The 115343-nt window shown below is 41.5% G+C and carries 104 protein-coding genes and 6 pseudogenes (1 of these 110 running past the window's edge); 55 read left to right on the forward strand and 55 right to left on the reverse strand.

Annotated features, from left to right (window positions below):
• The 4 genes from V7K38_RS21120 to V7K38_RS21135 form a co-directional block, all read left to right on the forward strand.
• Nucleotides 1-801, forward strand: an 801-nt coding sequence (locus V7K38_RS21120) for a CAAD domain-containing protein (protein WP_334860380.1), incomplete at its 5' end; no start/stop codon positions are given.
• A gap of 517 nt (nucleotides 802-1318) precedes the next feature.
• Nucleotides 1319-1636 (forward strand): hypothetical protein, encoded by a 318-nt coding sequence (locus V7K38_RS21125; protein ID WP_334860381.1) that lies wholly within the window; start codon nucleotides 1319-1321, stop codon nucleotides 1634-1636.
• A gap of 470 nt (nucleotides 1637-2106) precedes the next feature.
• Nucleotides 2107-2325, forward strand: coding sequence for a PEP-CTERM sorting domain-containing protein (locus V7K38_RS21130; RefSeq protein WP_334860382.1), 219 nt, complete (start codon nucleotides 2107-2109; stop codon nucleotides 2323-2325).
• Between the two features lie 110 nt (nucleotides 2326-2435).
• Nucleotides 2436-3044, forward strand: coding sequence for a PEP-CTERM sorting domain-containing protein (locus V7K38_RS21135; RefSeq protein WP_334860383.1), 609 nt, complete (start codon nucleotides 2436-2438; stop codon nucleotides 3042-3044).
• A gap of 177 nt (nucleotides 3045-3221) precedes the next feature.
• Here the strand turns inward: V7K38_RS21135 and V7K38_RS21140 are convergent, their stop codons facing one another.
• A complete protein-coding gene (locus V7K38_RS21140; RefSeq protein ID WP_334860384.1) occupies nucleotides 3222-3350 on the reverse strand; it encodes a hypothetical protein in 129 nt (42 codons plus the stop codon).
• A gap of 254 nt (nucleotides 3351-3604) precedes the next feature.
• Nucleotides 3605-3754: pseudogene (locus V7K38_RS21145) on the reverse strand (TOBE domain-containing protein); the annotation flags it as partial.
• Between the two features lie 210 nt (nucleotides 3755-3964).
• On the opposite strand from V7K38_RS21145, the gene V7K38_RS21150 reads away from it, so the two are divergent.
• From V7K38_RS21150 to V7K38_RS21160, 3 genes are all read left to right on the forward strand, one after another.
• Nucleotides 3965-5995, forward strand: a complete 2031-nt coding sequence (locus V7K38_RS21150) for a S9 family peptidase (RefSeq protein WP_334860385.1) — start codon at nucleotides 3965-3967, stop codon at nucleotides 5993-5995.
• 2 nt (nucleotides 5996-5997) lie between these two features.
• On the forward strand, nucleotides 5998-6237 hold the full coding sequence (locus V7K38_RS21155) for a hypothetical protein (protein WP_334860386.1): 240 nt from the start codon (nucleotides 5998-6000) through the stop codon (nucleotides 6235-6237).
• 103 nt (nucleotides 6238-6340) lie between these two features.
• Nucleotides 6341-6511: a hypothetical protein gene (locus tag V7K38_RS21160; RefSeq protein WP_334860387.1), complete on the forward strand. Its 171-nt coding sequence runs from the start codon at nucleotides 6341-6343 to the stop codon at nucleotides 6509-6511.
• Between the two features lie 488 nt (nucleotides 6512-6999).
• Here V7K38_RS21160 and V7K38_RS21165 read toward each other — a convergent pair whose 3' ends face one another.
• From V7K38_RS21165 to topA, 3 genes are all read right to left on the reverse strand, one after another.
• A complete protein-coding gene (locus V7K38_RS21165; protein WP_334860389.1) occupies nucleotides 7000-7362 on the reverse strand; it encodes a hypothetical protein in 363 nt (120 codons plus the stop codon).
• 164 nt (nucleotides 7363-7526) lie between these two features.
• Nucleotides 7527-8342, reverse strand: coding sequence for a peroxiredoxin-like family protein (locus V7K38_RS21170; protein WP_334860391.1), 816 nt, complete (start codon nucleotides 8340-8342; stop codon nucleotides 7527-7529).
• Nucleotides 8343-8400: 58 nt separating this feature from the next.
• Nucleotides 8401-10563, reverse strand: a complete 2163-nt coding sequence (topA, locus tag V7K38_RS21175; protein WP_334860393.1) for a type I DNA topoisomerase — start codon at nucleotides 10561-10563, stop codon at nucleotides 8401-8403.
• 13 nt (nucleotides 10564-10576) lie between these two features.
• On the opposite strand from topA, the gene V7K38_RS21180 reads away from it, so the two are divergent.
• On the forward strand, nucleotides 10577-10744 hold the full coding sequence (locus tag V7K38_RS21180) for a hypothetical protein (protein ID WP_334860395.1): 168 nt from the start codon (nucleotides 10577-10579) through the stop codon (nucleotides 10742-10744).
• A gap of 390 nt (nucleotides 10745-11134) precedes the next feature.
• Here the strand turns inward: V7K38_RS21180 and V7K38_RS21185 are convergent.
• The 6 genes and pseudogenes from V7K38_RS21185 to ftsH all read right to left on the reverse strand — a co-directional run bounded on the left by V7K38_RS21185 (nucleotide 11135) and on the right by ftsH (nucleotide 20737).
• A pseudogene (locus tag V7K38_RS21185) lies at nucleotides 11135-12956 on the reverse strand (ABC transporter ATP-binding protein).
• A 157-nt stretch (nucleotides 12957-13113) separates the two neighbouring features.
• Entirely contained in the window at nucleotides 13114-14112 is a 999-nt protein-coding gene (locus V7K38_RS21190) for an aldo/keto reductase (protein WP_334860397.1), read from the reverse strand.
• A gap of 266 nt (nucleotides 14113-14378) precedes the next feature.
• Nucleotides 14379-15917: an amidohydrolase family protein gene (locus tag V7K38_RS21195; protein ID WP_334860399.1), complete on the reverse strand. Its 1539-nt coding sequence runs from the start codon at nucleotides 15915-15917 to the stop codon at nucleotides 14379-14381.
• 214 nt (nucleotides 15918-16131) lie between these two features.
• Nucleotides 16132-16455: pseudogene (locus tag V7K38_RS21200) on the reverse strand (LLM class flavin-dependent oxidoreductase); the annotation flags it as partial.
• A 990-nt stretch (nucleotides 16456-17445) separates the two neighbouring features.
• Entirely contained in the window at nucleotides 17446-18360 is a 915-nt protein-coding gene (locus V7K38_RS21205) for a DUF928 domain-containing protein (RefSeq protein ID WP_334860400.1), read from the reverse strand.
• A 475-nt stretch (nucleotides 18361-18835) separates the two neighbouring features.
• Nucleotides 18836-20737, reverse strand: a complete 1902-nt coding sequence (ftsH, locus tag V7K38_RS21210) for an ATP-dependent zinc metalloprotease FtsH (RefSeq protein WP_334860401.1) — start codon at nucleotides 20735-20737, stop codon at nucleotides 18836-18838.
• A gap of 334 nt (nucleotides 20738-21071) precedes the next feature.
• Here ftsH and V7K38_RS21215 point away from each other — a divergent pair, with 334 nt between their 5' ends.
• From V7K38_RS21215 to V7K38_RS21225, 3 genes and pseudogenes are all read left to right on the forward strand, one after another.
• Nucleotides 21072-21617: an NADPH-dependent FMN reductase gene (locus V7K38_RS21215; RefSeq protein WP_334860402.1), complete on the forward strand. Its 546-nt coding sequence runs from the start codon at nucleotides 21072-21074 to the stop codon at nucleotides 21615-21617.
• An 820-nt stretch (nucleotides 21618-22437) separates the two neighbouring features.
• Nucleotides 22438-22722: pseudogene (locus V7K38_RS21220) on the forward strand (transposase); the annotation flags it as partial.
• Between the two features lie 465 nt (nucleotides 22723-23187).
• Nucleotides 23188-23547, forward strand: a complete 360-nt coding sequence (locus V7K38_RS21225) for a hypothetical protein (protein ID WP_334860403.1) — start codon at nucleotides 23188-23190, stop codon at nucleotides 23545-23547.
• A gap of 451 nt (nucleotides 23548-23998) precedes the next feature.
• On the opposite strand, the gene V7K38_RS21230 is transcribed toward V7K38_RS21225, so the two are convergent.
• The gene (locus V7K38_RS21230) at nucleotides 23999-24265 is read right to left on the reverse strand and encodes a hypothetical protein (RefSeq protein WP_334860404.1); all 267 of its coding nucleotides are present in this window, start codon (nucleotides 24263-24265) and stop codon (nucleotides 23999-24001) included.
• A gap of 144 nt (nucleotides 24266-24409) precedes the next feature.
• On the opposite strand from V7K38_RS21230, the gene V7K38_RS21235 reads away from it, so the two are divergent.
• On the forward strand, nucleotides 24410-25057 hold the full coding sequence (locus V7K38_RS21235) for a Uma2 family endonuclease (protein ID WP_334860405.1): 648 nt from the start codon (nucleotides 24410-24412) through the stop codon (nucleotides 25055-25057).
• Nucleotides 25058-25275: 218 nt separating this feature from the next.
• Complete coding sequence (locus tag V7K38_RS21240; protein ID WP_334860406.1) at nucleotides 25276-25593, forward strand: hypothetical protein; 318 nt, start codon at nucleotides 25276-25278, stop codon at nucleotides 25591-25593.
• Between the two features lie 183 nt (nucleotides 25594-25776).
• Here the strand turns inward: V7K38_RS21240 and V7K38_RS21245 are convergent, their stop codons facing one another.
• Nucleotides 25777-26250 (reverse strand): hypothetical protein, encoded by a 474-nt coding sequence (locus tag V7K38_RS21245; RefSeq protein WP_334860407.1) that lies wholly within the window; start codon nucleotides 26248-26250, stop codon nucleotides 25777-25779.
• 243 nt (nucleotides 26251-26493) lie between these two features.
• Nucleotides 26494-27144, reverse strand: a complete 651-nt coding sequence (locus tag V7K38_RS21250) for an NAD(P)H-dependent oxidoreductase (RefSeq protein ID WP_334860408.1) — start codon at nucleotides 27142-27144, stop codon at nucleotides 26494-26496.
• 438 nt (nucleotides 27145-27582) lie between these two features.
• Here V7K38_RS21250 and V7K38_RS21255 point away from each other — a divergent pair, with 438 nt between their 5' ends.
• Nucleotides 27583-28239, forward strand: a complete 657-nt coding sequence (locus V7K38_RS21255) for a gamma-glutamylcyclotransferase (protein WP_334860409.1) — start codon at nucleotides 27583-27585, stop codon at nucleotides 28237-28239.
• A gap of 302 nt (nucleotides 28240-28541) precedes the next feature.
• Here the strand turns inward: V7K38_RS21255 and V7K38_RS21260 are convergent, their stop codons facing one another.
• Complete coding sequence (locus tag V7K38_RS21260; RefSeq protein WP_334860410.1) at nucleotides 28542-28910, reverse strand: nuclear transport factor 2 family protein; 369 nt, start codon at nucleotides 28908-28910, stop codon at nucleotides 28542-28544.
• A 69-nt stretch (nucleotides 28911-28979) separates the two neighbouring features.
• Here V7K38_RS21260 and V7K38_RS21265 point away from each other — a divergent pair, with 69 nt between their 5' ends.
• Nucleotides 28980-29204 carry a hypothetical protein gene (locus V7K38_RS21265; RefSeq protein WP_334860411.1) on the forward strand — a complete coding sequence of 75 codons (225 nt, stop codon included), beginning with the start codon at nucleotides 28980-28982 and terminating at the stop codon, nucleotides 29202-29204.
• Nucleotides 29205-29632: 428 nt separating this feature from the next.
• Nucleotides 29633-30361 carry a hypothetical protein gene (locus V7K38_RS21270; RefSeq protein ID WP_334860412.1) on the forward strand — a complete coding sequence of 243 codons (729 nt, stop codon included), beginning with the start codon at nucleotides 29633-29635 and terminating at the stop codon, nucleotides 30359-30361.
• A 742-nt stretch (nucleotides 30362-31103) separates the two neighbouring features.
• On the opposite strand, the gene V7K38_RS21275 is transcribed toward V7K38_RS21270, so the two are convergent.
• The 4 genes from V7K38_RS21275 to V7K38_RS21290 all read right to left on the reverse strand — a co-directional run bounded on the left by V7K38_RS21275 (nucleotide 31104) and on the right by V7K38_RS21290 (nucleotide 35150).
• Complete coding sequence (locus V7K38_RS21275) at nucleotides 31104-31259, reverse strand: hypothetical protein (RefSeq protein WP_334860413.1); 156 nt, start codon at nucleotides 31257-31259, stop codon at nucleotides 31104-31106.
• Nucleotides 31260-31278: 19 nt separating this feature from the next.
• Nucleotides 31279-33381 carry an NAD(P)H-quinone oxidoreductase subunit 5 gene (locus V7K38_RS21280; RefSeq protein ID WP_334860414.1) on the reverse strand — a complete coding sequence of 701 codons (2103 nt, stop codon included), beginning with the start codon at nucleotides 33379-33381 and terminating at the stop codon, nucleotides 31279-31281.
• Between the two features lie 245 nt (nucleotides 33382-33626).
• Nucleotides 33627-34013 (reverse strand): thioredoxin family protein, encoded by a 387-nt coding sequence (locus tag V7K38_RS21285; RefSeq protein ID WP_334860415.1) that lies wholly within the window; start codon nucleotides 34011-34013, stop codon nucleotides 33627-33629.
• Nucleotides 34014-34427: 414 nt separating this feature from the next.
• Nucleotides 34428-35150: an NnrU family protein gene (locus V7K38_RS21290; protein WP_334860416.1), complete on the reverse strand. Its 723-nt coding sequence runs from the start codon at nucleotides 35148-35150 to the stop codon at nucleotides 34428-34430.
• 212 nt (nucleotides 35151-35362) lie between these two features.
• On the opposite strand from V7K38_RS21290, the gene V7K38_RS21295 reads away from it, so the two are divergent.
• The 6 genes and pseudogenes from V7K38_RS21295 to V7K38_RS21320 all read left to right on the forward strand — a co-directional run bounded on the left by V7K38_RS21295 (nucleotide 35363) and on the right by V7K38_RS21320 (nucleotide 44191).
• Complete coding sequence (locus V7K38_RS21295) at nucleotides 35363-36376, forward strand: LysR family transcriptional regulator (protein ID WP_334860417.1); 1014 nt, start codon at nucleotides 35363-35365, stop codon at nucleotides 36374-36376.
• 502 nt (nucleotides 36377-36878) lie between these two features.
• Nucleotides 36879-38276, forward strand: a complete 1398-nt coding sequence (locus tag V7K38_RS21300) for a serine/threonine-protein kinase (protein WP_334860418.1) — start codon at nucleotides 36879-36881, stop codon at nucleotides 38274-38276.
• 27 nt (nucleotides 38277-38303) lie between these two features.
• Nucleotides 38304-39347 carry a PstS family phosphate ABC transporter substrate-binding protein gene (locus tag V7K38_RS21305; protein ID WP_334860419.1) on the forward strand — a complete coding sequence of 348 codons (1044 nt, stop codon included), beginning with the start codon at nucleotides 38304-38306 and terminating at the stop codon, nucleotides 39345-39347.
• 285 nt (nucleotides 39348-39632) lie between these two features.
• Nucleotides 39633-41032: pseudogene (locus tag V7K38_RS21310) on the forward strand (ABC transporter substrate-binding protein).
• 284 nt (nucleotides 41033-41316) lie between these two features.
• Entirely contained in the window at nucleotides 41317-41937 is a 621-nt protein-coding gene (locus tag V7K38_RS21315) for a PEP-CTERM sorting domain-containing protein (RefSeq protein WP_334860420.1), read from the forward strand.
• Between the two features lie 181 nt (nucleotides 41938-42118).
• Entirely contained in the window at nucleotides 42119-44191 is a 2073-nt protein-coding gene (locus V7K38_RS21320) for a phospholipase C (protein ID WP_334860421.1), read from the forward strand.
• Between the two features lie 78 nt (nucleotides 44192-44269).
• Here the strand turns inward: V7K38_RS21320 and V7K38_RS21325 are convergent, their stop codons facing one another.
• The gene (locus V7K38_RS21325; protein ID WP_334860422.1) at nucleotides 44270-44563 is read right to left on the reverse strand and encodes a hypothetical protein; all 294 of its coding nucleotides are present in this window, start codon (nucleotides 44561-44563) and stop codon (nucleotides 44270-44272) included.
• 154 nt (nucleotides 44564-44717) lie between these two features.
• On the opposite strand from V7K38_RS21325, the gene V7K38_RS21330 reads away from it, so the two are divergent.
• Together V7K38_RS21330 and V7K38_RS21335 are read left to right on the forward strand one after the other, a co-directional pair.
• The gene (locus V7K38_RS21330; protein ID WP_334860423.1) at nucleotides 44718-45314 is read left to right on the forward strand and encodes a hypothetical protein; all 597 of its coding nucleotides are present in this window, start codon (nucleotides 44718-44720) and stop codon (nucleotides 45312-45314) included.
• Nucleotides 45315-45505: 191 nt separating this feature from the next.
• Nucleotides 45506-46552 (forward strand): PstS family phosphate ABC transporter substrate-binding protein, encoded by a 1047-nt coding sequence (locus V7K38_RS21335; protein WP_334860424.1) that lies wholly within the window; start codon nucleotides 45506-45508, stop codon nucleotides 46550-46552.
• Nucleotides 46553-46617: 65 nt separating this feature from the next.
• On the opposite strand, the gene V7K38_RS21340 is transcribed toward V7K38_RS21335, so the two are convergent.
• Nucleotides 46618-47337 (reverse strand): Crp/Fnr family transcriptional regulator, encoded by a 720-nt coding sequence (locus tag V7K38_RS21340; protein WP_100901811.1) that lies wholly within the window; start codon nucleotides 47335-47337, stop codon nucleotides 46618-46620.
• A 520-nt stretch (nucleotides 47338-47857) separates the two neighbouring features.
• Here V7K38_RS21340 and V7K38_RS21345 point away from each other — a divergent pair.
• On the forward strand, nucleotides 47858-48547 hold the full coding sequence (locus tag V7K38_RS21345; protein WP_334860425.1) for a DALR anticodon-binding domain-containing protein: 690 nt from the start codon (nucleotides 47858-47860) through the stop codon (nucleotides 48545-48547).
• A gap of 180 nt (nucleotides 48548-48727) precedes the next feature.
• Here V7K38_RS21345 and V7K38_RS21350 read toward each other — a convergent pair whose 3' ends face one another.
• Nucleotides 48728-49591 carry a Cof-type HAD-IIB family hydrolase gene (locus V7K38_RS21350; RefSeq protein ID WP_334860426.1) on the reverse strand — a complete coding sequence of 288 codons (864 nt, stop codon included), beginning with the start codon at nucleotides 49589-49591 and terminating at the stop codon, nucleotides 48728-48730.
• 479 nt (nucleotides 49592-50070) lie between these two features.
• Entirely contained in the window at nucleotides 50071-50784 is a 714-nt protein-coding gene (locus tag V7K38_RS21355; RefSeq protein ID WP_334860427.1) for a PEP-CTERM sorting domain-containing protein, read from the reverse strand.
• Nucleotides 50785-51339: 555 nt separating this feature from the next.
• On the opposite strand from V7K38_RS21355, the gene polA reads away from it, so the two are divergent.
• On the forward strand, nucleotides 51340-54276 hold the full coding sequence (polA, locus tag V7K38_RS21360) for a DNA polymerase I (RefSeq protein ID WP_334860428.1): 2937 nt from the start codon (nucleotides 51340-51342) through the stop codon (nucleotides 54274-54276).
• A gap of 154 nt (nucleotides 54277-54430) precedes the next feature.
• Here polA and psb27 read toward each other — a convergent pair whose 3' ends face one another.
• The 4 genes from psb27 to V7K38_RS21380 form a co-directional block, all read right to left on the reverse strand.
• Nucleotides 54431-54835 carry a photosystem II protein Psb27 gene (psb27, locus tag V7K38_RS21365; RefSeq protein ID WP_334860429.1) on the reverse strand — a complete coding sequence of 135 codons (405 nt, stop codon included), beginning with the start codon at nucleotides 54833-54835 and terminating at the stop codon, nucleotides 54431-54433.
• A 188-nt stretch (nucleotides 54836-55023) separates the two neighbouring features.
• Entirely contained in the window at nucleotides 55024-55713 is a 690-nt protein-coding gene (locus V7K38_RS21370) for a phosphatase PAP2 family protein (protein WP_334860430.1), read from the reverse strand.
• Nucleotides 55714-55744: 31 nt separating this feature from the next.
• Nucleotides 55745-56488, reverse strand: coding sequence for a COG4705 family protein (locus tag V7K38_RS21375; protein WP_334860431.1), 744 nt, complete (start codon nucleotides 56486-56488; stop codon nucleotides 55745-55747).
• Between the two features lie 130 nt (nucleotides 56489-56618).
• The gene (locus tag V7K38_RS21380) at nucleotides 56619-57386 is read right to left on the reverse strand and encodes a COG4705 family protein (protein WP_334860432.1); all 768 of its coding nucleotides are present in this window, start codon (nucleotides 57384-57386) and stop codon (nucleotides 56619-56621) included.
• 295 nt (nucleotides 57387-57681) lie between these two features.
• Here V7K38_RS21380 and V7K38_RS21385 point away from each other — a divergent pair, with 295 nt between their 5' ends.
• Complete coding sequence (locus V7K38_RS21385; RefSeq protein ID WP_334860433.1) at nucleotides 57682-58152, forward strand: PepSY domain-containing protein; 471 nt, start codon at nucleotides 57682-57684, stop codon at nucleotides 58150-58152.
• Nucleotides 58153-58166: 14 nt separating this feature from the next.
• Here the strand turns inward: V7K38_RS21385 and V7K38_RS21390 are convergent, their stop codons facing one another.
• The 6 genes from V7K38_RS21390 to V7K38_RS21415 form a co-directional block, all read right to left on the reverse strand.
• On the reverse strand, nucleotides 58167-59399 hold the full coding sequence (locus tag V7K38_RS21390; RefSeq protein ID WP_334860434.1) for a sensor histidine kinase: 1233 nt from the start codon (nucleotides 59397-59399) through the stop codon (nucleotides 58167-58169).
• A gap of 24 nt (nucleotides 59400-59423) precedes the next feature.
• Complete coding sequence (locus V7K38_RS21395) at nucleotides 59424-60101, reverse strand: response regulator transcription factor (RefSeq protein ID WP_334860435.1); 678 nt, start codon at nucleotides 60099-60101, stop codon at nucleotides 59424-59426.
• A gap of 318 nt (nucleotides 60102-60419) precedes the next feature.
• Nucleotides 60420-61562, reverse strand: coding sequence for a 7,8-didemethyl-8-hydroxy-5-deazariboflavin synthase subunit CofH (gene cofH / locus V7K38_RS21400; protein WP_334860436.1), 1143 nt, complete (start codon nucleotides 61560-61562; stop codon nucleotides 60420-60422).
• Between the two features lie 48 nt (nucleotides 61563-61610).
• Nucleotides 61611-63557 (reverse strand): glycosyltransferase family 39 protein, encoded by a 1947-nt coding sequence (locus tag V7K38_RS21405; RefSeq protein ID WP_334860437.1) that lies wholly within the window; start codon nucleotides 63555-63557, stop codon nucleotides 61611-61613.
• A 204-nt stretch (nucleotides 63558-63761) separates the two neighbouring features.
• Nucleotides 63762-64928: a hypothetical protein gene (locus tag V7K38_RS21410; RefSeq protein ID WP_334860438.1), complete on the reverse strand. Its 1167-nt coding sequence runs from the start codon at nucleotides 64926-64928 to the stop codon at nucleotides 63762-63764.
• A 298-nt stretch (nucleotides 64929-65226) separates the two neighbouring features.
• Nucleotides 65227-65418, reverse strand: coding sequence for a CbtB domain-containing protein (locus V7K38_RS21415; RefSeq protein WP_163927486.1), 192 nt, complete (start codon nucleotides 65416-65418; stop codon nucleotides 65227-65229).
• 676 nt (nucleotides 65419-66094) lie between these two features.
• Here V7K38_RS21415 and V7K38_RS21420 point away from each other — a divergent pair.
• From V7K38_RS21420 to V7K38_RS21435, 4 genes are all read left to right on the forward strand, one after another.
• A complete protein-coding gene (locus V7K38_RS21420; RefSeq protein WP_334860439.1) occupies nucleotides 66095-67120 on the forward strand; it encodes a multicopper oxidase domain-containing protein in 1026 nt (341 codons plus the stop codon).
• 171 nt (nucleotides 67121-67291) lie between these two features.
• A complete protein-coding gene (locus V7K38_RS21425) occupies nucleotides 67292-68329 on the forward strand; it encodes a helix-hairpin-helix domain-containing protein (RefSeq protein WP_334860440.1) in 1038 nt (345 codons plus the stop codon).
• A 117-nt stretch (nucleotides 68330-68446) separates the two neighbouring features.
• Nucleotides 68447-68881, forward strand: a complete 435-nt coding sequence (locus tag V7K38_RS21430; protein WP_334860441.1) for a ferritin-like domain-containing protein — start codon at nucleotides 68447-68449, stop codon at nucleotides 68879-68881.
• Between the two features lie 106 nt (nucleotides 68882-68987).
• Nucleotides 68988-69956: an FTR1 family iron permease gene (locus V7K38_RS21435; protein WP_334860442.1), complete on the forward strand. Its 969-nt coding sequence runs from the start codon at nucleotides 68988-68990 to the stop codon at nucleotides 69954-69956.
• 21 nt (nucleotides 69957-69977) lie between these two features.
• Here the strand turns inward: V7K38_RS21435 and V7K38_RS21440 are convergent, their stop codons facing one another.
• Nucleotides 69978-70922 carry an ABC transporter substrate-binding protein gene (locus tag V7K38_RS21440; protein ID WP_334860443.1) on the reverse strand — a complete coding sequence of 315 codons (945 nt, stop codon included), beginning with the start codon at nucleotides 70920-70922 and terminating at the stop codon, nucleotides 69978-69980.
• 444 nt (nucleotides 70923-71366) lie between these two features.
• On the opposite strand from V7K38_RS21440, the gene V7K38_RS21445 reads away from it, so the two are divergent.
• A complete protein-coding gene (locus V7K38_RS21445; RefSeq protein WP_334860444.1) occupies nucleotides 71367-72866 on the forward strand; it encodes a family 10 glycosylhydrolase in 1500 nt (499 codons plus the stop codon).
• A 239-nt stretch (nucleotides 72867-73105) separates the two neighbouring features.
• Here V7K38_RS21445 and V7K38_RS21450 read toward each other — a convergent pair whose 3' ends face one another.
• Nucleotides 73106-73708, reverse strand: coding sequence for a molybdenum cofactor guanylyltransferase (locus V7K38_RS21450; RefSeq protein ID WP_334860445.1), 603 nt, complete (start codon nucleotides 73706-73708; stop codon nucleotides 73106-73108).
• A gap of 100 nt (nucleotides 73709-73808) precedes the next feature.
• On the opposite strand from V7K38_RS21450, the gene V7K38_RS21455 reads away from it, so the two are divergent.
• On the forward strand, nucleotides 73809-74039 hold the full coding sequence (locus tag V7K38_RS21455; RefSeq protein WP_334860446.1) for a hypothetical protein: 231 nt from the start codon (nucleotides 73809-73811) through the stop codon (nucleotides 74037-74039).
• Between the two features lie 61 nt (nucleotides 74040-74100).
• On the opposite strand, the gene V7K38_RS21460 is transcribed toward V7K38_RS21455, so the two are convergent.
• From V7K38_RS21460 to V7K38_RS21470, 3 genes are all read right to left on the reverse strand, one after another.
• Nucleotides 74101-74442, reverse strand: coding sequence for a hypothetical protein (locus tag V7K38_RS21460; protein ID WP_334860447.1), 342 nt, complete (start codon nucleotides 74440-74442; stop codon nucleotides 74101-74103).
• Between the two features lie 75 nt (nucleotides 74443-74517).
• A complete protein-coding gene (locus tag V7K38_RS21465; protein ID WP_334860448.1) occupies nucleotides 74518-76575 on the reverse strand; it encodes a thioredoxin domain-containing protein in 2058 nt (685 codons plus the stop codon).
• Nucleotides 76576-76745: 170 nt separating this feature from the next.
• Nucleotides 76746-76901: a hypothetical protein gene (locus tag V7K38_RS21470; RefSeq protein ID WP_334860449.1), complete on the reverse strand. Its 156-nt coding sequence runs from the start codon at nucleotides 76899-76901 to the stop codon at nucleotides 76746-76748.
• Nucleotides 76902-77373: 472 nt separating this feature from the next.
• Between V7K38_RS21470 and clpP the strand changes: the two genes are divergently transcribed.
• The gene (gene clpP / locus V7K38_RS21475; protein ID WP_094329041.1) at nucleotides 77374-77982 is read left to right on the forward strand and encodes an ATP-dependent Clp endopeptidase proteolytic subunit ClpP; all 609 of its coding nucleotides are present in this window, start codon (nucleotides 77374-77376) and stop codon (nucleotides 77980-77982) included.
• Nucleotides 77983-78021: 39 nt separating this feature from the next.
• On the opposite strand, the pseudogene V7K38_RS21480 reads toward clpP, so the two are convergent.
• From V7K38_RS21480 to V7K38_RS21490, 3 genes and pseudogenes are all read right to left on the reverse strand, one after another.
• Nucleotides 78022-78214, reverse strand: a pseudogene (locus V7K38_RS21480) (hypothetical protein); the annotation flags it as partial.
• A gap of 98 nt (nucleotides 78215-78312) precedes the next feature.
• On the reverse strand, nucleotides 78313-79011 hold the full coding sequence (locus V7K38_RS21485) for a hypothetical protein (RefSeq protein ID WP_334860450.1): 699 nt from the start codon (nucleotides 79009-79011) through the stop codon (nucleotides 78313-78315).
• A gap of 82 nt (nucleotides 79012-79093) precedes the next feature.
• Nucleotides 79094-79978: a hypothetical protein gene (locus V7K38_RS21490; RefSeq protein WP_334860451.1), complete on the reverse strand. Its 885-nt coding sequence runs from the start codon at nucleotides 79976-79978 to the stop codon at nucleotides 79094-79096.
• A gap of 1022 nt (nucleotides 79979-81000) precedes the next feature.
• Here V7K38_RS21490 and V7K38_RS21495 point away from each other — a divergent pair.
• The 3 genes from V7K38_RS21495 (at nucleotide 81001) to V7K38_RS21505 (ending at nucleotide 84865) form a co-directional block, all read left to right on the forward strand.
• A complete protein-coding gene (locus tag V7K38_RS21495; protein ID WP_334860452.1) occupies nucleotides 81001-83355 on the forward strand; it encodes a ribonuclease R family protein in 2355 nt (784 codons plus the stop codon).
• A gap of 17 nt (nucleotides 83356-83372) precedes the next feature.
• A complete protein-coding gene (locus V7K38_RS21500; protein WP_334860453.1) occupies nucleotides 83373-83993 on the forward strand; it encodes a flavin prenyltransferase UbiX in 621 nt (206 codons plus the stop codon).
• A gap of 173 nt (nucleotides 83994-84166) precedes the next feature.
• Nucleotides 84167-84865, forward strand: a complete 699-nt coding sequence (locus tag V7K38_RS21505; RefSeq protein WP_334860454.1) for a LapA family protein — start codon at nucleotides 84167-84169, stop codon at nucleotides 84863-84865.
• A 19-nt stretch (nucleotides 84866-84884) separates the two neighbouring features.
• On the opposite strand, the gene V7K38_RS21510 is transcribed toward V7K38_RS21505, so the two are convergent.
• Complete coding sequence (locus tag V7K38_RS21510) at nucleotides 84885-85079, reverse strand: hypothetical protein (protein WP_012412449.1); 195 nt, start codon at nucleotides 85077-85079, stop codon at nucleotides 84885-84887.
• Between V7K38_RS21510 and V7K38_RS21515 the strand changes: the two genes are divergently transcribed.
• Nucleotides 85078-85254, forward strand: coding sequence for a hypothetical protein (locus V7K38_RS21515; protein ID WP_334860455.1), 177 nt, complete (start codon nucleotides 85078-85080; stop codon nucleotides 85252-85254). The genes V7K38_RS21510 and V7K38_RS21515 overlap by 2 nt on opposite strands.
• A gap of 713 nt (nucleotides 85255-85967) precedes the next feature.
• A complete protein-coding gene (locus V7K38_RS21520; protein WP_334860671.1) occupies nucleotides 85968-86513 on the forward strand; it encodes a shikimate kinase in 546 nt (181 codons plus the stop codon).
• Nucleotides 86514-86529: 16 nt separating this feature from the next.
• Here the strand turns inward: V7K38_RS21520 and V7K38_RS21525 are convergent, their stop codons facing one another.
• A complete protein-coding gene (locus V7K38_RS21525) occupies nucleotides 86530-87132 on the reverse strand; it encodes a Uma2 family endonuclease (RefSeq protein ID WP_334860456.1) in 603 nt (200 codons plus the stop codon).
• A 175-nt stretch (nucleotides 87133-87307) separates the two neighbouring features.
• Here V7K38_RS21525 and argB point away from each other — a divergent pair, with 175 nt between their 5' ends.
• From argB to V7K38_RS21550, 5 genes are all read left to right on the forward strand, one after another.
• Nucleotides 87308-88204, forward strand: a complete 897-nt coding sequence (gene argB, locus V7K38_RS21530) for an acetylglutamate kinase (protein WP_334860457.1) — start codon at nucleotides 87308-87310, stop codon at nucleotides 88202-88204.
• 304 nt (nucleotides 88205-88508) lie between these two features.
• Nucleotides 88509-89051: a hypothetical protein gene (locus tag V7K38_RS21535; RefSeq protein ID WP_334860458.1), complete on the forward strand. Its 543-nt coding sequence runs from the start codon at nucleotides 88509-88511 to the stop codon at nucleotides 89049-89051.
• A 208-nt stretch (nucleotides 89052-89259) separates the two neighbouring features.
• Nucleotides 89260-90147: a DUF3153 domain-containing protein gene (locus tag V7K38_RS21540; protein WP_334860459.1), complete on the forward strand. Its 888-nt coding sequence runs from the start codon at nucleotides 89260-89262 to the stop codon at nucleotides 90145-90147.
• 186 nt (nucleotides 90148-90333) lie between these two features.
• Nucleotides 90334-91230, forward strand: coding sequence for an SPFH domain-containing protein (locus V7K38_RS21545; protein WP_334860460.1), 897 nt, complete (start codon nucleotides 90334-90336; stop codon nucleotides 91228-91230).
• 118 nt (nucleotides 91231-91348) lie between these two features.
• A complete protein-coding gene (locus V7K38_RS21550; RefSeq protein WP_334860461.1) occupies nucleotides 91349-91741 on the forward strand; it encodes a nuclease A inhibitor family protein in 393 nt (130 codons plus the stop codon).
• Between the two features lie 269 nt (nucleotides 91742-92010).
• Here V7K38_RS21550 and V7K38_RS21555 read toward each other — a convergent pair whose 3' ends face one another.
• A complete protein-coding gene (locus V7K38_RS21555) occupies nucleotides 92011-92850 on the reverse strand; it encodes a DNA/RNA non-specific endonuclease (RefSeq protein ID WP_334860462.1) in 840 nt (279 codons plus the stop codon).
• Nucleotides 92851-93228: 378 nt separating this feature from the next.
• Between V7K38_RS21555 and V7K38_RS21560 the strand changes: the two genes are divergently transcribed.
• Nucleotides 93229-93414 carry a DDE transposase family protein gene (locus V7K38_RS21560; RefSeq protein WP_334860463.1) on the forward strand — a complete coding sequence of 62 codons (186 nt, stop codon included), beginning with the start codon at nucleotides 93229-93231 and terminating at the stop codon, nucleotides 93412-93414.
• Nucleotides 93415-93517: 103 nt separating this feature from the next.
• On the opposite strand, the gene ctpC is transcribed toward V7K38_RS21560, so the two are convergent.
• Nucleotides 93518-94801, reverse strand: a complete 1284-nt coding sequence (gene ctpC, locus V7K38_RS21565; RefSeq protein ID WP_334860464.1) for a carboxyl-terminal processing protease CtpC — start codon at nucleotides 94799-94801, stop codon at nucleotides 93518-93520.
• A 244-nt stretch (nucleotides 94802-95045) separates the two neighbouring features.
• Complete coding sequence (ispG, locus tag V7K38_RS21570) at nucleotides 95046-96272, reverse strand: (E)-4-hydroxy-3-methylbut-2-enyl-diphosphate synthase (protein WP_334860465.1); 1227 nt, start codon at nucleotides 96270-96272, stop codon at nucleotides 95046-95048.
• Between the two features lie 161 nt (nucleotides 96273-96433).
• Here ispG and V7K38_RS21575 point away from each other — a divergent pair, with 161 nt between their 5' ends.
• Both V7K38_RS21575 and V7K38_RS21580 read left to right on the forward strand, forming a co-directional pair.
• The gene (locus V7K38_RS21575) at nucleotides 96434-96667 is read left to right on the forward strand and encodes a hypothetical protein (protein WP_334860466.1); all 234 of its coding nucleotides are present in this window, start codon (nucleotides 96434-96436) and stop codon (nucleotides 96665-96667) included.
• Nucleotides 96668-96876: 209 nt separating this feature from the next.
• The gene (locus V7K38_RS21580; protein ID WP_334860467.1) at nucleotides 96877-97920 is read left to right on the forward strand and encodes an isochorismatase; all 1044 of its coding nucleotides are present in this window, start codon (nucleotides 96877-96879) and stop codon (nucleotides 97918-97920) included.
• Between the two features lie 46 nt (nucleotides 97921-97966).
• On the opposite strand, the gene V7K38_RS21585 is transcribed toward V7K38_RS21580, so the two are convergent.
• Complete coding sequence (locus tag V7K38_RS21585; RefSeq protein WP_334860468.1) at nucleotides 97967-98881, reverse strand: LysM peptidoglycan-binding domain-containing M23 family metallopeptidase; 915 nt, start codon at nucleotides 98879-98881, stop codon at nucleotides 97967-97969.
• Nucleotides 98882-99123: 242 nt separating this feature from the next.
• On the opposite strand from V7K38_RS21585, the gene V7K38_RS21590 reads away from it, so the two are divergent.
• Complete coding sequence (locus tag V7K38_RS21590) at nucleotides 99124-100332, forward strand: HhoA/HhoB/HtrA family serine endopeptidase (protein WP_334860469.1); 1209 nt, start codon at nucleotides 99124-99126, stop codon at nucleotides 100330-100332.
• Nucleotides 100333-100884: 552 nt separating this feature from the next.
• Here V7K38_RS21590 and V7K38_RS21595 read toward each other — a convergent pair.
• The 3 genes from V7K38_RS21595 to ispD form a co-directional block, all read right to left on the reverse strand.
• Nucleotides 100885-101232: a DUF760 domain-containing protein gene (locus V7K38_RS21595; RefSeq protein WP_094333219.1), complete on the reverse strand. Its 348-nt coding sequence runs from the start codon at nucleotides 101230-101232 to the stop codon at nucleotides 100885-100887.
• A 135-nt stretch (nucleotides 101233-101367) separates the two neighbouring features.
• A complete protein-coding gene (scpB, locus tag V7K38_RS21600) occupies nucleotides 101368-101904 on the reverse strand; it encodes an SMC-Scp complex subunit ScpB (RefSeq protein ID WP_334860470.1) in 537 nt (178 codons plus the stop codon).
• A 151-nt stretch (nucleotides 101905-102055) separates the two neighbouring features.
• Nucleotides 102056-102739 (reverse strand): 2-C-methyl-D-erythritol 4-phosphate cytidylyltransferase, encoded by a 684-nt coding sequence (gene ispD, locus V7K38_RS21605; RefSeq protein WP_334860471.1) that lies wholly within the window; start codon nucleotides 102737-102739, stop codon nucleotides 102056-102058.
• A 69-nt stretch (nucleotides 102740-102808) separates the two neighbouring features.
• Here ispD and V7K38_RS21610 point away from each other — a divergent pair, with 69 nt between their 5' ends.
• Nucleotides 102809-103768 carry a glycosyltransferase family 9 protein gene (locus V7K38_RS21610; protein ID WP_334860472.1) on the forward strand — a complete coding sequence of 320 codons (960 nt, stop codon included), beginning with the start codon at nucleotides 102809-102811 and terminating at the stop codon, nucleotides 103766-103768.
• A gap of 117 nt (nucleotides 103769-103885) precedes the next feature.
• Here V7K38_RS21610 and V7K38_RS21615 read toward each other — a convergent pair whose 3' ends face one another.
• A complete protein-coding gene (locus V7K38_RS21615) occupies nucleotides 103886-104371 on the reverse strand; it encodes a CRR6 family NdhI maturation factor (protein ID WP_334860473.1) in 486 nt (161 codons plus the stop codon).
• Nucleotides 104372-105209: 838 nt separating this feature from the next.
• Here V7K38_RS21615 and V7K38_RS21620 point away from each other — a divergent pair.
• On the forward strand, nucleotides 105210-105656 hold the full coding sequence (locus tag V7K38_RS21620) for a Fur family transcriptional regulator (protein ID WP_334860474.1): 447 nt from the start codon (nucleotides 105210-105212) through the stop codon (nucleotides 105654-105656).
• A 110-nt stretch (nucleotides 105657-105766) separates the two neighbouring features.
• Here V7K38_RS21620 and V7K38_RS21625 read toward each other — a convergent pair whose 3' ends face one another.
• Genes V7K38_RS21625 through V7K38_RS21635 form a run of 3 tightly spaced genes read right to left on the reverse strand, consistent with a single transcriptional unit; the run spans nucleotide 105767 to nucleotide 106957 of the window.
• Nucleotides 105767-106219 (reverse strand): pentapeptide repeat-containing protein, encoded by a 453-nt coding sequence (locus V7K38_RS21625; RefSeq protein ID WP_334860475.1) that lies wholly within the window; start codon nucleotides 106217-106219, stop codon nucleotides 105767-105769.
• Nucleotides 106209-106706, reverse strand: a complete 498-nt coding sequence (locus tag V7K38_RS21630) for a hypothetical protein (protein ID WP_334860476.1) — start codon at nucleotides 106704-106706, stop codon at nucleotides 106209-106211. The genes V7K38_RS21625 and V7K38_RS21630 overlap by 11 nt, the downstream gene beginning before the upstream one ends.
• A gap of 17 nt (nucleotides 106707-106723) precedes the next feature.
• Nucleotides 106724-106957, reverse strand: a complete 234-nt coding sequence (locus tag V7K38_RS21635; RefSeq protein ID WP_334860477.1) for a hypothetical protein — start codon at nucleotides 106955-106957, stop codon at nucleotides 106724-106726.
• Between the two features lie 283 nt (nucleotides 106958-107240).
• On the opposite strand from V7K38_RS21635, the gene V7K38_RS21640 reads away from it, so the two are divergent.
• The 3 genes from V7K38_RS21640 (at nucleotide 107241) to V7K38_RS21650 (ending at nucleotide 110667) form a co-directional block, all read left to right on the forward strand.
• On the forward strand, nucleotides 107241-109016 hold the full coding sequence (locus V7K38_RS21640) for a DUF3685 domain-containing protein (RefSeq protein ID WP_334860478.1): 1776 nt from the start codon (nucleotides 107241-107243) through the stop codon (nucleotides 109014-109016).
• A gap of 108 nt (nucleotides 109017-109124) precedes the next feature.
• Nucleotides 109125-109835 carry a diacylglycerol/polyprenol kinase family protein gene (locus V7K38_RS21645; protein WP_334860480.1) on the forward strand — a complete coding sequence of 237 codons (711 nt, stop codon included), beginning with the start codon at nucleotides 109125-109127 and terminating at the stop codon, nucleotides 109833-109835.
• Between the two features lie 136 nt (nucleotides 109836-109971).
• On the forward strand, nucleotides 109972-110667 hold the full coding sequence (locus tag V7K38_RS21650) for a response regulator transcription factor (RefSeq protein WP_334860482.1): 696 nt from the start codon (nucleotides 109972-109974) through the stop codon (nucleotides 110665-110667).
• A gap of 565 nt (nucleotides 110668-111232) precedes the next feature.
• Here the strand turns inward: V7K38_RS21650 and V7K38_RS21655 are convergent.
• Nucleotides 111233-111517, reverse strand: a complete 285-nt coding sequence (locus V7K38_RS21655) for an Npun_R1517 family heterocyst differentiation transcriptional regulator (RefSeq protein WP_069070488.1) — start codon at nucleotides 111515-111517, stop codon at nucleotides 111233-111235.
• Nucleotides 111518-112409: 892 nt separating this feature from the next.
• Between V7K38_RS21655 and V7K38_RS21660 the strand changes: the two genes are divergently transcribed.
• Both V7K38_RS21660 and V7K38_RS21665 read left to right on the forward strand, forming a co-directional pair.
• Complete coding sequence (locus V7K38_RS21660) at nucleotides 112410-112775, forward strand: NAD(P)H-quinone oxidoreductase subunit M (protein ID WP_334860483.1); 366 nt, start codon at nucleotides 112410-112412, stop codon at nucleotides 112773-112775.
• A gap of 545 nt (nucleotides 112776-113320) precedes the next feature.
• A protein-coding gene (locus V7K38_RS21665; RefSeq protein ID WP_334860485.1) for a protein phosphatase 2C domain-containing protein crosses the window boundary here: on the forward strand, nucleotides 113321-115343 show its 5' portion. 254 nt of this gene lie beyond the right edge of the window; only the first 2023 of its 2277 coding nucleotides appear in the window; it begins with the start codon at nucleotides 113321-113323; its stop codon lies off the right edge, out of view.

Here is a 115343-nt window from a genome sequence, read left to right on the forward strand (position 1 = left end):
GGGCCACGCGTGGGTGCGTTGGTGAAGAAGTTGCACTTGCCTTATGTGAATGGTCATGGCTACCACAATGGCCCATACATGGGTTTTGAAGGTGCGGTGAATATGGCACGCGATATGTATAATGCCATCTATTCCCCTCTGATGAAATTGGCTCAATTTGATATCCGTGGTGAGAAAAAGCAAACTGTTATCCCTGAAGAAAATAGGAAACTTATAGAGAGCGAAGTACAACAATCGAAATCTGCTGATATTACATTAACCGAACCTATCACAGCACTTGAAAGTTCAAATTTTGATACTCAGCCATTGCTACTAGCTGCTGATAAACCATTAGATCGGAAAAGCGAAGTGCAACAATCGAAATCTTTTGATATTACATTAACCGAACCGATGCCTTCTCTACAAGAGGCTCCGCCAACGGCAACGTCAAGGACGAACACAGCACTTGAAAGTTCAAATTTTGATACTCAACCATTACCTCAATGGCAGCAATTTGGCAGTAACTTTTCTGCCTTTTTAGAGCAAATGCCTAAATATTTAGGTGATTTTTCCACTGAATACCAACTGCCAATTATTTGTTTTGCTACAATTATTTCAGGGACTGTGGCACTTAAGCTAATTATAGCTGTATTAGATGTAGTAAATGAAATTCCGCAGTTAAATCTAGTTTTTGAGTTAACTGGAATTGGTTACATAACTTGGTTCTTTTTCCGATATCTTCTCAAAGCTTCTACTCGGCAAGAATTAGCTGCACAAATTAGTTTTATCCAAAAAGAAATTGTTGAGGGACAAGATTCATAAGCTGCTATGCCTGTACATTTGCTTTATTTCATAGTGAAAGAAAGCACAAAGCAAACGAACGCATTCATGCTACCTAAAAGCTTTTGCAACAAACTTATACCAATTTAAGGTGAAGCTGCACTGAATGAGTAACTCTTTATTCTTGGCGCTCTTGGCGTACTTGGCGGTTCGTTTAATATTCTATGCATCTTCATAAAGAATTGGTATTACTTATGAAAATTGACTTTGGTGTAACTGTTACTGATGGGAGCAAAACACCGCCTTGGCTTTCCCAGTTCATTACTTGACCAGGGTCAACAGCTTTACTCTGTTGCGATCGCTATAACCAATGACGTAGTGGCATTGAGCATCGGGCGTAGTTGAGTTGAGTGTAGCGATCGCGCCCAGAATAATCGCAAAACCGACATCACCACACCCAAACTGCTATTTAGGCTAATCGGATTTTTTCACTAGTCGATCAAGTAGCAGCAAATTTGTATTCTTTCGCAAAGCCAACACAACCAAAGGAGTAACCCCAATGATTGAATACCAAGACTTCATAGTAAACGCTTCTAAATTGATTGAGCAGGACGCTGACGCTAACTGGCTATTTCGCTACATCGGCGATGGACTCACCGAGCACGGATTCAGCACTAAGATGTCTGAAACTTATGCCGCACTCGTGATCGGGCAAGAGTTCTTCAATCCCAGTGAAACTGATTTTACCTCTTATATCAGCAGTGTACGGTCAGCGTTCCCACAGGTGAGTTCTGAAGGTCACGACACACTGCTACAAGTAACTAGTAAATACGTTCAAGACTACTATCACGCACAAGTAGATACACAAGAACTGTAGTCAACAGAAAGCCACTACTCTAAAGCGGCTTTCAAGACCATTCCTTAGTTTGTGGAAGGATTATGATGGTACATCTGATTTTGCCTTTACGCCTTGCAGCCACACCTAAGCGCAAATTTTGTAGAGATTTCGGATTGATTTTTTGCTCTTTCCTTTTCCGATTGTGTGCATGATTTATGATGTGCGTAATCTCATCAAGATAAAAAACTCTTTAGTTAAAATTTTGATAAAGTTAGCATTTAATTACGTAGTTGAATTGATTTTCTCCAACCAAGTTGGTATGATAGCTTCAATAGAAAATACAACTACGTATAAGAAAATACGCTATAAATACTGATGAATAAGTCATAAATTTTAAACGCTCAGATCAAGGACTGTTTAAGTATTAGTTAAGCTGCTCCACATTAATAGGCATAGCAAGTATTACTTCGCCAACTGCCGCGCAAAGAAACAACACCACAGGCTTATTTTTGCAGTCAGCTGATGGCTCTGTACCTGTGGGTACACGTCAAATTAATGTACTGCTGAACGCCAATTATGCAAGAGGACGAATAAACGACGCTTACGCAGATAATCTTTCGTTGGTAATTACTCAAGTTCCAGAACCATCAATCTCTGGTTTTTTGTTAACTGGCTTATCTTCTCTCACAGCATTGAAATTGCGTAGATATCGTCAATTATTGCAATAAAATCATCAGATTCTGCAACAGTTGAACTTCTCTAATTGTTACAGTCCAAACCTTACTAAAGAGTTTTCCCACTACACCAAGCCATTTGTATTTGAGGAGTCATCAGTTTTATGTTAGAAACAAAGTTTTTTCAAAAACCATTAATGGTTATTCTGGGGTTAGCATTAGCTACTGTTTCTACTGCTCAACCCTCCAAAGCTGCTGTCTTTAATTATCAGGGCGATACAACAAACGAACCGATTTGGCGGCGTGTAGCGCCAGGTAATCCTCCCACTCTTATCAGTGGTGAAAAAGATGGGAATTTGGGAATGAGCGTACCTTACAGCGTATTTGATTTTACGATCGAGCAATCCGGTTTATATATTATAAGTGGTGATTCTGAACCTACACCACCTGCAAATAGAAAATGGGATATTTTCTTAGCTTTATATCAGGAAAGTTTCAATCCTACCGAACAATTAACCAATGTTCTTATAGCAAATACTACTACGAATGGTAGTACTGTTACTTTCAACCGAGAACTTGTTACAGGACAGAAATACTTTTTAGTTACTACTGGTCGTCGAGTGAATGATTTTGGTGCTTTTAGCAACACAATTAGCGGTTCGGGTCAAATCGTAGCAGTTCCCGAATCGGATTCAATACTTGGCACATTAGCAGCTGTTAGTGTTGGTTTACTTCTGCATAAGCGAAAATCGGGTACTGTTACGATGCGCTAGCGCAAACATAGTTTATTGATGTGTACACCAGAGGGGTTGCCGTAGGTATCCCCCTGGGGATTTTAAAATAGGGCGTTGCATAAATGCGAGATGAATTGACCGTTGAAACCATTGAAAATTCGTTCCAAATTGGGCTAAATCATCCCATGATTCAGCAATGCCTAAAGACTTGGTTGGTTATCCCTCATAGCTACTTGCTTCCCCTTTAAACGCGATCGCACGAGGAGAAACACATTTTGCACGAATTGGTGCAAAATGTGTTTGGATCAGCGTGTCTAATTGTGCCAGATCCAGTAATGGGTACACCTTGGTGCGTACCTTTCAGACGATAACCTCATAAAATATTTACAGGATTAAAGATTCAAAAGCAATTTAAAGAATTTTTATCCTTTCACGGGGAAGACCCCACACGCAACGTAGTGGAGTGTGGGTATGAAAGACAGTTAAATACGAAGTTGCTCAGTGAAACAAGAATCACCGTATGAAGCGTCAATTAACAGTAGAATATTAAAAAGAGGCAGTTGAATTGCCCCTCCCTTAATAGAATGCCAACAATTACTTTAGTCTGTGGCAATCATTACGTCTGATGATTTAACTATGGCGTAGACTTGTTTACCTTCAGCAAGTTTCAAAGTTTCTGCTGATGCTTTGGTAATAATTGCAGTCACCTCTACTCCTGCTGCTACTTCTACCGTGACATCAGTATTTACACGTCACTATCCAAAAACTTTATTTCTCGCAAAGGCTTATGACCAAGTTAACCTAAACCCCAGTTAATTTGCATCATCAGGACGGGAAAATGCCTACCCCACAAGACATTGATAAAATTTTAATCTGTAAATTAAATGTGTTTTAGCTTATTTACCAATTTCTCTACCTTCACCCAAAAATGTGCCAACCCCAAGTTATGATATCTAGTTATGAAAAAGCTAACAAAAATCGCTTTCATAAGTGCTGTTTTAGCGGTGAAACTCGGTATAAATATTCCGGCTCAAGCTCAAGAGAAACGCCTGCTGACGCTTGAGGATCAGTTTGCCTTTCGCCAAATTAGCGATCCCCAACTTTCTCACACTGGAGACTGGATTGCTTACACAGTAACTAATACGGATTTGAAAAATGATACACAAGATAAACATATTTACATGACTTCTTGGGATGGTTCCCGAACGTTACATTTAACTAACGGTAAAGATAGTGAATATAACCCTCGGTTCAGCCCAGATGGGAAGTATCTAGCTTTCATATCCAGCCGTGAATCTGGAAAACAGCAAATTTGGTTGCTCAACCTAGCAGGTGGTGAAGCCGAAAAAATATCCGACTTTGCTGGTGATGTTAGCGATTTTGTCTGGTCTGGTGACAGTAAACGACTAGCCGTAATTGCCTCTCAACCAGCTCCAGAAACTCCCTTTAATGGCAAAACCCCACCACCGATTGTTATCGATCTGTTTCACTTCCAAGAAGATGGTGTCGGTTTTATTGACAAAAGTCGAGAACATCTTTATGTATTGGACTTAGCAACTCACAAAACAGAGATTCTCACCCAAGGTTCATTTAATGAGTCTTTACCTGCTTGGTCAAGTGATAGCAAAAATATTGCTTTTGTGAGCAAACGCGGTGAAAAAAGCGATCGCAACAATAATTGGGATCTTTATGTCATCGCTGCCCAATCTGGAGCAAAAGCCCGCCAGCTAACCACTTTTCCTGGTGCTGACTGCGATCCTGATTGGGGTAGCCGTCCAGCTTGGAGTCCAGATGGGAAGTCAATTGCCTATCTTCAAGGAGGTTCACCCAAACTCATTGAATACGCAGTTTACCATCTAGCGGTGATTCCTGCCCTTGGCGGCACTCCGCGTCTACTGACTTCCAGGCTTGATCGCAATGTTGTCAAACCGCGTTTTACCAAAGATGGGAAATCAATACTGTTTTTAATCGAAGACGATGGTAACGTTCACCTTGCAAAGATACCGGTAGCTGGTGGCAAAATTGAGCGCTTGTTAGCAGGAAGGCGAAATATTAGTAACTTTGATTTAGGAGGCGATGACAAAATCGCTTTACTTTCTTCAACGCCACAAGAACCAAATGAAGTCTTCGCCTTCAACGGTAAAGATTTGCGTCCATTGTCGCACCAAAATGATCAGTTGCTAGCTCAACTAAATTTAGCAACTACAAATGAAATCACCTTTAATAGTAAGGACGGAACAGAAATTCACGGTTTTCTTGTCAAGCCACCTAACTTTCAGTCAGGGAAGAGATACCCAACACTACTGATGCTGCATGGTGGGCCTGTGGGGCAGTTCGCAAATCAGTTTATGTTTAATTGGCAACTGTTTGCTGCTCATGGTTATGTCGTCGTTGGTGTGAACCCACGCGGGAGTTCAGGAAGAGGTGAAGCCTTCTCTAAAGCGATCTATGCAGACTGGGGAAACAAAGACGCTCAAGATATTATTGCCGGTGCTGATTATGCGATCGCTAGCAAAATTGCTTCGCCATCGCGTTTAGGAATTGGTGGGTGGAGTTATGGGGGGATGTTAACCAACTATACTATTGCTCAAGATACTCGCTTTAAAGCCGCAGTTAGTGGGGCTGGTGAATCAAATATTCTGGCGACCTATGGTACAGATGAGTATATTTATGACTACGAACAGGAGTTAGGCGTACCGTGGAAGAACCTGGATACATGGTTGCGAATTTCTTTCCCATTTCTTCACGCTGACCGAATTGTGACACCGACAATATTTCTGGGAGGTGACAAGGATGGTTCTGTACCACTGCTAAACTCTGAACAGATGTATCAAGCCCTGAAAAGTCTCGGAGTTGATACTCAGTTAGTAGTTTATCCCGGACAGTCCCACGGAATCAGCAAACCGAGTTATCAACGTGATGTCCTAGAACGTTATTTAGCTTGGTATGATAAATACTTGCTCCCCTCAACCGCAACTACTGGAAAATAGTCTTGAAGAAGAATTCAGTGTTCTTCTGGAAAAGAAAAAGCGGAGGTATAGCGATCGCAAGTAGCGCCGACACTCCTCCTCGCCCCGATAAATCAGAATCCGCAGCGCCTCCATTTCCTGCATTGGAGAAACACAAATCTCAGCGATGGCACAAATCAATTTCTCCTGCTGATGCACATAGTCTTTATGCTGCTCTAACTCATGAACTTTGTATTTCAGATGCGGCGAATAAGTTGGCTTAGGATTATCTAATCCCTCAACCGCAATATTAGGACAATAAATAAAAACTTGCCGTTGTTTTCTATCAATTAACTAACCAAGTTACGCCCCATTACCTATATAGTCTTGCAAAACTTGCAAGCGATCGCTCTCAGAACGCAATTCAATCACAAACAGATGGTATGGCTTTCCAGCGATCGCATTTTATCCATACTGGATCAAGCGTACACAGACAAAGTAAACCCACCAATTGATCGTCTTCCTCTGTCCAAGCCCACAACTGCCCAATTAAGTTAAAATTACATTCTTCAGTTTCTGTTGCGCTGGGACAAATAATTACTATTGCAAGTGAGAATAGAGAGGAGTATTTACAACACCAATGAGTACCCCAATCATCATTAACCTGCCAGACGAAATTTAACAACGTGCAGAACGCTTTGCACGGTTGGCAAACCTGTTGCATTTATTGAATCTGCGTGGCGTAGATATACAAAGCACTCAAAGAATAAAGCTTAGGAAATACAAAACTCTGAGTTAGTTATTAATGGATATTGAAAATTAAAAAGGATTTACGCATAAAGATTATAGGAATCCGGTTTGATTTCTGAAAAGATTCGTAGGGGAGGCAGTCGTGTGGGCGGGTTTCCCGACTTGAGCGGTAGCGACTGTGCGTAGCGTCACTGGCGTTGTGTTAGCAACAGAGTAACCCACCAAACCTTTGATAATGGTGCGTTACGAACTTCATTGTGACACACCCTACAATACTATTCCCTATTCCCGCTATATTAACGCTGCCAATCATAGATTAATCGGCCATGACGATCGCGCACAAGTTCCCATTCTCCATGACGATATGGTTGTCCGTGATAATCTACAGAGCGATAGCGTCGTCTGTAATAATGTCGTTGATTGTGCTGGCGTTGATAATAATATCGTCCAGTCCGTTGCCTTCTATGATAATATCGTCCATTCCATCGGTGAGCTAACAAAAACTCTTCACTTTGTCCAACTAATTTTGTCTGTGCGTCAAGACTCTGTTCATTTAGCACATGATTAAGAGTAGTATCCTTAGCTTCAGCCAAAGCAGGCGGATAAATGAAGGCTAATAGCAGGAACACAATTGAGGATAGCTTTTTGAAACGGTTCACGTTTTTGCTTGTCTTAAACTATTGGTAGTAATTTTATTTAATACTTAAGTTGAGCAACTATATAGTTCAAAATTCACAAACTTGAGTAACACAAAAGTAATCAAAGTACTTATGAGTACGTACGTGGGAAAATTTATAACAACAACTTAATTATAATGACTGAATTACTTATACAAAAAATCTAAGGGATTGCTCATGTTTTCGGCAAAACCAAGAATATTACGATGCCTGCGGCGGGCTACGCCTACGCAATGTTCGTAAATTAATTTACCTTGAGAATCAAATAAAAAAGTTCCACCCCGTTGTGTCAAATAAGATGAATCTGGTACATAAGTATTCCAGTTGCTCAAAACTTCGGTCATGTTTCTCAGGCGGAGGGTTGCTAGTTCAAAAGGACGCTGAAAGCCTTTTCCTCCAGCAGCTTGAAAAAATGAACCTTTCATTGGTGGTAAAGGTGTACCCCTGACAACTTCCTCATCAGCAATTAACTGAGGAGCTTTTTTATCACCTTTATAACCCCGAAAAACTTCTTTCACAGTTCCCGGACTACCAATCCCAGCACACATTAGCATTAAATTAAGCCTTGCTTTTTGTGACGTTGATAGGATTGGAAATTGTATAGATAGACCGCGAGAAAGCCCTAATAAAGCGTGAATTTCAGCTATTGTATCCACAAACAACCATTCTTGAGGAAACCCCGTATATTCACAAAACTTGACACCAGAATTGCGGTTTCCAATTCCAACCGCGCGAATTGTGATTCCTCTTGCTTCGATCTTTTCTTTTTCTCTTTGCAGCCACCAAGCGTATTCTAAATTATCAAAATCTCCCAACTGCAACCAAATAAGTACGAGCGTCTGTGAACTATTCTCGCAACCATCTAAAACGGGTTTAATCTCTCCATCACTAACTCGCAAGCGTTGAGTTTGACTCAAAATCGAGTAAATATCTGGAGAATTGAAGCGTGTTTGAGTATTCATTATTCCCTATTCCCCATTTCCCATTCCCCATCTCTTGTAAGAATATCAGAGTTAAAACCTAACAATTTAACTCCCCAAACTTCGGACTCCACCACCCTTTTTGTGTACTGAAATAAGCCACATCTTTATGTTTAGTATCCTTACGTGCTTGTGGATCGGAACATCGCAACATTTTCTTACTCTGTCCCTCTTTGATGTAACTGTACTCCTCTAGAGGTTTCTTACATACTGGACAAGGATATTCCGTTATCTTTACGGGAGGCTTTTGTTGATTCTCAGCCTCAACTCCTTTAGTTTGTGGTGGCTGCCAAGTCTTGTTAAAGTCGCTCCAAAATAGCACGACATCACAGCCTTTTGTGCATTTGAGGAAATATTTCTTTTTAACTTTAGTACTGGGAATTTTGGCAAGAAAATTTTTGCATTCAGGGCATCGCGTCCTGGAAGTTTCATATTTGCGCTCAGTTATTACATTAGCTTTACCTGTTGGAGAACTTGCAACTACAGTTTTAGCTTTGGAAAGGGCTGGTACAAAATAATTCTGATTCCAACTAGTTAAATAATGCTGCCAAGAATTCTTTCCTTCGGAAATGGCATCAAGGGCATCTTCCATTTTCGCTGTGAATTCCGCCTCTAGTAAATCCGGCAGTGCTTTGAGCAAAAACGCATCAACTTCTAGCCCTAAAGCTGTCGGTTGCAGATGGTCTTTTTTCAACTCAACATAGTTTCGTTTTTTTAAGGTAGCAACAGTAGGAGCATAAGTACTTGGACGACCAATTCCTTTCCGTTCCATCAGTTGCACTAATTTAGGTTCGCTATAACGCGGCGGTGGTTGAGTTTGCTTCTTTTCATGTCCAGCATTCTCCAATTTCAATGCTTGTCCCTGTTTTAATGAAGGTAAAATACTATCCTTGCTGAGATTGTTCCAGTACCGTGCATAACCGTAAAATTCAATTACTTGCCCTCTAGCTGACCACAATAGAGAACCAGATTGAGTAATCACCAAAGTTTTACGCAATTGGGCGGCTTTACATTGAGAAGCAATTGACCGTTTCCAAATCATCACATACAGATTAAACTCATCATCAGGAAGTTCTAAGCGCAATTGAACTGAGGGACGAAACACATCCGTTGGCCGAATCGCTTCATGTGCTTCTTGAGCCAATTTGCTACTGCGATGCTTGGCGACTTGCGGCGGTACATTCTGCGGATCGTTTTGCTCTAACCATTTCCGGGCGCTGGCACAAAATTCTGGACTCAGCATTACTGAGTCTGTTCGCATATATGTGATAAGCCCCGCCTCATAAAGCTTTTGGGCAACAATCATAGTTTTGTCAGGAGCAAACCTCAGCTTTGAACCGGCTGCTTGCTGAAGGCTGGAAGTTATAAATGGTGGCGGTGGCTGGCGGTTAACAATTTTTCCTTCAAAATGAATCACCTGATGAGGATGTCGCTTTGCTTCTTCAACTAAACGTGTTGCCTCTGCTTCGGAAAGAACGCGTTTAGACTCCGGTGTTTCTGGACTATTACCTACCTTTGCGTCATCGTGAGTTTCAGTCTCTTGCTCTGCTGCATCTTTTGCAGAATCAACCGTCCCTTTGTAAAAAGCTCGGAATCCTTCAGCATAATCTACCCAGACACTCCAGTAATCTTGGGGGATAAAAGCCAGAATTTCGTTTTCTCGCTGACAAATCAAGTGCAACGTCGCGCTTTGGACTCTACCAACACTCTTAGCGCCGTTATTTAATGCCCAAACTAAAGGACTACCCTTATAGCCTACCAACTTGTCTAGGCAATCTCGACACAACCCAGCACCGATTAAATTTTGGTCTAGCTTTCTGGGATTAGCGATCGCACTCTGCACCGCCGATGCTGTAATCTCAGTATAAATTACTCGTTTCGGTTCCCTTAAACCCAGCGTTTCTTTGAGATGCCAAGCGATTGTCTCACCTTCCCGATCTGGGTCAGTTGCTAAAACAACTTCATCAACCTGCTTCACCGCAGACTTGAGTTTCTGGATTGTTTCTTTGGCTCGTTGGTCACGCGGAACGTAATTGCACCGAACATTATTGCCGTCCATGACAAAGCCCAAGGAATCGTCCCCTTCATTGCTGAGTTCTCGGATATGACCACAACTAGCGAGAACTTTCCAATCTGAACCCAGAATTTGACTGAGTTTTTTGACTTTTCCGGGAGACTCGACCACAAGGAGGCGTTTTATCATAGCAACTGCATTCTTGATTCTGAGCAATAAACTGGCAATTGCAATGAGCGATCGCCTTTCTTCGTCATCTGGATTTTTTAGAATACTGTACCAAAAAGCTTTGGCAATTGCTGAACTCAGTTTAAAGGTAAATGATCACCCTCCAAAGCGATCGCTGTTGAAACTGGCTCAAATACTATGATTTTAGCCTCAATAACCTAGTTAAACAGGAAAAATCTTTAGCATGCTATCAGCACTTGTAACTCGCTGAATTCTCAAAACTAGTTGCCAAAATTCAAGCGTTTGCAACAATTCTTTCTTGATGTATAAGAAACGTTTGAGTATTTCCAAGAAATGTATAAGCAATTGCTGCAAATGCTTCATACTTTGCAACAATTGCTCCTTCATGTATAAGAAACGTTTAAATATTTTCAAAAAATGTATAAGTAATTGCTGCAAATGCTTTATATCTTGCAACAATTGCTTCTTGATGTATAAGAAATATTTAAATCATTGCAGTAGTTGTTGTAATTAACTTATGATTTGTTCTTCTCTCAAATTGGGAGAAGAGGAGCCAATAGACTTACAATTGTCAAGCAATCATTCCCTTTTCGACGTTATCCGCACCAAGACGAGTATCGCGTATAGGTTCCTCGCCGAGATTTTCCGGTAGAAATCCACCTGCTTGCATTTTCCATAACCTGTGGTAAGCGCCGCCGAGTGCCAGCAGTTTTGTGTGGGAACCATCTTCGATAATGCGGCCTTTGTCGAACACCAAAATCCGATCTAGATGGACGATGGTAGATAGTCTATGAGCTACTACAATGACCGTTTTTCCATTCATTACTAAGTCGAGGGTATCTTGGATCGCTTTTTCTGTGATTGAATCGAGGCTAGAGGTAGCTTCATCTAAGATCAGAATCGGTGCATTTTTGAGAATTACCCGCGCAATAGCAATCCGTTGTCTCTGCCCTCCAGATAACTTAACACCACGTTCGCCCACCAGAGAATTGTAACCATCTTTACTTTGAGCGATGAAATCATGAGCATGAGCCTTTTGCGAGGCTTCAATCACTTCCTCATCGGTTGCATCTAAGCGTCCGTAACGAATATTTTCTAGCAGCGTGCGATGGAATAAAGATGGATCTTGGGGAATTAAGCTGATCTGTGCGTGTAGGGCATCTTGAGTCATATCTCGAATATCGACCCCATCAATAATAATCTGTCCAGATTGTGGGTCGAATAAACGCAAAATCAAATTGACGAAGCTGAATTTTCCCGAACCAGAAAAGCCTACCAATCCTATACGTTGTCCGGGTTGGATGGTAACAGAAAGGTTGTGGAAAACTTTCTTCTCCTCGGAGTAGTTGAAATTCACCCGCCGAAACTCAATTTTCCCTTGGGTAATTGATTGATAGCGATCGCGCGATCGCTATCAATCAATTCGTGGGGTTGAACGATAATAAAAACACCATTGGCGACATTACCGATATGTTCAAAAAATTCTAGAAAGCGGCGGCTCAAATTGCGGGCTTCACTAATGATCAACAGCGATAGGCTAGTTGCCACAACGAAATCAGCAGTTGCAATTTTACCTTGACTCCAGAGGGAGAGTGAGTAATATAGGGTACTGATTTTGAGAATTGCTGCTGAAATGAACTGAAACCAGCGAATTCGCTCCGAATACCAATTAGACTGTCTCACCTCTTTTATTTCCCGCCTTAATTGGTCATTCAAATAGTGTCGTTCAAAACCCAAGCGAGCAAACAGTCGGCTGCTGGTGAGATTTGTTACCGAATCTACAATGATGCCAGTTGTTTCACTTCTGGCGGCTGCGGCTTTCCGGGAGTAAATTCGGCAGCGAGTTGCCAGCCCGAACGAAATACTGATGAAGAGAACTGCCCATATCCCCACGAGTGCAGCCAGAGGAGGATAGGTGCGATACAGTATCGTCGTAGCAACAGTATATACAACGATTACTGGCATAAATTCAGTAATCATCATTTGCATCGTTTGGGTAACACCCAGAGAGGTTTCGCTAATCCGATGTGCCAAAGCCCCGGAAAAACTGCTACTCATGTAGCGATGGGAATGGTATTGCAAGTAGGCATAGAGCGATCGCACAATATGCTGTCGGTGGATGGGATGGAGGATGGTTTGCAAGAGTCCAGCCGATCGCCCGAATACCACTTCACCCACACTCAAAGCGGTGAACAACATCAGGGGTTGCCTCATGGCATCAAAAATGGGCTTGCCGTCGCCCGTTGATTTCGTCACGCCCCGGATGATCTCACCAATGGCATAGGGCAACATAATGCCACAGGTTGCGTGTATTACCTCCAGGATCACCATTAACACATTACCACAGCAGCACGTTGAAAAGATTTGAATTGTCTGGTCTTTTTCGTCGTCATGAAAGTCGATCCACTAGCATCATTTTGGTTTTTCTGCAAGATAAAACTGGACAATTGGGTAATTCGTAATGACGCTCTCTACGAGACGCTAAAAGCGAACGCGGACTCGCTTCCTCGTGTCGCTAACGTAATTCGTAATTATGAAAATTAGTTGAAACTAACGGAGAGAATCTCCCCTTCGGTATTCGGCGGTTAAGTCGTCTAACTTTTGTTTCAAACTGTCGTCGAGTTTTAGTTCCACTGCCTTCAGGTTGTCAACAAGTTGTTGTGGGCGGCTAGCACCAATGATGGGAGCAGTGATAATAGGATTAGATAAAACCCAAGCTACTGCTAAAGTGGTGAGGGAAAATCCGGCGTGATCCGCGACTGTGCGTAAAGCCTCAACAGTATTAAACTCGCGATCATGCCAGTAGCGATCTTGATAACGTTCTGCGGCAGCGCCTAGCGTAAAACGTGTACCGGAGGTGGGGCCTTGAGCAAGAATATGTTTGCCGGTGAGCAGACCACCCGCCAAGGGATTGTAGGAAATTACACCTAATCCTTCTTCTTTCGCCAGGGGTAATAGTTCTCGCTCAATTTCGCGGAACAATAGGTTATAGCGGGGCTGAATTGAGATGAACTTAGCTAGATTGCGCGTCTCGGCGCGACCCAAGGCGCGGGCGAGTCGGTAGGCTAAAAAGTTGGAAACCCCGATGTAACGTACTTTGCCAGCACGAACGACCGTATCCAGTGCTTCCAAGGTTTCATCAAGGGGGGTTGAGGCATCGTCGGAGTGCAACTGATACAGGTCGATATAGTCGGTTCCCAAACGTCGCAAGGAAGCATTGATCGCATCCAAAATATGTTTGCGCGAAGCACCCTGATCCCAAGGTGCAAGGCCGACTCGACCAACGCACTTGGTAGCTAAAATAAAATGTTCGCGTTTGCCTTTAAGCCAGCGTCCAACGATTTCTTCGGTACGCCCAGCAGTGGCAAGTCCGCCGCCAAGTGGATAAACATCGGCTGTATCCAAAAAATTGATGCCGCCATCAGCAGCGGTGTCGAGAATGTCTCTGGAAGTTTCTTCGTCAGTCTGTAATCCAAAGGTCATGGTGCCGAGACAAAGGCGGGAAACAGTTAATCCAGTTTTTCCTAGATTGGTAGTTGGTAAGGTCATGGAATTGTAAGTAGTTAATTGAGAAAGTTTTGAAATCAGGACTTACGCAAAATCATGAAAAAACGAACCGCAAAGGACGCAGAGAAGCCAGTGCGCCCTTGCGGTTCCCCGACTTGTTCGCGCAGCGTCTCCCCTTGGGAGAAGCAACTGGCGCGACACAAATAAATAAGAGTTTCAGAGAGTTTTTGCGTAAGTCCTATATGAGAATGAGGAGGAATAATTAGGAATTACGTTAGCGTAGCGGGGCGTAGCCCATTACGAATTGTTTACGCCACCACCAGACTCTTATCTACTTGGTTAAATTCGGTGTTATTTACCTTAGATTCGATCGCAGTACCCTTAAAGAATTCGGGGTTAGCTTGGGTGTAAAACTTGTAGGGATTAGCGAATATGTATGATTTAAAGTCGGCTTCGGAAATAACGCCTTCTTGAACCAAATCCCAGCTTTCAGCCAAGGGTGAAGTCAAATCTGGCACATCCCAATGACCAACATCGGAGGAATAGATGGCGTTGATCTTGACTCCCAAGGGATTGGCTTTGTCATTGAATGCCGTAGCGATGGTGCGATCGTCTGACTCGGAACCAAAGAAGAAACTGTTCACCCAGCGATCGCGAATATCCTCAATTGTTTCAATCCCTGCTGCGGCAAAATCGTCCAATTCGCTACCAATTGGCGCACGGCTATGACGGCTGAATGAAGCTCCCAGTACAGTCTTAGTCAATTCATCCTTATCGAGGGAATGCCCTTGAGTAACTTCTGCACCGTATTGCTCAAATATCTCAAATAGCTCATCGGCATTTGTCAACGCTGGATTGTAGTTTTCCAGTGCTTTGACATTGCGCTTGGAGAACCGATCTACCAAATGAATGTAGACACGGGCACCCCAATCTGCACCACCTTCGAGCATTGCTACTCGCAACTGCGGAAAACGCTTGGTAACACCACCAAAGAATAACGCCTTCGCAAAAGCTTCCGAACCATCGGCGAAGTGACCGATATGGTTGTTCATGTAGTTACTGATGGAGGAACGTCCAGTCCAACCCTGACTGCCGTAATGGGTGGTGACGGGTACGCCTAATTCCACAACTTTAGCCCAGAATGGATCGTAGTCGTATTCACTATCTAGTCCGTAGAAGTCGATATAAGAGGCATACTTGGCGATTTCGGGGAATTTATCGGCTGGATATTTATCAGCGATCGCTTTAATCGGTCGTTTTACCCCGCCAGTAATATTAATTACTTTTAAGCCGAGTGTTTTTACTGCAAACTCTAGCTCCTCAATGCCTTCTTCGGGAGTAGTTAATGGGATACCAGCTACCGGTGTCAGGCGATCGCTATATTTCCGGTAGATATCAGCATGATAGTGATTGACCGCGCGTTGCAGTGCTTGCCGATTCTCTGCGCTGGCTCCAGCCGGTGCTAGGACATTATTCGGAAACAGCACCGAATAGTCTGACCCTTGCTCGGCTTGACGTTCATAAAGGAGTCCGGGGAGGGTGTAAGTAGCTAGATCCAACGTATTTTTAGTAACTCTAGCCCACCAAGGCGATCGGATGGTGCGGTTGTATTGACGTTCTTCAGGGGTTTGTTGATACCAGTCTTTACCGTTGCTTTTGGAGTTGAGACGGGAAGCTTCGGTTTTACGTAATTCGTCTACGAGTTTCACGCCGCCGTACTTGGCAATGTAATCCTCAAAAGCTGGGGTAAAATCATTAGTGTGAACGTCAGTGTCAATTACCGGATAATCAAGAGTTGCTCTAATTGCGGCGGAGCGTGAGGTCTTTAATCGGCTATATTCAGTCATGTTTTTTTCCTTTAAAAAATTACAAGGTTTTTCTAGCTGTTGGTTAGTTTGTTAGGACTTACGCAAGAACTCTCTGAAACTCTTATTTATTTGTGTCGCGCCAGTTGCTTCTCCCAAGGGGAGACGCTGCGCGAACAAGTCGGGGAACCGCAAGGGCGCACTGGCTTCTCTGCGTCCTCTGCGGTTCGATTCCGGGTTCTGTAGGGCGGCGATCGGGTTCTTCATAAGTGGTCGAGGCGGTGGAAATAAAGCCGATATTTTGAGTAACAGAGGACAAAGCCGAAAAGAGAGTGACTGGCTCGAAATGGGCGATTTTACCGTTGCGATACTGAGTTTCTGGAGAGCCACCCCAGACTCCTGGGCTATCTGCGAGAAAAACTGCATCAAATAAGCCGCGTTCGGCAGTCTGGGTAATTTCCTTATAATGCTCGAAATTCAATCCAGCATCTGCTTGTGCATCAGGGTGTCGCCAAGAGGATATGTGATGACCGGTGGCTTGAATGAATGCACCTAAACGAAACTTGCGTGTTGTACTCATAAGCTTTTTCTTTTCTATGGTGTGATTACTAATTTGCGTATAGCTAATGGTTTTTCATGTAATATCAGCGATCGCTTATTTAATTCCTCAAATTCCTGCCACATCTTTGTCAAACTCTCATGGCTACGTGACAAGTGTCTGCTGATTAGGCAACATATAATAATGGAATGCTTTCAAAGCAACTAAATTTACGCTTCAGTTGCTCTACATAAAATGAAATAACCAAACTCTAGGTCAGGTTAATACCACAGCAAAACTAGGGTTGCTGCTGCTTGGCACTCGAATTACCATAAATTTATGTAGCAATCTTACTCCGCAGATAGAGTTTACATGATGCATACAAAAAAATATGTACTGACAAACACAATATCATCAACACCTAATTATTAGATTATCTAATATTAAGTATTGCAAACCAATTGCTCGATATCTTCAGATTAACTGTATTGTCTGCGATCACAGTCCACTTAAAACAAAAAGTTGTACATAACACAAAATACCGTTGTATACGGACAGAAAGGAAAATAGAAAGCTATTACCGAGGTTTCCATTCAGATTAGGTATAATATTAATATTAATATTAATATTACTAGATGTCGGGAACACGCATTTCCCCACGGGTATACTCTTAATTGAGATAGCAATCCTAAATCATTGTGAAAAACAAGATCCCCGACTTCTTTGAGAAGTCGGGGATCTGAACACCGCGAAATATAGGAATCAGGTTTGATTTTTTAAAAGATAGGTAGTAGCATAGCAAGACTAAAATAGTGCATTAAAAATCTTGAAAATAATTGATATTTTAGAAATATCACTCAATTTTTCTATTACACGAATTTAGGCTTGTCACGCCATTACAATACCTAATTTTTTTCAAAAATCAAATAGTAATCCTATAGTTTTAGGCAAACAAAAAAGGATTTTCAATTTTTATTGAAGAGTAAAAAATCGGCTTCTTTATCAAAACCAGATTTTTAGGTAATTGTTAATTTATTTTTGAACAGTACAACAGGGCAATAAAGGCTTGTTTACAACTTCTTTAATCTCTACTGAATTCAACAAATCTTCCCAATACTTCTGAACTTCAGGATCGTTAGGACGCTGACGGCGTAAATTAGCTAAAGTTCTGAGAGAATCTTCCCAAAATCCAGCCGTTGCAAATAAAACTGCACGATCCAAGTCTGTGCTTGGTTGGTTTAACTCAAGAGAGAGGTTTTCATCTTGCGATCGCACTATTGTACCTTTTACATAAGAGTCTTTATCACGGTTGCCTAAATCGCAAATCATTGAAAAAGTCCAACTATACTCTTTACCGATTTGTAGAGGTGTCCGCTCGGCAGGTACGTTTACACTAACAATACCGTTCTGCCCAACAGGTTTAAAGGTTCCCTTATACAATGGTTCGGAGCTATCATCATCCTGCAAAACAAATTCTAGTGCTTGTATTGTTGTAGAGGTTTGAGGAACATAGAAAAAAAATGTGGGACGCTCTGCTGTAGTTCGTTGAGCTTCCTTATCTGTTGGTGTCAGGGGAATGATATTTTGTCCAGCTTGAAAGCAACTTCCTCGTGTTCCTGCTGACTTTACCCTACCAGGTCTACCTGGGACGAAGGCAATACGATTTCTACCACGTTGGATGTAGCTTGTAATATTTCTAATTGCAGCAGTAGCATACCTATCTCCAGGACGTAGCCGTTCTGCCTGCTGAAAATTCAATAAAGCTTTTCGATAGTTTCTCCGTCTAGTTTCATTATAACCCAGTTGCATATATTGTGTGTAAGCAGATTTGGACTGTGCCAATTGATAAACCGACTCGGTTGCCAAAACCTGAGTACTAATCATAGGTTCTAAAGGGAGAAATGCTAAAGCCGCAAGCAGATAGCTTGCCCAAAATCTATGTTTCATAATGTCCATTTCCACGTGTACTACATTGATTGGGTATATATAATACAATACCCTAAGCTTGACAGTGGTAAGACTTTATGTACCAGTTTGTGGAAATGCTGACGTAGCCTTCTGACTTTTTTAGGGGCTGACAAATAAAAAATATCCAACTATTGATTCTGGGATAATTTATTTCTTGGAAATCCCTTAAGTAAGTGGGTCAAATTAAATATAAAACCTCACCCTGCCTCCGGCTTCCCTCTCCAAAGTATCGGAGAGGGATTGAGGGTGAGGTTTGATCTTATATTTAATTACGCCTACCTACTTACAAGAAGATTCCCGACTTGTTTAAACAAGTCGGGAATCTGAGCCTTTGGATTTTCACTAGAACAGCAGGCGTAAATTTAGCTCCCATCTCAAAACTAGACAATGGGTAAAATCCCATTATTCCAAGTAGGCAAACTTCTGCCACAGTGTAGGGAGTTTCAACTATTCCCTAATGAGGTACAGCCAATTTTTGATCGGCTACTTGGGCATTATCACCAACAATTTGGCGAAATGAATCACCTTCAATTGTTTCTTCTTCTATTAACAAATCTACTAAACGCTCCAAAATTATGCGGTTTTCTTCCAACAGTTTTTTTGCCTTGATGTAAGAAGTATTGACAATTTCGCGCACCTGTGAATCAATTTTGGCGGCAATTTCTTCAGAATAGTCTGATTTATTCATCCAGTCGCGTCCCAGAAATACTTCTCCACTCTGATTTTCTAAAGACAATGGGCCTAATTCTGACATACCGAAGCGTGTCACCATCTGCCGTGCCATCCCTGTCACCTGTTGCAAGTCATTACTTGCACCTGTGGTAACTTCTGGCTTACCAAAAACGATTTCCTCGGCGGCGCGACCACCTAAAGTAGCAGTAATCCGGGCTTTAAGTTGGGAGCGGGAAATTAACCCCTGTTCTTCATTAGGAGTAAACCAAGTTAATCCCAGTGCTTGTCCCCGTGGGATGAGTGTAACTTTCTGCACTGGGTCATGTTCTTTGAGCAATGTGCCTATTAAAGCATGTCCAACTTCATGATAGGCAATCAAGCGCTTGCTCTTGCTGTCTACCAATGCAGTACCTTCCATACCTGCAACGACTCTATCCACAGCAGCATCAATTTCTAAAATGGTGACAGCTTCTTTGCGTCTCCTAGCAGTGAGAATAGCGGCTTCGTTGAGTAAGTTGGCTAAGTCTGCGCCAGTAAATCCAGGAGTGCGACGAGCGATCGCTTCTAATGATACGCTAGGATCAATTTTCTTATTCCGCGCGTGGACTTTCAAAATTTCCAGCCGTCCTTTGAGATCCGGTGCATCCACCATCACTTGTCTGTCAAAGCGTCCTGGTCTGAGCAACGCTGAATCTAAAACATCTGGGCGGTTAGTTGCAGCAATAATAATGATACCTGTGTTACCTTCAAAACCATCCATTTCGGTGAGCAGTTGGTTCAGGGTTTGTTCGCGCTCATCGTTACCGCCACCGATACCAGTACCCCTTTGTCTACCTACTGCATCAATTTCATCGATAAATATTAGACAGGGGGCATTTTCTTTGGCTTTTTTGAAGAGGTCACGCACGCGAGATGCACCCACACCAACGAACATTTCCACAAATTCCGAACCGGAAATACTGAAGAATGGGACACCTGCTTCACCTGCGATCGCTTTTGCTAGTAAAGTTTTACCAGTACCAGGTGGGCCAATTAACAGCACTCCTTTGGGAATCCGTGCGCCTACAGCCGTAAATCTTTCTGGCTGTTTCAAGAAAGTCACAACTTCTTCCAAGTCTTCTTTAGCTTCTTCAACCCCAGCGACATCTTCAAATTTCACTCCAGTTTTCGCTTCCATTTGGAAACGAGCTTTGGATTTGCCGAAATTCATCGCTTGGCTAGAAGCATTAGTGGAGCGCCGCAGGAACAATAGCATTAAAGCCACCAGTGGCAAAATCCACATGAGATTAATTAACAGCCCAACAGCAGCCCGACTGTTAGCAGAGGAAACCTCGCCAAACTCAACATTTTTATCTTTGAGTATGTTAATTAACTCTGTGTTTTGTGCCAGAAGTCTCACCTGTTGCGGTGGCGTATTCTCCTTTTGCCCTTTGAGATAAACTCTGGCTAGCTGTTCGGTTTCGTCAAGCTCTACTTTTTGGACTTCTCCCGCCTTCACTTTCTTGAGCAAATCACCATAGTTTAGAGAGGTACTAGAAGACGTACTCTCTGCTTTTTGTGCCAAGACGGGGGTACTCCCGAAAATTCCTGGTAACATAATCAAGCTAGCTGCGATTGCACCAACCCAAGCAACGCGCTTTGATGACTGTCTTTTTACCAATGCTTTTTTTCCCAAATTTGTCATAATAATTACCCTTTGTCTGCTGGCACAAGTTGAGCTATGGTTTTATGCCTATTCTTCTACCAAAAATTGTAATAACTGGAAATTATCACTCTTATCTAGTCTAACTTCCACAGAAGGGACTGGGGACTAGGGATTGGGGAAAAGCTTAAAAGACAAATGGATAGTTATTTCCTTCGCTCATTACCCAGTCCCCAGTCCCTAGTACCCAATCCCCATTCCCCTTGATATCAATTTGACACATTCCGATACAAATCGCTAAGATAAGCATAGTCATAACGATTACGCTTTTTAAGAGGTCGGTGATAGTATCTAGTTAATAGTTTATAGGTTAATTATGGTAAGAATTATTGGCATTGGTGGCAGTTTAAGACCAAACTCGTATACACAGCTTGCTTTACAAGTAGCAGTGCAAAGGCTAGAAGCCCTTGGTGCAGAGGTAGAAATTCTTGATTTAAGACAGTTGCATTTACCGTTCTGCACTGGCGCAAAAGAGTATCCAGAGTACCCAGATGTTAAGCGCTTGCAGGATACTGTCAGTCAGTCAGATGGATTAATTTTAGCCACACCTGAGTATCACGGTGGGGTTAGTGGTGTCCTGAAAAATGCTCTAGATTTGATGAGCTTTGAGCAACTATCTGATAAAGTGACAGGACTAATCAGCGTATTGGGTGGCCAGTCTAACAGTAACGCTTTAAATGACCTACGTCTAATTGTGCGATGGGTTCATTGTTGGTGCATACCTGAGCAGATTGCAATAGGTCAGGCTTGGGCTGCATTCAGTCCTGAAGGCAAGCTAGTAGATGAGAAACTCTCCCAAAGATTTGATCAATTTGCTCAGAGTTTAGTTGATAACACTCGTAAGCTGCGGGGCGTGAATTAGTTGTAAGGTGGGCAAAGTTAGACCCACCCGACACTCAATGATGGTAATAGTAATGAATCGAGCTATTTATACTTTGTGGAATTTGGGAAGGTAGCAAGAACTTGTAAGGCATTATCCTTATATAGGAATCAGGTTTGATTTCTGAAAAGATACGCAGATTGAATATTCATCATCCAAAATTTAAAAATTTTCTCCAAACAGAGTTAACGAGACTCTATAAACAGCAAGAGAAATTGGAAATAACAGGAATTGCAGGGATTTAGTATATAAAGTCATTGGTAATTTACAGGGCAATAGAGAAAACCAAATATGTTATAACGTTGTACGGATGATATTTGGTGAAGCTAACATAACTTCAGGAGTACTTACAGTGAATCAGATACAACTGACTTTAACTATTGCTTACTTGTTAATGACATGCTATTTTTTAAGCAATTGGTTAATATTTTCTCTACGTCATCCTGCTTGGACTCCAGAAGATAAATTTTTATCGGTTGTCATGTTTTTGTTAACAACTATATTCTGGCCTTTGATGATTCCGATGTCTTGTTTAGAAATGATCCAAAAAAAGCAAATAGACTTTAATAAAATGCTTCCTGTTCTCTTAGCAATCTTTATATTTAGTATTTCATATTATTTTACTGAATAATTCTTAATTAATCGTCGCTAATTCAATGATGCATTTAACCCGGATTTCTCACAAACTCGGAAAAAAGCAGAGTGAAAAACTGCTAAAATGTATATACAAAAAGCATTTCACCAGTTATAGACTATGACTCGACCTGCAAGGCGTAGGCGTAGCCCGTCGTAGACATCGCTTCCAAAACAGTTCAGATTTGAACAGCCAAAGTCACCCCCAGTCATAGTTAATTTCAAGGGTGGACAGGTAACATCCGATGCTGGTTTAAGCTTAATTGCGGAACTAGACCGAAAACTGCAAATAACATCACAGTTAGCAAGATGTTTCCAAGATTACCGTTTGTCAAATAGAATTGACCATTCGATAGAAAACTTAATTGCACAACGGATATATGGCTTAGTCATGGGATACGAAGATTTGAACGACCATGAAGAGTTGCGTCATGATCCGATGTTTGCTATAGCCACTACGGTTTTATACTTAATTTACCTCAACATTTGTAACAAATAAAGAAGTAATGAGAGCAATAAAAATAAAACGGAGCGATGGCAACTCTTAGAGACGCTACGCGTAGCAAGATCCCTGTAAGGGTACGCCAAAGCCTTTGGCTAACGCATATTTATCGAAGCTCTAATAAACTGAATAATATCCAAAGTGACAATACAACACTGCTTCAGATTTAGTACAGTAATTTTACAGTTCTTATTAGATGTGCTTTATTTACGTGATATTAACCGTATCATCGCTGAGTGCATGACAATCAACTGCCGAACAATCTGATCGATCTCTAAATCTAATATGCTGTAATCAATGACTGCCTGACGAATAGGTGTATGTCCTTGATTGACAGCTAGTTTTTGTATCTTGGCTGTACGTATAATTAATTTGCAGCTTACCGCTGCATTGGAGAGATATTATGTTCTTTCCACCATGCCAGTAATTAATCTTGCCGATATTCAACAAATTACTAAAACACAACAACAAGTCCTATTCCCCATTCAAAAATATTATCCGAATCACTCTGCCTTTAACCCTATAGTTGCAGATAACTTCTCTTTGGTCATGAGACAACTATTTTTAGGACTGACTGTAGAACCTTTATTAAATGCCTATCCTCAAGTGGAAACGAGAAGGTTTTGTAGCGATATATCTTTGCTAGTCGCTAATTTCCAAATAAAGTGTTTGGAAACTGCTAGATTAGGGAAAAGAGAATTAGCCTCAGTCAAAGTGTTTTCAAGCGTTCTAATAAGTGTCTCAGTATCGCCCGATAGAGTATGTGCCGTGTCTTGAGTTGCTGAACGGCTTTTTGATTGGAATAGCCCAGAATCGTACCCTGTGCTAATTGAAATCCAGTCTCCATTCTTTGTTTAAGCTAGTACAATACAGGGATAAATATATTAATAATCATTCATGGCTCTTGTTTCAAATTGATATAACTCTACAGTGTCTAAATAAGGCGTGAGTGGTTCAATGAAAAATATATATGCCCTTGCAAGCTGCTCCTTGGAGTTAACTAGTTTTTGTGGGAGTCCACTAAAATTTTTAGCTTGAGTTAGATTACTTGCAGAAATACTAGTTCCGAAAGTCTCTAAGCTAATTAGTTTAAGATATGAGAATTTTTGCAGTAACTTGTCTAACTTCAAGTCTCCCTTTCTTTCTACATGCTATAGAAAGATTTCATACGGATGTGTTGTTTCGCTTTGAAAATCTAATCCTTTAGCCACATCTCTCATAGCTGTGATTAATTCTGTATTAGGATTACCAGAGGGTAGAGGAATAGATAGCGAGAGGATACCCCTGGAAACGTGAAGTGCTTCTTTAAGATTTGCAACAACAGTAAAACGAAGAGCATTCCACCTACCATCATCCAACCTTGGGGATTGTTATACTGTTGAAACAACTCGCCAAAGTCAATGCTAGCCAGAGGTGCTTGGAAGGATGACACCTCAATAAATGTAGAGTTAGCAGCGATCTGGTTGTCTGCTAGATTTTTCTGGTAAAGGTTCATAGCCGTTAAGTATGGATTTAACAGAAATTTTAGCTACCAAGTTAAAACTACGTAATTGACCTTATGGACATTTTTTAGAGAGGTAAGAGAAGCTTTTTAAATATTTTTTATGCCTGAGTTTGAATAAAGAGGAGAAAGTTTGGTATGTTACTTGAACTCAACCAACTAATTGTTAGAGCAGGTCATCAGTTGTTGATTAAAGATATCTCCTGGTCGGCATACAAACGGATTTTGGCAGAATTGGGAGACAATCGCAGTTCTCGGATAGGTTACAGTCAAGGGGTGCTGGAAATAATGGCTCCATTACCAGAGCATGAAGTAGCTAAAGTTATTATTGGAGACTTGGTAAAAGTTTTATTAGAAGAACTCGATCTGGAATTTTGGAGTTTGGGTTCTACGACTTTTGATAAGGAAAGTATGGATGCTGGGGTAGAACCCGATGATTGTTTCTATATCCAAAATGAAGCTAGAATTAGGGGCAAAGATAGAATCAATTTAGAAACTGACCCACCTCCAGATTTGGCTATTGAAATTGATATTACCTCCCGCACTCGTTTTAATAATTATCAAGCTTTGAGAGTACCAGAACTGTGGCGGTGGAATGGAAGCAAATTGGAAATAAACGTGCTGTTCGATGGTAAATATGTAGAATCAAATACCAGTTCTATTTTCCCCAATCTCCCAATTAATCAAGTGATTCCCGAATATTTGATGCTGAGTAAAACCAATGGCAGAAATGCGACAATGAAAGCATTTCGTGCATGGGCAAGGCAACAAATAGGAGCGATTTAGGTAAATTGTTAGAATTGGCTACTCAAAAAGGTTGTGGGTAGTGGAATAAAAGTAAAATTAGTGATTCCTGCTATTCAGCCTTTACCAAACCAAACGCTAGGAGATTTACCAAGTATAGTTCACAGGTTAGCAACCCACGCACGTCACTTGCCTTTTATCCAATAGCAAGGAGTACCAGACATTAATACCCTAATTCAATAAAACAAATCATAAATTATATGGATATAGATATAGAAACTATAGAAGAAGCTGAAGCAGTAATTGAAAGTGCCGTTAGATCCAAAGTCAAGAGACTAGACTTGAATTTTTCTCATAGGTATAGAGATTCTGTTATTCCTGATTCTATCGGCGATCTATCAAGTCTAGAATATCTAACAATTTATAGCAAATCGCACGATATAGTTTATGGAATTGAACAAATTCCAATAACGATTGGAAGGCTAATTAACTTGAGAACACTTCAGATATATGATTTGTATGAATTAGAATATCTACCTGATAGTATCGGTGATCTTACAAATTTAGAAGCGACCTGATACAAACTAAGTACTTTGCTTAAATCAGTTTATCAATTTAAAAAACCTTGTCAGCACTTTGATGGAGCATTAGCAGGCATTCGCTACAGGACTGCTGTTTAAAGCGCGATGTTGAAGGTGGTGAACGAGAGCATTTCTTGAATAACTGGTAATAGGGTATATCACAATAGCGGGGGAACTGTACTACTTAATTAGCTGTTGTAAATAATCTTCCACAACCCGGAATGCTTCAGGACTTTTACCAGAACTAGGATTACTTCTTAAAAATACTTTTTTCTCTTGATTGTCTAAACATACTGAAATAGAATAAGGATAATACCTTTTGTCAGTGGCTGCCCCATACTCTGCTGCTAAATTCATAAAACCACTTGATTGAATCAAGTTTTTAAGTTTATCCAACTGATAGTTAGTAAGTTTTTTGTTTTTTATCTGAGTTGTGACTTGACTGGGTGTTGCGGATATTGGATTTTTATATGATTCAATTCTTTGGTTCCAAATTAGTGACAAATTCTGAACTGTAATCGAAACAGTAGGTGCAGAATATTTAACTACAAAATTTTTTACAAGCTTTTCACACTCAGTATGAGGCAAACTTTTCGCCATCATTAAATCAGTAGTAGTAGGCTCAAAACCTTTCACAACTAATGCCTGTGCCATATTTGAGAAATGAAAAGTAATTGCTAGGGAAAATAAGAAGAATTTCATATCAATATGTAATTAACCAGAAAGTCTAGTATAGCTTTCTGAATGTCGTCACTAGCTGCGGTAGAGACTTTGCCCATAACAACTTCCTTTGCCACTTCTCTGCCCAGCAAGGTCACAATTTGCCCACGTAATTCATTTCTGTTTTGTCAGACTTATCCTCCAAAGATTAGCTACTTCATAGATCCCAAATAGGTTCTACAAGGTTTCTAAGACTTCCTCCTTGAGGAACCTTATTTTTACCAGTGAAGCATACTTGTCTTGTTCAGAGCGATAGCCAGCCGCACAAGCTACAACTGTCGTAAAGCCTTTGGCAGTCAGCCCCAACAAATTATCGTATTTTACAGGTTCAATTCCTTCCATTGGGCAGGTATCAACACCCAGTAACGCGGCACTGGTCATAAAGTTACCCAGTGCAATGTAAACTTGGCGCGTTGACCACTCATTGACATTAAAACTGCGTGCGCCATCAACTACGTCACTGACCATCAGGTTCCGATAGTTTGCCATTGCATCTACAGTACCTCCACGAAGCTCGGCAGTGCGGGCGATGAAATGATCCACATGCTCCGCAGTGAGATTCTTTTTGATCGTAAACACAACATAGTGAGAACAATCAGTAACTTGTGATTGATTCCAAGAGAAGGGCTTGAGCTGTTCTTTGAGTTCCGGGCTAATGACAACCAGAAATTTCCAAGGTTGAAGCCCATAGGAAGAGGGTGACAATACCAAGGCATCTTCTAAAGCTGTCCAGATTTCTGGAGAAATTGTTTTAGATGGATCAAATTGCTTGGTGGCATAGCGCCATTTGAGGTGTTCCAGTAGGTCTGTCGTGCTGATGTGATTCATAGATAAATAAATTCCTTCTGGTTAATAATTTCGCTCTTACCCCTCTTCTGTCACTCTCCGGCAGGGCGATTGCTAGAAGCCTTATGAGGAAATCAATACAAGCTATACTATTAGAAAAAAATTGGTCTTGTATTTGTTATTAGAAAAGAATCGCGCGTAGGCGTAGCCCGTCGTAGACATCGCTTGTTATACAAAAGCTCTAGAATTCAGAAATGGCAAATGTTTTCGGAAAGTGACAGAAGAGGGTTAAAATTTTTATTTCGATTCAGTTCTCTATTCTCAAAATAGACAGTACAAAGAATATCAACAAAAGTTTACTGAGACCCAAGAGTAAAGGTTCCTGCATACTGGGCTGAATTTTATCTATAAGAAGCTAACTAGAAGTCCAATTCCAGTATGATGATTGAGGTTTGAGTACGGTAAAGAGACTATATAATATTGCCACTAACACGTTCTGATCTCGAATCTAGACGCTTGCAGCAGACTATCCTACAGTCTGGCACTGGTGTAATCTTAACTGAAGCCCAATTACAAGAATCGCTTAACCAAACACTTGGTCAACAAAAGCCAAATTCTGATGTTTGGTTGTTTGCCTATGGCTCACTCATTTGGAACCCGATCTTTAAATTTGCGGAACAGCGTATTGGTAGAATTTACGGCTGGCATCGTAGTTTTTGCCTGTGGGTTCCTCAAGGTCGTGGGACACCATCCAATCGAGGATTAGTATTAGGTTTAGATAGTGGTGGTAGCTGTCGAGGTATTGCCTACCGAATAGCTGCTGCGGATATATCTTCGGAACTACCACTGCTTTGGCGACGAGAAATGGTAGTCGGTTGTTATATCCCTCATTGGGTGAAAGTTTTTGATGGTGTTCAACAATTACCAGCGATTGCTTTTGTCATCAACCGCCAGCATCGTGCTTATACTGGCAAGATTTCAAAAGAAACAATGATTAACAGTATTGCCACAGCATCTGGTGAGCTTGGTTCTTGCGCTGATTACCTGATGCAAACTGTTAACGGATTAATGAAAGTTGGAATTAAAGATCAGCAACTGCTTTGGCTTTCCAAGGAGGTGTCAGCCCGGCTGGATTAGTTTCTTATTTGACCAGTTACTAAGTTTATTTAGACAGTGCGTGCAGCTTGTTTATCTACGTAGCAATTTACCCCTCTTCTGTCACTCTCCGGCAGGGCGATCGCTAGAAGCCTTATGAGGAAATCAATACAAGCTATACTATTAGAAAAAAATTGGTATTGTATTTGTTATTAGAAAATAATCGCGCGATTGCTTGCTATACAAAAGCTCTATAATTCAGAAATGGCAAATGTTTTCGGAAAGTGACAGAAGAGGGGTATTCAGCCAAAAGAGTTCGGATATTTATCCAGTTATATCAGTGTTTATGAATTCTGAATGTCCATTCGTCGGATTAAGCCATTCTCGATAGTGTAAATATGCTGAACCATTTGGTCGTAGATCAAGTTTCCATCTAAACCCTGCACTACTTGATGAACATAGACAACTACTCGCCCACTCTCATCGGGTTGAAAGCTTGTAGGTTCAACATGAGGATCAATCAAGCTCCACTGACGAGTCCAGTAATCACGCACCGCCTGATGACCGAGAACATACCCGCCTTCCATACCATTAGCCCACTCCACATCAGAGTGCATCAGTGCAAGAACGGAATCAATATCACGAGCGTTAAAGGCAGCATACGCTTTTGTGAGTAAATCCTGCTGTATTTGAACTAGGGTTTGTCGATTCACTGCTTTTTCTCCATCGCTTTGACAAATTCATCTTTGCCACTTTTAGCATTACGCTCATGACACCAGCAAATGTCCCAAAATAAAGTAGTTTGGAACATTTACTCAAAAATCAAGTTAACACTATCTGCATTCATGTTGCAGCCAAACAGAGGTCGTTCGATAGGCAATCGATGTTCTTGCAGTAGGTTCAATGGTTTGGGTGATGTCTACAGCCCCGCTTTGAGAGCGATCGCTACTTCCTCCATCTCCAGATTTGCTTTCTCAGCCCCCATCATCAGCAACTATATCTTTTGATCCACCAAGGAAGAAGCTCAAAATCACAATTGCCGTCTATGATACGTTGGCTGATACTGACTTTTAAACTTTGTAATGCCAACTTCAAGATTATTCGTTTTTTGCGTAAGGATCGAAGCTTCTTGAGAAATATTGCGCTATATTCTGTAAAAACGCATATTCCAAGCGTATCTAGTATATACCTCCCTTTCACCAGTCCAGCTATTGTCCCCCAATAGAAAATTTACTCCCAGTTCAAAGCGAGTTTCTTAAGCTAGAAGCTGCTTTTTCTGGATTTCCTGAAAACGGAAAAACTAAGATGCTTTTGATTTTTGGGTTATCGACTAATTCTTTTAGAGAAATCTAAAAGTGACAGTCAAAAGCCTATATAGTAATACTTTGAGACTATCTATCCCCTAGTGTCAGCGACGCTATATTTACCCCAATGTATGAATCTTCAAGAAGTCAAAAATCAATTTCCAGAAGCAGTAGGTGAGATCGAGACACTTGAAAGACTAGGGTTCGCTTCCCGTAGTGGTAATTGGATTGATAGCCTTGACTTTGAAAAAGCACAGACAGCTTGTTGGTTAATCGGAAGAGTCGGTGATGATCGAGACGCTGATGCCCTTATTCGTACTTTGTCTGGTCAACGTCGTGAATTATGGATGCAAGCAGCAACTTCCCTCAGCCTCATCGCTACTGAGAACCACCTAAAATCTTTGTTGTCTATTCTGTCCACTAGTTCTGATACCATACAGCGAAATAGTGTGGTGTATGCAATCTCTTTTCTGTCGAATTACCAAGGAAATCAGGAAGTGATTAGTACGCTGACCGAAGTAGCAGCAAACATTGCTGAGGCTCCTTTTATTAGAGCGCAAGCATTAGAAGGAATTGGCAATAAGCTCTCTCATGAGTTACCAGAAAATTTATATCAGCCAGCAGTGAGTGTAATTATCCAAGGGTTGGATGATACTGAAGCTGAACTTAGGTTTTGGTCATGTTTTGCTGCCGGTGCCTTAGAAATCAAGGAGACTTTGCCCAAGCTGCAACTATTGGCGCAGACTGATAAAACAATCGTAGCCGGGTGGTGGTCTGTAGGTGAGGAAGCTGAAGATTCAGTTACTCTTATGAGTGGAGGAGAACCACCACTGCGTAAACCATACAAACCTACCAATTAACTATATTTTCTTCTCCTCTAGTAGTCTGTCTGTTTTGTATTTGTGGATAAAGACGCTTGAGGCGGATGCGAGTGTGATTTCTATAAATCTTTGATAACTCTGCCTAAAACCGAGCAAGAAAAGAACAAAGTTGTCAAAGTTAATCTTGAATTTCCTGCTGCATAATTTGAAACTATTCTTCCAATGATTGATTGAGATAGCAAAGAGTTTGGTCATTTCATAACCAAGCTCTTTTGTATGCGATGTCTACGACGATCTGTTTGGTGTCGCTTGGGTTTCCTCTCTACGAGACGCTACTCGCGTTCGCTTGATTGGGTGGGGCGATAAGCCTACGGCATAGCTTCTCTACGAGACGCTGCGCGAACGCTTACCGCAGAACGAGTAAAAATTCAAATTTTAGTGACGAAGACGAGCTTGGCGCTCATGCTCACGTAATTCACGAGCCTTTTGTTCACGAACCTGCTGTTCATGCAATTGACGCTCACGAATTAGTTTAGCGTTATTAAAAGCTGGAGTTTAGACTAAGCCATGCAAAACGACTCAGCAGGGCAGAGTTAATCACAGACGTAGTGAAATTATGAATAATCTTGAATATTAAACAGCAATTGATGGTTCTTTAAGTGGTGGTGTTACTGTTTTTTTAACAATGGGGTATCGGTTTTTACGGTGACGCTTTTTTCCTGGTTCCCAACCAGGGGACTTTCCGCGAGGTTTGGGTGCTCTTCTCTTGTTGGAGTGCCAATCATCGCGAAAACTCCACCCATAGATTGAGCAACTCTTCCAGGGGTGAATTTATCAACAGACTTCTGCCAAGGTAGAGGATGGGAGCAATGCGATTTTGTGAGATGACCCCACCTGGAGAGCGATCGATAATAAAAAATAATGTAGGGGTGGACATTTGCCCACCCCTATGAAAATCAGGTAACACCAAAGACAATCACTAAGCCCAAAACCGCCCCAAACACAATCAAGGCATAGAATTGAGCGCGACCGTTTTCTAGGTACTTCAGACTTTCACCGCTAACAAGGGTGAAAAAGCCTGTGAGGTTAACAGCACCATCGACAACGCGGAAGTCAACTTCCATAACTTGTCTAGCTAGGCGACGCAAGCCGAGGACAAAAACCCGATGGTAAATGTCATCAAAGTACCACTTGTTGAGGGATAACTCGTAAAGTGGTTTGATTTGAGCAGCGATCGCAGCCGGGTCAATTTTCCGGCGCAAATACATCAGCGAAGCCAGGGTAATCGCAATTAAAGAAATTCCGACTGAAGCCCCCGCCATGATGTAAAATTCCGTCGGATTGAACTCGGAAGCCTTTTCTATAACTTCGGAAAGGGTTTCGCTAGGAGGAAAGATAAACTCTTCAAAATAATTGGCGTAAGGAGTTCCCACCAAACCAATCAAAATCGAAGGCACTGCTAGCAGTACCAAAGGTAGGGTCATTGTCCACGGCGATTCGTGAGGGGAGTCGCTGTGATGCCCGTGGGAGTCATGGGAATCATGATGCTCACTAGTTGCCGCCAATTCTCCTTTCTTCATCGCCCCAGGCCCAAAATTCGGGGCTGGTTCTCCTGACTCTAATTCCAGGACAATTGTCGCCGCTGCCTTCTTAAGTTTTTGCTTGATTTTCTCGTCATTACCCCGGAATTCGCCTTCAAATGTCGAGAAATACATTCTAAACATATAGAAAGCAGTAATCCCAGCAGTTAGCCAGCCAATCAACCAGAGAAATGGGTTAGCCTCAAAAGCTTTCCCCAGAATTTCATCTTTTGACCAGAAGCCAGCAAAGGGTGGAATACCAGAAATTGCCAAACAACCAATCAAGAAGGTAATTGACGTGACAGGCATATACTTCCGCAGTCCGCCCATCAGCCGCATATCTTGGGCTAAGGCGGGATCGTGACCGACAACACCTTCCATGCCGTGAATTACTGAACCTGAACCCAAAAACAGCATCGCCTTAAAATAGGCGTGGGTCATCAAGTGGAATAGTCCGGCACTGTAGGAACCTATTCCCATTGCCATCACCATGTAACCAAGTTGGGAAATGGTGGAATAAGCCAAGCCCTTTTTGATGTCGTTTTGGGTAATGGCAATGGTTGCCCCCAAAAACGCCGTAAACGCCCCAGTAAAGGCAATGACGTTCATTGCAACTGGAACGTGTTCAAATACAGGGTACATCCGCGCAATGAGGAAAACACCCGCCGCCACCATTGTTGCTGCGTGAATCAAGGCAGAAATGGGGGTAGGGCCTTCCATTGCATCTGGTAGCCAGACATGGAGGGGGAATTGGGCTGATTTCGCTACTGGGCCTAAGAAAACTAAAATCGCCAACAGGACAGCGAGAAAATTGCTGATAGAACCTGATTCTACGAGTTGAGCGAGGCGATCGCCCATGACATTAAAATCAAAGCTTCCTGTTGCCCAGTACAGCCCCAAAATGCCGAGTAACAAACCAAAGTCGCCCACGCGGTTAGTTACAAAAGCTTTTTGAGCGGCATCTGCTGCTGACTTGCGATCGAACCAAAAACCGACCAGCAGGTAGGAACACATTCCCACCAGTTCCCAGAATATATAAACCTGTACTAGGTTGGGGCTGACCACCAGACCTAACATTGAGGAGCCAAACAAACTGAGATAGGCGTAAAACCTCACATAACTGGGATCGTGAGCCATGTAGCCATCGGTGTAAACCATGACTAAGCAGGCTACGGTTGTGACAATCACCAGCATTAGGGCTGTCAGGTGGTCGATAGTGTAGCCCATGCTCAGGTGAAAATTACCTGCTGCTGCCCACTCAAAGGTGCGGATATAAGGCGCGTGTCCTTGAATTTGACTCCAGAGCAAGGCAAACGACAGCACCATAGCTGCTGCCATCATGCAGATAATCACCACAGCGTTAAGCTGCCGGAGGCGGTTTGTCACCTGATTCAACGAGATTAACCCTAGACCGACCAGCATTGCCCCAAAAAGAGGGAACACCGGAATCAGCCAGGCATACTGATAGATTACTTCCATCACTGACGCCTACTTTTAGAATTCTTGATTTAGCGTGTCGAAACTGTTAATAATTGTGACACACACCCTTTAGGATAAAATAACCCACCCAAGACTGATTGGGTGGGGTGTTAAGCATGGTTTTAGATTTGGGCATTGGGAATTGGGCATTGGGCATGGGGCATTGGGCATTGGGAATTGAATATTAGTTATTCTTTGTTCCTAACCTCCCGCATCTTCCTAATCTCCCCCATGCCCCATACCCATCAAGCTGATCGACACTCTAAATCCACTGTTTTTGAACTCTTGTAGATTTTCGGGTAATTGCTGTAGCTGGCTTTAATCTCTTCTAAAGCTAGCCGTAAGTCTTCTCTGCTGCGAAAGCATTCCAAGCGATGACGAACAGTACCATTTTCAATCAATAGTAAAGTTGGTAGTGACTTTAGCCTATAAGTAGTAGACAATTTAAAATTTTGATCGGCGTTAACCCCAACTAATTTAATTTCGTCCCCACATTGGGTTTTAAATTGTAACAACAGTGGGTGGATAATGCGACATAAGCCACACCAAGGTGCTTCAAAGTTAACTAAAACAGGAATAGGAGATTCTAAAACTTCTTGAGTAAATGTCTGCTCACTAACCGACAATACCATGACGCCTCTTGGATTATAAGGTTTTTATATCAAACTACTTATCAGTACTGAAGTGAAGGATTGGTAAGTCAATAACTGCCGCTAGATGCTTTCAGGAACCAAATCTCAGGACACAGAATAATAGGCAGAAATTCAGCGTGTTTATCTGTCTCTGACAAAAAAACCAGCGCAACTCTCACAGTGGGTTTTTTGAAAATTAGACTCCTGATTGCTGTGGCTGCATGGGAATTTGACTGAATCTGTTACTGACTCCCAAGGAAAGGCAACTGACCAACGACTACCAATATAAAATCTCAACTTAACTAAATGCACCTCCACTGAAGTAGATGTTTGAATTTATCCTACATTGATTCGGAGCAATTGATAAGCTGAAATTTCATCTATTTGAGATTTTCTGCTGACACTGGGGATCGCTTAAATTTCCCATTTTATTCTACCAGTTGCTTCCATCAACAGAGGGTGCGACCACCAAAGCAAAGCGATAAAAATGGCAACTCCTAAATAGGAAGGGCGAATAAATTCATACCATAAGATAGATTGACGGCCGTCGATAATTGCTTTAAAGGGAATAATTGAAGTCCGTTGTTTGGCAATTTCAAAGGCTTCTCCATAGCGATCGCTCAAACGGCGATCGCCGTGCCAAACCCCAAACAAGTGATGCAACACCAATCCGATGGAAGTCACAAGGGTAAAGGTAGTTCCCAGCCAGAGAGTATGGGCAATACACCAAATTATTTGTCCCACCATCTGGGGATGACGGGTAATCCGAATAATTCCGGTTTCGTAGAGATGAACTTGGGGCTTTTGAATGGCAGCAATTTCTAGTAGATTGAAGGTAGCAGGATATAAAAACAAAAACGAGATCGCTGACAGCAGCCAAACAAACTCTCGTACTCCTGGCACTCCTTGTACCTGCCAAAGTTGCAAACCATCATAGCGGTGTCCAAAAAAGTAAATAATTAAGATCGCAGCCAACGGGAGGCTGACTAATGCAAAAAAAATGCGATAAAGCCTTGGGCCAATATACTTTTCGGCCCTTGGACGCAAAGCAGCGCCTCCACTGTGAGCGATCGCAAAGACTATTTGTAACCCCAGTATGACAAAATGACTGGGTGTCAACCAAGAAATCAGCAGCATATAAACGGGTGAAGTAATTTAAAGAAAATTGAATTCAGTACAACCAATACCACAAAGTATTCCAAAGGAGACTTTAGTCAAGATGTTGTGCTACTGTCCTTTTCGAGTCAAATGTTCAAGTTTAATAGGCAACAAATCATCCTCGGTTGATTGCTGCCAAACTTTATTTGTTGTGTGCATCCGCTCCTTTCAATGTTTGTGGGTTGAGCCTTATGTCTGACCTTCCTTTCACTTTAGATCAGTTACGGATTTTAAAAGCGATCGCCCAAGAAGGAAGCTTCAAGCGTGCCGCCGATAGTCTTTATGTCTCCCAGCCTGCCGTCAGCTTACAAGTCCAAAATCTCGAACGGCAGCTAGATGTCCCTTTATTCGACCGTGGAGGACGACGCGCCCAATTAACTGAAGCAGGGCATCTACTTCTAAATTACGGTGAAAAAATTCTCAGTCTGTGCCAAGAAACCTGCCGTGCGATCGAGGATTTACAAAATCTCCAAGGCGGTACGTTGATTGTCGGTGCTTCTCAAACTACCGGCACTTATCTTTTGCCTAGAATGATCGGCATGTTCCGACAAAAATACCCAGATGTGGCAGTGCAACTACACGTCCACTCTACCAGGCGGACTGCTTGGAGCGTCGCTAACGGACAAGTCGATCTGGCGATTATCGGCGGTGAAATTCCTGGCGAACTGTCAGAATCATTAGAAGTTATTTCTTACGCCGAAGATGAACTAGCGCTGATTCTACCGGTCTTTCATCCCTTCGCCAAACTTGAAAAAATCCAAAAAGATGACCTATATAAATTACAATTCATTGCCCTAGATTCTCAATCGACTATCCGCAAAGTGATTGACCAAGTGCTAGGACGCTGTGAAATTGATACCAGACGTTTTAAAGTTGAAATGGAACTAAATTCCATTGAAGCAATTAAGAATGCTGTCCAATCTGGTTTAGGGGCTGCTTTTGTTTCAACCAGTGCGATCGCTAAAGAGTTACAAATGGGTGTTCTACACCGTACCCCTATTGAAGGGGTAGTCGTCAAACGGACGCTCTGGTTGATTTTCAATCCCAATCGCTATAGATCCAAGGCGGCTGAAGCCTTCAGTCAAGAAATTTTGCCCCAGTTTGCTAACCCTGGATGGAATCAAAATGTGTTAAAATTAGCACAAAAAAACATCATGTTAACTACAGTGGATATAGCGATGCCCGCTTCCTCCGGCGAAGACTAAAATCTGGTGATTTGTCTTTTGTTTTTGTTAATGACTAATGACTAAATAGTTCGTAATAGCTTACGGCAAAGCTGCGCCTACCTAATTTGTAATTATGACCCAATAGCTGTTCGCGCAGCATACCGTAGGAAACCTAGTACCGCTTTGTGTAATTCGTAATGACGTTTGCTGACTCCCTAACGTAATTCGTAATTATTGTTAAGTAAGGTTTTTAGATGTTTCATTAGTGTGGCTTCTTTACGCCGTGCTGTGTTAAAGATTTCACTCATACCAATTCTGTATGAAGATGCAGATAATAAGTCCCCCTTTCACAAGGGGGGACGGCGTAGCTGGGGGGTAAATATATGCAGCTTCACAAAGAAATGGTATCAGGGAAAAAGTTTGTTGTTATTCATCAATTAATTTATTTCCCCTGTAACCTGAATAAATTAATTACGAATTACGTTAGCGTAGCGGGGCGTAGCCCATTACGAATTACGAATTATTTTGACTAATCACGAAAATGGAAGTTTACTGTACTCGTCCACGTTGTCCACGTCCACAAAACTATTTTGCAGATTTAGATAATATTACAACCCTGAAAACAACCCAGCAAAAGTACTGTACTACCTGTGGTATGCCTCTGTTGTTAGATGGTCGATATGTAACTACGAAGTTGCTGGGAAGGGGCGGGTTTGGAGCCGCGTTTTTAGCGCGCGATCGCCGAATCCCAGGAATGCGTCAATGCGTAGTTAAGCAGTTTCAACCAGTGGGTAATTTAACCCCCACTCAACTGCAACAAGCACAAATAATGTTTGAGAGAGAGGCAGACGCTCTAGCACAACTTGGGAACGATCACGAGCAAATTCCTGATTTATTTGCTTTTTTCCCAGTAATAGTTAATAGTTCGCAATCAGAACAAGAAGAACAATTTTTCTACTTAGTACAAGAATATATTGATGGGCAAAATTTAGAAGAAGAATTAGTTCAACAGGGCAAATTTTCTGAACACCAAGTCTTAGAGGTGCTGCAAGAAATCCTGAAAGTGCTAAAGTTTGTCCACGAGCGAGGGATTATCCATAGAGATATTAAACCTTCTAACATTATGCGCCGTCGTGATGGTAAACTTTTTTTACTAGATTTTGGCGCAGTTAAGCAAGTGACAAACGTTGCACTAGGGGCTGCTTCTTCCACGGGAATTTATTCTATGGGATTTGCACCGCCAGAACAAATGGCAGGGGGACAAGTATTCCCATCTACAGATTTATATGCTTTAGCTGTAACTCTTATTACCTTGCTGGCAAATAAAGAAGCAATTCAACTATTTGATGCCTATAACAACCAGTGGAAATGGCGCGAACAAGTAAATGTCAATCCTCGCCTTGCTGACATTTTAGATAAGATGCTGTTAGCTGCTGCGAATCAGCGTTTTCAGTCGGCGCAGGAAGTTCTAGATGCACTTTACTCACAGCCTCTAGCCGCTACACAACTTAATTCGCCTTCTGTAACACTCCCGCCACAACCGCCTAAAGGTTCTAATCCCGTCGTCTCCCGCCGTGCAGCAACTCAACCAGCGTTTTCGATAGTGGAATTATTGAGTGGGGCAGCATTTAGTGGATTTGAGGGGGCATTAATAGCGATCGCCCTTTTCAGTCTAGTAAAATCACCAATACCTACTTTTATTGTTGGATGTGTGATTTTGGGGATACTGGTATTTGTTCAAACGAGGCGGTGGATTGAAAAGTTCGATTTATTAATTATTCCAACAATTACTTTTGCAATTATTTTTTTTATTCCCTTTTTACAAGGGGGTCTTGGAATTAAGGCAGTAGTAATTTTATCAGTTGCAGCAGCTTTAGTAGCAATTTCACTAACAGCCATATTTCGACTTATTTATAAATTATTATCTATCATCCTTTAAAAAACTTTTGGTGCTAATAGCCACATAATGTCTCAGAAAAACGAAACACTTAGTCTTTTCTTAGCTGCCGTCATCACCATTGGTTTAATCTTTAGTGGCTTATGGTTTCTTATGGAACGGTGGGCGCAACTAAATGGAAGTGTTGCAAAATCTTCGGGGACTAACAACACAGATAATCCACTAAATCAGTTTATTAGTAAATGTAACGTGCCCAACCTCGTAGAAGGAACATTCAACTATGGTGGTAGTACAACTTGGGCACCTATTCGTAAAGATGTAGACTCCGTACTAGAAAGCCAGTGTCCTCGGTTTATTTTACGTTACACTCAACCCCCATCAGGTAAAGCCGGATCTGGAACTGGTATTCGGATGTTGATAGATAATCAACTAGCTTTTTCTCAATCTTCCCGTTCAGTAAAGGCTGAAGAAAATGCCGAAGCTCAACAAAAAGGATTTAGTTTGAAAGAAATTCCAGTGGCGATTGATGGAATTGCGATCGCTGTCAACCACGATCTTAACATTCCTGGTTTAACTGTCGCCCAACTCAAAGACATCTACACGGGCAAAATTACTAATTGGCAACAGCTAGGTGGGCCAAATTTACCAATTAAAGTTTACTCTCGTAGCAAAGAATCTGGGGGTACAGTAGAATTCTTTGTCCAAAATATTCTAAATAAAGAAAATTTTGGTGTCAATGTTAGTTATGTTGACACGACCACTGAAGCAGTGCGAAAAGTAGCTGCAAGTCCTGGGGGAATTTACTATGCTTCTGCCCCAGAGATTGTACCTCAGTGTATTATTAAATCTCTCCCACTAGGGCGCACAAGCAGTCAATTAGTGCCTCCTTACCAAGAACCATTTGTACCTGCATCTCAATGTCCCAATAAACGTAATCAATTGAATAGTCAGGCGTTTAGTAGTGGAGACTATGCAATTACCCGGAATTTATTTGTAATTGTTAAACAGAATGGTCAAACAGACCAGCAAGCTGGCGAAGCTTATGCAAATTGGCTGCTGACACCTCAGAGTCAAGACTTGATTGAAAAGGCTGGATTTGTCAGAATTAAATGATCACAATAGTTACATTTAGCTAAATAATTAAATTAGGGCTTACGCAAAAACTCTTATTTAACCAGAAAGGCAGAGGGCAGAAGGCAGAAGGGAATTCTGATTCTTGCCCTCTGCTCGTGACCGTAACAAACTTGGGTTTAAGTCCCCCACCAAAATCTCTGATTTGGTGGACTGCAATTGGTGTGGGCTTCAGACCGACACCAATTGCTACCTTCTGTCCTCTGCCTTCTGCCTTCTTCACGATACTCAGCACTCTTCATATTTTTACTTTATTCAAACTTGTTCATGTCACAAAAAAATGAAATCAAAATTTTAGCCTTGACCTTGCTGCTGACAGTTGGCATCATTGGCGGTGGTTTTTGGTGGTTTACTAAAAACTCTGGGGTCAAAATTGGTAATACCACCATTCCAAATCAGGAACCAGGCAACAATTCGTACTTACAAGACCGCATTAGTTTTGGCGAAAAATCCTTGACTCTGGGTGAAATTTCTCCAGAGAAAAAAGAAGGAGTACAGGCGATCGCTACTAAAATTTATGATCGTGCGATCGCCAATTTCACAGCCGCCCTAAAACTCAACCGTAACGATCCAGAAACCTTAATTTTTCTTAATAATGCCCGCATCGATTCTTCCAAGAGCTACACCATTGTGGCTTCTGTACCATTAGGCACTGACCCCAATGCTGCTTTAGAAATTTTACGTGGCATCGCCCAAGCCCAAAATCAAGTTAATAACTCTGGGGGAATCAAGGGAGTACCGTTGAGAGTAGGGATAACTAGCGATGACGACAATCCAGAAATAGCCAAGCAAATCGCTTCGGGCTTAGTCAGCAATTCCGAAGTATTAGGTGTAGTTGGGCCAAATACTAGCGATTCCACTTTAGCCGCAGGTACTATCTATACTTCTGGACAACTTGTAGCAATTTCTCCTACCAGCACATCTGTAAAAATTTCTAACTTTAGCCGCTACGTTTTTCGCACGGTTCCTAGTGATTTTATGGCTGCGAGAAGTTTAGGCAACTACATGGTGAAAACCTTGCAGAAAAAAATGCAGTGGTTTTCTTTAATTCTCAGAGTAACTACAGCCAGTCTTTAAAGTCGGAGTTTGTTTCATCTGTTTCCCTAGAGGGTGGACAAGTATCCAGCGAATTTGACTTATCCAAGGCGGATTTTAGTGCGGCTAAAAGTTTAGAACAAGCAACTAAGCAAGGTGCAGAAGTATTGATGTTAGCTGCTAATACTGAAACTCTCGATAAAGCGCTGCAAGTAATTCAGATAAACCAGAAACGGTTAACTCTGCTGGCGGGAGATGATGTTTACACCGCTAAAACTTTACAAATTGGCACAGAGCAAGCTGTGGGCATGGTATTAGCAGTTCCCTGGCATATTGATAGCGATCCTAAGTCAGATTTTCCTCAGAAATCGCGGCAGCTATGGGGTGGTGATGTGAGTTGGCGAAGCGCCCTCAGCTATGATGCTACTGTCGCTTTCATTGCTGCATTAAAACGCGATCCCACACGTTCTGGAGTCCAACAAGCACTCTTATCCTCTGACTTTTCTGCCACCGGAGCGTCTGGTACAATTCGGTTTTTAGCATCAGGCGATCGCAATGCGCCAGTCCAACTTGTGAAAATCGTTCCTGGTTCTCGCTCTGGGACTGGTTATGACTTTGAACCACTGCGTTGAAGAATTGAGCATCAGGAACTAGCCAGCAATCCATCTCTACAAGACTGCATTAGTTTTAAGGAAAAATTCTTTATCCAGATTGTATCAGTGATTTTTTCTTAATTATCAGAAATCTGGGTAATACTGCCATGACTATTTATTTAATAAATTTTGCTTTTTCTTAACTTTTCATTAATTTTTCGGTAACAAAATACAGAAGTGGAAATTTTTAGCATTCGGTGAGGTAGTGCAATTTTGATGGCATTACATTATTTTCGGTGGGCAAAAATATTAAGACCAAACTTATGCTGAGTGCAACACCTTTAAGAAGGTTATCGCAAGCAACTGCAACCGCAGCGCTTAGTTTCGCTATGCTTACAGCTATTGGCACAGATCCTGCCAAGGCTGTCAATCTGAAAACATTTAATATTTTAGGTAATTTTGCTTCCATTGCTCTTGATGGTTCAATAGGACTACCTGTCAATTTAGCAAATGGTTCTTTTAATGGGACTTACACAGTAGATGTGGATCAATTACCAGCTTCTAGTTCTTTTGTAGATTTGACAAGTTGGAATATAAATTTAGTTAATGATAATACTGTTTTGCGAACATTATCGAACAGTTTGGCTGGCAATACAGCTTACATTCAAGAGAACATACTTGCTTTTTCCGATGCAGGTTTATTGACAAATCAAAACCAGAACTTGTACAGTTTGGAACTGGATTTTGACAGCAATTTTACAGGTACGGGCATTACCAATGATGGAAGATTCTTAGACAACAGCGACCTTGGAAGTGTCCAAAGTTCAGGTTTTACTGCCGTGACTTTCGTCAAAACTGAACCTGTTACTGAACCTCAAACTTTAGCTGGAACAGCAGTTATTGCTACTATCGGTTTGTGGCTGAGAAGAAAGCAAAAAGTTTAAATGATGACATAACTTTGCTTTTTATCAAAAGTGTTAATTTCTTCTAAAATTCGTAACCAATAAAGCATAACGTAACCAAAATACCTATTTTAAATCAATGAAAAGCTTGCGGTAGATGAATTAAAGATTTTAATTCAGCGTAGCGATATTAACTGGATAGAAATTACTAAGGAGATGTGCTTTGAGACGATTTACGAAGTTCTATTTTGCTCTAACACTCTTGCTACTTCCGTCCTCGATTATACCGTCCATATTTCTTGGTTCGGCGATCGCAGAGGAGTCTTCTCCACAAAAAGCATTACCAGCACAGTCAAGCATCACAACTCAACCAGATGCAACGCCAGACGTGGCGCAATACTTAAACGATCCAGACAAAGAACCCAAGTTGCCGCCGCAGTTGCTCACAAAGCTGCTTCAGGAGCGGATCAAGTACGTCTTTGTAATTTTTAACGAGAACCACTCCTTCGACAACGAGTATGGCACATTACCCGGTGTTAACGGACTCTACTCAGATGGACAAAAGCCTCGTAGCCCCAAAAAAACGCCTGGTTTCACCCAGACTTACACAGATGCCAACGGTGCAAGCGTCACAGTTCAGCCATTCCTGATTGGATCTGAGCAGAACGCCAGCGCCGTTGATAGCGTTGACCACTCCCACACCGGACTGGCAACCAAGCTCCACGTTGTGGACGGTAAGCCACAAATGGATCAGTTCGCCTCCGACGAGTACACGCGCTTCGCATCGAAGGGTGGAGCAGCCAACATTGCTGAGGGCAAGCAGTTTGCACGCCTGGTAATGTCGCACATCGACTGCAACACCATTCCATTCTTTTGGAAGTGGGCTAGTCGCTTCACCGTCTTTGACAACATCTTTGCAACTGAAGACACCCCTTCAACTCCAAATGCAGTAGCAATGCTCGCAGGACAGTCAGGTGAAACGCAGTGGGTTAAGCACGGTTCGAGCGGTCAATCATACACCGTGGGCAGTCATACTGGGACAACGCAGGGGGTGCCGATAGTCAACGATCCACAGCCATTCTATGGCTCCCAGTTCGATACAACAACGGATAACAAGCAACCTGCTGGCCCGAAAGAGAGCTACGCTGATAGCAATATTTCCTCAAACCTAACCTTCGCCAGTCTAGCGCTCACCTTCCAGGGTCATGATATTCGGTCAGTCTTGGCTGGTAACAAAAATCCTTTATTCGATCTAGCCGACATCCAGCAAGATATCCCCTATATCCAAAAACTCCAAACTGAACCGGTCAATTGGCGTTGGTATCAAGAAGGCTACAATCTCGAACCGACCGATACCAACGGGATTGCTTCACACAATGCCTATGTTACCCATCACAACGGCGCACAGTATTTTGGTTATGTTGCCAACACGCCGCAGGTAAGTAAAAATCTGCGTGGATTGAATGACTTCTTTAGCGACATAGCCAACAATACCTTACCTAAAAGTGGCGTGTTCTACATTCGTGGCGGCTACACTAACCAGCAAGGTTTGAAGCCACCAATTACAAACCCCAACACACCTGCGGATGAGATTGCCGCCATTAATGCAGCAAAATCAGGTGATGATGACCATCCGGGTTACACCGATCGCCAGCTTAGTGAGGGCATGGCAGCCAGAGCGATTAACGCGATCGCCTCAAATCCGAAAATCTGGCAGCAGAGTGCCATTATTATTACCTACGACGAGTCAGATGGCTTCTACGACCATGTACCGCCGAGGATCTTGTCTTATGGCCCCGATGGGTTGCCACTCTCCCGTGGTGTCCGTGTGCCACTGATTCTGATTTCACCCTATGCTCGGACACACGCCGTCTCACACGCCGAAGGGGATCACAACTCGGTAATCGAGACAATCAACACAATCTTTGGTTTGCCTCCGCTTGCTAGTCTGCCCGATGAGGCACAGGCACTCGCTGCTGGCAATTCCCCAGAGTTCAACAAGTTTGGCCCGCCAGGATTCAAGCAGAAGTACCTCGGCCCACGGGACATCAATTCGCCAATCACCGACAGCTTACTGTCAGGCTTTGATCCAAAGCGGCTACTCGGTGTCTCGCCGCCATTACCAGCCTCCTTTGCAAAGATTCCAGACAGTGTTGTGAATACATTACCGCACTACGGTGGTGAAGGCTGCCGCGCGATCGGAATCACGCCGGAGGACAAGCATCAGGGGATAGTCAACAAAATCCCCAAGGGCTTCAATGCACTACCAAGCACCTATCCAGCAGCTAACCCTTAAAAAAATCGGCTATCCCTCCCATACCAATGAGAGGGATAGCACTTCGGCAAGCTCAGTGATCACCGCCCGCCGATTTAGTTATTGATACCAATTCCCAATTCCCAATAACTCGAAATCATCTTTCGACATTCCTTGAGGAGAATTCATGCGTTTTGTGTTAGTCTTCCTGACTCTATTTGGTGTCTGCTGCTCGATTTCCTCAGCCGAAGCAGGTTCCGTCATCAAACGTGTAAAGGAACACAATGTGGTTCGCTGTGGTAGCGTCGAGCGGACTGGTCTGGCAACTGAAGCCGAGTCAGGTGGCTGGAGTGGGCTTAATGTCGATGTCTGTCGTGCGATCGCTGCTGCCGTGCTGGGATCTTCTGACCGCATCGAATATCACAAGTATGAGACAACGAAAGACTTCGATGCCGTGCGTAACCAGCAGGATGATGTATACTTCCTCACAGGATCGGAGATTAACGAGCAAAAACTGGCTGGTAAGCTGGTACCTGGCCCCACTGTCTTTGTAGAATCCAATGCGGTGATGGTAGCGTCAACTTCAGCTGCACAACACGTTAACGACCTGGCAGGAAAAAGCATCTGCTTTATGATTGGTAGTTCGGTCGAGCGGAGCCTCACGGCTTACTTCGGTGCTATCCACAAGAACTGGTTCCGTCGCCCGTTCTCTGAGGATGGGGAGATGATTGATACATACAACGTGCAAAATTGCCACGCGATCGCCAGTGAAATTACGACCCTTGCCCAGATCCGCCTCGACTCTGGGGTGAACCGATTATCAAGCCGCATCCTCCCGGAGCCACTCACAACTTTTCCCGTGATTGCTGCTACTGGAACTGAGGACGCTCAGTGGTCAGCGATCGTCGCCTGGACAGTGGATACATTGATCAACGCAGAAAGACCGGAAACACCCTGGTATGCAGGTGGTGCTGGGGTGATGCCAATCTTTGCATCAGAACTGGGTTTGGACAAGGACTGGCAGCGCCAAGTTCTTGCATCTGTAGGTAACTATGGCAATATCTTTGATCGCCATCTAGGGAAAGGCTCCCGACTCAAGCTCGACCGTGGATTAAATACAAACCATTTCCGTGGAGGACTTCTTCTGAGTCCGTTTCTCGATTAATTTTAACTAAGTATAAAAGTGTCAAATAAGGTTTTTAGCTGTTTTCAACCAATACCTTCGCTTCAAAAGTAGTCAGAAGTTAGGATTTGTCAGAATTTGCTTAGAAAATCCCGTCTTGCCAATACAATCTCAAATAGCAAGTACTTATCAAGTCAAGCACTTGTATTGAATGGACACGCGGGTAATTTACTATGTCTCAAAAAAATGAAACAACTATTCTTGTTTTATCCATCCTAATCACGGCCGGGCTAATTGCTGGCGGTTTTTGGTGGTTTAGTAAAAAGTCTGGTGTTGACCTAAATGCAATTAATTCTGGTAGCAGCAAAACACCCCAGGCTGTATCACAACAACCTAGTGGAAATACTTTCACTTCAATACAGGATGTTCCTACAGGATTATTCAATTACGGAGGCAGTACATCTTGGGCACCGATTCGCCTGGTAGTTGATCCAGCAATTCAAGCTGCGCGATCAGAGTTTCGGTTGCGCTATGTAGAACCCAGTAATGCATCTCCTGGTTCTAGTACAGGCATCCAGTCACTGATAGACGGTCAACTAGCCTTTGCCCAGTCCTCTCGCCCAATTTTAGATCAGGAATTAAGCCGTGCCCAGCAGCGTGGTTTCACTTTGAAACAAATTCCTGTGGCTATTGATGGTTTAGCGATCGCAGTCAACCCTAACCTCAACATCCCAGGAATAACGATAGACCAATTAAAGTCAATTTATACAGGTAAAGTCAATAATTGGAGCCAGGTGGGTGGCCCCAATATTCCGATTAAGCTCTATTCTCGCCGCATTACTGATGGCGGTACTGTGGAACTTTTTGTCCAAGACATTTTGGGTGGTGAAGCTTTTAGCCCCAATGTGGAATTTATCTCCACAACCACCCAAGCTTTGCAAAAATTGGCTGGTAGTTCTGGTGGTATTTACTACGCTTCTGCCCCAGAGGTGGTTCCTCAATGCTCAATCAAACCCTTGGCGTTAGGCCGAACGCAGGGGCAATATATTGCTCCTTACCAAGAAACATTTGTCCTCCCGTCTGAATGTCCTGGTAAACGGAACAAATTGAACATTGAGGCTTTCCAATCAGGAAAATACCCAATTACCCGCAATCTGTTTGTGGTGGTCAAACAAAATAATCAGACTGAGCAGCAAGCTGGTGTCGCTTACGCCAACTTACTGCTGACTGAACAGGGACAGGAACTGATTAGCCAAGCTGGGTTTGTCAAAATTCGCTGAAAGGAGCGATCGCATTTAGATCGCGCTTAGACAGAGTGGCGGAAATCGCCGCTCTGAACTCTGCTTTAACCAGCCCTATTAATCGATTCTGCTGGCAAGCAAATTAGATTATCCCCTTGGGTGAGGATTAAGCCGCGTTGACGCAGCTTACCCATCAAGCGGGTGACGGTGACGCGGGTTGAACCAATCGCGCTACCAATTTGGGCATGGGTGAGGGGAAAGGGCAGACAATAGCCGCGAATCACATCAGGATCGGTGTCGCTCATTGCTGGCTCTCCATATTCCTCAATTAACAATGTAAGAAATCCTAAGAGTCGGTCAATTGTGCGGCGTTGTCCCAAGGCACTCAGCCACAGCAGCTTACGCTGGTGCTGATACCTAAAGGCATCCATAACTTCACGACGGAAGTGAGGCCAGTTGTCTAGGTCATGCCAGTACATCCACAACACCGCAGTTTGGTCAACATGGGCGTAAGACTGGAGTGTAAATGGCGACTGAGCAACAATTTCAAATGGCTGTCCCGCTCCCACAAAACCCAAGAACGCTTCTTCTGGAGTTCTGTTGATTCGTCGAGACGTTAGCTGACTAGCTGTTGCACTGACTTGGGCGGTTCCTACCATGCGGATCGCACCCCTTTGCACCAAATATAGCAATCCAGGCCGGGCTGGAATGCGCTCATCTTTGCTAAAGGTACGGCATCGATAGTGTTCTTGAGCCCAGTCAAGAATTCGTTGCCAAGTTAAGAAAGGCCGTGATGCCTCAGAAAAGGAGGATGGAGATTGCATAGGTAACAAAGAGCGTTCGGCTGAAGACAAAGACGTGATCAAAAGGTGCAAGGAGTGTCTTTGTGTTGGCGAGGCTTAACGCCTAACAGCGCCAGCCAATCCAAAGAATAGAAAGCAAATTACTCTCTACTCTTTTGTTATACTTCCTACTGTACAATGATGGTAGTAAAGTTTACTTACTATTCATCGATTATTCATCAAATTTTATCCTCTTCTCATTTTTCTTCATCTAAATTAAATTTATCTCCTAAGATAGATGACAGAAAATAAACACATATATGTTACATGATTAGTTAAATAAAATTACGTGCATGATAAATTACTAGTTAAGAAATATACGTCAATTAAACAGCTATTACATAGCTGTTTAATTGACGTACTAAGTATTGATACTTACAAAATAGAAAATATAAGCATAAAAGATGAAAAATTTCCTCTATATAAAGATAGAGATAAGAATAAAGTATTATATATCTCAAGTGTGGCCTTGCGACTGTCAAAATCTCAGAATTGGAAAACTATGGAGCTTGCCAGTGCGATCGCATCTGATTTATTAAGGACTTGTGGCGACGTTTTTACCATCCAAATTGTTCCTCCTGGCTGGATACATTTTGAATTGACTCACTCGACCTTAGCGACTTGGTTACAAAGTATTGTAGTGGAGAGTTTGGGGAAAGGTAGGGAGCAAGGAGATGAGAGAGATGAGGGAGGTGAGGGAGAAGAATTAATAACCAATGCCCCATGCCCCATGCCCAATTCATTATTTGCTGTTCAGCACGCCCATGCACGTTGCTGTTCGCTGGTGTTGCTGGCTCACCGAGAGGGATTGATTAAACTTAAACAACCTGTTACAAATACCAGTCCAAGTTTTTGGGATGTTATCTCTCCTAACCCTCTACCTTGGCTCAACTGTGATCAAACATTACGACTAAATCATCCAGATGAACGTCGTCTCATTAGCGAATTGATCCAAGTGGTAGACAGCATAGAGTGCCGTGATATTAGCGGTTCTGTAAAATGGGAAAAAGTCGCGCTGAATTTGAGCCAAGCTTTTGAAAACTTTTGGTGTAATTGCCGGATTTGGGGTAAGGTGAAAATTACATTGCCAGAATTAGCCCAAGCCAGACTCGGATTACTTATGGCTACTCAGTCACTATTAAGATACTTGCTAGAGGGAAAATTGGGTGTTTTTGCGCCCTTGGAGTTATAAATCAGTAATGTCGCTTAGGTAAAAATAAAAACTTTTATAATAACTATTGACTCAATGCATCACCTCGGCTACATTAGCAGGTGTGTGAGGAGCGAACCAGCTAGGACACCGAGACGAAACACGGCCAGTCGTTGGTGTCCTTTCTGATTTATAGGGTTTAGGCTTGAAAGAGCATCCTCATTACAGCAAAAACTTTTCAATTGCTACTGCTGCTCCGTCTTGCTCTACACTAGGAGCTACCCACTGTGCGATCGCTTGTACTCCAGCTGGTGCGTTGCCCATAGCTACACCAAGTCCAACAGACTCCAGCATTTCTACATCATTGAAGTTATCACCAATAGCCATAACGTTGGCTAACTGTAATCCCAGCAATTCTTCGGCTAAGTAACGTACAGCAGTTCCCTTATTCACAGAGGCGTTAGTTGCTTCAAAAAAGGTAGCAACAGATGTTGTGAGATAAAGTTCAGCAGGTGTGTATTGGCGGCGCAAATTCCCCAATAGTTTGTCGATTACATCTATGTCATCAGACAAAGCGAGAATTTTTGTCGGTTTATTTGTTAAGGTTTGGCGTAAATCACCAACGGGAATCGGGATAATACGAGAACGTTCTGCATAAATTTGGGTTTCTTTGGTTAATTCACGGACGTATAGTTGATCGTTGATGTAAAAGTGGACAGATAGGAGCGATCGCAACTCAGGCTGTTCAAAATAGTCTAGTAGTTGTTGGGCGATTTCTCTGGAAACAGCCCAATGGCGATGAATTTTTTGAGTAATTGGATCTTGAATCCAGGCTCCTTGATAGGCCATTAATGGTAAGGTAGAGCCGATATCTTCGTGAAAGCGCAAGGCTGAACGATACATTCTACCTGTAGCGATCGCCACTGGAATGCCTCGTGCTTGCACTGCCACAATAGCTTGCTTTACACCTGCGCTGATGGTGTTTGAATGTCCTGCGATCGTGCCGTCTATATCCAAAACTAGTAGTTTAATGTCTTTTGCAGCAGCCTGATGATCGGTAGATGGTGTGGCAGATGCTTTCTGCATGATTTCCTAGATTTTAAGTTCCAGTAAGAGGTTAACAGGCTCTAGCGACCAGTGGGGAGTATTAGGAAAAAAGTGGGTTCTCTAGTCAATCTAATTTTCCTAATATGAGGATGCTGAATCACAGAATTTTAGATTGCTAGGACTTACGCATTGACGGAAAATACCAAATATGTATTATGTAAAAAACCGATCTTTCGTAGGGGTTTAGCATTGCTAAACCCCTACAGCGCGGATCTATTTACGATCAAAGTAATATTAATTAAAGCCTGGAGCGACTTATTTTTGTAGGAGCATATCATGATTAATTTGTACAGTGTGTAAGTCCTAATTGCTATAGTTTTTTTGAAAATTGTTCAAAATCTGGCTAATAATCGCAACAAAAAACCCCAATTTTTTCGAGAATCTGGGTTTTTCTTTCATTTAAATTACAAAGGCTTACCAATAGATAAGAACGAAAAAACTTACTTATTCAAGAGAGTCTAAAAATTTGAACCCTTGAGCCAGCTTTTTTTGCGTTGTGACAACAGACAAAGCCCAGCAATTAAACCAACTCCAAGTGTGGTAGAGGATTCAGGTACTGATTTTACATTATCGTAGTTATAGGTTACTTTGATACCTGTTTTAGCATAAGTATCAATATAGGATATAATATTGCCCGATCCTAGAACTTGTGAGTCGGCTAAAGCTGAGAACAAAAAGTTGACGTTGCCATTACCAATGAAAGACTGCAAGAATTGCGTATCAGTGAAAGACTGATTACCAGATTGTGTGGCAGTTAAGTTAGAAAGAGTTTTTCCAGATGCGCCACTAAAATCAATGGTGCCGTCATATTTAGCAACTTGGTAACTGGAAATATATTGTGGATTCAGCGCCAATAAAGATTGATTATTTAGTTGTAAGTTCAATTGACTGCCAAGATTTACTGTGGTTTGTCTTGTGTTTGGACTCCTGTTTTCAAAACCTGCATTTCCAAGAATGTCCCCGGTAAATTCTATCGTTACACCTTGGAGTGTGCCTAGAGATGAGTCAAATTTTTGGACGCTCAAAGGTGAATCAATGATATCTGTCAAATCGTAATTACTAAAACTGCTGTAAGAGAGAGAAGCTGCATTAGCTGCTCCAGATGTTGCAACAACAACAATTCCTGCCAAAGTTGTAGCAGCAGCTAGAGTGTTCAATAGTTTTGTTGTCATGATGTGAAGATGCTTTTCTAAAACGAATCATTACGGGATGGCTAACTTATTTCTAACTCTGAAACTTTGCTTGTAGTCCTGATAAATACACGTAACCTTATGTAAAGTTTTTATATTCGATTCTTCTCAGCAAATGCACTTGTTGATTGCTACATATAAAGTTTCGGTGAGGAAAAGAGGTTTTAATAGTGGTAGTATGATGTCGAAATACTAAGCTAGTTGTTTGTTGCTTCCTGAGAAGTAAGCTAGGTCAAGGTAATTAAACATAAACCGCTTAGGAGATAGCTCCCTGGCTTCTCACCAGAATATAAAGGATATGCTTACTTTCTGGTTACTATATTCATACTTACGTACTTAATTAGGGCAGTATTGCTGCCAAAAATTGGTTCTACCGGGCTTCCGTACTAAGGCTGCGAATGCGTAGGCACTTATCTGTTTAAAATCATACGCAAACTTAATTAATATGCAAAAACTGGGCGATTGTCGCCAAAGCAAAGCTGAACTAGCATCTGAAATTGCTAACTATGTGACAAAGCTTCTGGCTAAAATAGGGCTATGTCTGAAACTTTCACTTCTGTAACTGCAACACGCCCCACGTTCATCCTTGTAGATGGACACTCCTTAGCCTATCGTTCGTACTTTGCTTTTGCCAAAGGGCGAGATGGAGGACTGCGTACCAAAACGGGGATTCCCACGAGTATATGTTTTGGTTTTGTGAAGTGCTTGCTGGAGGTGATGGCAACACAACAGCCGCAAGCAATGGCGATCGCTTTTGATTTAGGTGAGGCCACTTTTCGCCATGAAGCTGACGAGACTTATAAAGCCGATCGCAAGGAAACGCCAGAAGACTTCATTCCCGATTTAGCAAACCTGCATGAGTTGCTGAATGGCTTCAATCTACCAATTTTTACTGCCCCTGGTTTCGAGGCGGATGATGTTTTGGGAACCTTAGCACAGCGAGTAACTGCTGCTGGGTATAGGGTGAAGATTCTCACAGGCGATCGCGATTTATTTCAATTAATCGACTCTGACAAAGAAATAACTGTTCTGAATTTTAGTCCAGATGCCATAAAACGCTCTACAAATAGCATTACGGAATTTGAAGCAGAACAAGTAAAAGAAAAAATGGGCGTTTTGCCTTCACAAATTATCGATTTTAAAGCTCTTTGTGGTGATAAATCAGATAATATTCCTGGAGTCAAGGGAATTGGGGAAAAGACAGCAGTGCAACTGCTAAATACATATAGTTCCCTTGATAATATTTATGTTGCGTTAGATGAAATTAAAGGTGCAACTCAGAAAAAACTAGCAAATGGTAAAGAAGATGCCGATAAATCTCGCTATTTGGCAACCATCGTTTTAGATGTTCCTTTAGAAATTAATTTAGAAAATTGCAAATTAAAAGGGTTTGATATAAGCGTCTTATCCACCATTTTAGAAAAATTAGAATTCAAGTCTTTTTTAGGTAGAATTAACGACCTACAGCAACGTTTCGGTGGACAAGTTGAAGAAAAGCCAGAAGCGAAAACAGACGCAATTAATCCTAACTCCGAATTGAAGGATGATGAAGATAATGATTTGTGGTTTTTTAGTGCTAGTGATACAGTAGCAGTTGCACAAAAATCTATTTCTCCCATTACACCATGCATTATCAACACTGAAGCAAAACTAACTGAGTTAGTGAAACTTTTGCAAACATTCACGAACCCAGAGACTCCCGTTGCTTGGGACACTGAAACTACCTCTTTAGAACCAAGAGATGCTGAGTTAGTAGGAATTGGTTGCTGTTGGGGAATGCAACCGGATGAGGTAGCCTATATTCCTGTGGGGCATAAAACTGGGGAAAATTTGCATAAAAATTTGGTGCTAGAAGCATTACGCCCAATTCTGGAAAGTGCTGATTATCCCAAAGCTTTACAGAATGCCAAATTTGACCGCTTAGTTCTAAAGTGTCAAGGGATTAATTTGGCGGGAGTAGTGTTTGATCCCATGCTGGCAAGTTACATTCTAAATCCAGATTCAAGTCATAATTTGATGGATTTAGGGCAGCGATATTTGGGATTGATAGCAAAAAGTTACTTAGATTTAGTTCCTAAAGGCAAAACCATCGCTGATATAGATATTCCCGCCGTAGCAGATTACTGCGGTATGGATGCTTATTCTACGTTTGGTTTAGTGGCGAAATTGCGTGAGGATCTGGATCAAATTCCAACTTTGTCTAAGCTATTAGTGGAAGTGGAACAGCCACTAGAAGAAGTTTTAGCTAAAATGGAATACACGGGTGTCCGTATTAATTCAGCTTATTTAAAAGAACTTTCACAGCATTTAGAAATAGAGTTAGTCAGGTTAAAAGAGGAAGCAACTGAAATAGCTGGGGAAAATTTTAACTTAGGTTCTCCTAAGCAATTGAGCCAAATATTGTTTGAAAAGTTAGGGTTAAGTACCAAACATTCTCGGAAAATTCAAACGGGCTTTTCTACGGACGCAGCAACATTAGAAAGACTCCAAGAAGATGATAAAAGTGGTTTTGTTGAGGCGATTATTGAGTATCGTACTCTATCTAAATTAAAGTCTACTTATGTTGATGCCTTACCTGCATTGGTGCGTCCAGATACTCAACGGGTGCATACTGATTTTAATCAAGCAGCAACATCAACTGGTAGGTTATCTTCTTCTAATCCAAATTTGCAAAATATCCCCATTCGCACTGCTTTTAGTCGCCAAATTCGGAAAGCATTTTTGCCAGAAGCTGGTTGGTTAATGGTGGCTGCTGATTACTCACAAATTGAACTGCGAATTTTGGCTCATTTGAGTCAAGAGCCGATCTTAGTGCAAGCATATCAGCAAAATGAAGACGTTCACACTGTTACCGCGCGGTTAGTTTTTGAAAAAGAAAATATCACCTCAGAAGAACGAGGGATGGCAAAAACTATCAATTTTGGCGTGATTTATGGCATGGGTTCTCTAAGATTTTCGCGCTCAACTGGAATAGATAAGAACATTGCCAACGAGTTCATTAAGCGGTTTAATGAAAGATATCCTAAAGTTTTTGCATATTTAGAGCAAGTCAAAAAAGAAGCGATCGCTCTTGGTTATGTAGAAACTATTCTCGGTCGTCGTCGTTATTTTGACTTTACTAATAATAGTTTACGCAAATTAAAAGGCAGTAACCCAGAAGATATCGATCTGAGTAAATTGAAGAATTTGGGCGCTTATGATGCGGGTTTATTACGTTCGGCTGCTAATGCACCAATTCAAGGTTCTAACGCTGATATTATCAAAATTGCAATGGTAAGGCTGCATGAGGTTTTGAAGAACTATCAGGCGCGTTTGTTGTTGCAAGTTCATGATGAATTAGTGTTTGAAATTCCCCCTGATGAGTGGGAAGAATTACAACCACAAATTAAGTCGGTGATGGAAAATGCAGTTGAGTTAAGCGTACCATTGCTGGTGGAGGCGCGTGTTGGTGAAAATTGGATGGATACAAAGTAATCAAGAGTCATAAATATTGACTCTTGATGATGCAGTAGGCAAGAAGCTGTTATACATTTAGATTGCATGAAATTGGCGGGCAAGATGCCCACCCCACAAGAGTTGTGTTTAATTTGGTTATGCAAATTAGATGTTTTTAGCTTAGTTTTAAAAGTTAACCGCCACGCTTTAGCGCTGCTTCAACTTGCTGTAATTCTTTCTCTAAACGATTTTTGAGTTTTTCGGGTACGGGACGATTTGGGTAAGAACTGTAGTGTCCAGCCAGGGAATTAAGGGCTGTTCGCATGGTTGTAAAGGAGTTAAGACCAGAAACAGAGTTAACTCGCTGATAACGAGCCGAAAAGTCATTAACTTTCTGACGCGCTTCTGCTTGAACTGTTGTTTTGTCTGCTGAATCTTGTGATAGATTCAGAGCTTGCCTCATAACATTGACCACAGCTAAGGTGTCTTGGCGATAATCCCCAGTCAAGCTATCTGGACTGCCAGTACAGCCCATTAAGCCGATAGCTACCACCAAAACCAGCGCAAGCAAACGCGACCAATAGCGCTTCATATGCATTAATTAGAAGAATACGTAAATCAACGTCTATCGTATCTTGGATTGGTAACTTGGGGATCAATTGAGGGTGAAATTTTAAACGTAGAGGAGCGCGGAGGTAAGCGCAGAGGTACGCAGAAAATTCGCTACAAATTCATAAAATATTGTACTTAGAGTTATGGGATTGGAGATTGAGAGGATTTAATCAACTAAGTTTCCTGCCTTAATTTTTGCAATTTCAGCATTGTAATACATATCATCAGCCACAAAAAGCCGACTCCATAACCTGCAATTATGTCTGTAGGCCAATGGACTCCTAAATATAGGCGGCTAATACCAATAGCAGCAATTAAAATAACTGTGAAACTGTAAATAAGTTTAGCAAAATGAGGATAGTGAGTTGCTAATTCGTAAGCAATAAAACCATAAAGCACTATAGAGCCTAGTGCATGACCGCTAGGAAAACTAAAAGATTTTTCAGAAATTAAGCGATGCCATAGTTCAGGGCGAGGTTTGGAAAAAAATAACTTTAGCCCTGTATTTAAAATGAATCCTCCTAAGCAAGCAAGTACAAAAACTTTCGCTTCTTCTTGGTAACGTCGCCACCAAAGTAACAAGATGGTAACACCTGCAACTACAACCACTGTACTAGGATTACCAAGATTTGTAATAAATAGCATTAAATTATCTAAATTTGGATTGGCAAACTGATGTAGCCATAACAGAAAAGTCGTATCAAATGTAAAAGATTCTCGCTCCAAAACCTCTTCAATCAGTTTTGCTAAAACAAAAAGGATGAGCAGACAACTAGCAAGTCCAACAATACCAATTGTGGCAATTAATGGAGCCAAACGAGGATGTATATAACGCAACCAGAAATTAGAAATTTGTCGGAGCATACTTTGATTTTATTCATTATGCTTAAACGTATCACTCAATTAGGTGGCGCACTTTTTTCTCCTTTCGCACCGAAAAGAATAGGACAACTGCCAGCAGGATAAAGGCGATCGCAGAAGCATAGCCCCTTGGCAGTGATAGACCGCCATTTTTGATTGGTTTGGTCAGAAAATCTCCAAAAGTGGCTCCGAAGGGACGTGTGAAGATGAATGCAAGCCAGAATAGGAGGACATCGCTCAACTTTGTTACGTAGTGAAGGGCGATGACAACACCAATAACGCTAGCGGTCACAAATGCGCCCTGGATATAGCTTAGTCCCAAGTTACTTGTGAGAAAGTCACCAAAGGCTGTTCCCAAACTGTTGGAGAAGACGACAGCCAGCCAGTAGGTTGTTTCTGCGTCTTTGCTCGCGATCGGATAAACGCTCAGATTGCGATCGCGGTAGTACCAGATGCTAAGAACGCTCAATAGACAGGCTACCAGGATAAGCGACCCCAGTGCATAGCCCAGCCCAAGAGATCGATCCATCAGGTCTGAAACTTCCGTTCCGGCTGTAGTTGTAGCGATAATGGCTGTCCAATAAAGCGCTGGACGATATCTGTCTGATTGAATTTGAAAAAACAGGAGAATAGCCAGAATAGCGAAGGTTATGGCAAAGGCTATGTAATACCCCAGTCCAAGAGACATTGAGATGAAGTCACCGGCTGTTTCGCCGAGTGTCGTGGCGATGATCTTCATAATCCAGAAGAAAATCGTGACTTTTGCAACTTTGTTCATTTTTTCACAAAAAATAGTGAGTCATCGGAGAGAATGCTGACTGTTGTTGCGATAGCTTCGCTCGCCGCAGGCATCGCAAATGGCTAGATCGCAAACATAAAAATGCCCAAACCGAGAAGGCGATCGCTAATCAGTTTTGTCGGTCAATCGGTAGTAAGGCTGGCTTCTTCTGCTTAAGACTTAAGTAAATAACTAGACTCACGATTATAGAAAGAAAAAGCATACTGGTTCCGACCGTACCAAAACCGAAGCCTCCATTTGTAGCAGATTGGGATAATAAATCACCCATAGATGCTCCAAGTGGACGAGTCAAGATGTAAACTAACCAGAATGCAAAAACTGCATTCATTCGGAAGTAATAATAAGCGATCGCTATAACTGCAATTGAAGCGCCAAATATGAATGCTGATTGTGCATAACCCAGTCTCAAAAACTCTGCTAATAAGTCTCCTGTTGCAGTGCCTAAAGCAAACGTGAATAAAACAGCTATCCAATAAAAACGTTCTCTTTTAGCTGTATTGATTGAGTGCATGGCTAATGTTTTTTCGTTTGAATACCAGAGCGCAAAAACTACTGATAAGAAAATACTAAACATTACAGTAGTTGTCAACAAACTAACTCCAATTTCGTCTACTAATCTGTCAGTTATCAGTGTGCCAACGATACTTATCAAAACAACCACAAACCAAAAAAATGCTGGAACATAGCGTTTAAGCTTAAACTGATTAAACAGTGCAATCAGTAATACGCCGCTCATAATGTAGGATGTAATACCTAAACCAAGGTTCAATGTTGCTGAGAGAAAATCTGCTGCGGTTTCACCTACTGTCGTTGCCAGAACCTTAATAATCCAGAAGTAAATTGTGACCTCTGGAACCCTATTTAAAATCTTATTCATAATCTTGTTCTTCTTGATTTTTCCGTAGAAGTGAGATTACATCACATTTTAAAGTTAGCTGTGTTGTCATAAATTACTGAGTGATTTATTTAAATTTACACAGCAAAAGTCAAGAAATAGTCAAGATTTGATTGAAAAAGCAATTTTCTGCTGATATAGTCTATAAAAATAGCTAAAATACCTCATTGAAAATTAATTTTACCATTTGACATAACTCAAACTAATCTTGACTATTTCTTGACTTTTATTAACTACTATGAAAATACAAACCCAGACTTTCAGGAATTTTTCAAGTATGAAAACTTCAACAAAAATTATTTTGTCAGCAGCTTTTGTTGGTACTTTAGGATTCGCTGGATTGTCGAGAGTTGTTTTTGCAAAACAACCGCAATCTTTCGTAGCAATTGCACGTCAGCATCATAGTACTATCCAAGTTGCTGAAGCTAGTGATGGCGATGGTGAAAAAAATGACGATGCAGAAGAACAGCAAGAAGCAGCAAAACTGCAACTGCTAGCTAAAATTACAGCACAACAAGCACAGCAAACTGTTGAAGCATCTGTGGGAGCTAAAGCGAAAAGTGTAAAACTCGAAAATGAAGATAGCAACTTAGTTTATTCGGTAGAAATTGGTCAGCAAGATATTAAGGTTGATGCAGGTAATGGCAAAATTCTCTACGCTGAGAATGCTAACCAACAAGATGAGAAAAATGAAGCTAATCGTCCCAAGAGTAGTATTCAAGTTAAAGAAACTAATGATGATAAATAAGTAGGGAATTGAGTTTATGGAGTTGGTAAACGCACAGTAAAACAACTACCAACTCCTAATTGACTCGTAACACTAATTAATCCGCCGTGATTTTGGGCAATAGCTTGAGCGATCGCTAGCCCTAAACCAGAACCACCTGACCAATAAGAACGAGACTGATCTGCCCGCCAAAAACGCTCAAAAACCTTGTCTATATACTCTGGTGCAATTCCGACACCTGTATCTTGCAGGTTTACATAAAGCTGGGAACCAACACGACTAGTTTTAATTTCAACTATGCCTCCTGATGGTGTGTAATAGAGCGCATTTTCAAGTAAATTCGTAAATAGTCTTGTTAATTGAACTGAATCACCTATTAACTGAATATTAGGAGTTAATTGAATTTTCAAATGAATTTGTTTAGCTTCAGCTTGAGGTTTATATAGTTTGATTATGTTCTCTAATATTGACGTTAAATTGAGAGTATTTCTATCCTGATTGGAAACTCTATCGGTACGTGCTAAGATCAGCATGTCTTCTGTGAGGCGAGTCATCTGCTTAGTAGCATTAGCGATCGCGTGAAATTTTTCTGCATCTTTTGGCCCTATTTCTTCTGGATATTCTAGCGGTAATTCGGCATTAATTTTGATCGCCATTAACGGACTACGTAGTTCATGAGAAGCATCAGCAGTAAATTGTTTAAGCCTTGCAAAACTCTCTTCAATGGGTTGCATTGCTTGACGAGTTAACAAAATTCCGCCAATACTACTCAGAACCAAAGTTATAAAAATCCCACCCCCTAATCCCAAGTCCAGTTGTTGGAGGGTTTCATGAGATTCTTCTAAAGATTGACTCACCCTTACATACCCAACTAGCTGACTATTATCGCTAGCAATAATTGGTACAGTTACTGCTTGGATAGGAATTTTACCAGTCTGAATTTGTACTATTTTGTTTGGTACAAAAGGCAAAATTAAACTAGTTTTTCCTTGTTGGCTAATCAAATTTCCTTGAGTATCAAACCACTGTAATGCTTGATGATAAGCAATTAAGTCTTGTGGACGAAAGTCACTTTCAATCGTTAGGCGACCTTTTTCAAACTCCACATTTGCCGCTGCACCTTTACCTATGGCTGTGAGTTTATCTGTGATTTGTTCAGTCAGGCTGCGAGTGAAAGCAAATCGAACTGCGATCGCAAATATTCCTAGCAGCGATGCGAACACAACTAAATAAGACGACAATAAACGATATCTGATTTTTTGAAACACATTGTTTCTGGTATTGATATAAAATTATTTTACTTGCCCTAGACGATAACCAATGCCATAAATATTTTCAATCAGGTCTTCTGAACTCCCAGATGCTCTAAATTTATTCCGCAAATTTGTAATATGAGTTTTAACACTTCCTTCTCCCGAAGATTTATCAAAATCCCATAATTTATCAATAATGGCTGAACGAGTGATAACTTGATTTTGGTTGATCAAAAAATATTCTAATATCATATATTCTTTAGGAGTTAATGATATAACATTTCCTGCATAAGTAACCTGCTGAGTTGCTGGATCTAGTTGCAAATCACCGTGGATTAAAATCTGAGGACGAATTTCTGGAGTTCTTCGAGCTAAAGCCCTGATGCGTGCTGCTAACTCTTTTAATTCAAATGGTTTAACTAAGTAATCATCAGCACCAGCATCGAGTCCGATAATTTTATCGCCTGTTGTATCTCGTGCCGTCAGCATTAGAATCAGAACATTAGATGAAGCTGCGCGTAAACGCTGACATAGAGTAATTCCATCTAATTTAGGAAGCATTAAATCTAATAAAATTAGCTCATATAATGCTGATTGCGACCATTCCCAAGCTGTCAAACCGTCGGATATTATATCGACAATATGGTGCTGTCGTCTTAAAAATTCAGCTAATGGCTTCGCAATGCGATCGTCATCTTCAACTATCAAAATTCTCATTATGCTCAACCTCTAAATTATTAGAGCTTGTTAAAACGAGGAAGGGCTATCTTATCTATTTAAGGGTAATCTGTTATCAAAGTTAATTTTTTAACGAAGCCCCATCGCCCAGAAAAGACGCAGAGAGAAGAAAAAATGCTTATTTAAATTTTTATGATATGTAGGAATTCTAAATGATTTATAAACTTCCTTCATTCTTGCCTTGGCGCTCTTGGCGGCTTGGCGGTTCGATAATTTTTAAATTAATTTATTGAACCGCAGAGGCGCAGAGAACACAGAGAGAAGAGGAATTTTTTATCCACCTTGAAAGAGCAACTCTTAAATCCTAACTTTTTGATAAAGAGTATTACGTTGTTGGTAAGATCGTCCTAAAGAAGCGATCGCAGTTTTCAAAGTTTCTACTTCCATACACGTACCACCTAAAGCACCTGCCATTGTGGTAATATGCTCCTCCATCAATGTGCCGCCGATATCGTTGCAACCCCAAACTAAGGCTTCGGTTGCACCTGCAAGCCCCAATTTCACCCAACTCTGCTGATGGTTAGGAATCCAATTACCCAAGTAAATCCGCGCCACAGCCCCTAGCAGCAGTGCATCGCTTAAAACTGGTTGATCGCGTCCGACACGGCGACGTAAGGGTTTAGGCGCTTCTTGCCCAACGAAGGGTAATAAAATAAACTCTGTGATTCTTGCGGGATATCCCTGATTGATGGCTGTTTTTTGGAGCGATCGCAATTTTTCTAAATGTCCGATTTGCTGCTCGTGGGTTTCAATATGCCCAGATAACATGGTGCTGGTGGTATGTAAGCCTAATTTATGAGCGGTGCTGACAATTTCTAGCCAAGTGGCTGTATTAATCTTTTCTGGACACAGTATCCGCCTTACTTCATCGTCTAATACTTCTGCTGCGGTTCCCGGCATTGAGCCAACACCAGCATCGCGCAAAGCAATAATCACATCAGCATACTCAAGTCCATCAAGTCTGGCGATAAATTCTACTTCCTGCGGGGAAAAAGCGTGGAGATGAATCTGCGGAAATTCCTGTTTGATGGTTTCCACTACCTTGAGATAGTAGGGTAAAGATTTACCATTTACCAGCGCTTGTGGATTTAACCCACCCTGCATACAGATTTCCGTTGCACCCCGTTGCACTGCATCTGTCGCTTTTTCTAAAATTTGCGCCGAATCTAACCAGTATGCACCGACATCACCATCATCTCGACGGAAGGCACAAAAACTACAGTGCTGCTCACAAATATTGGTAAAGTTAATATTGCGATTAATGATGTATGTAACCGTATCGCCTGCTTGAGTGTGGCGAAGTGTGTCGGATGTAGTACGTATCGCTGCGATCGCCTCTGGCTCAGTTTGTTGTAGCAATACTACTCCCTCTTGGGGAGATAAGTCATACCCCATTAAGGCACGCTCAAGAATTTTCTCAACAGCAATTTTAGTTAGCATTATTTTCCCAGTAAACTTTAATTTTATGAGATTGTAAAAAATAAAATTTTACTTAATAAATATACCAATATCTGGAGAATCCCATGCTCGAACATAAGTTGTGCCTTTAAAATTAACTTCTTGAGCTTTTTTCTGTTTACTTTTTTTAGTTTCCATCGAAATAATCCCACAAGGTTCAAAATCTTTATAGAAATCTTCTTTTTCTAAAATGGCTGAAATATTATTTATATTAATATGTTGGATTTTCATTACTTCTGGATTTTTTTGTCGCCAAAGTACCCATAAAGGGTATTCCCAAGGGTCATTTCCCATCAATAAGCCTATATTCGAGCATTTTTTTGAATTTAAAAACTCAACTGCTCCTGTGTAAGTTGTTTTTAGGTATGGGCGATTACTAAAATACTGCTCAATCCTGGGCGTTTGAAATATATTGTTACTATCAATAATAGGTCTATACCTGTTAAAAAAGACCCAGGGTAATGATGATATTAGCAGACATGTTACTATAAAAATTGCGATTTTTTGGTTTTTAAGCTTAGATAAAACAACCCCTAAAAATGGAGAAATTAGTACAAAAAAAGGTAAATGCAGGCGACTATTCCAGGCTTGCCATTTTACCAAGTAGCAAAATATCAAAAATGTAGATATGGTAGCAATAAGATAAGCAAAAATATAATTTTCTTTACGGATAGATTTTCGAGCTAGGAGACTTATTATACATATCATTATTAGTGCTACATGTACTAAATTCCCAGCACTATTTTCATTACCAGTTATCCCAAGTGTTGCCCAACCTCCTGGTACAAAGAATGTCTTGGAAAAAGTTATTCGAGGATCGTTAATATCTACACGGATGAATACATGTATAATTTGAATTAACTTATTGGCTATTCCATTCCATAAACCAATGGGTGTTCCTATATGCAAAGCAATATTCTTCAGAATATTAGAAATGAGTATATTAATACCGAGTACTTCATTACGATAGCCGCCTGGTTCGCCGAGTGGTGAAGCGAATAAATTATAATTACGTAAATAGTGACTAATATTAACTAATAAAGAGATACTTCCTACAATCAAAGCAGGCTTCCAAGCTTGCCACCGTAAGCGTTTAATCTGGTAAAAGCCAAACCAAATTAAGAAGGGAAATACATAAAAATAAGCAGTTCCCTTGCTCAAAATAGCTAATCCTGTGCTAGTACCAATATTAAATGAATTCGTCCAAATATCGCTTTTTGCAGCTTTGATAGTTGATAGCAAGTAGTAAGCAAGACAAACTACCCAAAACGCAACTACATAATCATTTTGAGTGCTTGAAGCTTGCAAGATTCCCATAGGTATTGTTGCAGTTACAACCGCAGAAAAAACTTGGCCTTTTAAATCGGCTCCGAGTTGTTTTGCAATTAATGAGACTCCAATAATACAGCCAATCATACTGAACCATTGAACTAAGTTAGCGAAGTAGTCACCACCACTCAAAATTTGAAAGTGCAAAATTACGAATTCTGACCAAGGGTTTTGATATAGCTGTGGAGTATAATTTGTTGGATAATGAGCAATGCTATGATTTTGTATCCAATGAACAACACGACTCATGTGATAATCCATAGAATCCCAGTTATTTGGTGGTGCAATGATGGCAATTAATCCAATTGTTCCTACAATGAAACCTACACCAGATAACAATAATTTTACAAAGGATGGTATTTGAATATTTTTAATTAGTTGAGAAGAAATATTTGGCTTTAAAGTCTTAGTATTTTTTAAATTTAATCGAAACCATATATAAATTAATACAATACATGTTAATCCCCAAGTTGCTAATATCCAGCCAAAAGCAATTAATTTAAAAATACTCAAAATCTCAGTGCTTGCAGCAATCAGAACCCCCCAATAAGTAGATGTTAATATCAGCGAGTCACGCCAATCATTACGATTTTTATTAATTAATAAAAAAATAAAAATTAAAGAGATGAAAGGCAAAATTATAAACATAACAGTATTTAGACTAATTTATTATTCAGATTTTCTTAATGCTTCATAGCTCTATGCAATACTTTAGATTGTTCTAGCACACTACCTTTTCATGATTTGCATAACCCATTAATAAAAAAATAGTGTGGTTAAACCACAACTATTTTAATTTATTAATGTACATCGTTCTATTAGCGGGAATTCTCTACTCAAGCATTGATATTACTAATTTTCCCTTGCTTGTGGTGTTCGTCGGTGCTGTATTAGCAACCCAATCGCCATACCAATGCCTACAAAGGCTGTAAAGTAGAATAAACCAATCAATCGGATATAAATTGGTGGTGCGATCGCTTCGACTTCAACTTCTTGCGCTACTTTTACTGGTGCAAATTGACGCTTAGATTCTGGTAGAGGAGTTGCTTCCACCTGGATTTGGTGGGGTGAACCGTCAAAAAATTGTTCTAGCCATGTTAACTTCCCTTGTTCGTCGGGAATACCTTTGTAGTCAAAGACTGTTAAATTATGTTCTGTAGCGATCGCTTTTACTTCCAACGCTACATCTTCCATAGGTTCTCCTGCGCTATCTTTCACCTGTAGCGTTAAATTCGCAAGTTTTCCGACAGTTGCGTTTTTATCTCCACTAAGGTTAATTTCCAATCCCTGAGATTTTTGAGATGATGGTGCGATTACTTCAGTACTTTTTGAGTGGTGTTCGCTGCCATGAGCTTCTGCAACTTCTGCACTAATATTGATAACTAATAGGGTTACTATAGCCACTACTGTCAATGCACTTAATAAAAGGCGTACTGACTGTGGCGCAATTTCTCCTTGTTGTAGTTCTTTTTGTCCGCCAATAACCCAACCACCTAACAATCCAAGTGATAGTAAAATAGCTGCAATCACCACAAAATATTTATATTTGATTGGATTTTCGTGGACATTCAGATTTAAGGTTTGCTGATATGGCGCAAAAGCATTTGCTATCAAAGGTGACACATTAACCAGTAGCTGGTAATTACCACGAATGGGTAACATCTGCTGAATTTCTAGCTTTCCATCAGGTGCAGTAGCATCCATTTGCAGCAATTTTGTTCCCTCAACAATAGGGAAATCTGTTGTTAACCAAGGATTACGCGGCGGTGTCAGAATTTGTAAGCTAATTTTAGTATTTTCTAAATGTTTACCCGCAGCATCAACAGCTTGTAACGTCAGGGTAACAGGAGATTGCGCTTTTTCTGCTTCTGCTTCAAAGGGAAGAATCCGCTCTAAAGGTGGGTTGGTAGAGAGTAGCACTCTGGATGTAGGTATTTGGGAATTTCCTATAAGGGAATAAAGAATTGACAAGGTGATGCAAACAGCACTGATAACTCCAAAAAGTCGGTATCTTTTCATAAAAACTTATGTTAAACGTTAAACTGATGTACTTTTTGCAACTTAAAGCTTAATAGCAGTCGATGGAACTCACTCCAAATTCTTATTACTAAGTAAAAGAACCATTCATAAATTTAGACACCATCTAAAATACAGTTAAGGTAATGTGGAGATGAAAAAAAACATCTCTAACATTACCTAAAAGTTATTTCCAAGCAAAAACCCTAGTGCGAAACCTGCGATATCTTAGCATTGCAACTTTGTTATTTTACCTAGCAAAGTTTTTCATTCAGCTAACAAATCTTGTGATTATGATAATTTAGTGACATGCAACGCCTAATGTATGATGACGCGCTGAGTGTGCTGTGTTATGAACCGCAGGATAAGTGGAGAACAAAACAGTCCAGATAACTAAAGAAGATAACAGCATATAGAGTGTTACCTGCACAGGCTTGGATAAGGTAATACCTGCGGTCTTCTGCAATACTGACATTTGAGAAAAAGTAGTCATTTTTGACCTCCTAATAATTAATTTTGGGAATTGATCAATCAAAAGGCATGATGCCACTTGATTGGAAAAAGATATACGATCGACTTTGTATTTGACAAGTGTGTATCAAATGTATTGTGTAATTCAACTTTAGTGAATACTATACTATCCTTTGAACATCGGCTCATCAGGATAGAGAAATTTCCACATAAAATCCATACAAATAACAAAACAATGACACATGGATTTTAATGACGGCATTTTCAAAGCTGATAACACGAAGGTAACAGATTAAAATTCAAAATGCTTATATTACCAAGCATCCAAAATTCATTGAAATGCAATTTATGTTATCTCTAAGCCAATTAAATACGCTACTTATTGCTTGTGTCTATATCCAAGATGCTATTATACTCATTGTTTGTGCTATGGGTACTGCTGAAACAATAGGCATGAAACAGTTAGCTGAGACTAAATATAATTTATACATAAGTTTAAAGTAAGAATACTGTTAAAGCCAAGCAAGTTGAGCTAGAATTTTCAAGTATTGATTCTAGCTTTATCTAGATTTAGCAACCTAAATAACAGTTTTTAAGTACTATAAAATTATTGACAATAATTATTAATTCCTCTAATATTTAAAAGCAGTTGCAAAAGATTTGCAATTCTTTTTTGGTGGGAACCGTAACTAAATGTCATGCCCAACAACTTCGCTCTAAGTAACGGAAAGCCTTGGAGCCGCCGTCAATTATTGCAACTGGGCCTAGCAGGTGCTGGAGTGACTGGTGCAGCTGGACTTTGGCAGATACTAAATCTACAAAGTAAGTCAATTGTCAAAGTGCCACCATTCAATATGGAAGCATCAGACGATGTTACTAACCCAATGAAGATGTTAAGGGATTTTGATTATGGGACGGTAAAGCAAGAAAATGGGCGGACTATCCGCGAATTTCAGCTAACTGCGGGTACTTCCATCATAAAGCTCAATAGTGCTGTCTCTTACAACATCTGGGATTTAAATGGTCGCATACCAGGGCCAACGCTACGGGCAAAACAGGGCGATCGCATCCGGGTACTATTTCTCAACAATGCGGGACATTCTCACTCGTTGCATTTTCATGGGGTTCATCCGGCGGAAATGGATGGTGTTCGCCCAATCAGTAATGGTAGTGCCACAATTTATGAATTTGATGCTGAACCTTACGGGGTTCATTTGTACCACTGCCATATTGAACCAGTCACCCGCCACATAGCCAAAGGACTGTACGGGATGTTTATCATCGATCCACCTAATCCCCGTCCTCCGGCTGATGAGATTGTACTAGTGATGGGCGGGTATGACGTGAATGATGATAGTCATAACGATTATTACGCCTTCAACGGTCTGCCTCACTATTACATGCATAACCCGATTCGTATTTACAAAGATCAGTTGATTCGGCTGTATGTGCTTAACATCATTGAATACGATCCGGCAGTAACGTTTCATCTCCACGCCAACTTCTTTGATGTCTATCGCTATGGCATGAGTATGACTCCTAGTGAGAAAGCAGATGTGATTACGATGGGTGTAGCAGAAAGACATATCTTGGAATTTGCTTTTCGCTACCCAGGTAAGTATATGTTTCATCCTCATCAGGATGCGATCGCAGAAAACGGTTGCATGGGTCAATTTGAAGTACTTGCCCAGAGCAACTCCCAAAATTCTGTTAAACATTCCTGACAATATTATTAATAATTCGTAATTAATTTATTAAGGTTTAGAAAATTAGTTGATAAAAAATGTCATTATATGCAACAGTAAATATCTATGACAATCTGTCAAACAAACTACTTTCTAGTAATAGTTTGAAATATTTCAATGAATACCTTTTTAGTTGTGTGAGAAGCAAAAATGCTAAAACTTCGTTATGTTTGTTTAACAGCAGCAGCAGCCTTAATAGTTACATTGAGTTCCTGTAGTAGTACACCAACCGCAGAAAATCCATCAGCACCAGTTGCTACCACTCCAGCTACAGAAGCAGTAAGTAGCAACAGCCATAGTGGTCACAGTAGCAAAGAAAAAATTAACATTAATAGTGCTATTTTGTCAGAATTAGATAAGTTTGAAGCCAAACTAGGTGTTCCAGCTTTATCTAACAAAATCCAAGCAGGTCGTCCTTATGGTAGCCCAGAAGATTTAGTTACTAAGAAAGTAATTACTCAAGAGCAGTTTGACCAAATTAAAGACCAAGTTGGTGTTCAGGAAGTGGCACTTACAGGTGAGGCAAAAGATGTTGACTACATGACTAAGTTAGGCTTAATGAAAGGGCATCTTTTAGTAGCACGAGAACTACTAGATCAGAATCAGCCCAAACAAGCAGAACCTCATATTGGACATCCAGTTGAAGAAATTTATGTTGATGTAGAAGAACAATTAAATGAGCGCAAAGTCAAAGAATTTAAGACAACATTGGTGAGTTTGCAAGATTTAGTAAAATCTAATCCGAAGGATAGCAAAGTTAAAACTAATTTTACTTCTTCAGTGCAAGCAGTTGACGGAGCGATCGCAGCTTTGCCAGAAGCTCAACGCTCAAAACCGGGATTTGTGCTACAGGTAATAAACGAACTGCTAGATTCAGCTAACTCCGAATATGGCGCTGCGATCGCAAATGGTAAAATAACTGCGCCAATTGAGTATCAAGACTCCCGTGGTTTTGTCTTTTACGCCAATGATTTATACAAAGGAATTTCTAGTCAAGTAGCTCAAGCAGATCCCGAAGCACATAAAGCGATCGATGCTAGTTTCGCTGAACTCATTAAAGTTTGGCCTTCGGCCATCCCACCAGCTAAAGCAGTCAAAACAACTAATGATGTTACCAAGCTAGTGAAAACCATTGAGGAAAACTCTCAAAAAGTCGTTGACAAATCCAATACCCAAGCACAGCGATAACACTTTCTTTTAATAGAAAGCTGATGCTAAGGAGCTTAAAATGATGAAATAGTTAGGAATTACGAATTACGTCCTCCTAACTTCTGACACTCCATTCGTTACTTGAACTAAGAACTGATGCAAGAACTTGACTATAAAAAGACTATTGACTTGCTGAACTCCATCATGGAATTTGAACTAGCAGGAGTAGTGCGTTATACACATTATTCTTTGATGGTGACTGGCCCTAACCGTATTCCAATTGTCGCTTTTTTCAAAGCACAGGCAAGCGAGTCTTTACTTCATGCTGAACAAGTAGGAGAAATTCTTACCGGTTTAGATGGGCATCCCTCCCTGAAAATTGCCCCAATGGAAGAAACTTACCAGCATAAAGTCAAGGATATCTTGGAAGAAAGCTTATCCCATGAAAAAAAGGCATTGGAATTGTATAAAAATCTCCTCGAAACTGTCACCAATGCTAGTATTTATCTTGAAGAATTCGCTCGTGGCATGATTGGGCAAGAAGAGATGCATAATCTCGAACTGAAAAAGATGTTACGCGATTTTAGCTAATAGTCATTGGTCATTAGTCATTAGTCATTGGTCATTAGTCAAAAACAAATTCAAATGACAAAGGACAACTGACTAATGACAAAAGACAAAAGACAAAGGAAAAAAGATGGATTTTAGTACTGCTCTACCTACTTTTGTAATAACACTCCGGGAAGGAGTGGAAGCTGCCCTTGTTGTTGGTATTGTGCTAGCTTTGCTGAAAAAAGCTAAACAATCTCGACTCAACTCTTGGGTATATGCAGGTGTCGGCGTTGGTATTGTCGTCAGTGCCTTTATAGGTGTGCTATTCAGTTGGGTAATTCAAGTACTGGGAGCAGCGAATCCTCAATACACTACTGTACTTGAGCCAGCTTTGGAAGGTGTGTTTAGTGTATTAGCGATCGCAATGCTCAGTTGGATGCTAATCTGGATGACTAAACAAGCCAGATTCATGAAAGCCACAGTTGAAGGAGCAGTAACAGAAGCGCTGACACAAAACTCAAATGCTGGCTGGGGTGTTTTTAGTTTAATTTTAGTTGCCGTTGTCCGCGAAGGCTTTGAAACTGTTCTGTTTGTTGCTGCTAATTTTCAACAGGGATTCATGCCAGCATTGGGTGCAATTGGTGGTTTGGTAGCAGCATCTGCCATTGGAGTGCTGCTATTTAAATGGGGTGTCAAAATTAACATCCGCCAGTTTTTCCAGGTAATGGGCGTTTTCTTAGTGTTGATTGTGGCTGGGTTGGTAGTTTCAGGCTTAAAACATTTTGACGAAGCTGTGGCAAACCTTGCTCTTAGCAGCCGTGCCACAGAAAGCCTGTGTTTCTATTACGAACGCTTTACAAAAGTCCACTCCTGTATTTTGGGGCCAATGGTTTCAAATACTTCCACAATCTTGCCTGACGAACAATTTCCTGGCATTATTCTCAAATCTTTATTTGGTTATAGAGACAATCTCTATCTTGTGCAAGCAGTAGGATATGTGACCTTTTTACTCACTATTGGAGGATTGTATTTCCGCAGCCTTGGAGGTGCTTCTCCTGAAGGTAAAAGAAATACCTCCTTTGACCAAAAACCGATTACTTCTGCAAAAGATTGAACAACAAGATTCCCGACTTCTTTAAGAAGTCGGGGATCTGAGTGGTGCAAACAATACTTGCTTAAGCTGCTGACAAGCCTTTTCAATTGCATCTATACTACCTGGATTCACCAAACCAAAATAATCAAACACATAGACTCGGTTATTTTTAGTTGCTTGTAGTTGCTGCCAAAAAGATTCCTTTTTCAGCGAATCTAAAAGCTCTGCCTCTGAATTACCTTGTGGGGGATTAACCAAAATTATCACCTCTGGATTTGCTTCTAAAACTTTCTCAGCCGAAAGCGTTACATAGCCACCAATTGGGCTTTTTCCTTGTAAATCTGCCGCGATATTTTTTGCCTGGAATTTTGCCAGCAAATCCCCTGCCCAACTATTTTTATTAGGCGATAAAATTGGTTGACGACTAACCAGCGCTAGAGTAGAAAAACCCTGAGTTGGCTTTTCTGGCAAGAAAGTTTTATAACGATTTAACAAAGGCTGAGGATCGGCATCAATTTTTTTAGCAATGGTTTTAGTAAGTTCTTCTAGAGATTTCCAGTTATTCACCTTAGCTAGTAAAGTCGGAATTCCTATCTGCTGAAGTTTTTGAATTGGGATGTTAGAAAAACCTTCTGCACCAATAACTAAATCTGGTTTGAGTGCTACTACTTTTTCTAAATTGGGTGGGTTTTGTCCTTCACTAACACGGGGAATATCTTTAAATCTTGAGTCATTTTTAAATAATTTACTACCAGTGATTCCGACAACTTTTGTTGGATCGAGTCGAGAGATAATATCCGCAGAAAGAGAAGAAAGAGCAACAACTCTTTTTGCTGACCCTGTTGGTAATTGCTGAGAACTTGTGTTTGTCGTCTCAGTAGGGTTTGTAACTTTTATTTCTGACTGCTGAATATTTGCAGTCGTGCAAGCAGTTAAAACTATACTAATCAGAACTGCTAAAGCAGATAAGAGCCAACGACGATGCATATTAAAATTCCTTCTGGGGTAAAAATTGCATAACAAGCATACTCAGCACCACATTCTAAAATCGCAAATGTAGCTTTTAGCAATATAGCTATAAATTACCAAGCGGGATCAACGAAGCCAGAGATTGAAAAGACGTGGATAATAACAAGAGCTAAAAGTCAAGCTATTTTTTTTTAACTACTAGATTTAGCAGATTTTTACTAACTAAGGTAGATGCAGAATCTACCTAATAGTAGATTCAACTTGCTTTGTATTTAGATGTTTTATACCTCCCTGTATGCGTTTATCTTTTTATATAAAGAATGCAGCAACACAAACACGGCTTTGGCAGTCTTGAAAAAATAGGTTTTAAAACCTTTACAGCTTAACTATATAATTCGATACACGTTGCCCACAATTATTTGAATTGGGGTCGATGATTATTGTGTCCATCTACTGGTAGGTATGTCTAACCATCCTTTGAACGTTGCAAGATCAACATTATTTTGGCGGCATCTATTTGCTGTTGTTTTCACTAGTAGTTCGTTGCTCCCCAACTTTGCAACCGAGCCAGCAAGGGCGCAAGCAACCCAATATTGTCAGTTATCATCATCGGTGGTGCAAGAAAAAGAAAACTTACGTTTATCAGCCCTCAAAGGCAATCAAGATGCCCAAACCGGCTACCAAAACTTACTAAAAAAACAGGCACAGAAATTACAGGAGTGTCGCACTCGGACATGGCCACAAATCCAAGCTCTCTGGTTGCGTTTATATCCCTGTGACATTCATCCAGGAATAATCGACCAGATTATGGATCGGATTGTCAACCGTGGCTATAACCAAGTTTATTTGGAAGTATTTTACGACGGACAGGTATTATTGCCTGCAAAAGCTAACCCGACGGTTTGGCCTTCTATAATTCGCACCCCAGGAGCAGAAAACGCCGATATACTCGCTACAGCAATTCAAAAAGGTCGGCAACGCGGTTTAAAGGTCTATGCCTGGATGTTTACTAACAATTTCGGCTATACTTACGCCCAGCGCCGAGATCGAGAAAGTGCGATCGCTCGCAATGGTAAAGGTCAAACCAGCCTATATGTCGTAGATAACGGCTCTCAAGTATTTATCGATCCCTACAACTCCCAAGCAAAAAGCGACTATTACCAATTAGTAAAAGAAGTTTTGCGCCGTCGTCCAGATGGCTTGCTATTAGATTACGTGCGCTATCCCCGCCAAGCCGGAAGTGATTCTATCGCCACCAAAGTTTCAGATTTATGGCTATATAGCCCCGCAACCCAAGAAGCTTTATTTAAACGCGCACTAAATTACAAAGGACTAGACTTAATTCGCCGCTATTTGAGCAAAGGATATGTCACCGCCGGAGATATCGCCCAAATCGATCGACTTTATCCCCAGGAAGGGGAACCCCTTTGGCAAGGACGCATTCCGCCAACAGCGCAAAAATCAATTCTGTCTGCAACCGACAGACAACCACTTTTGCAATGGGAATTGTGGCAGCTAGCAGTTGCTCACGCCATGCAAGGAATTCTAGATTTTGTCAACATAGCCAGTTACCCAGCCAAGCAGCAAGGTGTTTCCACGGGAGTAGTGTTTTTCCCTGATGGCAACCAAACTGTAGGGCAGGGGTATGATTCCCGCTTGCAACCTTGGGATCGATTTCCCGCTACATTAGAGTGGCATCCCATGTCTTATGGAAATTGCGGTAATGCCAGTTGTATTGTGGCGCAAGTGCAACGGGTTTTGAGTATGGCAAAACCGGGTACAAAAGTGATTCCAGCTTTAGCCGGCAAATGGGGAGAATCGATTAGTAATCGTCCATCCTTAGAAGTGCAAATGCAGGCACTCCGAAAATTTGCCCCCCAATTGAAGGGAGTTAGCCATTTTGCCTATTCTTGGCAATATCCTCAGAATGATAACGATCGCAAATTTTGTCGTATTCGGTAAATAATAGAATTCAGAAGTCAGAATCAGAAGGAAAATTTTCCTAATCTCCTTTATCCCACACTCATTGATTCTGAATTCTGTACCAATACAGTTCAGTTAAGCATTTCTTCCTTCTCTTTGCGTCCTTTGCGTCCTTGGCGGTAATGCCTCCGGCACGCTCCCGCGAACGTTAAAAAAATTGACTTTAACAAAGAGTTTTAGCCTTAACCCAAGCGGATTTAATTCTGTACCTTCTCCAATTAACTTAAAGCCAAGTCCTCGGGTGTATTACAGTTAAACAGCATTTCGGGTTCTGCTAAAGGCAAAATTTCTACCGGATATTGCCGCAGCCACTGCTGAAACGATCGCCCCCCTTGGTTGATAAACTCTAAAAGTTGGGGCAAACAGCGACGGCGATAGAAACCACACAGAGGTTCCCAGCCTTTAGGATGATCGGCTAAAGCTGCGATCGCATTCTCCCCAACCCCATCAAGTTTAGTTACCCAATCTTCCAACACCTCAACCCGCAACCTCGGCAAATCGCAAGCCAGCAACAACACCCATTCTGTCTGCACTTCGACTAGCCCTTGGGCAAAACCAACTAATGGCCCATGAGCGACAGATTCTCCAGATAAAGGTACTTCTCGGATAAATTGACAACCAGACAAAAACAAATCTTGATAGCGTTCTGGCCAAGGAGTGATTATATAAACTGTATCAGCACAGCTTTGAGCGATCGCACAAACTCGCTGTAACAACGGTATTCCTTCAATGGGAATCAAGGCTTTATCCTTACCCATGCGAGAACTCTTACCGCCGGCTAATACAATGGCGGTTAATTTGCTACACGAGTTAATAGTCATTCGTCAAAAAAATAGAGGATAAAAAACGAGTCAGAAGTCAAACTAGATTAACCCCTGATGCTGAAAGTAAAATAGATTTATCTTCTACTGAAACCCCATCATGGTTATCCAAGAACTCGAACAACAACTTCTTCAACTTCCCCCCAACGATAAACTGTACATCATTCAACTCCTTGCCCAAAGTCTGACCACAGACAACAAAAATACCCACCCAGATCAACCAAGCAAACTCTCAGAGTTTTTCCGTCAATCCCCCCTGGTTGAATTCACCGAAGAACTCGACCTTAGTCGAGATCGCAGCCTTAAGAGCGATGGCTTTACTATTAATTAATGTTAGTTTTGTTTCCCTCGATTCAACCTGCGAATCGATGTAATTCTACTTGAAAGTCTTATCAAGCTCCAACCATAGCGGAAACATGAATCCCATTTGGGGTTAAAAATATTACATTTGGATCATAAGATGTTTCTTGTTTCTTGAAGCCTCCAACCTGTATTAGGGTGGTGTCTCCGCTCAAAAATCTAATATTAAGTCCTCGATTCTCCGTCGAGTACGTGATGTCAACATTGAGAACTTCACCATTTGGCAGCCTTACTGGGGCTAGATGAATACCAAGGACATTTTGAGCTTCAGAAAGAGGATCTGGATTTACGTTCAGTAGAGGCTTCAGTTCAATTTCGTAGAGGCTTTTCCATTGCCCCGACAAATCTTCTCCGTACTGCAAATACAACTTCATTTGATCTTCCTAATATTAATGTATTGTCCCTCACTATCTAATTGGTATTTCCCCATGCCCAATCCCTGTTAAAAATCATCCCCTATTCTGACTTTTCTCCACTTGCTCCAATAAATGCTCTACACTCTCAGCTGGTGCAAGACACTTCAAACCTTGGCAAACTAACCCAACGCTTCCCTCTGGTAAATCAGACGTTATGGCAAACACAGATGCTGGTAGAAACTTGGGGATCAGCGAATTTATTTGCTCAGTGGTGCTGCGAATCAAAGTAGAATTACGATACCAATCCAATGCTGTAAATAAGCTAGGACAAGCTTGTGGAGAGCGATGCATCACACTTTTAAAAGCTTTCAAACCAAGTTCAGCTAAATCCAAATAATCTAGATTGTCGGTGAGTAAAGCCAGACGCACAAGATTAGCGATCGCAATTCCATTCGCTGAAGGTGTCGCATTATCAACGTAACTCCGCTCTCTAACAATTAAATATTGACTAGAATCGCTTGATGTGTTATTGTAGCCACCTAATTCCACACTCCAGAGAAATTCGTTAAATTCATCTTGGATAGCGATCGCTTTTTCTAACCATTGTTTATGCTCAGGGTTGGAAGCTTGTAAATCTAGCAAAGCTTTAATAAACAAAGCGTAATCTTCAGATTGAGCTAAAACAGTTGGTTCGCCTTGATAGTTGAGTCGCTGAAAACGCCCATTCACAAACTGATTTTCTAGGATAAAATTCGCCGCTCGTGCTGCTAATTCCAGATATGATGGTTCTTGGAAAACGCCAGCAGCCTTAGCCAACCCGGAAATCATCAAACTATTCCAGGCGACAATCATCTTCGTATCTGTCACCGAGGGAATGCGACCTGGCCAGTTAGTGGTTTTTGCTTCCTGATTATTACGAGCCGGAGGAAAAGTTTCTAGTGACTCAGAATTAACGCCATATCGAACAATAAACAGCTTACTCAGTGCTGTTTCTAGCGTTGCACTCAGTTTGCCTGAATTCCTTCTTTGTAAAACATTACTTCCTTCAAAGTTACCGTTAGGGGTAACAGCAAATTCTTCTTGCAATTCCGTTAATTCTTTAGGTGTTAACAGTTGCTGTACTTCGCTGTAACTCCAAACATAAAAAGCTCCTTCTTCTGGTTCTACTGCCGTGGGATCAGTGAAGCTATCGGCATCTTGAGAAGCATAGAAGTAACCTTCGGTTGCGGTCATTTCCCGCTTTAGCCATTGTACAGTACCAGCAACGGCTCTTTCAAATGCTGGTTCTTGGACTCCTGCACTCCATAAATTTCCTAGATACTCGACAATTTGTCCATTGTCGTAGAGCATCTTTTCAAAATGCGGTACTGTCCAAGTCGGGTCAACAGTATAGCGATGAAAACCACCAGCTACATGGTCATAAATCCCACCCAGTGCTAAGTCTAGTCCTCGCTGGGTACAAACTTGCTTGCCATCATAGCGAGATTCAAAATTAAATCGAGTTCCCCGCAGCGCTAATTCTGTGTAGGGGATCATCGGAAATCTATTGCCAGATTGATTAGGAGTAATTACACCTGTACTGGTTTCCCAACCTTGGCGGAGTAATTCTCGGTCTTCAAGCTCAGTTGTTGTACCGTTTTGCAATACCGCAGACGTGAGCAGAGATTCAATAATTAAGGCTTTGCGTTGCTGTAATTCTGCTTTTTCTGTATCGTAATAACGGCGAAGCGCTTGTAACACCTGTAAAAATCCCGGACGACCATAGCGCGGGTCTACAGGAAAATAAGTACCAGCGTAAAACGGTACTAAATCTTCTGGAGAAAGAAAAATATTTAAAGGCCAACCCCCTTGACCGTTCATCATCTGCAAAGCTTGCATATAGATGCTATCGAGGTCAGGTCTTTCTTCCCTGTCTACTTTGATGGGAAGATAATTAGCATTCATGAAGTGGGCGATCGCAATATCAGAAAAAGCCTCGCCTTCCATGACAGTACACCAGTGGCAACTAGAATAGCCAATGGAGAGAAAAATCGGTTTATTTTGCGCTCTTGCAGTTGCAAGTGCTTCGTCACACCAAGACCACCAATCAATGGGGTTTTCGGCGTGTTTGCGGAGATAGAGGCTCTTAGCTTCAGCAAGGCGATTAGTCACGATCAAATCCAAATAGTTGCCTTCTTTGCTCAGTCTACCTTGTTCGCAAGAGCATTAGCCTCTACAGCTATGTAGATGTACAGCTAACCCTACGAACTAGTTAGCCCTTGGTTAGGAGGTAGTAGCATGTCATTGATATCGCCGACACCTGTATAAGTTGTGAAATATTTTTACTGAAAAGATCGCAATAGCAAACTAACAATACTTGGTGGTGTTTCTCGCACAGGTGATGCTGTCTTTGACTGAATTAAAGTATTTGGGCTAAGTCCTGCTATCAGGTGGAGCAACACGGTGATGATGGCGGCTTGTATAAGTTTTTCCAGCATGGCACGTCTCTTGTAAGTGGATAGCATTTTAATGAGGACTGGTTATTCTAAATACACCTCATACTATCGATTTACTGAATCTAACAAAATAACTTGATAATTACTGAGGAAAATCCTAAAAAATGTTTAAAATGTTACATAAATTAAGGCAATTCCCTAAGCAAGTTGGATTTCGGCTATCGGTTTAATGACTACATCACCAAAGTTGCCCAGCAAAGGCCGAGATTATGAGGTTGGCGATAATTTGGAGTTTTTCGATTTTTTTCGTTACATGGCATATTTTCTTAGACACCTTTTACGGCTAAAAAGTGCCATTAGAGGTTGAATCTATTGCAAAATCATCTTTTGTAGTCTTTTTCGGCAAACAAAAATGATAAAGGTTGAAATTATCTGCTTGAGAACAGTAGAGATAAACCCCAGTTTCGTGCTGTCACCGATAAAATGTATTTAAAGTAGCCACAAACACGCTTCCATGATTCCTATCGTTATTGAACAATCGGGTCGAGGTGAACGCGCCTTTGACATCTACTCACGGCTGTTACGTGAGCGCATCATCTTTTTGGGACAACAAGTTGACAACAACATTGCTAACTTGATTGTTGCCCAACTGCTGTATTTGGATGCTGAAGACCCGGAGAAGGACATTTATATGTACATCAATTCTCCCGGTGGTTCAGTGACGGCTGGTATGGGCATTTTCGACACTATGAAACATATTCGCCCTGATGTCTGTACAATTTGTACCGGATTGGCGGCGAGTATGGGCGCTTTCCTCCTCAGTGCTGGTGCTAAGGGTAAGCGGATGAGTTTACCCCATTCTCGGATTATGATTCATCAACCTCTCGGTGGCGCTCAAGGACAGGCGACTGATATTGAAATTCAGGCGCGGGAAATTTTGTACCATAAGAAGCGGCTAAATGACTATTTAGCCGACCATACAGGTCAACCAATTGAGCGCATTGCTGAAGATACCGAACGTGACTTTTTCATGTCACCAGAGGAAGCCAGGGAATACGGTTTGATTGACCAAGTGATTGACCGCCACGCCGCAGGTAGCCGTCCAGCAGTTGCTGTTGTTTAGTCAGTAGTCATTAGTCATTAGTCTCTTGCTAATGACTAATCAAAATCCCGCTAATGGGTCTGGCTGAGATTGAAGGTATTGGAGGAATTCGTGCAATTCCACATCGATCAGCAAAGTACGCGATCGCTTCCTGTAGGTTTATAATTAGATGTTCCCATCCCCGTCCCTGTTCTTGTGTCCAGCCTAAACGCTGCATTTCGACATCGGTCTTAGCCAATATCTGAGAAAAATCCTCAGAAGACATTCTAATAATTACCTTGCCTGATTCTTCTAAGTATGTAGAGAAATCTTGGAACTCTTCATATTCCGCATCAAAATCTGTGAAGGATTCTATTGTAGGAGAGATACAAGGTATTGGAAGAAGTCTAGTAATTCTACTTCTGTAAGCAAAGTAAGCGATCGCTTCTCATAGTTTTTTCTGAGATGCTCCCGTTCCTGTTCTCTTGTCCAGCGTAATCGCTCCGTTTCCACATTAATTTTGGCAATCAGAATTTCGTATAATGTTGGTGATGCCGATTGAGGTGCAAGGTATTGGAGGAAATCTAGTAATTCTAATTCGGTAAGTAAAGTAAGCGATCTCTCCCCATACTTTCTGAGATGCTCCCGTTCCTGTTCTCTTGTCCAGCGTAATCGCTGCATTTCCACATTAATTTTGGCAATCAGAATTTCTAATGGTGGTGTCGGTTGAGATATAACATATTGGAGGAAGTCGAATAATTCGACTTCTGTAAGCAAAGTAAGCGATCGCTTCTCATAGTTTTTTTTAAGATGTTCCTGTTCCTGGTCTGTTGTCCAGTCTAATCGCTGTATTTCCACATTAATTTTGGCAATCAGAATTTCGTGTAATGTTGGTGTTGGTTGAGATAGAAGGTAAAGATATTGGAGGAAGTCCAACAATTCTTTATATGCCAGCAAAGTACGCGATCGCTTCCCATAATTTCTTTTGAGATGCTCCCGTTCCTGTTCTCTTGTCCAGCCTAATTGCCGCATTTTGACATCTATTTGAGCAATTACTTCAGCAAAATTCACAGGTTTTATAGCTTCCTTACTGTTTCAATAGCCTACGTTATTAGTCATTAGTACTCACTAATGACTAATGACTAATGACAAATCAAAATCCTGCTATTGGGTCAGGCTGAGATTGTAAGTATTTGAGAAATCCGTGCAATTCTTCTTCAGTGAGCAAAGTACGCCCCCGTTTTCCGTAGGTTTCAATCAGATGCTCCCGTCCCTGTTCTGGTGTCCAGCTTAAACGCTGAAGTTCGACATCTGTTTTAGCAATGACATCTGATAAATCCACGGGTTCAGCTTTCTTCTTTCTCTTTCCTGTTACAGCCTGGATACCAACATCCTCTTGAGGGCTATAACTCCGAGGTGTAAATGGTGTGACATTATTAGCAGAAATTGGGGGAAATGTTTGATTTTCCACCTGGTTATCAAAGGTTATTTCTAATTTTTCAACTGGAGGATCAAATTCTAGCTCCTGGTCGGCAGTCACAGGAAAGTTTTGACCTAAATCCTGGCTATAGGTATCGCTTGGTAGGGACGAAGCACTACTGTACTCATACTGTTCGTTACTGGTTGTTGCTACTTCTGGTTTGATATTGCGGACTTTGGAAGGCGGTATAGATATTTCTTTATCGCTAACTGCTGGCCATTGACTACCAACAAAATCCCCATTTTTTGAAGAGGAATAAGTAGATTCACTCAATCCACCTTTGGTATTCAAGGAGGGATTTAGCTGTGCTGGAGAAATTGGATTTGAGGTAAATGCCACTGATTCGGGTGGGGCATTTGTGATACCCAAAACTATCAGCGCCCTAGTTCTGGCCTGGTCTTCTGCTGCTTCTACTGTTTCTGCTGCTGCCATACCCGTCGCACGGGTTACGCCTTCTATTTGCACGCTTGCTCGGACAATATATTTTCCTTGAAAAATTTGGACTAATTCAGAAATCAGACTGCCCTTGGGATACAAGCTCTGGAATTGAGCCAACATAATACTGCTACCAATCTAAAGGGGAATGGGGACTAGGGACTGGGGACTAGGGACTAGGGACTAGGAGTTCTCCAATGCCCAAAGCCCCATGCCCAATGCCCAGTCCCTTTTAAAGTGATATTCTTGCTTTGTCTCGTGTCCCAATTGTAGCAGTAGCTGTTTTTTGACGAAATTTTTGGCTAGTGCTAACTTATCTGAGTAGTCTTGCCTGCAATGCTATACTGATTACCCAACTAGATATCTAGAACTATTTTCTGGAAGTGCGCTCTAAATCTACAATAATGGAGATAAGGTTCACCCTCACTGCTTATTAAGCTGCTCACCTAATTGTTACCGATTCTACATGTGGGAAAATTGGGTTCACCGGCAGTTCCTCCTAGTTAAAATCAGATTCTAATGGCGTAAAATTACCTTCACTCTAGACAATCAAACACCTGTAGTTTCGACACCACTTGCTCCACTTGGTGAGGTAGCCCGGTCTTGTTGTCCCAACAAAGAGGGACTACCGAACCCGGAGGGGGAAACCTCTCTGAGCGCAGTGGTTCCCCTGCATAGCGCTTTTGGGTAGTATGGATTCTCTAAACCCAGCCTCTCAAAAACCCGTCGCGTAATTCACTAGCGGGGCTAAATCTTAAAATCAGGCGTACTTTCTTAGTTTGGTTAGGTGAAGAGACTTGAACGCAGGCGAATTCTGAGAGCATTAGGACTTACGCAAACCTACACGTGGTAGGTAGGAGCAATTGATGAATTGCCCAGGTTTCGGCTAAAGTTTTGCGTAAGTCCTGAGCATCTTGCAGTGAGAAGTTCGTAGACACCCAGAGTTGTCCGTGGGTGGGCTTCCTTTGCTCGGAACTGTGGGAGTAGTTTCCCGCTCTTGCTGGGTTAGCTTCCTTTCCTTAGAACTTAGGAAGCATTGCCTTGGGGCAATTCGTTTCCAGCTTGTTTCTGTAAGCCGTGAGGGTATACAGGAATGAACCAGATTAAACAACAAATGATTTTTTGACCAAAGGTCGGTTCACTGCATGGAATTTTCAATCGCTACACTCCTTGCCAATTTCACCGATGATAAATTGGTAGCTCGGAAGGTTTTAGAAAAGAAACTTGGCTGTGAAGATGAAAAAAGCTTACAAAAACTTCACATTGCCTTAGATGTTCTGGAAAAAATCGGTATTTTAGTGAAGGAACGGGGCAAGTACCGTCGTGTCTCAGAAGAGGGAATAATCGAGGCAAAACTCCGTTGTTCTAGTAAAGGCTTTTGCTTTGCTATTCAAGATGTGGAAGGAGCCGAGGATATTTACATCCGCGAAAGTCATTTGAGTAATGCTTGGAATGGCGATCGCGTTTTGGTAAGAGTTCTCAAAGAAGGCAGTCGCCGTCGCTCTCCTGAAGGGGAGGTAAAGCTGATTTTAGAACGTTCTAACCACACATTACTGGCACGAATTAAGCAGGTGGAAGCTGGTTTTAGGGCTGTGCCTTTAGACGATCGATTGCTGTTTGAACTCAAGATCCAACCTAACGAGGCAAAGTTAGAAGAAGCGATCGATCACCTTGTTCATGTGGAAGTTTTGCGTTACCCATTGGCACAATATCCTCCCCTTGGTCGAGTGGTACAAATCCTCGGTAGCGATGCTGAAGCCGCTGCTGATATAGATTTAGTTACGTGCAAACACGACCTTTCCCGGACTTTTCCGGATCATGTTTTAGAAGCCGCAGCCAAGTTGCCTAAAAAGCTACTCAAAGCAGACCTGAAAAATCGGCTGGATTTGCGTAATTTGTTTACTCTCACTATTGAAGGGGTAAATGGTGATACCAAAGTTATAGAAAACGCTTTTAGTTTAGAAAAAAACTTAGCCGGAAATTGGCTTTTGGGCGTTCATATCACCGATGTTTCTCACTATGTCCAACCTGATGAAGCCCTAGATAGAGAAGCGCTCAAACGGGGCAAATCAGTGTATCTGGGAGAGTTGGTGTTACCCATTTTGCCCCCAGTTGTGGCAGAACGCTGTTCTTTAGTACCTGGGAGCGATCGCTTAACTATCTCTTTTTTAATTACAATTGATCCCCAATCGGGAGAAGTGTTGGAGTGGGAAATTCAACCCAGTGTAATTAACGTAGAGGCAGCACTGAGTACAGAACTTGCCCAAGCAATTCTTACAGGTGAAGCGCAAGATAAATCATCACAGGTTTCCCAAATCCTCCAAGACCTCCAAGCCTTGCAAACAGCCGTAAAACAGGTACGGTTGAATCGTGGTAGCCTTCAGTTGAATCTGCCGCCCAGCCAAAACGCCTATTATGATGAAGGGATTCTCGGCGCTGTGGTGGTGAATGATTTACTAGTGCGATCGCTACTCACGGAGTTGGTACTGTTAGTTAATCAACTGGTTGCAACTCACTTAAATGCTCTTGGTGTTCCCGCTATCTGGCGAGTCCAAGGCACACCCGATGTCGAAGATGTCCAGGAAATGCTGAAATTGGCAGTCAATTTAGGGGTTGAACTCACACTAGATCCAGAAGTCGATATCCAACCTTTAGATTATCAGCATTTGACCACAGCTTTTGCGGAATCTCCCTCTGAGCAAGTTCTGACTTACTTATTGCAAGATACCCTCAAGCCGTCGGCATACAGCACCACCAAAGGATCTCACTTTGGTCTGGCACTACCGCAATATGTTCACTTTAGCGCTCCCTTGCGGCGTTACCCAGATTTGTTGATGCAGAGAGTGTATTACAGCCTACTCGAAAACGGACGCGATCGCCGCAATACCCGTGTGAGAGAGCGCGTTAACCTGCGCCACTCCTCCAGCCACGAGGAAATTAACTGGAACGTTTTACCCCCAGAATTGCAGCAAGAACTGCAAAGCGATTTGACTAGGGTAATTGTCCAACTCAACGACCGAGAAAAACAAGTCCAAGAAGCTGAAGCCGATTTAGCCGGATTGCAAAAAGCCCAACTGATGAAGCAACGCATCGGTCAGGTATTTCAAGGTGTGATTACTGGCGTTCAATCCTACGGTTTCTTTGTAGAAATTGAAGTACCAGCCGCCGAGGTGGAATCCAGCAGTAATCCTGGTGTGCCTTTGAGGGTAGAAGGGTTGGTACACGTCAGTTCTCTCAAAGATGATTGGTATGAATATCGCGCTAGACAACAAGCACTGTTTGGTCGCAAAAATCGCGCTTCTTATAGACTAGGCGATCGCGTCGCCGTGCAAGTTAAGAGTGTCGATTACTACCGCCAGCAAATTGATTTGGTAACAGTTGGCAGCGATGGCGTACCCAAAGGTTTAAGTGGTAATGGTTCCAATGACGAGCTTTCAGACCTCTACTTACCAAATGATATTGAGCCTGATGACCTAGATCCTTACTCTGAGGATGAGTAAAATAAACTAAATTTCACGTGTCAAATAACACTAAGCCTCTCATTGTAGGCGTATCGGGCGCATCTGGTCTGATTTACGCTGTTCGCGCGATCAAATTTTTGCTCGAAGCGGATTATAGTATTGAATTGGTTGCCTCTAAATCTACTTACATGGTTTGGCAGTCAGAACAGGAAATTCGGATGCCACCAGAACCAACCGCACAAGAGCAATTTTGGCGAGAGCAAGCTGGAGTTGCCCTTTCGGGTAAACTCCGCTGCCATCCTTGGGGTGATGTTGGAGCCGGGATTGCCAGTGGTTCCTTTGCTACTCTGGGGATGATAATTATTCCATGCAGCATGAGTACAGTGGCAAAGCTAGCCGTTGGCTTGAGTTCCGATTTACTAGAACGAGCAGCAGATGTCCAACTCAAAGAAGGGCGAAAATTGGTTATTGTTCCTCGTGAAACACCTTTTAGCCTCATCCACCTGCGTAACTTAACCTCTTTAGCTGAAGTTGGAGTGAGAATTGTCCCCGCTATTCCCGCCTGGTATCATAATCCCCAAACCATTGAGGATTTAGTTGATTTTGTAGTTGCCCGTGCTTTAGATCAACTAGATATTGACTGCATTCCAATTCAGAGGTGGGAAGGTCGTCACTAACGCCCTCGGTGGACTCATCAGAAATTTCACAATAGTCCTAAAAAGGTAATGATAGAGATGGCTGATAGTGTCAGTAGTCAGTGAACAGTAATTAGTGAAGAGTAATCAGACTGATGACTGACAACTGACCACTGACAACTAATCACTGACAACTGACAACTGACAAAATTGTTATGGCTGTAATTCGCTTAATTCTATTGGTGGCGTTACTGGGAGGACTAACGCTGTTGTTAGTTCAAAATTGGTCGCCTGTCCTATCGCTAGTATTTTTGGGCGTGCGAACTCAACCATTACCACTAGCGATATGGATTTTGTTCAGTATTACCATAGGTGCTTTCACGTCTGTATTCATTGCTACCTTGTTTAACTTATCCAATTATTTTGTAGCAGAACCACGCCAAACTCCTGAACGCCGAAATACAACTTCGCCTCGTGCAAAGACAACCCAAAGAGAAGAATCTACATCTCGCCCTAGCAGTCCTCCACCACCAGCTAGTAAAAAAGAAGAGTCTGCTAGTGATGAATTTGATGATTGGGAGACAAATAGCAGTAGAGATGATGATTGGAACTTTGATGAAAAGTCAGAAGCAGCGCCTAAAGCTAATCCTCAAGCTCAACCTGCTAGAGACTCTAAAACTTACGAACGTCAATCAGAAGCTAAAAGCAGTTCTCAGTCTGGTTCAGTTTACTCCTACAGCTACCGTGAGCCTAAAAATACGGCTGCGGGAAAATCTGAATCGGTTTACGATGCCGATTACCGCGTAATTATTCCCCCTTATCAGCCGCCGACTACCAATCAAGCCGATGATGATGATTGGGAATTTTTTGATGATGAGGATTTTGAGGATGATGATAAACCCTCCCGTCGGTGAGATGTAGCGTGTTACGTCTCTACTTGATGCCACACCGCTCTCTAGACTCCTGCTTGACCTTACCAGTCATAGCAGCTTCTTGCAAAGCCATGAAAGCATTAAAATCTTCCAAGTCATATCGGGTAGTCAACAATTGTCGTAGTTGATTTTCAGCTTCCACTGTCAGATAGCCAGTTGCTAAAGCTTTTTGTACTACGTCACGAATTCGATTCATGGTTGACGCCTCATTCATCTTATATTTATTCATTCAGGCTTATTGGGGTGAAATATACAGTAGTTTTTGTGTCAAAACTTTGAATTTACAACGCTTTCTTGAGCGATCGCACGATATAAGTCATGATTTACACCTCTATCGAAAACATTTAATTGAAAGAACTGGTTATAACTAGATTTTTAGACTAATGATGCCGTGCTATTAAAAACACAGTATTGTGTATACTTAAAATTACCCACCAAAGTAAAAATTCGGATATTTAGATAGACAGGAATTGTTTCGATAAAGTTTCAAACAAGCTATATTAATTTTTTCGTTAAGCATCGCGATTAATATACGGCAATTACCAGGTTACATCAGGATATTTGCTACATCCCTTAAAAGTTCATCGTTGATTCTTTATAGTAATTTCACAGAATAATTGTTAAATCTGTATGAATCCACTTTTATTTCTGAATTAATTTAGCTATCAAAGGCAACAGGCAACGGAAAAAAGGCTCTTTTTGTTGTACTGAGTTTTTTGAAAAATCAAATATTATAATATTGCTTGAGTTATTTTAAATACATTAACAACAGCAGTTAATTGCTTTTAAATAGAAGATGAATTTGTAGAAACTAAAAACAATCGAAAGTTATAAAAGTTACAGGTAAATTTGATATCGATAAAGGAAAAGCTTTAACCCTCGTTGAAAATAAATTTATCGGAGGTTTTTTTGTAGTTATATTTCTGCGGTAATTACTAATGTCAGTGTTCAAAGCTGTAGCGAATCAAGTGCATTGGTGCAGCCAAACCCAGGTATCGCTTGAATACGCACGTATGAGTAGTTGAGTTTATAATTGGAAACTGTGACTCAGAACTCAGAACTAATAATTGGAGCGAAGCAACTGGTGAGCAGCTTATTACAGGGAGTAAACCTGTACTTAATTGGCATGATGGGCGTTGGTAAGACGACAGTAGGGTGCTTACTCGCAAAGCATTTGGGTTATGGGTTTGTGGATACCGATGATGTCATTACCCAAGCAACAGGTAAATCTATCAATCAGTTATTTGCAGAAGTTGGTGAAGCTGAGTTTCGCCAGGTAGAAAGTGACGTGCTTTCACAAGTTTGTGCTTTTACAAAATTGACGATCGCAACCGGTGGGGGTATTGTATTACGGCGAGAAAATTGGGGTTACTTGCACCACGGTTTGATAGTGTGGCTAGATGTGCCAGTTGAACTACTTTACAGCCGTTTAGCTGAGGATACCACCAGACCACTCTTGCAAGATGCTGACCTCAAGGGTAAATTGCGATCGCTCCTCGAACAACGAACACCACTTTACTCTCAAGCCGATTTGCACATCACCGTCCAAGAGGGAGAAGCACCTGAAGATATTGCCAACAGAATAATTGAGGTAATTCCTAGCGTTCTCAAACCACAAGTCTCTCATTAGGTTAGGAACACTCAAATTACCAAATTTTGGTCATCCGTAGGATAAATCCCGGTAATTCTGGATTACCACTAACTGCTTCGGGATTTTCCAAAATCTCAACTTCTCGATTAGGACGGTAAATGTAGACTTTTCGATTCTGCCGATCAATTAACCAGCCTAGTGATGCACCGTTATCGATGTACTCCTGCATTTTCTCTTGTAATTTTATCAGGCGGTCGCTAGAGGAGCGTAACTCAATCACAAAGCTAGGACAAATTGGCGCAAATGAAGCTTTTTGTGCATCTGTTAAAACATCCCAACGCCCCAGTTCAATCCAAGAAGCATCAGGGGAACGCATTGCTCCATTGGCTAGTGTAAACCCTGTACTGGAGTCAAAGCCTATGCCAGTGCCATCTTGTTCAGTCCAAGACCCAAGCTGTGCAGCAATGTTAAAGTTACGGTTGCCCGTATCTGAAAAAGCTGGTGGCATAATGATCACTTCCCCATTGGCAGTACGCTCGATTCGCAAATCTCCATTGGCTTGGCAAAATTCGTAGAACTGCTCATTTGTCATCTGCACAAGCGAGGGGAAATTTACCGTTAGGGGTGTGCTTTCAGTTTGAATTAGCAGCGTGGTCATTTTCATTCCCTAGCTTCAGCCGAATGATTTTAATTTTAGAGGTTTGAAAGAGCGATCGCTTGCTTATTCTGTCAGGCAAGTGGGAATAGTTAATTTGTAGAGTGAGACATTGTTACAGGTTACAAAGTCTTCTACACTTACTGAAATAGGTTTTAACTCTCAACGGCGGCTCCTCATGACGGTCAACGATTCTGAATACATCAGACAAACTGAAGCCACTCGTGTACGTGTACTAAGCGAAGCACTACCTTATATTCAACAATTTGCCGGTCGCACTGTTGTTGTCAAATATGGTGGCGCAGCGATGAAAGATAGCGCACTCAAAGACAAAGTTATGCGCGACATTGTATTCTTATCCTGCGTTGGCTTGCGTCCCATAGTAGTACACGGCGGTGGCCCAGAAATTAACAGTTGGTTAGATAAGCTGGGCATCGAACCACAATTTAAAAATGGTCTACGAGTCACTGATGCCGCCACAATGGATGTGGTGGAAATGGTTTTAGTTGGTCGAGTTAACAAAGAAATTGTCGCGCTAATTAACCAAGCGGGGGGATTGGCTGTAGGACTTTGCGGTAAAGACGGTAATCTATTTACAGCCCGTCCCCAAGGTCAAGAAGACATCGGTTTCGTGGGGGAAGTCAGTAATGTTAACATCAAGATTTTGGACACCCTCGCTAGCAATGGCTATATTCCGGTAGTATCTAGCGTTGCCGCAGATGAGACAGGGCAAGCTTATAACATTAATGCCGATACTGTAGCTGGAGAAATCGCTGCGGCACTAGGAGCAGAAAAGTTAATTTTACTGACGGATACTAGTGGAATTTTAAAAGATTACAAAGACCAATCTACTTTGATTCCGAAAGTAGATATCCGCGAAGCCCGCGAGTTGATTGTCAATGGTATAGTTAGCGGTGGGATGATTCCCAAAGTTAATTGTTGTGTGCGATCGCTTGCTCAAGGAGTCCGTGCAGCACACATCATTGATGGTCGCATTCCCCACGCCTTATTACTAGAAATCTTTACTGACGTTGGAATTGGGACGATGATTCTCGGTTCTCAGTTTACCTCTTGATGCTTATGGAGCATGGGGAATTGGGCATTATTGATTCCCCTTCTTTCCACTTCGCGTTGTAGCGGGAGCATTCTCTCGGAGTTCAGGTAATGAAAACATGCGTAGGTGCAAAGCAGCTTGTCATCAGACATTGATCCTCACTAATTTGATACCGGAGTTTTTAATACAGTACTTACGCAAAAGTTTAGCCAAAACCATTATTTTTTTAGGAATTTATTTGCTTTCAAATTATCAGCCTTTGAAAAGATTCCAAAAAGGTTGCTGCATTGGCAAAATTAAAATAGTGCTAATTTTTATATAAGACGTGAGTGCAGAAAGTTTAGAAATTGCTAAAACCTTCTATCAGACGGGGAAAATTGCCTTTGAAAATGGGCGATACCGCGAAGCCGTAGAAAATTTAGAAAAGGCCAGCGCCCTAATAGCTCGTAATTCTCGCTTTGGGGGTGAAGTAGAAATTTCTCTGGTGACAGCTTATGAAGCGGCTGGACGCACGGATGATGCGATCGCTCTTTGCGAAAGACTCAAACGCCATCCCTATATTGAAACCAGCAAACAAGCCCGACAGATGGTTTACATCTTAAAAGCACCAAAGCTGAAAAGACCTAGTGAATGGATGACTCAAATCCCCGATTTGGACACATTACCAGATAATGAACTCAAAATTTCTGTGACTGCTAAACCTACTAAATCTTCTGTCCAGCAGAAGCCTAAAGCCACAGAGCCAGAATTTGTTGACCTCAGTCAGGTCAATACAAGGGATAATCGCTTTATCTGGGTGGCGCTAATTGCTATTGGTTTAACCATTTCGTACTTAGTTTGGTTGAATTTTTCAGGAACCCCTGGCTGATACCACTTTTGGATTTTGGATTTGAGATTTAAGATTCTTTTGGTTAATGCCTCAATCCTTGCGGGTGAGACATGAACCAAAATTCAAAATTTAAAATCTTCGACCTTGATCCGTTTATCGGTAAGGGCAATTCAAAACCCAAGTTGCGCTGGAAGCGTACCAAAGGTGCGACCTAAAATTTAAAATCTGTTGACTTTTGGGGAAATTTATGGTTTCAAATTCTTCAATTTTGGGAAAGATTTTCTGGTGGTTAATTAGACCATTTAGTTTTGTCTTGTCACTAAATGGTCGAAACCAAATTAACCGCAACTTCCCGATGCGAAATTTTATTTTGTGGCTAGTGCTGTTAACATCACTGTTACTGACTGGCTGTGTTAAGTACGATATGGGGCTTAACTTTGACAATTCAAACAGTGGCGAACTAGTACAGCATATAAAATTGGGAGAGCGGCTAACCAGTTTTAGCGGTGATTCTGTGTACGAATGGTTGAACAGCATAGAACGCCGCGCCCGTCAATTAGAAGGTAAAACGCAGCGAGTTTCCCAAGAAGAAATCATCGTCACAATTCCCTTTAGTAGTGGTAGGGAATTGCAAGAGAAGTTTAACGAGTTTTTTAATTCCGGGGGAAATCAACCCTCTGAATCTGTGCAGAGCAAATCTGACTCAGAACTGCCGAAAATTGAATCAAACGTCCTCTTAGAGCAGAATTATTTTTTACTTTTAGTCCGAAATCGGTTAATTTATGATTTGGATTTGCGATCGCTCTCCCTAATTGCCAGCAGAGGTAATGTTCTGGCTAATGCTGGTTCAATTCTCGACTTGGAATTTAGCTTGAAGACTCCTTGGGGAGCTAAAAACATTCAACTAACTGAAACTGCTATTGAACCAGAAAAAAATGGTAATCAACTGGTGTGGAGACTCCAACCTGGGCAACTTAACCATATAGAAGCGGTTTTCTGGCTTCCCAGTCCCCTTGGTATTGGTGCATTGTTAATTACCCTGTTTGTCTGGGGAGGATTGTATTTGAGATACAATTTCATGCCAGATCCCAGAATTCAGTTTCTTCCCAAAGCAGCAGCTATCCAAGAACACTAGACTATATCATCTGTTCGATATTGCCAGTTAAGGGATTTCCAAGAAACAAATTATCTAATCTTGTGGGGTGGGCATCTTGCCCGCCCTAGCTGTGCAAATTAAATACACGACAGCTTATTAGTTTCATAAAAGCGTCTGGGAGTTATGTGATTAAGCATACACGTCTTAACCACAAACACAAAACTCATGGGCTTTATATTCTCTCTTTTAACCAGCCTGATTGCAGTTCTCGTTTATCTGAATACAGGTAAGATATCTGGCGAAAGATCGCGTTTAGCAGTACGCGCTATTACAATATTGATTGGCATTATTGCAGTCTTTAATTCGATCTCCAGACTTTTGGTAATTGTACCACCAGGCAATGTCGGTATCGTCAACTTTTTTGGTCAAGTTGACGACAATACCCTTGCTCCTGGTGTCCACTTGGTAAATCCCTTTAATAAGGTGCTGAATTTTTCCACTCGCCTTAAAGATGTCAAAGAAAACGTTGATGTAACATCTCAGGAAGGTTTGAGCCTAAATCTTGATATCAGTCTTCAATACAAACTAGATCCGCAAAAAGCTCCAACAGTATATAAAACGATTGGAACTGACGAAACCCAACTGGTAATTTCCAGATTCCGCTCTACTGTTCGCGCCATCACAGCCAATTACCCAGCTAGTGCTATATACTCTACCAAACGCCAAGAAATCGCTCAAAAAATAGACCAACAACTCACCCAGGAGATACCCACTTTAGGTTTCATCGTTGAAGAAGCTCTTTTACGAAACGTCAAAATGCCTAATGTTCTGCAAGCTGCAATTCAAAACAAACTCAAGGTAGAACAAGAAAATCAGCAGATGAAATTTGTTTTAGAAAAAGAGCGTCAAGAGGCAGAACGGAAGCGGATTGAAGCACAAGGCATTGCTGATTCCCAAAAAATTATCTCTAGTGGACTGACTAACCAAGTGCTACAACTACGAGCGATTGAAGCCACAGAAAAGCTAGCTCAATCTAATAATTCTAAAATTGTAATTATTGGTTCGGAAAAAGGCGGAGTACCTATCTTAATCCAGCCAGACACGGGAGCTTCAAAGCCATAAAATTTTCTGATTAGCGATCGCTAGAAATAGAATGAATAGTTAGTATATCTCTCTTTCGGCTTTCTACCTTGCTGCTGGCTGAATGATACAGTATAAGCGTTGCTAGAAACTGATGACTATGAGCGGCGAGATTGTCGAAAAACTGAAGGAAGCTAGTACTGGCTTGTTAATGATGAGCGAGTCTGATTACCCTTTTGAGGTTGTTCAATGGGAAGGTGCTGCACCTGCAACACAGGAGAAGATATTACAGCTAAGAGGTTCTCAAAACCTGCCAATCGAAGTAGTAGAGTTGGACTATCTTTTTCGTAATTGTGCATTTGAGCAAGAGTGGCACAATGAATTACAGAAACAAGATGTTAAAAAATTTCAAACACTTATTCAGACACTTAAAGATAATCTTAGTGACATCAAGGTTTATCGTGTTGGACAAATAAATATTGACGCTTATATCATCGGACAAACTAAAGACGGTGACTTAGCTGGAGTAGTTACAAAACTAGTTGAAACCTAGTAACAGGTTGAAAATTTCTTTAAACAAAAGCCTAGCTGCACAGATGGCTAGGCTTTCTCGTTATCAAAATCAGAATTCAGGAGTTAGAATTCAGTTGGATATTCTGTACTTCTAGCAGATAGCGTAACGTAAAACCTGCGGCATCGTAACTCTTAGAGCGAGTTCATGTACCCCTGTGGGTAGCAAGCTACCCACAGTATCTTGATTCTAACCAGAGGCGGAGTGTCTCCGACTCCGCTCCTGAATTCTGAATTCTTCTTCAACCCAACTTATAAAGTATCGACTTGTGCTTCTATTACAGACTGAATAGATGTTGAAACTTGTGAGAGAAAATCGTATCCAGTTAGGGATTCTAATGAATCAACGCTAACCCGATAGTTTTTCCAATTCGCTGTTCGCACGCCTTGGGCGTTAGGAATATTGACAGCAATGACTCTGGTGCTAGTTGTGACACCAGCAAGACCTGAACCAGGAGTATTCAATACAACAATAATTTTCCAGGTTCTGTTAGGCACTTGAACCCGTCCATTAGCTATTGTAGAGAACGTTCCGTTAGAACCATTACCGCCTATCCCATATCCACCAGATATGATATAGAGTTCTTTACCCTGTCCTACTAAAGTTCTGGCATAATCCTCTAAGTTTGCCCAAATTCCCTGATTGTTATCTGGAGCTTGAGCAATCATATTACTCATCAAAAAAGTGGCAGAATTATTAGTAACACTACTAGTCCTGTCAGCACTGGGTGTCATGTGACCGCGATCGAATCCACTTCCACTAAAATCGGTAGATTGAACTTGATAACAACCAGAAGGAAGTGTTGTATCAGCCCGAAAAGTATCTTGTCTCGGTGTGCTACCTAACCAACTATTATTCAACTGCCAAGACACCCAATTTGGTCTACCTATTCCGCAGTTGTAACCAATTACATATTGTGGTTTTACCAATAAGTAATTATTTTGGCTAGAAGTTCCAGCGTTGCTAGGGTTGCCAAGGGTTAAATGAACACTTACTGATGACTGGGCTGGTACAATCTGTGCTAACCCAATTATGAATAAAACCACCGTCACGAATGGCAGTAGAAACTTCAAAATCTTGATTTTTTTCACGTTTTTGCACTCTTGATTACAAAAACAGTGTCCAAGTTCTTCGCTTCAATATCAAGCATTCAGTGATACAAAAATAAAAAATTTTAGAATGCTAAATATGGAGTAATACAAAATCAGAAAATCTTTATTTGGCAAGAGTTAACAATAAAAAAAGTATATTTTTTGATGAGCGATCGCTCTCAAATTTTCATCTCTACGCATACCAATATTTATACATCTAATCAGTAATATAATTTTTTTTTAAGAAAAAATTATATTACTGAGATAAATTAAAAGTACTGAATTGACTTTTCCTTTGAGATATTTACGCACCTATGCGGAAATGCTTTTTTTATAGCGTAAAATTTTTACTGTAAAAACAAATTTTTTGTTTCAAGCATGGATGATTCACAAACTTGGTATATTGTCAAGCACTCTGCTGGAAACTGCGAAATTGTCACCAGCGACAAAGTTGGCGACGATAATTCCGAGATTATAGAACAGTGGGGCCCTTTTAGTTCGCAAGGAGAAGCGATCGCTCGGCGTGTCGGACTGATTAGGGCTGGAAAGTGCCAACCAGTTTAAGTTAGGAGTAGAGACGCGATTAATCGCGTCTCTACAGGAGTTAAAAATGATGGTTTTTATTCCTAACTCATGACCACTGACTCCTAACTTTATTCTTAAATCTTCATTTTTTTGCTGTGGGTGTGTCCTTAGCAGCAATTTTTTTACCTATAACTTCCACTGCTTTAGCGAATTGTGGATCTGCTAGAGTAGCGAGTTTATCGCGTTCATGGAGCCATAATTCCTGCATCTGCTCTTTGGTTAACTCTACCTTCACATCTGGATTAATACCTTTGTGATTAATATCTGTACCGTTGGGGGTATAGTAATGAGCAATTGTTACCGCTAATCCTGAGCCATCTTCTAAGGGACGTACTGATTGCACTAGTCCCTTACCAAAGGTTTGAGTACCAACCAAAGTAGCACGCTTGTTGTCTTTCAAAGCCCCTGAAAGAATTTCACTGGCACTAGCTGAACCTTTATCTACCAGCACCACCAAAGGTTTATCCGTCAAGGCGCGTCCGTTTGCCTCTTCTTTTTCTGCCTCTCCTTGGCGTTCAACGGTGGAGACAATCTTACCTTTATTTATCCACATCCGGGCAATGTCTACACTAGAGAACAGTAAGCCGCCGGGATTACCACGTAGATCCAAAATATATCCAGCTACCTTTTTGCTTTCTAAATCCTTGATAGCTGTTTGCATTTCTTTACCAGCATTGGCGCTGAACTGGTTCAGACGAATGTAGCCAAGATTACCTGCTGGAGTTTGCTTTTGGGAATATTTAACTGGATGAATTTCAATCCGCGCCCGTTTGATGTCAAATTGTTTTGTCTGACCGTCTCGCTGAATCGTTAAGCTGACTTGCGATCCTGCTTCACCCCGAATCAGGGATACTGCTTGATTAGTATCCATCCCCTTGGTGCTTTTGTTGTCGATTTTGAGGATAACATCTTTTGCCAAAACACCAGCTTTAAATGCTGGTGTGTCTTCAATTGGCGCAATTACAACAAGTTGCTTAGTTTTTTCATCTTGACTGATAGTGATGCCAATCCCTATCAATTCTCCAGAGGTATCCACTTGCATATTCTTGAATTCCTCTGGGTTCATAAACCGGGTGTATGGGTCATCCAGCTTTTTGAGCATTTCCCGAATGGACTTATACGCTTCTTGGGGATTACTGTAGGACTTGCTTAAGTACTCCTTACGAACAGCCTGCCAATCTACCTGATTAAAAGTACCGTCTACATATTGGCGCTGAACAATTTGCCAAACTTCATCTACTATTTGTTTGGGACTTGCTTTAAATAAAGCTTGACCTCGGGAATGAATGCCAAGGCTAGTAACTGCGATGGTGGAGAGTGTCACCGCCGTAGCACCCAAAACAAGCCTACTTTTTGTAATCACCATAATGACAGCTGCGTCAGAGGGAAAATAATATATAGTCAGTATGCTCAATCTAACACAGGCTTATACTGTAAAGACCGAGCATGTATCCTAATTTAAACAAAATACTTGACAATGCGGCGACATTGGTCGTCATCAATGCAAAAGTTTTAAGAATTGGGAATTGGGAATTGAGAATTGGGCAATAATTAATAGTTCTTCTCCCCCTGTTCCCCCTGCCTCCCCTGCCCCCTGCCCCCTGCTCCCTCTACGGTTCTACCCAGCGTTCATCGGACTTAATGAGGTTAATTAATTCCTCTACACCTTTGTCTTCTGGGACTTTTTTAATCTCTTCTCGACCCCGATACAAAGAAATGTAACCAGGTGTTTTGCCTACATAACCATAGTCGGCATCTGCCATTTCACCGGGGCCATTGACAATGCAACCCATAACTGCTATGTCCAGCCCAGTCAGGTGTTTAGTAGCTTCCCTGACTTTGTGCAGGACTTCTTCTAGGTTAAACAAAGTGCGTCCACAGGAAGGACAAGCGACATATTCCACCATCGTTTTTCGCAATCCCAAAGCTTGGAGAATGCTGTAACAAACGGGAATTTCTTTTTCTGGTGCTTCTGTCAATGACACGCGGATTGTATCGCCAATGCCATCAGCAAGTAAGGTTGCAATACCAGCCGTGGATTTAATTCGCCCGTATTCGCCATCACCAGCTTCGGTAACGCCTAAATGTAGCGGATAATCCATACCCAGTTCATCCATGCGCTTGGCAATGAGGCGATAGGCGGCTAGCATCACCGGTACTCGTGAGGCTTTCATCGAAATTACTAAGTTGTGGAAATCCAAAGATTCACAGATGCGAATGAATTCTATGGCAGATTCCACCATTCCTTCTGGGGTGTCACCGTAGGTAAATAGCATCCTCTCGGCTAGAGAACCGTGATTTACCCCAATTCGCATTGATTTATCTTGATCGCGCAAAGAAAGTACTAAAGGTTCTAGGGTTTCGCGGATCTTTTCGCCAATTTCGTCAAATTCGGATTGAGTATACTCAGTTCGATTAACGTTGGGCTTTTCAAAGACATACAACCCCGGATTAATTCGCACTTTTTCTATGTGCTTGGCGACTTCCACAGCGATTTTCAGCCCATTGTGATGGACATCAGCCACAATTGGCACGTCTTGGTAAGTTTTTATTAATTTTTGTTTAATTTCTGCTAAAGCTTTAGCATGAGCCATACTTGGCACTGTGACACGGACAATTTCGCAGCCAATTTCGTGCAGACGACGAATACCAGCCACAGAACCATCAATATCAAGGGTGTCTTCGTTAATCATTGACTGCACTACAACGGGGTAGCCACCGCCAATGGTGACATTTCCTACCTTTACGGGACGGGTTTTACGCCGCTTGATAGTTGTATCAAAGGTAGGTTGGCTTGATGTAGTATTTGAAGTATCTACTATGGGCAGAGTTTGCATAACCTGATTAGGTAAATTTGCTGTGGCTAAAAATATCAGATTTGATAAATCTCTGTTTTCCAGATTGCCACAGCTAGTGCCTCTTTTGGGCGATTAGATAGAAAAAAATAGAGAATGAGTCAGGCAAAGAAATAAAAGTTCTTAAACCTTAGTGAGACTTAATGAAGCGATCGCTCTCTTACTCAGTTACAAATACTATCAGCAGCGCCAATAATTCTATCACGCAACCTTTGATACCTGTAAGTAACTCAATTCTCGATGGTGCAGCTTTAATTACCACTGTACTCTGTAACTATGTGATTTTTCAGCCTCATAGCTGGAAGTTATACAAGCGAGGATTAAATGATACTTATCTAGTCGAAACTGAGGAAGATAGTAAATCTGTTATTTTATAATACAAATATACTATTAAGCGATCGCAACTACCAACAGTTAAATTGGAATTATCACCAAATTGTTTAACTCACGCCCATGCTAGAAAAAACATCCACATTCCAGAAAGCATTTGTTGCTAACTTTAGGTTCTCACGATGATGTTTACTAAATTCATTATTATCCTTAACTAAAGCAAGTCTAATAATTAGAAAATAAGTAGAGATTTTAGATGAATACCCAAATAAAAACCCCACTACCAATTTCCCCTCACTTCAACCCCGACAAAGTGGGCGAAGTCTGGCGTGTACCTTACCAAGAAAGTGCTGCAAAAGCTGAAGTCTGGGCAAAACAACACGATATTAAACCAGCATCTTTAGATAAAACCCGGATTTGTCTATTGTTAATTGATGTCCAAAACACTTTCTGTATTCCAGGATTTGAATTATTTGTAGGTGGAAAATCTGGGAATGGGGCTGTGGATGATAACGTCAGATTGTGTGAATTTATCTATCGTAACTTGGGAGTAATTACAAAAATTGTACCGACTTTAGACACCCACACAGCAACGCAAATCTTCCATCCCATTTTTTGGGTGAACGCCGCCGGAGAACATCCGACTCCAGCCGCGACTAACATCACCACAGCAGACATTGAACAAGGTATCTGGAAGGTTAATCCAGCAGTTGCTGACAGTGTTACTAACGGGGATTATGAATTATTAGAAAAACACGCTTACCATTACATTAGAAAACTCAGTCAAGACGGTAAATATCCGCTCACAATTTGGCCTTATCATTCTATGTTAGGTGGTATAGGTCATGCTTTAGTTTCATCGGTAGAAGAAGCAATATTTTTTCACAACATTGCTCGTCAAAGTCAGACGCAATTTGAAATCAAAGGTGAAAATTCCCTAACAGAAAATTATTCTATTTTACGTCCAGAAGTGTTGGAAGATTTTGAGCAGCGTCCACTTGGTGAAAAAAATACTCGTTTAATTAAGCAGCTTTTAGAATTTGATGCAGTAATTATTGGTGGTCAAGCTAAAAGTCATTGTGTCGCCTGGACAATTGACGATTTATTGACAGAAATTAAACAGGTAGATGCGACCCTTGCGAAAAAAATCTATCTCTTAGAAGATTGCACTTCGCCCGTTGTTGTCCCTGGTATTTTGGACTACACAGAGCAGGCAGATGCAGCATTTGCAAGGTTTGCAGAGGCAGGAATGCACATTGTAAAATCTAACGAAAATATTGAATTTGGGCGTAGGGCGTAGGGCATGGGGCATTGGTTATTTCTTTGTCTCCCTCATCCCATACTCTTCATTTCTTCAAATAATCTTTTGGATCTTGTGCTACCCAACCCAGAGATGAGGTAGAACGGACTTCAAAATGGAGATGGGGTTGAGTGGAAGTTGGTTTTCCAGTAGTGCCTACTGTTCCTAGTAAGTCTCCTTTTTTTACTTGCTGACCGACAGTAACTTTAATACTGTCAAGCTGGGCATAGCGGCTTTGGAGTCCGCCAGGGTGGTTAATAATGACCAACTTGCCATAAGAACCTTGATCGTTAGCAAAGGCTACGGTTCCAGATGCGATCGCTACTACATTACTACCAACTGGTGCTAATAAGTCAACACCACTATGGAAGAAAACTTCACCTGTCGCCGGATTAATTTGCCAGCCGTAAGCTAATCCCACAGTTGCGACTTGTGCCAAGGGATATCCAGACAGGGATGCACGGTTTGGCGTACCTGCATCAGTAGCTAAAGGGGATTTAGTTACAACCCCATTGGGCGACCAATTTACCCCCGGAACAAACACAATTCTGGGGTTTTGTTGGCAGCCATTCACTTCAAAAAGGCTATCAGCCCGGACTTTGTATTGTGCTGCCACTTGCCGCCAAGTTTGACCGCGAGGCACTTCAACTACAATCCCATTGTAGGGAGGAATTTGAAGCACACTACCAACAGGTGCGTTGGTGGAACCCACCGTAGGCATCGCACCATTCTGCAAAGCTGGATTCATGCCAATAATAGTTGTAGGAATGAGATTATAGCGCTGCGCTATGCTCTCTAAAGTTTCGCCACGAACAACTTTATGGCGTTGGAAGCGAGATAGTGCTGGAGTTGGGCAACCACCTACAGCAGCGTTAGCACTTTTCAAGTTTGGCAGTGTGCTTACTAGTCCCAAGGTGCTAATTAAGCTACAGAGAAAAAGTTGACGAAAGGATAAAGTCATGTATACAGGTCAAAAGCGCATTAACTTTAGATTTTAGATGCAGAGTATGGAGATTGGGGAGATGAGGGGGCAGGGAGCAGGGAGCAGGGGAAGAACTATTGAACCATAGCTAATTCCCAATTCCCAATTCCCAATTCCCAATTCCCAATTCCTAATTCCTAGTAAATTGATCTGTCCACTTCCCGTTAGCTTGACTACACTTAGAAATTAGCAACTGCATTGCTCTCTTAAGCAGAATGATTATGAAGTTATCTTTAAAGCAACTAGGCGTTTATGTGTTCTTACTAGTGTTCGGCTGTGGTGCAGGTTTGTTTGGCAGTCGCTATCTTCTGCTACAAAATCCCTCATTCCAACAGTTAAGAAATGTAACAATGGCTTCCCCTCCAGAATCTGTAGTGCCAAATTCTCCTAACGGTGGAATTGCAGCTACTGGAGGCGATAATGTAAATTTTATTGCGATGGCAGTGCAAAAAGTTGGCCCGGCTGTGGTGCGAATTAATGCCACTCGCAAAGTAGCTAATCCGATCTCTGATGCTTTAAAAAATCCCCTCTTGCGGCGATTTTTCGGAGAGGATGAGCAACCAATTCCCGAAGAACGGATTGAGCGCGGTACAGGATCGGGATTTATTTTGAGCGAGGATGGGGAATTACTCACTAACGCTCATGTGGTAGCAGATACAGATACAGTACTAGTCACCCTCAAGGATGGTCGAAGTTTAGAGGGAAAGGTAGTAGGAGTTGATACTGTGACAGATGTGGCGGTGGTAAAAATAAAAGCGAATAATTTACCGACTGTGAAACTAGGCAATTCGCAAAACTTAATACCAGGAGAATGGGCGATCGCAATTGGCAATCCTTTAGGTTTAGATAATACTGTCACTATTGGCATCGTCAGCGCTACCGATCGCACTAGCACTCAAGTTGGTGTCCCAGATAAGCGAGTCACCTTTATCCAAACTGATGCTGCAATTAACCCTGGTAATTCTGGTGGCCCCTTGTTAAACGCTCAAGGCGAAGTGATTGGTGTTAATACTGCCATCCGCGCTGATGCTCAAGGACTTGGTTTTGCCATCCCCATTGAAACCGCCGCCCGCATTGCCAATGAACTTTTTACCAAAGGGCGTGTGGAACATCCCTTCTTAGGTATTGACATGGCAGACCTTTCTCCTAGTAGAAAACAACAGATTAATCAAGAAAATCAACTGAACATTCAGCAGGATGCTGGAATTGTGATTAAAGCAGTCACAGGTGATTCCCCAGCCAAGCGCGGAGGATTGCTTCCTGGAGACGTGATTCAAAAAGTTAACGCTAAACCAGTCAAAACCTCAGCCCAAGTTCAAAAGCTGGTAGAGTCCAGCAAAGTTGGCGACATTTTAGCTATCGAAGTCAACCGTAGCGGGAAAATTCAAACCTTCAAAGTACAATCAGGAGCTTATCCTGAAAGAAAATAGCTCAAAATAATTCATAATTCGTAATGGGCTTCTCTGCGAGACGCTGCGCGAACGCCCCACTACGCTAACGTAAGTAGGCGAGAATAAATCAAACTAGATTAAGTAATGTAAAAAATCTTGAGATTAGTTTGTAGTGAGGATTAAAGTCCTCACTACAAACCTTTAATTATTTACGCCGCTCTACTTAATTCGTAATTAAGGCGTAGGAGTTACCACCAAAATATCTGATTTGGTAGTCAATTAGACAGTGGAGAGTTCGAGCTTCCAATAATACCGGAGCGTAAAGCCTTCTCTTCTTCTATTGGATGATACTTTGCGAAGGAAAGGTTTGTCTGCGACACTTACGCGAACACCAAACGCATAGGAACTCAGGTAGACGCTACGTATAGATCGTTTGTCCGTACAGTACGCTATAGAGGGAGTCAGACGCTCCTACGGATGCTCGTTCCTCGCTAACGCTAATGCAACGCTTACGAGCGTTTTATAACTACGAATTACGAATTACGAATTATTTAGTCACTAGTCCTAGAATGTTTGACTATTGACTATTGATTATTGGCCATTAGACAAATGCTCTAACTGCATTCTTTGTTCCATCTGTCGCAGAAAATACCCTGTCATCATGGCCGACGCTAGAAGCCCAGCTAAATTATCCCGATCTGTTGTGATTTGCACGTTGAAATTTTCTGCCGGGAGCATTCCTACTAGCCCTTGGACATTTTGCGAGATGATTTGTTTAATTTCGGGGCTAGCAGACTGAGCAATCCTCGCTAAAACATCAGGAGACTGATGTTGTAGATATTTGAGTAACTGATTGGGGTATTCCTCAGAGTGGTCGGAAAGAAGTTGATTAGGGTGTTCCTCGGAGTTGTCATTTAAAAAGTCAGGATTAAACACCATTGGCAGTTTTATTTAGCTTAATTGCTAACTCTACTCTAAACCATAGTACAAGGCTAGCGCATTCACCACGGGTATTAAGTCATTGTAATTGGGAATTGGGAATTGGGAATTGGGTATTCCCCTTGTCCCCAGCCTCTACTCTCCACTCCCTACTCCCTCTAGTTCTAGTTCTAGTTGTTCTTCCTTCTGGGTGGTGGAAAGTATTTGTGGGAGTTGTTCGATTTGGAAATACTGATGAAATTTTGGGGTTACTTGGAGTGAGTAGGAGCGAGAATCGCTGTCTCGGCGTTTGCGAATAAAACCAAGTTCTACGAGTTCTGGAACGTGTTGATAAACTCCTGAACCGCGCAGGTTAATTAAGTCGCTCTGGAGTATGGGACTATTGAGGGCGATCGCTGCCAAAGTCCGTAATGCACCTACTCCCAATTCTACTGGTATCATCGTTTGCACTAAATCATGAAAATCAGACCTTAGTTGCAAACTGTAACCATCGGGGGTTTCTATTACCTCTAGGGCGCTATCTCGGTGGGCATAATTGTCCATGAGTTCAATCATGCCTTCTTTGACAGTGGCGCGATCGCACGCGGCATACTCGGCGATTTCGCCGAGCGACAAGGGTTTACCCTTTAAATACAGAATTGCTTCTATCTTCGTCGCTGTGGCTGTAATCATTTAGTAATTAGTCATTAGTCATTGGTCATTGGTCATTAGTACATGACAACTAACAATCAACAAGTGTGTGGCATTATATCGTAAATTGTCAAAATATTGTTAGCCCTCAAATTTAGGATTCCCAATTCCCAATTCCCTAATCCCTAATCCCTCAAACTCCTCTAGTTGTGAGAATAAATTCTGCGATCGCTAAATCTTGGGGAGTTGTCACTTTTAAATTCGTCTCCTCTCCCTCGACAATTCGGACTTCAAGACCGCACTTTTCAAATAAAGCCGCGTCATCAGTTACTTCCCAACCTTGCCGGATACCTTCAGCGTGGCACTGTTTCAACAACTTGACATCAAATCCTTGGGGAGTTTGTGCCGCCCACAATTTTTGTCTATCTGGTGTTTCTTGAATTATGCCTTGTCCATCCACAACTTTGATAGTGTCTTTGACTGGTACACCAGCAATTAAACCGGGACAGTGGCGAATGGCTTCGGCACAAGAGTTAAATAAATCTGGTGTGGCGAGACATCTAGCGCCATCATGAATTAATACTTGTTCTGCGGCTACTGGCAAAGCCTGCAAGCCATTGTAAACAGATTCTTGACGGGTGGAACCACCTTGAATCAATTGCACTGGTTTTGTGAGCTTGATCTCGGCGAGAATTGCCCTGAAGTCTGGCCAATCGGTAGGCTGAGAAATAATCCCGATCCAACTGATTGTATCGGCGGCTTCTGCGGCTAATAGAGTCCAAGCAATAATTGGTTGCGATCGCACTTCTAGAAGGAGTTTATTGCGGTTACTCCCCATTCTTTTTCCGATTCCCGCAGCTGGAATTAGTAAATACACAGAATTCCTCAATCATTAAGCTATATATTTTCCCCTAAAATAAGGAGCGAGTAAGCGTCAATAAATATTATGCGAGTAGTAGCCCTTGTACCTGGCGGAATTGGCGACCAAATTCTCTTCTTTCCGACTCTAGATGACCTGAAGCGCCATTACCCTAACGCTCAGATAGATGTCATTGTTGAACCCCGGTCAAAGGCTGCCTACCGAGTGAGCAAGTCAGTTCACGAGGTGCTGAACTTTGATTTTCAAGACCGTAACAGTCTGGCAGATTGGGGTAATTTGGTCGGGATAATTCGCGATCGCGAATACGATGTTGTCATTGCTGTGAAGCAAATTTGGTTGCTCGGTCTTTTACTCTGGTTGACGGGAATTCCCATACGTATTGGCTACAAAGGCAAAGGTTCGGTTTTTCTGACCCATGCTGTGCCATTTAAAGTATCCCAGTATGCGGCGGCAGTATATCACGATTTGCTGCAACCATTGGAAATAAATAGCCCTGTTCCAGAATTAGCAGTAAATGTGCCAAAACCAGATATTGAGTGGGCACAAAATGAACAAAAACGCTTAGGCGTACATGAAACAGGCTATATCTTGATTCATGGCGGTTCTGGACAGTTATCCCAGGCTAAAGAACTGGATAAAATCTACCCTGTCCAAAGTTGGCATCAAATTATTCAAGGCTTCCAAGACAAGCAGCCGGATCTGCCTGTGGTGGTTGTTAAGGGAATTGACGATGAGCAGTTTGTGCGATCGCTTCTGGGGTCTTCTCCAGATATCAAGGTGACTGCCCCGGATGATATTGGCAAGTTAACTGCTATAATCGCCGGTGCAAATTTGATGTTGTCTACTGATAGTCCGGCACTACAACTGAGTGTTGCAGTCCAAACCTATACCATTGCCCTATTTGGGCCTACCGATCCAGCTAAGTTGTTGCCGAAAAATGACAAATTTCTGCCCATTAAATCCCCTACGGGAAAAACAGAGGATATTTCACCAAACGCAGTTTTAGAGAAAATCTGGGTTGGCTAAACCAGCAGTTTCTCCCAATTTCTGCAATCAGTCTATTGGATATCCAATGTAGTTATGTGTTTGTTGAATGACCGCAAAACCTGGTTGTGACAGCTAGATTTTGCGGTTATTTCAGGATCAAAATATCTCAAAAAAAGCATCATCTAATTCATAACCCAGCATTTGGGCCATGGACTTCAACCGCGAGAGGCTGGGGATATCCTGCTGTTTGAGCCAATCACCTAAAATAAAGATTTTGTGCATCAAAAATATCTCTAAGGCTTCAGGATTATACTGAATACCATCTTTGGAACTGAACTGGTGTGGTACTAGCATGGCGGCATAACGAGCAAATTCTCCAGCTTTCCAATCTAGTAAAAATGCTAACCAGGGGTATTTGGCATCTAGGCGCACAAACCACAGGCGTACTTCTGGAATTTCTGAGAGTTCTCGTGGATCGCCAGGTTCGAGATCGTAATTGATATCAAAGCGTAGCTGCTGTTCATGGGATGCAACCCCATCTTGCAGCAGTTGTTCAATCACCGTTGAGGCAGGCGACAGATCAAGATTGTTAATGAAGTCATTATTGAGTGCGATCGCAATTGTCTTTGACTCAGCAGCCACTTTCTTTTTGCTCAACTGTAGGATCGAGAATCTACAGTAGCAGCTTTCAGGCATTGACGCTACATTAACAATTCGTAATTCCTAATTCCTAATTCCTAAATTAGTATTTATTAATAAGTAGAGCAACGTAAATAATAATTAACATACTTTGATTTATTTAAGACTTACGCAAAACTACACGCGGTAGGGGCAATTCATGAATTGCCCCTATCGGAAAATCAAGGTTTGGGATATTTTTTGCGTAAGTTCTATTATTCTCGACTACTTACTTTTTTGATGTTAATTAATTAACCTAAAACAAGGTTTATAGAAAAGTCTGACCTTCTAGATTCACTCTGGTTACTTCAAATGCTTTTGAATAAATCAAACTATGTTCACTAATATAAAGCTAGATAAATTTAGCTCGTAGTAAGGGATTTAGCCCTTTTCTTAGGAATAAAGTCCTTGCTACAAACATTGAATTGTTTACACCGTTCTACTTACCAAAGTTATGAGGTAAGTGCTGTATTTAACTATTTAACTAAAAAATCACTACACCGATTACATAGTATGCCATTAGCATCAGCCGACTTGAGAAAGGCAACGCCTGCCTCAAGGTGGACATTTATATCAATTTTAAGTTAAAGTTGTAATGAGTTTGTTTTAGATTAAGGTCTGACAAAGTAGCCATCAATAAGCAAAAAATAGATTATTATTTATCGCCACCTGTTACTTCCGCAGCATCACAAGCCAAAACATAAGTACAGGTAGAACAATGGTGTGCAATATTATTGCATATATTAAATAAACAATAAAAATTTAAATGGGAAAATTCCCTCAACAGTTAACAAGCTGTAATATGCAAAAACAAACAATTTCTACAAAACCAATTCGTTCTCTAGAAGATGCGCTAGATAGGTGTCAAATCCTCGGTATGCGCGTTAGTCGTCAGCGTCGCTTTATTCTGGAATTACTTTGGCAAGCAAATGAACATCTTTCTGCTAGAGAGATTTACGATCGCTTGAACCAAGAGGGTAAAGAGATCGGACATACCTCTGTTTATCAAAATTTAGAAGCATTATCCAGTCAGGGCATTATTGAATGTATTGAACGCTGTGATGGGCGTTTATACGGCAATATCAGTGACTCTCACAGTCATATTAACTGTGTGGATACAAATCAAATTCTTGATGTTCATGTAGAACTACCAGAAGATTTGATCCGCAAAATTGAAGAAGAAACAGGAGTGCGAATTACTGAATACAGTATTAATTTTGTTGGCTACCGTAACCCAGAAGACGGTTAGGGACTGGGGACTGGGGACTGGGAGCAAGGGGACTGGGAGCAAGGGGACTGGGCGAAAGGGGACTGGGCGAAAGGGGAAATAACCAATACCCAATGCTCAATGCCTAATTGCTAATATGCATTACTGTCATCAATGGAGTTATTGCCAAAGACTGTTTCATCATCGGCATCATCATATAAACCTACTGGTAAAATTGTGCCTTCGGAGCTTTCAATTACTCCGAAGGCAGGAAGTTTGCTCCAATTATTATCTGGGTTGGTTGTAATTTGGAAAGTGTTTAAGAAGGGTTGCTGCGATCGCAAATTTTTCAGTCTTTGAAACGACTCTTTGGAAAACAAAACACCATTATCAGCAGCTAATTTTTTGTCAGCCTGACCGAGGATAGCATCAAATAAGCAGGCGTTGGTGAGATTGGCTAAATTAAGATTTGTCTCCGTCAGATTAGCTTGTTGGAGGTTTGCGCCTGCGAGGTTCGCCTGTTGCAGGTTGAGTCCAGCCAAATTCGCCCCCATTAACTCGGCATTAGATAAGTTCGTCTGCTGAAGATTTACCCTAGTCAACATTACTTGTAATATTGTAAATATGCTGGGCAGCGCTACTCGGAGAATCAAGCACAAAAGTGAGTGTGCCATAAGCCTCATTCTGGCACTGAGTCAGTAATTTCAACTCAGCAGTCACAGCTTTAGCACAAAGAAATTCTCCTAACTTAATATGCGAAAACTCAATTAAATTAGTTTTTTCTGCACTTTCTAAATCCTGAATTTTAAAATAAAACCTTGGTAAAGAATTAAATTCACCAGCTAAATTAATTTGATGACGTTGCGAGTGTAGAATTTTAAGAGCGATCGCTTGCATCTGCTCAAGTAAATATTGGGGATGACGATTAGCGAGTAAATTAGCGATCGCTTCTGGAGTCCGGTTGATATGAACTGTTCCTGAGCGTAATAGCATCGTTTTGATCCTACCAGTTAGCGGATAGCCCAACAACCATCGGCTCAGGCGATGATAAATTTCCCATAACAGAGAAGACTTTGGAGTGCTAGCAGCCAATTGCAATACTTCATCATTTAGCAGTCCGTCTCGGTGTAAGCTTTTTTATCTAAATCAAAAATACTTTCCTCTATTGGCAAGCCTTTTTGTGACACATAGATATCCTTGAGAGTAAAGGATTCTATAAGTAAAGGCATACTGAGATTTTTAATCAAACTTGCACGGTAATGTTCTCGATGCAAGTCAATTTTCTCACCAACTGGAGAACCGACTTCTGGAGCGATCAAACTAGGACATAATGAAATCCCCAAAAGGCATAAGGCTTTTGACTTCCATATCCTGAAAAATCCGGTAGGCAATACCTGCCAATTGCCCCGCCGAAAATCCGCTAATTTAATTGATTGCGATATAGCGTTCTGCCAACCAGTGCCGAATACTCAAGTTCATTTAATTACACAGTGACAGCTGTTTATGGCAATTATGATCGATTTATCAGTTTGCGAAAACAGGTAACAATGAGGGAGACAAAGTTTTGTTTGTATGAAAGTTGTTTTCTTATTGGTAAAAAACAGTGCTTGTGTAATTGAATAGACTATGAGCGATCGCCATTTAAAATTATTGTTATTCGACCAAGACCCGATTTTTCGTCTGGGATTACGGGTAGCTCTGGAAGCAATTCCTAACCTGGAAGTAACAGGAGTAGTAGAAAGTGATACCAGCACTTTGCAGATTTTAGCAGAAATTGCCCAAAAAGACCCTAAACAGGTAAATTTACTGGTTTTGGAATTCGGTAATGGTCGCTCTACCACCAGCCAGCAGCTAGGTTTACAATTCTGTCGGCAACTCAAAGCCTTATATCCCAATCTGCCAATTTTGCTTCTTAGTTCTGTTCAAGAACAAGGACTACTATTAGCTGCCAAATCTGTTGGTGTAAATGGCTACTGCCCCAAAGGTACACCACTTCCTGAGTTAGTCGCCGCCATGCAAGAAGTTGCAGATGGTGGTTTCTATTGGTTTCGAGACATCGAAGCGATGGCTTTGCCAACGCCAAGGGCGAACGCAACTCCTCACTCCTCACTCCTCACTTCTAACTCTTCCCCACTCCCTTTTTCTAAACTACGAAATAATTTACGTTTGTCAGGTATTACTTACATTGACGCTACCCTAGCCGCAGTCACAGCACAATTACAAGTTCCCGGATTACCAGTATTAGATCGAGCAATTCTAGCTGGACAGAGGCGAGAACTCTTAGCGGCTCGTTGGTTGCTAAATCGGTTGTTAGTTTCATCACAAGAAAGGCAAGAGGAACATATTCCCGTTGCCGAGCAGCCGCTCACCCCTTCATTGAGTAGTGCTATTCAGCAAAGGCAAACTGTCTCACCATTGCTTAGTCCCGGAACACTACAATCTGAATTGTTTGCATCTTGTATTACCAAATTTCAATTTCCTTTACGAAATGTCACAGATGTACCTTTAGAAATTGACATCTTTCGTGAAGATAAAAAACGAGAATTGTTTTATCTTATCCTACAAAAATTGTCTCAACAGTTGGATGAACTGCGTGCGTCTCAAATCGAAATTAATCAATTACATGAAGTTAAAATTACCTTATTATACGATTTATGGCAAGGATCAATTACAGACTTTTTTGGGAGATTTTCTCGAATAAAAATAGGAAATAAAAATATAGAAATTGTTAATTTATTACTAAAAAATACAGAAGTAGTGCAAAGAGATATTCTCAATAATATCCCGTTAGTTTGTGAGTTGTATTCTTATCTACTATTTCAAACAGAATTGAACATTGATAATACCTCATATCCAGTAATGAGTGCTGAAGCCAAGTCCCAAACACTAATGATTTTAGAGAACTTGTTGATTCAGATAGCAAACGCGGTAGTGCAACCACTGTTAAATTCTTTAGCAGATGTGGAAGTGATTAAACAAAATTTATATGGGCGGCAATTTATTTCCACAAGAGAGATTGAACGTTTTAGAAATGATTTGTCGTGGAAATATCGCTTAAAAAATTATATAGATGAGCCGAAAGCAGTTTTTGAAAGTCGCTACGAACTATTTGTAATTGCACCTCGTGGTATTGCCAACACTTCAGTTTATGCGCCCCGAAATCAGGAGTTAGCAAAACTTTCTAATATTCCCTTAATAGTGACATTGCTTCTAGAATTTAGTGATGCGATCGCACCGCGCTTAAAATCACTCTTATCTTTTGTAGGTAGCGGTATAGTCTTCATCCTTACCCAAATAATTGGTAGAGGTTTAGGGTTAATCGGTCGTGGTATTCTTCAAGGTATTGGTAGCGTTTCGTTACTAGAAAAGAACCTGAGACGAAATAGCGATCGCACTAAATGAACAAGCAGCACAACAAGGGAAGAAGCAAGGGAGCAGGGAGATTACTTTTCCCCTCCGCTCTTTTCAATTCCCAATGCCCAATGCCCAATGACCAATGACCAATGACCAATGACAAACAATGATTTTATCGGGCTAGCAATTTCTTATATTTACGCGATTAGTCTGCTCGTTATTGGCGAGGGACTCCGTAGGCTGTTTAATGTAAAGCCGGATTTGACCCGCAAGATGATCCATATTGGTGCAGGGATGTGGGTTTTCGGTGTTCTGCTGCTGTTTAACCGGTGGGAAATTGGCATTATACCCTTTGCTACCTTTATCGGACTTCACTACCTGTTGTACCGCTACCGAATTATTGGCGCAATGGATAGTGAAGATAGCTCACCCGGTACAGTTTATTTCGCTATCTCAGTAACGCTGCTTTTCGGACTACTGTGGCGACCAGACGGGCCAGTAGATAGTGTGCCAATTGCTGTAGCTGGAATAATGGCGATGACCTGGGGTGACGCACTAGCAGCATTAATCGGTAGACGCTTCGGGCAGCATAAGTATCAAGTAGGAAATTCTGTGCGTTCCTGGGAGGGTTCGGCAGCAATGTTTGTGGCGAGTGCAGTGGCAATTTTCTTGGTGCTGTTGCTGCTACCAGGTTCGTCACTTAGCCCCCTGGCAAGACCTTTTAGTTTAGGATGGGCTTTGTTGACTACACTAATAACTGCTACTTTCGCCACCCTAGCAGAAGCAGTCTCACCCCACGGCACAGATAATATCAGCGTACCTCTAGTAGCTGCGGGGGTAGTTTGGGTTGTCATGCAGGGATTTTAAGAAGAAAGTGAGTTCTAAATTCCTACCTCCTTTCTCCTGCCTTCAGCTTCCTTTACAAGGCATTACAACAATCCTCTTGTTAAATCACCGTCAACTTTCGCTAAATTGGAAAAGGGAAAACTCAAGGAAATTTTAAATGTCAGCACAATTGTTACTGGTGGATGATGAACCAGGGATACGGGAAGCCGTGAAAGACTATTTGCAAGAGAGCGGTTTCAGCGTTCAAGTCGCCAGTAACGCCCTTGAAGGTTGGGAATGGATGCAGATGAATACACCTGATTTAGTGATTTCTGATGTCATGATGCCCCAGGTAGATGGCTACCAGTTCCTTAAGCAACTGCGAGAAGACCCTCGCTTTCAGGCACTGCCGGTAGTATTTTTAACTGCTAAGGGTATGACAGGCGATCGCATCCAAGGATATCATGCTGGTGTTGATGCCTATCTTCCCAAACCCTTCGATCCAGATGAGTTAGTCGCCATAGTCGAAAATTTGCTAGCCCGCCGCATCGCTAAGTCCGCAAGTACAGGAGATGATGCTGAAACCCCCGATCTTGCTGAACTAGCCAATCAGATTGCCCAAATCAAGGCATTGTTAACTCAAAGAAATGCCATTTCCCAATCGCCAGCCCCTTTTAAAATTGATTTGACTCCCAGAGAACAAAGTGTTTTAAACTTGGTCGCGGAAGGGTTGATGAATAAAGAAATTGCCCGTCGTTTGGAAACCAGTGTCCGCAATGTAGAAAAGTACGTTAGCCGTTTGTTTAGTAAAACTGGAACCAATAGCCGTACAGAGTTAGTTCGTTTTGCTCTAGAACACGGTCTGGCTAAATAAGTATTGGGCATTGGGCATTGGGCATTGGGCATTGGGCATTGGGCATTGGTTATTAATTATTCTCCTATCTCCCTCATCCCCCCATTCCACCTCTCCTGGGTAATTGGTAATAGGTAACTGGCTGCTAAACCATAACCTACTACCAGTAATCGATAAAACATAAGTATTTCAGCAAATCAGGCACTTAGCTAAAGTCAAAAGCTAAAAGAAAGTTTATTTATATTTACTTTGGTCTTTTAGGTTTTCATTGGATTCGCGCCTGTTGTCCACTTCCCCGTCTGTAAAGACACAGAATTTTGTTCTTCCTGCAATGTTTTGATAAAAACTCGGTAAAATGCACCCGGCTGAGTTGACTCTTAGATTCTACCAGTACCCTTTGCTACAAAGTTTTTAATAGAGGAAACTGTTTCTGGGACTTTGTGCTGCTAAATAAGACTTTCACAAAGTAGAAATCACAATATCTGATGAATCCTACTCGCTGATTAGTTTTTATTGCAACAAAGCTATAGGATCAACATTTGATTTGATGCCCAATTCATGTTTTCTCACTACTTAAATTACACTTTTAAGTTTGTGGATTTTCAGCAGCATTACGTAAGCGCATAAGCTGACGGCGCATTTGAGGAGAAGCTTTAAACTCAGACACTTCCTGCGCTTTAACGGAAGCTTGTAGTGTCTCTAGAAAGTCATCAGAACCTTCGGTTAAAGCATCAAGTAGCACCTGTAAGAGTTGTTCGCGATCGCTCAATAGACTCTTTTCCTCAATCAACCGGAATTTGAGATGGATTTCGCACTCATAAACACCTACTTCGAGATTATTTATCTGGCGTGGTAATGCTTTGGAGTTCATAACTATTGAGATTCCTTTACTTGGTTGTTATGAGGATAAGGAGGTAGATGTCCAGCAAAAATTCGTTATATCTCTTTTGAATTCAAAGTGCTTGAATTAAGAATTTTTCTTCATCAATCACTCTTGTATTCCATTTCCCTCTCCTGTGTTTTGTTTATAAGCTAAATTTTCACCGTCTAGATTTTGATGTTCCTGCACCAGGTGTAGCTTATGGTAAGCCATAACCATTATTCAGTTTTTAAGATTCTACACAATAAAGTTTCTGTAAGAAGTTGTGCAACCTTTTTAAAGGTGTTTACATCAACTTTATGTGAACGTTGATAAAAGTTTGACTTGTTACCTTAATTTTAGTGTTTATACGTAAGTAAAATCGCTTAATTTTCTGGAACTTATTACAGCCAGAGGTCGATGTAGCACTATTCAGTAAAATTACTTGATGTACGTTTTTTGCAATAGAAAATTCCGAATAAATTAGTGAGCATAATTATTAAAATCAAAACTTTTGTTCTCCATCAAAAAATGTAGACAGATCAATTTATTCCTAGTGAGTGCCTGACATTACTGGTTTTTCGGCTTCATAAGTACGAAAATCCCTACCATTAGGTAAGATTCACACACCGCTTTGACTTGTTTGTATACGCCAAATAAAAATACTTTCCCCAGAAATTTTTACAAAAAATAATGGGACTACTGTCAGTACAAGCCGCTAATTGTGTCTTCAACTCCTAACAGTAGTAGTAAGTTAATCAGTAAAAGTGATATTTTTACTTATGCCCATTCAATATACCCTTTTGAAACTGCGTTCAAAGCTTGTAAATTGAGAGCATTCATAGATTGAATATAGCGTTTACAATAATTTCAGTGTAATCCACCGAAATCTTACACCCTTTTTATGGATAACCCGATGCTGCTCAAGTCCACAACCCGGCATGTTCGCATTTTTGCAGGCGAAATTGACCGGGATGGCGACCTGGTTCCAAGTCAACAGGTCTTAACGTTAGATATTGACCCAGATAACGAATTTAACTGGAATGAAGATGCACTGCAAAAAGTTTATCGAAAATTTGATGAACTAGTAGAAGCATCTAGTGGCGAAGACCTCACGGACTATAACTTGCGGCGTGTGGGGTCAGACTTAGAGCATTATCTGCGATCGCTTCTCCAACTCGGCGAAATCAGCTACAATCTTTCTGCCCGCGTTACCAACTACAGTATGGGAGTCCCTCAAGTTGCTATTGACGACAAGCAGACTGTCTAAAACTTTCTGAAAATCTAGGCAATCTGGAAAAGCCTGCGAAAAACCTAACTCTCTTTCCTTATTGGGAAGGTGGAAAATTTAAAATATCTCTCCTGGTAGGAGAGATATTTTAGAGAGAAGTTTTCTTCTTTGGTTAGGTACTTTTGCGAAAAATATATTTGCTATTCTTAATTCTTAATTAAAGTTAATTGTTGCTATCTTACTTATAAACTAAATAAATGCCAACACGATCTGCCTGTTGATGATGCGATAATTCAGCAAAAGCTTGGGGCGCAGTTATGCTTGGGTTATGCTTTGGTAACAGGGTTGGAGCTAGTTGCTTTAGCGATGGATAGTCACAGAGCAATAGAAGCTATGATGAGGCTGTAGGGTTGACTGGGGAGCGGATTTTTTGGATAAGTTTAAGTATTAGCACCTGCTGATATCCGCCAGCTAAAATCATCATCTAAAGTCTGGATATGTCAAGTTTAAGAAATATGAGCGGTCTAGATTGTCCCCACTAATGCTGTTAAAGAAATTGCCAATCGCTGATCGGTGCGAAAACTATGGAAAATGACGCGGCAACGCTCTACTGTCCAAACGAAAATTGTCAGGCTCCCAACCCTCTGACTCACAAGTTTTGCCAACGATGCTCCACGCCCTTACCCAAAAATTACCTCTGGGCTGTGGTAGATGCCCCAAGTGTGGGTAGCCCTGGAGAAATATTAGCCGATCGCTATTTAGTTCTTGATAAATTTGTTCTTTTAGACACAAAACCTGGTTTATTAGCGTTAACGCCGGAGTTAGAGAACTTACAGCCTCTAAGAGCTTACCTGAGACTCATTCCCTACCGCTTACATGTACCACAGGTATATGGAGTGATTTTTATAGCTGACGAGTCCTCCCATGAAAAAGAAATATTACTCTTAGAAAAACCGCCACTATTAAAACCGCCACTATTAGTAGATGAAACAATTCAACAAGTGTATTTGGGCAACGAGTTAACCACCGCTTGGCGTGATGCAACATCAATGCGCCAACTCAATTGGTTATGGCAAATAGCTCATCTGTGGCAACCTCTGGCAAGTGAAGGTGTCGCTTCTAGCTTGCTTGACTCTTATGTATTACGGGTAGAAGGATCGTTAGTCCGTTTATTGGATTTGCGTTTTGACAGCGAAATCTCACCAGAATTGCCGCAACTAGGAGAATTTTGGCAGCAGTTAGTACATGAAGCCAAACCAGCCATAACTGAATTTGTGAATCACGTTAGCCTTTCTTTGATTCAGGGAGAAATTAATTCAACTGACCAATTAATTGGAGTTTTAGATGGGGGACTGGCAGGGTTAGGGCGATCGCAAACGCCCACGATCCAAATTATTACCAAAACTGACACTGGGCCAAGTCGCCAACGCAATGAAGATGCCTGTAGCCCCCCTAGTGGAACTTTGGTAAGCAAACCACCCCAGCCAACAGCTTTAGCAATTGTCTGTGATGGTATCGGTGGACACGAAGGTGGCAATGTCGCCTCAAATTTAGCCATTGAAACCATCCAGCAGCAGGTACAGCAACTAACAAAAGTTCCTTATGACCATATCGACCCGTCATTACTGCTTAATGACCTAGAAAAGGCAGTGGCAATTGCCAATGATAAAATTAGTCAGCGCAATGACGGTGAAAATCGCCAAGGGCGGCAGCGCATGGGTACAACTTTAGTCATGGCATTGCCTGTTGCCCACGAAATGTACATTACCCACGTAGGTGATAGTCGTGCTTACTGGATTACCCGCCACGGCTGTTATCAAGTTACCCTTGATGATGATGTCGCTTCCCGTGAGGTGCGGCTAGGCTATGCCATTTACCGCGATGCTGTACAACAAAGTTCTGCTGGTTCTCTCGTCCAGGCTTTAGGTATGGGGCCTAGCACTTCATTACACCCCACATCAACAAGGTTTATGCTCGACGAAGATGCTATTTTTCTGCTCACATCCGATGGTTTGAGTGATTTTGATCGGGTGGAAGAATACTGGGAAACAGAAATCTTACCGATTCTACTTGGGGAAACAAATATTGCCAATGTTGCGGATAGATTAATCGAAATCGCTAATACTAAAAATGGACACGATAATGTCACCATCGCTTTAGTCCATTATCAAGTCCAATACTGGGAACCAGAAATTACCATCAAAGCTTTTATTCCAGAGAGTTATTCTGCCAAAACTGTTGATTTGGAATCCAGGGCGACAGACGCAACACTTTTAGGTAGCCCAAACCAGAAAACTCAGGTGATTCCAGATACTGAGCCTGCTAAACCTGTGCAATTACCGCTACAGTGGATTGTTCCTTTAATATTTGTGATAGTTGCAGGCTCTTTAGGATTGTTCGTGAAGGAATGGCGATCGCCATCAGGCTTACTTCCATTTTTTCCAAATCCTACTCCAACTCGCAACGGTAGCATCGAAGCGACACCCCCAGCGCGATCGCTTAATAATCTTTCTCCTGGCTGGGTAATTAAAACCAAAAATCAAATCTCCTTGGGAAACAACGAATCACTTCCTCCTGGAGTTTTTTTACAAGTTATCGAAACCAAAC

The sequence above is a fragment of the Nostoc sp. genome, assembly GCF_036917465.1.
Lineage (GTDB): Bacteria > Cyanobacteriota > Cyanobacteriia > Cyanobacteriales > Nostocaceae > Nostoc.

Bases quoted from the DNA above. Each gene is read 5' to 3' on its own strand.
- topA (WP_334860393.1), bottom strand. From the start codon at position 10,563: ATGATAAAACGCCTCCTTGTGGTCGAGTCTCCCGGAAAAGTCAAAAAA.
- V7K38_RS21235 (WP_334860405.1), top strand. From the start codon at position 24,410: ATGTTACTTGAACTCAACCAACTAATTGTTAGAGCAGGTCATCAGTTG.
- V7K38_RS21395 (WP_334860435.1), bottom strand. From the start codon at position 60,101: ATGAGAATTTTGATAGTTGAAGATGACGATCGCATTGCGAAGCCATTA.
- V7K38_RS21540 (WP_334860459.1), top strand. From the start codon at position 89,260: ATGGTTTCAAATTCTTCAATTTTGGGAAAGATTTTCTGGTGGTTAATT.
- V7K38_RS21170 (WP_334860391.1), bottom strand. From the start codon at position 8,342: ATGAATACTCAAACACGCTTCAATTCTCCAGATATTTACTCGATTTTG.
- V7K38_RS21655 (WP_069070488.1), bottom strand. From the start codon at position 111,517: ATGAACTCCAAAGCATTACCACGCCAGATAAATAATCTCGAAGTAGGT.
- V7K38_RS21330 (WP_334860423.1), top strand. From the start codon at position 44,718: ATGGTAGCGTCAACTTCAGCTGCACAACACGTTAACGACCTGGCAGGA.
- V7K38_RS21640 (WP_334860478.1), top strand. From the start codon at position 107,241: ATGAGCGATCGCCATTTAAAATTATTGTTATTCGACCAAGACCCGATT.
- V7K38_RS21230 (WP_334860404.1), bottom strand. From the start codon at position 24,265: ATGAACCTTTACCAGAAAAATCTAGCAGACAACCAGATCGCTGCTAAC.
- V7K38_RS21350 (WP_334860426.1), bottom strand. From the start codon at position 49,591: ATGCAGAAAGCATCTGCCACACCATCTACCGATCATCAGGCTGCTGCA.
- V7K38_RS21190 (WP_334860397.1), bottom strand. From the start codon at position 14,112: ATGACCTTACCAACTACCAATCTAGGAAAAACTGGATTAACTGTTTCC.
- V7K38_RS21445 (WP_334860444.1), top strand. From the start codon at position 71,367: ATGTCTAACCATCCTTTGAACGTTGCAAGATCAACATTATTTTGGCGG.
- V7K38_RS21405 (WP_334860437.1), bottom strand. From the start codon at position 63,557: ATGTTTATAATTTTGCCTTTCATCTCTTTAATTTTTATTTTTTTATTA.
- V7K38_RS21295 (WP_334860417.1), top strand. From the start codon at position 35,363: ATGTCTGACCTTCCTTTCACTTTAGATCAGTTACGGATTTTAAAAGCG.
- V7K38_RS21610 (WP_334860472.1), top strand. From the start codon at position 102,809: ATGCGAGTAGTAGCCCTTGTACCTGGCGGAATTGGCGACCAAATTCTC.
- ftsH (WP_334860401.1), bottom strand. From the start codon at position 20,737: ATGACAAATTTGGGAAAAAAAGCATTGGTAAAAAGACAGTCATCAAAG.
- V7K38_RS21585 (WP_334860468.1), bottom strand. From the start codon at position 98,881: ATGACTTTATCCTTTCGTCAACTTTTTCTCTGTAGCTTAATTAGCACC.
- V7K38_RS21195 (WP_334860399.1), bottom strand. From the start codon at position 15,917: ATGACTGAATATAGCCGATTAAAGACCTCACGCTCCGCCGCAATTAGA.
- psb27 (WP_334860429.1), bottom strand. From the start codon at position 54,835: ATGCATATGAAGCGCTATTGGTCGCGTTTGCTTGCGCTGGTTTTGGTG.
- V7K38_RS21550 (WP_334860461.1), top strand. From the start codon at position 91,349: ATGAGCGGCGAGATTGTCGAAAAACTGAAGGAAGCTAGTACTGGCTTG.
- V7K38_RS21495 (WP_334860452.1), top strand. From the start codon at position 81,001: ATGGAATTTTCAATCGCTACACTCCTTGCCAATTTCACCGATGATAAA.
- V7K38_RS21240 (WP_334860406.1), top strand. From the start codon at position 25,276: ATGGATATAGATATAGAAACTATAGAAGAAGCTGAAGCAGTAATTGAA.
- V7K38_RS21125 (WP_334860381.1), top strand. From the start codon at position 1,319: ATGATTGAATACCAAGACTTCATAGTAAACGCTTCTAAATTGATTGAG.
- V7K38_RS21245 (WP_334860407.1), bottom strand. From the start codon at position 26,250: ATGGCACAGGCATTAGTTGTGAAAGGTTTTGAGCCTACTACTACTGAT.
- V7K38_RS21460 (WP_334860447.1), bottom strand. From the start codon at position 74,442: ATGAAGTTGTATTTGCAGTACGGAGAAGATTTGTCGGGGCAATGGAAA.
- V7K38_RS21660 (WP_334860483.1), top strand. From the start codon at position 112,410: ATGGATAACCCGATGCTGCTCAAGTCCACAACCCGGCATGTTCGCATT.
- V7K38_RS21575 (WP_334860466.1), top strand. From the start codon at position 96,434: ATGAAGCGATCGCTCTCTTACTCAGTTACAAATACTATCAGCAGCGCC.
- V7K38_RS21490 (WP_334860451.1), bottom strand. From the start codon at position 79,978: ATGTTGGCTCAATTCCAGAGCTTGTATCCCAAGGGCAGTCTGATTTCT.
- V7K38_RS21335 (WP_334860424.1), top strand. From the start codon at position 45,506: ATGTCTCAAAAAAATGAAACAACTATTCTTGTTTTATCCATCCTAATC.
- V7K38_RS21525 (WP_334860456.1), bottom strand. From the start codon at position 87,132: ATGACCACGCTGCTAATTCAAACTGAAAGCACACCCCTAACGGTAAAT.
- ispG (WP_334860465.1), bottom strand. From the start codon at position 96,272: ATGCAAACTCTGCCCATAGTAGATACTTCAAATACTACATCAAGCCAA.
- V7K38_RS21650 (WP_334860482.1), top strand. From the start codon at position 109,972: ATGTCAGCACAATTGTTACTGGTGGATGATGAACCAGGGATACGGGAA.
- V7K38_RS21415 (WP_163927486.1), bottom strand. From the start codon at position 65,418: ATGACTACTTTTTCTCAAATGTCAGTATTGCAGAAGACCGCAGGTATT.
- V7K38_RS21645 (WP_334860480.1), top strand. From the start codon at position 109,125: ATGACAAACAATGATTTTATCGGGCTAGCAATTTCTTATATTTACGCG.
- V7K38_RS21280 (WP_334860414.1), bottom strand. From the start codon at position 33,381: ATGGAAGTAATCTATCAGTATGCCTGGCTGATTCCGGTGTTCCCTCTT.
- polA (WP_334860428.1), top strand. From the start codon at position 51,340: ATGTCTGAAACTTTCACTTCTGTAACTGCAACACGCCCCACGTTCATC.
- V7K38_RS21545 (WP_334860460.1), top strand. From the start codon at position 90,334: ATGGGCTTTATATTCTCTCTTTTAACCAGCCTGATTGCAGTTCTCGTT.
- V7K38_RS21345 (WP_334860425.1), top strand. From the start codon at position 47,858: ATGGAGCTTGCCAGTGCGATCGCATCTGATTTATTAAGGACTTGTGGC.
- V7K38_RS21250 (WP_334860408.1), bottom strand. From the start codon at position 27,144: ATGAATCACATCAGCACGACAGACCTACTGGAACACCTCAAATGGCGC.
- clpP (WP_094329041.1), top strand. From the start codon at position 77,374: ATGATTCCTATCGTTATTGAACAATCGGGTCGAGGTGAACGCGCCTTT.
- V7K38_RS21450 (WP_334860445.1), bottom strand. From the start codon at position 73,708: ATGACTATTAACTCGTGTAGCAAATTAACCGCCATTGTATTAGCCGGC.
- V7K38_RS21325 (WP_334860422.1), bottom strand. From the start codon at position 44,563: ATGCGGTCAGAAGATCCCAGCACGGCAGCAGCGATCGCACGACAGACA.
- argB (WP_334860457.1), top strand. From the start codon at position 87,308: ATGACGGTCAACGATTCTGAATACATCAGACAAACTGAAGCCACTCGT.
- V7K38_RS21300 (WP_334860418.1), top strand. From the start codon at position 36,879: ATGGAAGTTTACTGTACTCGTCCACGTTGTCCACGTCCACAAAACTAT.
- V7K38_RS21215 (WP_334860402.1), top strand. From the start codon at position 21,072: ATGGTAAGAATTATTGGCATTGGTGGCAGTTTAAGACCAAACTCGTAT.
- V7K38_RS21285 (WP_334860415.1), bottom strand. From the start codon at position 34,013: ATGGTATTGTCGGTTAGTGAGCAGACATTTACTCAAGAAGTTTTAGAA.
- V7K38_RS21135 (WP_334860383.1), top strand. From the start codon at position 2,436: ATGTTAGAAACAAAGTTTTTTCAAAAACCATTAATGGTTATTCTGGGG.
- V7K38_RS21505 (WP_334860454.1), top strand. From the start codon at position 84,167: ATGGCTGTAATTCGCTTAATTCTATTGGTGGCGTTACTGGGAGGACTA.
- V7K38_RS21375 (WP_334860431.1), bottom strand. From the start codon at position 56,488: ATGAACAAAGTTGCAAAAGTCACGATTTTCTTCTGGATTATGAAGATC.
- V7K38_RS21410 (WP_334860438.1), bottom strand. From the start codon at position 64,928: ATGAAAAGATACCGACTTTTTGGAGTTATCAGTGCTGTTTGCATCACC.
- V7K38_RS21355 (WP_334860427.1), bottom strand. From the start codon at position 50,784: ATGACAACAAAACTATTGAACACTCTAGCTGCTGCTACAACTTTGGCA.
- V7K38_RS21305 (WP_334860419.1), top strand. From the start codon at position 38,304: ATGTCTCAGAAAAACGAAACACTTAGTCTTTTCTTAGCTGCCGTCATC.
- cofH (WP_334860436.1), bottom strand. From the start codon at position 61,562: ATGCTAACTAAAATTGCTGTTGAGAAAATTCTTGAGCGTGCCTTAATG.
- V7K38_RS21625 (WP_334860475.1), bottom strand. From the start codon at position 106,219: ATGTTGACTAGGGTAAATCTTCAGCAGACGAACTTATCTAATGCCGAG.
- V7K38_RS21435 (WP_334860442.1), top strand. From the start codon at position 68,988: ATGGATTTTAGTACTGCTCTACCTACTTTTGTAATAACACTCCGGGAA.
- V7K38_RS21270 (WP_334860412.1), top strand. From the start codon at position 29,633: ATGAATCTTCAAGAAGTCAAAAATCAATTTCCAGAAGCAGTAGGTGAG.
- V7K38_RS21455 (WP_334860446.1), top strand. From the start codon at position 73,809: ATGGTTATCCAAGAACTCGAACAACAACTTCTTCAACTTCCCCCCAAC.
- V7K38_RS21205 (WP_334860400.1), bottom strand. From the start codon at position 18,360: ATGAAACATAGATTTTGGGCAAGCTATCTGCTTGCGGCTTTAGCATTT.
- ctpC (WP_334860464.1), bottom strand. From the start codon at position 94,801: ATGGTGATTACAAAAAGTAGGCTTGTTTTGGGTGCTACGGCGGTGACA.
- V7K38_RS21620 (WP_334860474.1), top strand. From the start codon at position 105,210: ATGCAAAAACAAACAATTTCTACAAAACCAATTCGTTCTCTAGAAGAT.
- V7K38_RS21420 (WP_334860439.1), top strand. From the start codon at position 66,095: ATGCCCAACAACTTCGCTCTAAGTAACGGAAAGCCTTGGAGCCGCCGT.
- V7K38_RS21515 (WP_334860455.1), top strand. From the start codon at position 85,078: ATGGTTGACGCCTCATTCATCTTATATTTATTCATTCAGGCTTATTGG.
- V7K38_RS21315 (WP_334860420.1), top strand. From the start codon at position 41,317: ATGCTGAGTGCAACACCTTTAAGAAGGTTATCGCAAGCAACTGCAACC.
- V7K38_RS21595 (WP_094333219.1), bottom strand. From the start codon at position 101,232: ATGGTGTTTAATCCTGACTTTTTAAATGACAACTCCGAGGAACACCCT.
- V7K38_RS21430 (WP_334860441.1), top strand. From the start codon at position 68,447: ATGCAAGAACTTGACTATAAAAAGACTATTGACTTGCTGAACTCCATC.
- V7K38_RS21385 (WP_334860433.1), top strand. From the start codon at position 57,682: ATGAAAACTTCAACAAAAATTATTTTGTCAGCAGCTTTTGTTGGTACT.
- V7K38_RS21370 (WP_334860430.1), bottom strand. From the start codon at position 55,713: ATGCTCCGACAAATTTCTAATTTCTGGTTGCGTTATATACATCCTCGT.
- V7K38_RS21580 (WP_334860467.1), top strand. From the start codon at position 96,877: ATGAATACCCAAATAAAAACCCCACTACCAATTTCCCCTCACTTCAAC.
- V7K38_RS21275 (WP_334860413.1), bottom strand. From the start codon at position 31,259: ATGTCCACCCCTACATTATTTTTTATTATCGATCGCTCTCCAGGTGGG.
- V7K38_RS21590 (WP_334860469.1), top strand. From the start codon at position 99,124: ATGAAGTTATCTTTAAAGCAACTAGGCGTTTATGTGTTCTTACTAGTG.
- V7K38_RS21290 (WP_334860416.1), bottom strand. From the start codon at position 35,150: ATGCTGCTGATTTCTTGGTTGACACCCAGTCATTTTGTCATACTGGGG.
- V7K38_RS21225 (WP_334860403.1), top strand. From the start codon at position 23,188: ATGCCAGTAATTAATCTTGCCGATATTCAACAAATTACTAAAACACAA.
- V7K38_RS21265 (WP_334860411.1), top strand. From the start codon at position 28,980: ATGTCCCAAAATAAAGTAGTTTGGAACATTTACTCAAAAATCAAGTTA.
- V7K38_RS21380 (WP_334860432.1), bottom strand. From the start codon at position 57,386: ATGAATAAGATTTTAAATAGGGTTCCAGAGGTCACAATTTACTTCTGG.
- V7K38_RS21440 (WP_334860443.1), bottom strand. From the start codon at position 70,922: ATGCATCGTCGTTGGCTCTTATCTGCTTTAGCAGTTCTGATTAGTATA.
- V7K38_RS21340 (WP_100901811.1), bottom strand. From the start codon at position 47,337: ATGCAATCTCCATCCTCCTTTTCTGAGGCATCACGGCCTTTCTTAACT.
- V7K38_RS21510 (WP_012412449.1), bottom strand. From the start codon at position 85,079: ATGAATCGAATTCGTGACGTAGTACAAAAAGCTTTAGCAACTGGCTAT.
- scpB (WP_334860470.1), bottom strand. From the start codon at position 101,904: ATGATTACAGCCACAGCGACGAAGATAGAAGCAATTCTGTATTTAAAG.
- V7K38_RS21560 (WP_334860463.1), top strand. From the start codon at position 93,229: ATGGATGATTCACAAACTTGGTATATTGTCAAGCACTCTGCTGGAAAC.
- V7K38_RS21425 (WP_334860440.1), top strand. From the start codon at position 67,292: ATGCTAAAACTTCGTTATGTTTGTTTAACAGCAGCAGCAGCCTTAATA.
- V7K38_RS21470 (WP_334860449.1), bottom strand. From the start codon at position 76,901: ATGCTGGAAAAACTTATACAAGCCGCCATCATCACCGTGTTGCTCCAC.
- V7K38_RS21150 (WP_334860385.1), top strand. From the start codon at position 3,965: ATGAAAAAGCTAACAAAAATCGCTTTCATAAGTGCTGTTTTAGCGGTG.